The organism is Variovorax trehalosi (genome assembly GCF_051216415.1).
Classification (GTDB): domain Bacteria; phylum Pseudomonadota; class Gammaproteobacteria; order Burkholderiales; family Burkholderiaceae_C; genus Variovorax.
On the sequence record NZ_JBPJZG010000005.1, the window covers coordinates 1 to 109,666 of the forward strand.

At 65.4% G+C, this 109,666-nt stretch carries 107 protein-coding genes, 1 pseudogene and 1 riboswitch (1 of these 109 cut by a window edge); of the genes and pseudogenes, 55 read left to right on the forward strand and 53 right to left on the reverse strand.

What is annotated here, in order from left to right; all coding sequences use genetic code 11:
- Positions 1-121 (reverse strand): annotated as a pseudogene (locus tag ACSFA7_RS18875) (ABC transporter permease); the annotation flags it as partial.
- A gap of 10 nt (positions 122-131) precedes the next feature.
- Positions 132-1,709, reverse strand: coding sequence for an ABC transporter substrate-binding protein (locus ACSFA7_RS18880; protein WP_435500801.1), 1,578 nt, complete (start codon positions 1,707-1,709; stop codon positions 132-134).
- Positions 1,710-1,937: 228 nt separating this feature from the next.
- On the opposite strand from ACSFA7_RS18880, the gene ACSFA7_RS18885 reads away from it, so the two are divergent.
- From ACSFA7_RS18885 to ACSFA7_RS18900, 4 genes are read left to right on the forward strand one after another with little or no spacing between them, the layout of a single operon-like run.
- The gene (locus ACSFA7_RS18885) at positions 1,938-6,674 is read left to right on the forward strand and encodes an RICIN domain-containing protein (RefSeq protein WP_435500802.1); all 4,737 of its coding nucleotides are present in this window, start codon (positions 1,938-1,940) and stop codon (positions 6,672-6,674) included.
- A gap of 56 nt (positions 6,675-6,730) precedes the next feature.
- Positions 6,731-7,483 (forward strand): 2-amino-5-chloromuconate deaminase CnbZ, encoded by a 753-nt coding sequence (gene cnbZ / locus ACSFA7_RS18890; RefSeq protein WP_435500803.1) that lies wholly within the window; start codon positions 6,731-6,733, stop codon positions 7,481-7,483.
- Between the two features lie 21 nt (positions 7,484-7,504).
- Entirely contained in the window at positions 7,505-8,533 is a 1,029-nt protein-coding gene (locus ACSFA7_RS18895) for a TRAP transporter substrate-binding protein (RefSeq protein ID WP_435500804.1), read from the forward strand.
- A 45-nt stretch (positions 8,534-8,578) separates the two neighbouring features.
- Positions 8,579-9,415, forward strand: coding sequence for a fumarylacetoacetate hydrolase family protein (locus ACSFA7_RS18900; RefSeq protein WP_435500805.1), 837 nt, complete (start codon positions 8,579-8,581; stop codon positions 9,413-9,415).
- 62 nt (positions 9,416-9,477) lie between these two features.
- Here the strand turns inward: ACSFA7_RS18900 and ACSFA7_RS18905 are convergent, their stop codons facing one another.
- The 3 genes from ACSFA7_RS18905 to ACSFA7_RS18915 all read right to left on the reverse strand — a co-directional run bounded on the left by ACSFA7_RS18905 (position 9,478) and on the right by ACSFA7_RS18915 (position 13,034).
- A complete protein-coding gene (locus ACSFA7_RS18905; protein WP_435500806.1) occupies positions 9,478-10,932 on the reverse strand; it encodes an aldehyde dehydrogenase family protein in 1,455 nt (484 codons plus the stop codon).
- Positions 10,933-10,935: 3 nt separating this feature from the next.
- Complete coding sequence (locus ACSFA7_RS18910) at positions 10,936-12,132, reverse strand: ABC transporter ATP-binding protein (protein WP_435500807.1); 1,197 nt, start codon at positions 12,130-12,132, stop codon at positions 10,936-10,938.
- Positions 12,133-12,245: 113 nt separating this feature from the next.
- Complete coding sequence (locus tag ACSFA7_RS18915) at positions 12,246-13,034, reverse strand: SDR family oxidoreductase (protein WP_435500808.1); 789 nt, start codon at positions 13,032-13,034, stop codon at positions 12,246-12,248.
- Positions 13,035-13,461: 427 nt separating this feature from the next.
- On the opposite strand from ACSFA7_RS18915, the gene ACSFA7_RS18920 reads away from it, so the two are divergent.
- The 3 genes from ACSFA7_RS18920 (at position 13,462) to ACSFA7_RS18930 (ending at position 16,413) form a co-directional block, all read left to right on the forward strand.
- A complete protein-coding gene (locus ACSFA7_RS18920; protein WP_435500809.1) occupies positions 13,462-14,595 on the forward strand; it encodes an ABC transporter substrate-binding protein in 1,134 nt (377 codons plus the stop codon).
- 76 nt (positions 14,596-14,671) lie between these two features.
- On the forward strand, positions 14,672-15,562 hold the full coding sequence (locus tag ACSFA7_RS18925; protein ID WP_435500810.1) for a carbohydrate ABC transporter permease: 891 nt from the start codon (positions 14,672-14,674) through the stop codon (positions 15,560-15,562).
- The gene (locus ACSFA7_RS18930; protein WP_435500811.1) at positions 15,559-16,413 is read left to right on the forward strand and encodes a carbohydrate ABC transporter permease; all 855 of its coding nucleotides are present in this window, start codon (positions 15,559-15,561) and stop codon (positions 16,411-16,413) included. Before ACSFA7_RS18925 ends, ACSFA7_RS18930 begins: the two co-directional genes overlap by 4 nt.
- Before the next feature lie 22 nt (positions 16,414-16,435).
- Here the strand turns inward: ACSFA7_RS18930 and ACSFA7_RS18935 are convergent, their stop codons facing one another.
- Together ACSFA7_RS18935 and ACSFA7_RS18940 are read right to left on the reverse strand one after the other, a co-directional pair.
- Entirely contained in the window at positions 16,436-16,597 is a 162-nt protein-coding gene (locus tag ACSFA7_RS18935; protein ID WP_435500812.1) for a hypothetical protein, read from the reverse strand.
- Positions 16,598-16,733: 136 nt separating this feature from the next.
- Positions 16,734-17,609, reverse strand: a complete 876-nt coding sequence (locus ACSFA7_RS18940; RefSeq protein WP_435500813.1) for a LysR substrate-binding domain-containing protein — start codon at positions 17,607-17,609, stop codon at positions 16,734-16,736.
- Between the two features lie 11 nt (positions 17,610-17,620).
- On the opposite strand from ACSFA7_RS18940, the gene ACSFA7_RS18945 reads away from it, so the two are divergent.
- Positions 17,621-18,583: a DMT family transporter gene (locus tag ACSFA7_RS18945; RefSeq protein WP_435500814.1), complete on the forward strand. Its 963-nt coding sequence runs from the start codon at positions 17,621-17,623 to the stop codon at positions 18,581-18,583.
- A gap of 26 nt (positions 18,584-18,609) precedes the next feature.
- On the opposite strand, the gene ACSFA7_RS18950 is transcribed toward ACSFA7_RS18945, so the two are convergent.
- On the reverse strand, positions 18,610-19,131 hold the full coding sequence (locus ACSFA7_RS18950; RefSeq protein ID WP_435500815.1) for a CinA family protein: 522 nt from the start codon (positions 19,129-19,131) through the stop codon (positions 18,610-18,612).
- On the reverse strand, positions 19,128-19,778 hold the full coding sequence (locus ACSFA7_RS18955; protein ID WP_435500816.1) for a DJ-1/PfpI family protein: 651 nt from the start codon (positions 19,776-19,778) through the stop codon (positions 19,128-19,130). Before ACSFA7_RS18955 ends, ACSFA7_RS18950 begins: the two co-directional genes overlap by 4 nt.
- Before the next feature lie 194 nt (positions 19,779-19,972).
- On the opposite strand from ACSFA7_RS18955, the gene phbB reads away from it, so the two are divergent.
- The 3 genes from phbB to ACSFA7_RS18970 all read left to right on the forward strand — a co-directional run bounded on the left by phbB (position 19,973) and on the right by ACSFA7_RS18970 (position 23,948).
- On the forward strand, positions 19,973-20,710 hold the full coding sequence (gene phbB, locus ACSFA7_RS18960) for an acetoacetyl-CoA reductase (RefSeq protein WP_042579370.1): 738 nt from the start codon (positions 19,973-19,975) through the stop codon (positions 20,708-20,710).
- 126 nt (positions 20,711-20,836) lie between these two features.
- Positions 20,837-22,180, forward strand: coding sequence for a dicarboxylate/amino acid:cation symporter (locus ACSFA7_RS18965; RefSeq protein WP_435500817.1), 1,344 nt, complete (start codon positions 20,837-20,839; stop codon positions 22,178-22,180).
- Positions 22,181-22,238: 58 nt separating this feature from the next.
- The gene (locus ACSFA7_RS18970; protein ID WP_435500818.1) at positions 22,239-23,948 is read left to right on the forward strand and encodes a cation:proton antiporter domain-containing protein; all 1,710 of its coding nucleotides are present in this window, start codon (positions 22,239-22,241) and stop codon (positions 23,946-23,948) included.
- A gap of 15 nt (positions 23,949-23,963) precedes the next feature.
- Here ACSFA7_RS18970 and ACSFA7_RS18975 read toward each other — a convergent pair whose 3' ends face one another.
- On the reverse strand, positions 23,964-24,368 hold the full coding sequence (locus ACSFA7_RS18975) for a hypothetical protein (protein ID WP_206174067.1): 405 nt from the start codon (positions 24,366-24,368) through the stop codon (positions 23,964-23,966).
- A 156-nt stretch (positions 24,369-24,524) separates the two neighbouring features.
- Here ACSFA7_RS18975 and ACSFA7_RS18980 point away from each other — a divergent pair, with 156 nt between their 5' ends.
- The 10 genes from ACSFA7_RS18980 (at position 24,525) to ACSFA7_RS19025 (ending at position 36,892) form a co-directional block, all read left to right on the forward strand.
- Positions 24,525-24,794 carry a hypothetical protein gene (locus ACSFA7_RS18980; protein WP_435500819.1) on the forward strand — a complete coding sequence of 90 codons (270 nt, stop codon included), beginning with the start codon at positions 24,525-24,527 and terminating at the stop codon, positions 24,792-24,794.
- Between the two features lie 43 nt (positions 24,795-24,837).
- Positions 24,838-25,108: riboswitch (cobalamin riboswitch) on the forward strand.
- 130 nt (positions 25,109-25,238) lie between these two features.
- Positions 25,239-27,278, forward strand: a complete 2,040-nt coding sequence (locus tag ACSFA7_RS18985) for a TonB-dependent receptor (RefSeq protein ID WP_435500820.1) — start codon at positions 25,239-25,241, stop codon at positions 27,276-27,278.
- Positions 27,260-27,427, forward strand: a complete 168-nt coding sequence (locus ACSFA7_RS18990) for a hypothetical protein (protein ID WP_435500821.1) — start codon at positions 27,260-27,262, stop codon at positions 27,425-27,427. The genes ACSFA7_RS18985 and ACSFA7_RS18990 overlap by 19 nt, the downstream gene beginning before the upstream one ends.
- A gap of 14 nt (positions 27,428-27,441) precedes the next feature.
- Positions 27,442-28,980 (forward strand): PepSY domain-containing protein, encoded by a 1,539-nt coding sequence (locus ACSFA7_RS18995; protein ID WP_435500822.1) that lies wholly within the window; start codon positions 27,442-27,444, stop codon positions 28,978-28,980.
- Between the two features lie 72 nt (positions 28,981-29,052).
- Positions 29,053-29,730 carry an energy-coupling factor ABC transporter permease gene (locus ACSFA7_RS19000; protein ID WP_435500823.1) on the forward strand — a complete coding sequence of 226 codons (678 nt, stop codon included), beginning with the start codon at positions 29,053-29,055 and terminating at the stop codon, positions 29,728-29,730.
- Positions 29,731-29,827: 97 nt separating this feature from the next.
- Entirely contained in the window at positions 29,828-30,892 is a 1,065-nt protein-coding gene (gene cobW, locus ACSFA7_RS19005) for a cobalamin biosynthesis protein CobW (RefSeq protein ID WP_435500824.1), read from the forward strand.
- A 4-nt stretch (positions 30,893-30,896) separates the two neighbouring features.
- Entirely contained in the window at positions 30,897-34,709 is a 3,813-nt protein-coding gene (cobN, locus tag ACSFA7_RS19010) for a cobaltochelatase subunit CobN (protein ID WP_435500825.1), read from the forward strand.
- Positions 34,706-35,782, forward strand: coding sequence for a magnesium chelatase ATPase subunit I (locus tag ACSFA7_RS19015; RefSeq protein WP_435500826.1), 1,077 nt, complete (start codon positions 34,706-34,708; stop codon positions 35,780-35,782). The genes cobN and ACSFA7_RS19015 overlap by 4 nt, the downstream gene beginning before the upstream one ends.
- 191 nt (positions 35,783-35,973) lie before the next feature.
- A complete protein-coding gene (locus ACSFA7_RS19020) occupies positions 35,974-36,432 on the forward strand; it encodes a vWA domain-containing protein (protein WP_435500827.1) in 459 nt (152 codons plus the stop codon).
- A gap of 121 nt (positions 36,433-36,553) precedes the next feature.
- The gene (locus tag ACSFA7_RS19025; RefSeq protein ID WP_435500828.1) at positions 36,554-36,892 is read left to right on the forward strand and encodes a DUF1090 family protein; all 339 of its coding nucleotides are present in this window, start codon (positions 36,554-36,556) and stop codon (positions 36,890-36,892) included.
- Positions 36,893-36,912: 20 nt separating this feature from the next.
- Here ACSFA7_RS19025 and ACSFA7_RS19030 read toward each other — a convergent pair whose 3' ends face one another.
- From ACSFA7_RS19030 to ACSFA7_RS19045, 4 genes are read right to left on the reverse strand one after another with little or no spacing between them, the layout of a single operon-like run.
- On the reverse strand, positions 36,913-37,455 hold the full coding sequence (locus ACSFA7_RS19030) for an SET domain-containing protein (protein WP_435500829.1): 543 nt from the start codon (positions 37,453-37,455) through the stop codon (positions 36,913-36,915).
- 59 nt (positions 37,456-37,514) lie between these two features.
- Complete coding sequence (locus tag ACSFA7_RS19035) at positions 37,515-38,450, reverse strand: ABC transporter substrate-binding protein (RefSeq protein ID WP_435500830.1); 936 nt, start codon at positions 38,448-38,450, stop codon at positions 37,515-37,517.
- Positions 38,451-38,472: 22 nt separating this feature from the next.
- Complete coding sequence (locus tag ACSFA7_RS19040) at positions 38,473-39,324, reverse strand: PA4780 family RIO1-like protein kinase (RefSeq protein WP_435500831.1); 852 nt, start codon at positions 39,322-39,324, stop codon at positions 38,473-38,475.
- Positions 39,321-40,418: a GNAT family N-acetyltransferase gene (locus ACSFA7_RS19045; protein WP_435500832.1), complete on the reverse strand. Its 1,098-nt coding sequence runs from the start codon at positions 40,416-40,418 to the stop codon at positions 39,321-39,323. Before ACSFA7_RS19045 ends, ACSFA7_RS19040 begins: the two co-directional genes overlap by 4 nt.
- 346 nt (positions 40,419-40,764) lie before the next feature.
- Between ACSFA7_RS19045 and ACSFA7_RS19050 the strand changes: the two genes are divergently transcribed.
- Both ACSFA7_RS19050 and tuf read left to right on the forward strand, forming a co-directional pair.
- The gene (locus ACSFA7_RS19050) at positions 40,765-42,726 is read left to right on the forward strand and encodes a DUF6891 domain-containing protein (RefSeq protein WP_435500833.1); all 1,962 of its coding nucleotides are present in this window, start codon (positions 40,765-40,767) and stop codon (positions 42,724-42,726) included.
- A gap of 616 nt (positions 42,727-43,342) precedes the next feature.
- Positions 43,343-44,539: an elongation factor Tu gene (gene tuf, locus ACSFA7_RS19055; protein ID WP_435500834.1), complete on the forward strand. Its 1,197-nt coding sequence runs from the start codon at positions 43,343-43,345 to the stop codon at positions 44,537-44,539.
- A gap of 81 nt (positions 44,540-44,620) precedes the next feature.
- On the opposite strand, the gene ACSFA7_RS19060 is transcribed toward tuf, so the two are convergent.
- Complete coding sequence (locus tag ACSFA7_RS19060; RefSeq protein WP_435500835.1) at positions 44,621-45,055, reverse strand: VOC family protein; 435 nt, start codon at positions 45,053-45,055, stop codon at positions 44,621-44,623.
- Positions 45,056-45,167: 112 nt separating this feature from the next.
- On the reverse strand, positions 45,168-46,610 hold the full coding sequence (gene pdxR, locus ACSFA7_RS19065) for a MocR-like pyridoxine biosynthesis transcription factor PdxR (RefSeq protein ID WP_435500836.1): 1,443 nt from the start codon (positions 46,608-46,610) through the stop codon (positions 45,168-45,170).
- Between the two features lie 99 nt (positions 46,611-46,709).
- On the opposite strand from pdxR, the gene ACSFA7_RS19070 reads away from it, so the two are divergent.
- The 5 genes from ACSFA7_RS19070 (at position 46,710) to ACSFA7_RS19090 (ending at position 49,822) form a co-directional block, all read left to right on the forward strand.
- Positions 46,710-47,453, forward strand: coding sequence for an NAD-dependent epimerase/dehydratase family protein (locus ACSFA7_RS19070; RefSeq protein WP_435500837.1), 744 nt, complete (start codon positions 46,710-46,712; stop codon positions 47,451-47,453).
- Complete coding sequence (locus ACSFA7_RS19075; RefSeq protein WP_435500838.1) at positions 47,450-47,980, forward strand: cupin domain-containing protein; 531 nt, start codon at positions 47,450-47,452, stop codon at positions 47,978-47,980. Before ACSFA7_RS19070 ends, ACSFA7_RS19075 begins: the two co-directional genes overlap by 4 nt.
- A 75-nt stretch (positions 47,981-48,055) precedes the next feature.
- Positions 48,056-48,391, forward strand: coding sequence for an SMR family transporter (locus ACSFA7_RS19080; protein WP_042579342.1), 336 nt, complete (start codon positions 48,056-48,058; stop codon positions 48,389-48,391).
- A gap of 15 nt (positions 48,392-48,406) precedes the next feature.
- The gene (locus ACSFA7_RS19085) at positions 48,407-49,198 is read left to right on the forward strand and encodes an APH(3'') family aminoglycoside O-phosphotransferase (protein ID WP_435501313.1); all 792 of its coding nucleotides are present in this window, start codon (positions 48,407-48,409) and stop codon (positions 49,196-49,198) included.
- Between the two features lie 243 nt (positions 49,199-49,441).
- Complete coding sequence (locus ACSFA7_RS19090; protein ID WP_176656667.1) at positions 49,442-49,822, forward strand: helicase SNF2; 381 nt, start codon at positions 49,442-49,444, stop codon at positions 49,820-49,822.
- 112 nt (positions 49,823-49,934) lie between these two features.
- Here ACSFA7_RS19090 and ACSFA7_RS19095 read toward each other — a convergent pair whose 3' ends face one another.
- The 4 genes from ACSFA7_RS19095 to ACSFA7_RS19110 all read right to left on the reverse strand — a co-directional run bounded on the left by ACSFA7_RS19095 (position 49,935) and on the right by ACSFA7_RS19110 (position 53,777).
- The gene (locus ACSFA7_RS19095; RefSeq protein WP_435500839.1) at positions 49,935-50,324 is read right to left on the reverse strand and encodes a DUF427 domain-containing protein; all 390 of its coding nucleotides are present in this window, start codon (positions 50,322-50,324) and stop codon (positions 49,935-49,937) included.
- 263 nt (positions 50,325-50,587) lie between these two features.
- Positions 50,588-51,547: an ABC transporter substrate-binding protein gene (locus ACSFA7_RS19100; protein WP_435500840.1), complete on the reverse strand. Its 960-nt coding sequence runs from the start codon at positions 51,545-51,547 to the stop codon at positions 50,588-50,590.
- 42 nt (positions 51,548-51,589) lie between these two features.
- Positions 51,590-52,666, reverse strand: coding sequence for a sugar phosphate isomerase/epimerase family protein (locus ACSFA7_RS19105; protein ID WP_435500841.1), 1,077 nt, complete (start codon positions 52,664-52,666; stop codon positions 51,590-51,592).
- A 52-nt stretch (positions 52,667-52,718) separates the two neighbouring features.
- Positions 52,719-53,777: a LacI family DNA-binding transcriptional regulator gene (locus ACSFA7_RS19110; RefSeq protein ID WP_435500842.1), complete on the reverse strand. Its 1,059-nt coding sequence runs from the start codon at positions 53,775-53,777 to the stop codon at positions 52,719-52,721.
- Between the two features lie 163 nt (positions 53,778-53,940).
- Between ACSFA7_RS19110 and ACSFA7_RS19115 the strand changes: the two genes are divergently transcribed.
- The gene (locus tag ACSFA7_RS19115; RefSeq protein WP_435500843.1) at positions 53,941-54,606 is read left to right on the forward strand and encodes an FABP family protein; all 666 of its coding nucleotides are present in this window, start codon (positions 53,941-53,943) and stop codon (positions 54,604-54,606) included.
- On the opposite strand, the gene ACSFA7_RS19120 is transcribed toward ACSFA7_RS19115, so the two are convergent.
- Positions 54,576-55,721 (reverse strand): aromatic ring-hydroxylating oxygenase subunit alpha, encoded by a 1,146-nt coding sequence (locus ACSFA7_RS19120; RefSeq protein WP_435500844.1) that lies wholly within the window; start codon positions 55,719-55,721, stop codon positions 54,576-54,578. The two genes, ACSFA7_RS19115 and ACSFA7_RS19120, sit on opposite strands and share 31 nt — an antisense overlap.
- Positions 55,722-55,862: 141 nt before the next feature.
- On the opposite strand from ACSFA7_RS19120, the gene ACSFA7_RS19125 reads away from it, so the two are divergent.
- Positions 55,863-56,789 (forward strand): LysR substrate-binding domain-containing protein, encoded by a 927-nt coding sequence (locus tag ACSFA7_RS19125; protein WP_435500845.1) that lies wholly within the window; start codon positions 55,863-55,865, stop codon positions 56,787-56,789.
- On the opposite strand, the gene ACSFA7_RS19130 is transcribed toward ACSFA7_RS19125, so the two are convergent.
- The 4 genes from ACSFA7_RS19130 to ACSFA7_RS19145 form a co-directional block, all read right to left on the reverse strand.
- Complete coding sequence (locus ACSFA7_RS19130; RefSeq protein WP_435500846.1) at positions 56,777-57,799, reverse strand: porin; 1,023 nt, start codon at positions 57,797-57,799, stop codon at positions 56,777-56,779. The two genes, ACSFA7_RS19125 and ACSFA7_RS19130, sit on opposite strands and share 13 nt — an antisense overlap.
- A gap of 115 nt (positions 57,800-57,914) precedes the next feature.
- Positions 57,915-58,790 (reverse strand): amidohydrolase family protein, encoded by an 876-nt coding sequence (locus tag ACSFA7_RS19135; protein ID WP_435500847.1) that lies wholly within the window; start codon positions 58,788-58,790, stop codon positions 57,915-57,917.
- An 8-nt stretch (positions 58,791-58,798) separates the two neighbouring features.
- Positions 58,799-59,773 carry a tripartite tricarboxylate transporter substrate binding protein gene (locus ACSFA7_RS19140; RefSeq protein WP_435500848.1) on the reverse strand — a complete coding sequence of 325 codons (975 nt, stop codon included), beginning with the start codon at positions 59,771-59,773 and terminating at the stop codon, positions 58,799-58,801.
- A gap of 145 nt (positions 59,774-59,918) precedes the next feature.
- Positions 59,919-60,830, reverse strand: a complete 912-nt coding sequence (locus ACSFA7_RS19145; RefSeq protein WP_435500849.1) for a LysR family transcriptional regulator — start codon at positions 60,828-60,830, stop codon at positions 59,919-59,921.
- Positions 60,831-60,927: 97 nt separating this feature from the next.
- Here ACSFA7_RS19145 and ACSFA7_RS19150 point away from each other — a divergent pair, with 97 nt between their 5' ends.
- The 4 genes from ACSFA7_RS19150 (at position 60,928) to ACSFA7_RS19165 (ending at position 65,859) form a co-directional block, all read left to right on the forward strand.
- Positions 60,928-62,319 (forward strand): acyclic terpene utilization AtuA family protein, encoded by a 1,392-nt coding sequence (locus ACSFA7_RS19150; protein WP_435500850.1) that lies wholly within the window; start codon positions 60,928-60,930, stop codon positions 62,317-62,319.
- On the forward strand, positions 62,316-62,678 hold the full coding sequence (locus ACSFA7_RS19155; protein ID WP_435500851.1) for an AtuA-related protein: 363 nt from the start codon (positions 62,316-62,318) through the stop codon (positions 62,676-62,678). The genes ACSFA7_RS19150 and ACSFA7_RS19155 overlap by 4 nt, the downstream gene beginning before the upstream one ends.
- Before the next feature lie 45 nt (positions 62,679-62,723).
- Entirely contained in the window at positions 62,724-63,698 is a 975-nt protein-coding gene (locus ACSFA7_RS19160; RefSeq protein ID WP_435500852.1) for a Bug family tripartite tricarboxylate transporter substrate binding protein, read from the forward strand.
- A gap of 64 nt (positions 63,699-63,762) precedes the next feature.
- A complete protein-coding gene (locus ACSFA7_RS19165; RefSeq protein WP_435500853.1) occupies positions 63,763-65,859 on the forward strand; it encodes an alpha/beta hydrolase domain-containing protein in 2,097 nt (698 codons plus the stop codon).
- A 56-nt stretch (positions 65,860-65,915) separates the two neighbouring features.
- Here the strand turns inward: ACSFA7_RS19165 and ACSFA7_RS19170 are convergent, their stop codons facing one another.
- Positions 65,916-66,827, reverse strand: coding sequence for a LysR family transcriptional regulator (locus tag ACSFA7_RS19170; RefSeq protein ID WP_435500854.1), 912 nt, complete (start codon positions 66,825-66,827; stop codon positions 65,916-65,918).
- 102 nt (positions 66,828-66,929) lie between these two features.
- On the opposite strand from ACSFA7_RS19170, the gene ACSFA7_RS19175 reads away from it, so the two are divergent.
- Entirely contained in the window at positions 66,930-67,256 is a 327-nt protein-coding gene (locus ACSFA7_RS19175) for a nuclear transport factor 2 family protein (protein ID WP_435500855.1), read from the forward strand.
- Entirely contained in the window at positions 67,253-68,035 is a 783-nt protein-coding gene (locus ACSFA7_RS19180) for an SDR family oxidoreductase (protein ID WP_435500856.1), read from the forward strand. The genes ACSFA7_RS19175 and ACSFA7_RS19180 overlap by 4 nt, the downstream gene beginning before the upstream one ends.
- 52 nt (positions 68,036-68,087) lie before the next feature.
- Here ACSFA7_RS19180 and ACSFA7_RS19185 read toward each other — a convergent pair whose 3' ends face one another.
- Positions 68,088-68,867 (reverse strand): NAD(P)H-dependent oxidoreductase, encoded by a 780-nt coding sequence (locus tag ACSFA7_RS19185; RefSeq protein WP_435500857.1) that lies wholly within the window; start codon positions 68,865-68,867, stop codon positions 68,088-68,090.
- Positions 68,868-68,959: 92 nt separating this feature from the next.
- Here ACSFA7_RS19185 and ACSFA7_RS19190 point away from each other — a divergent pair, with 92 nt between their 5' ends.
- The 3 genes from ACSFA7_RS19190 (at position 68,960) to ACSFA7_RS19200 (ending at position 71,324) form a co-directional block, all read left to right on the forward strand.
- Positions 68,960-69,859 carry a LysR family transcriptional regulator gene (locus ACSFA7_RS19190; RefSeq protein ID WP_435500858.1) on the forward strand — a complete coding sequence of 300 codons (900 nt, stop codon included), beginning with the start codon at positions 68,960-68,962 and terminating at the stop codon, positions 69,857-69,859.
- 250 nt (positions 69,860-70,109) lie between these two features.
- Positions 70,110-70,670 carry a hypothetical protein gene (locus ACSFA7_RS19195; RefSeq protein ID WP_435500859.1) on the forward strand — a complete coding sequence of 187 codons (561 nt, stop codon included), beginning with the start codon at positions 70,110-70,112 and terminating at the stop codon, positions 70,668-70,670.
- A 186-nt stretch (positions 70,671-70,856) separates the two neighbouring features.
- Complete coding sequence (locus ACSFA7_RS19200; protein WP_435500860.1) at positions 70,857-71,324, forward strand: hypothetical protein; 468 nt, start codon at positions 70,857-70,859, stop codon at positions 71,322-71,324.
- A gap of 134 nt (positions 71,325-71,458) precedes the next feature.
- Here the strand turns inward: ACSFA7_RS19200 and ACSFA7_RS19205 are convergent, their stop codons facing one another.
- From ACSFA7_RS19205 to ACSFA7_RS19215, 3 genes are all read right to left on the reverse strand, one after another.
- On the reverse strand, positions 71,459-71,902 hold the full coding sequence (locus tag ACSFA7_RS19205) for a cupin domain-containing protein (protein WP_435500861.1): 444 nt from the start codon (positions 71,900-71,902) through the stop codon (positions 71,459-71,461).
- A gap of 149 nt (positions 71,903-72,051) precedes the next feature.
- The gene (locus tag ACSFA7_RS19210; RefSeq protein ID WP_435500862.1) at positions 72,052-72,693 is read right to left on the reverse strand and encodes a dihydrofolate reductase family protein; all 642 of its coding nucleotides are present in this window, start codon (positions 72,691-72,693) and stop codon (positions 72,052-72,054) included.
- A gap of 188 nt (positions 72,694-72,881) precedes the next feature.
- Positions 72,882-73,808 carry a LysR family transcriptional regulator gene (locus ACSFA7_RS19215; protein ID WP_435500863.1) on the reverse strand — a complete coding sequence of 309 codons (927 nt, stop codon included), beginning with the start codon at positions 73,806-73,808 and terminating at the stop codon, positions 72,882-72,884.
- 141 nt (positions 73,809-73,949) lie between these two features.
- Between ACSFA7_RS19215 and ACSFA7_RS19220 the strand changes: the two genes are divergently transcribed.
- From ACSFA7_RS19220 to ACSFA7_RS19230, 3 genes are read left to right on the forward strand one after another with little or no spacing between them, the layout of a single operon-like run.
- Positions 73,950-75,434 carry an MFS transporter gene (locus ACSFA7_RS19220; protein WP_435500864.1) on the forward strand — a complete coding sequence of 495 codons (1,485 nt, stop codon included), beginning with the start codon at positions 73,950-73,952 and terminating at the stop codon, positions 75,432-75,434.
- Between the two features lie 2 nt (positions 75,435-75,436).
- A complete protein-coding gene (locus tag ACSFA7_RS19225) occupies positions 75,437-75,793 on the forward strand; it encodes a hypothetical protein (RefSeq protein WP_435500865.1) in 357 nt (118 codons plus the stop codon).
- Between the two features lie 58 nt (positions 75,794-75,851).
- Positions 75,852-76,259, forward strand: coding sequence for a hypothetical protein (locus tag ACSFA7_RS19230; protein ID WP_435500866.1), 408 nt, complete (start codon positions 75,852-75,854; stop codon positions 76,257-76,259).
- Positions 76,260-76,329: 70 nt separating this feature from the next.
- Here the strand turns inward: ACSFA7_RS19230 and ACSFA7_RS19235 are convergent, their stop codons facing one another.
- Positions 76,330-77,370, reverse strand: a complete 1,041-nt coding sequence (locus tag ACSFA7_RS19235) for an alpha/beta hydrolase (protein ID WP_435500867.1) — start codon at positions 77,368-77,370, stop codon at positions 76,330-76,332.
- Between ACSFA7_RS19235 and ACSFA7_RS19240 the strand changes: the two genes are divergently transcribed.
- The gene (locus tag ACSFA7_RS19240) at positions 77,296-77,718 is read left to right on the forward strand and encodes a hypothetical protein (protein WP_435501322.1); all 423 of its coding nucleotides are present in this window, start codon (positions 77,296-77,298) and stop codon (positions 77,716-77,718) included. The two genes, ACSFA7_RS19235 and ACSFA7_RS19240, sit on opposite strands and share 75 nt — an antisense overlap.
- Positions 77,719-77,758: 40 nt before the next feature.
- Here ACSFA7_RS19240 and ACSFA7_RS19245 read toward each other — a convergent pair whose 3' ends face one another.
- From ACSFA7_RS19245 to ACSFA7_RS19260, 4 genes are all read right to left on the reverse strand, one after another.
- Positions 77,759-78,412 (reverse strand): hypothetical protein, encoded by a 654-nt coding sequence (locus ACSFA7_RS19245; protein WP_435500868.1) that lies wholly within the window; start codon positions 78,410-78,412, stop codon positions 77,759-77,761.
- Entirely contained in the window at positions 78,375-79,049 is a 675-nt protein-coding gene (locus tag ACSFA7_RS19250; RefSeq protein ID WP_435500869.1) for a DUF1444 domain-containing protein, read from the reverse strand. Before ACSFA7_RS19250 ends, ACSFA7_RS19245 begins: the two co-directional genes overlap by 38 nt.
- A gap of 185 nt (positions 79,050-79,234) precedes the next feature.
- A complete protein-coding gene (locus tag ACSFA7_RS19255) occupies positions 79,235-79,855 on the reverse strand; it encodes a hypothetical protein (RefSeq protein ID WP_435500870.1) in 621 nt (206 codons plus the stop codon).
- A 220-nt stretch (positions 79,856-80,075) separates the two neighbouring features.
- Positions 80,076-80,969 (reverse strand): DMT family transporter, encoded by an 894-nt coding sequence (locus ACSFA7_RS19260; protein WP_435500871.1) that lies wholly within the window; start codon positions 80,967-80,969, stop codon positions 80,076-80,078.
- A 248-nt stretch (positions 80,970-81,217) separates the two neighbouring features.
- On the opposite strand from ACSFA7_RS19260, the gene ACSFA7_RS19265 reads away from it, so the two are divergent.
- Complete coding sequence (locus ACSFA7_RS19265) at positions 81,218-82,627, forward strand: DUF2130 domain-containing protein (RefSeq protein ID WP_435500872.1); 1,410 nt, start codon at positions 81,218-81,220, stop codon at positions 82,625-82,627.
- A gap of 36 nt (positions 82,628-82,663) precedes the next feature.
- Here the strand turns inward: ACSFA7_RS19265 and ACSFA7_RS19270 are convergent, their stop codons facing one another.
- The 6 genes from ACSFA7_RS19270 to ACSFA7_RS19295 form a co-directional block, all read right to left on the reverse strand.
- A complete protein-coding gene (locus tag ACSFA7_RS19270; protein ID WP_435500873.1) occupies positions 82,664-83,146 on the reverse strand; it encodes a hypothetical protein in 483 nt (160 codons plus the stop codon).
- Between the two features lie 136 nt (positions 83,147-83,282).
- Positions 83,283-83,993: a phytanoyl-CoA dioxygenase family protein gene (locus ACSFA7_RS19275; RefSeq protein WP_435500874.1), complete on the reverse strand. Its 711-nt coding sequence runs from the start codon at positions 83,991-83,993 to the stop codon at positions 83,283-83,285.
- Between the two features lie 45 nt (positions 83,994-84,038).
- Positions 84,039-84,467, reverse strand: coding sequence for a VOC family protein (locus tag ACSFA7_RS19280; protein ID WP_435500875.1), 429 nt, complete (start codon positions 84,465-84,467; stop codon positions 84,039-84,041).
- 118 nt (positions 84,468-84,585) lie between these two features.
- Complete coding sequence (locus ACSFA7_RS19285) at positions 84,586-84,966, reverse strand: VOC family protein (RefSeq protein WP_435500876.1); 381 nt, start codon at positions 84,964-84,966, stop codon at positions 84,586-84,588.
- 181 nt (positions 84,967-85,147) lie between these two features.
- Positions 85,148-86,557, reverse strand: coding sequence for an alkaline phosphatase PhoX (locus ACSFA7_RS19290; RefSeq protein ID WP_435500877.1), 1,410 nt, complete (start codon positions 86,555-86,557; stop codon positions 85,148-85,150).
- 236 nt (positions 86,558-86,793) lie between these two features.
- The gene (locus tag ACSFA7_RS19295; protein ID WP_435500878.1) at positions 86,794-88,269 is read right to left on the reverse strand and encodes an HD domain-containing phosphohydrolase; all 1,476 of its coding nucleotides are present in this window, start codon (positions 88,267-88,269) and stop codon (positions 86,794-86,796) included.
- 188 nt (positions 88,270-88,457) lie between these two features.
- Here ACSFA7_RS19295 and ACSFA7_RS19300 point away from each other — a divergent pair, with 188 nt between their 5' ends.
- Entirely contained in the window at positions 88,458-89,045 is a 588-nt protein-coding gene (locus ACSFA7_RS19300; protein WP_435500879.1) for a DUF308 domain-containing protein, read from the forward strand.
- 91 nt (positions 89,046-89,136) lie between these two features.
- On the opposite strand, the gene ACSFA7_RS19305 is transcribed toward ACSFA7_RS19300, so the two are convergent.
- The 3 genes from ACSFA7_RS19305 to ACSFA7_RS19315 all read right to left on the reverse strand — a co-directional run bounded on the left by ACSFA7_RS19305 (position 89,137) and on the right by ACSFA7_RS19315 (position 91,496).
- The gene (locus ACSFA7_RS19305; protein ID WP_435500880.1) at positions 89,137-90,207 is read right to left on the reverse strand and encodes a hypothetical protein; all 1,071 of its coding nucleotides are present in this window, start codon (positions 90,205-90,207) and stop codon (positions 89,137-89,139) included.
- Between the two features lie 234 nt (positions 90,208-90,441).
- Positions 90,442-91,149 carry a hypothetical protein gene (locus ACSFA7_RS19310; RefSeq protein WP_435500881.1) on the reverse strand — a complete coding sequence of 236 codons (708 nt, stop codon included), beginning with the start codon at positions 91,147-91,149 and terminating at the stop codon, positions 90,442-90,444.
- Positions 91,146-91,496 (reverse strand): hypothetical protein, encoded by a 351-nt coding sequence (locus ACSFA7_RS19315; protein WP_435500882.1) that lies wholly within the window; start codon positions 91,494-91,496, stop codon positions 91,146-91,148. Before ACSFA7_RS19315 ends, ACSFA7_RS19310 begins: the two co-directional genes overlap by 4 nt.
- A 69-nt stretch (positions 91,497-91,565) precedes the next feature.
- Here ACSFA7_RS19315 and ACSFA7_RS19320 point away from each other — a divergent pair, with 69 nt between their 5' ends.
- Positions 91,566-91,730, forward strand: coding sequence for a hypothetical protein (locus ACSFA7_RS19320; protein WP_435500883.1), 165 nt, complete (start codon positions 91,566-91,568; stop codon positions 91,728-91,730).
- A 94-nt stretch (positions 91,731-91,824) separates the two neighbouring features.
- Positions 91,825-92,817, forward strand: coding sequence for an OmpA family protein (locus ACSFA7_RS19325; protein ID WP_435500884.1), 993 nt, complete (start codon positions 91,825-91,827; stop codon positions 92,815-92,817).
- A gap of 16 nt (positions 92,818-92,833) precedes the next feature.
- On the opposite strand, the gene ACSFA7_RS19330 is transcribed toward ACSFA7_RS19325, so the two are convergent.
- Together ACSFA7_RS19330 and ACSFA7_RS19335 are read right to left on the reverse strand one after the other, a co-directional pair.
- Positions 92,834-93,475 (reverse strand): hypothetical protein, encoded by a 642-nt coding sequence (locus ACSFA7_RS19330; RefSeq protein WP_435500885.1) that lies wholly within the window; start codon positions 93,473-93,475, stop codon positions 92,834-92,836.
- Positions 93,476-93,521: 46 nt separating this feature from the next.
- The gene (locus tag ACSFA7_RS19335) at positions 93,522-94,016 is read right to left on the reverse strand and encodes an Lrp/AsnC family transcriptional regulator (RefSeq protein WP_435500886.1); all 495 of its coding nucleotides are present in this window, start codon (positions 94,014-94,016) and stop codon (positions 93,522-93,524) included.
- Positions 94,017-94,081: 65 nt separating this feature from the next.
- On the opposite strand from ACSFA7_RS19335, the gene ilvB reads away from it, so the two are divergent.
- Positions 94,082-95,869 (forward strand): biosynthetic-type acetolactate synthase large subunit, encoded by a 1,788-nt coding sequence (ilvB, locus tag ACSFA7_RS19340; RefSeq protein ID WP_435500887.1) that lies wholly within the window; start codon positions 94,082-94,084, stop codon positions 95,867-95,869.
- A 38-nt stretch (positions 95,870-95,907) separates the two neighbouring features.
- On the opposite strand, the gene ACSFA7_RS19345 is transcribed toward ilvB, so the two are convergent.
- Entirely contained in the window at positions 95,908-96,369 is a 462-nt protein-coding gene (locus ACSFA7_RS19345; RefSeq protein ID WP_435500888.1) for a GNAT family N-acetyltransferase, read from the reverse strand.
- A gap of 250 nt (positions 96,370-96,619) precedes the next feature.
- Between ACSFA7_RS19345 and ACSFA7_RS19350 the strand changes: the two genes are divergently transcribed.
- Complete coding sequence (locus ACSFA7_RS19350) at positions 96,620-97,603, forward strand: hypothetical protein (protein WP_435500889.1); 984 nt, start codon at positions 96,620-96,622, stop codon at positions 97,601-97,603.
- Positions 97,604-97,632: 29 nt separating this feature from the next.
- Here the strand turns inward: ACSFA7_RS19350 and ACSFA7_RS19355 are convergent, their stop codons facing one another.
- The gene (locus ACSFA7_RS19355) at positions 97,633-99,192 is read right to left on the reverse strand and encodes a cation:proton antiporter (RefSeq protein WP_435500890.1); all 1,560 of its coding nucleotides are present in this window, start codon (positions 99,190-99,192) and stop codon (positions 97,633-97,635) included.
- Positions 99,193-99,318: 126 nt separating this feature from the next.
- On the opposite strand from ACSFA7_RS19355, the gene ACSFA7_RS19360 reads away from it, so the two are divergent.
- Together ACSFA7_RS19360 and ACSFA7_RS19365 are read left to right on the forward strand one after the other, a co-directional pair.
- Positions 99,319-99,897 carry a TetR/AcrR family transcriptional regulator gene (locus ACSFA7_RS19360; RefSeq protein ID WP_435500891.1) on the forward strand — a complete coding sequence of 193 codons (579 nt, stop codon included), beginning with the start codon at positions 99,319-99,321 and terminating at the stop codon, positions 99,895-99,897.
- A 92-nt stretch (positions 99,898-99,989) separates the two neighbouring features.
- On the forward strand, positions 99,990-100,730 hold the full coding sequence (locus ACSFA7_RS19365; protein ID WP_435500892.1) for a 3-oxoacyl-ACP reductase family protein: 741 nt from the start codon (positions 99,990-99,992) through the stop codon (positions 100,728-100,730).
- Between the two features lie 24 nt (positions 100,731-100,754).
- On the opposite strand, the gene ACSFA7_RS19370 is transcribed toward ACSFA7_RS19365, so the two are convergent.
- The 4 genes from ACSFA7_RS19370 to ACSFA7_RS19385 form a co-directional block, all read right to left on the reverse strand.
- Positions 100,755-101,762 carry an alpha/beta fold hydrolase gene (locus ACSFA7_RS19370; protein WP_435500893.1) on the reverse strand — a complete coding sequence of 336 codons (1,008 nt, stop codon included), beginning with the start codon at positions 101,760-101,762 and terminating at the stop codon, positions 100,755-100,757.
- Between the two features lie 112 nt (positions 101,763-101,874).
- The gene (locus ACSFA7_RS19375; RefSeq protein WP_435500894.1) at positions 101,875-102,351 is read right to left on the reverse strand and encodes a MarR family winged helix-turn-helix transcriptional regulator; all 477 of its coding nucleotides are present in this window, start codon (positions 102,349-102,351) and stop codon (positions 101,875-101,877) included.
- 69 nt (positions 102,352-102,420) lie between these two features.
- Positions 102,421-104,148: a hypothetical protein gene (locus ACSFA7_RS19380; RefSeq protein ID WP_435500895.1), complete on the reverse strand. Its 1,728-nt coding sequence runs from the start codon at positions 104,146-104,148 to the stop codon at positions 102,421-102,423.
- A 13-nt stretch (positions 104,149-104,161) separates the two neighbouring features.
- Positions 104,162-104,545 (reverse strand): response regulator, encoded by a 384-nt coding sequence (locus ACSFA7_RS19385; protein WP_435500896.1) that lies wholly within the window; start codon positions 104,543-104,545, stop codon positions 104,162-104,164.
- A gap of 172 nt (positions 104,546-104,717) precedes the next feature.
- On the opposite strand from ACSFA7_RS19385, the gene ACSFA7_RS19390 reads away from it, so the two are divergent.
- The 3 genes from ACSFA7_RS19390 (at position 104,718) to ACSFA7_RS19400 (ending at position 107,126) form a co-directional block, all read left to right on the forward strand.
- Positions 104,718-105,074 carry a response regulator gene (locus ACSFA7_RS19390; protein ID WP_435500897.1) on the forward strand — a complete coding sequence of 119 codons (357 nt, stop codon included), beginning with the start codon at positions 104,718-104,720 and terminating at the stop codon, positions 105,072-105,074.
- Positions 105,075-105,166: 92 nt separating this feature from the next.
- Complete coding sequence (gene dusA, locus ACSFA7_RS19395) at positions 105,167-106,111, forward strand: tRNA dihydrouridine(20/20a) synthase DusA (RefSeq protein ID WP_435501314.1); 945 nt, start codon at positions 105,167-105,169, stop codon at positions 106,109-106,111.
- Positions 106,112-106,340: 229 nt separating this feature from the next.
- Positions 106,341-107,126 carry an IclR family transcriptional regulator gene (locus ACSFA7_RS19400; RefSeq protein WP_435500898.1) on the forward strand — a complete coding sequence of 262 codons (786 nt, stop codon included), beginning with the start codon at positions 106,341-106,343 and terminating at the stop codon, positions 107,124-107,126.
- 21 nt (positions 107,127-107,147) lie between these two features.
- Here ACSFA7_RS19400 and ACSFA7_RS19405 read toward each other — a convergent pair whose 3' ends face one another.
- Positions 107,148-107,795: a GntR family transcriptional regulator gene (locus ACSFA7_RS19405; RefSeq protein ID WP_435500899.1), complete on the reverse strand. Its 648-nt coding sequence runs from the start codon at positions 107,793-107,795 to the stop codon at positions 107,148-107,150.
- A gap of 140 nt (positions 107,796-107,935) precedes the next feature.
- Here ACSFA7_RS19405 and scpA point away from each other — a divergent pair, with 140 nt between their 5' ends.
- Positions 107,936-109,666, forward strand: the 5' portion of a protein-coding gene (gene scpA / locus ACSFA7_RS19410) for a methylmalonyl-CoA mutase (RefSeq protein WP_435500900.1). The gene runs 432 nt beyond the window's last position; the window shows 1,731 of its 2,163 coding nt (coding positions 1-1,731); it begins with the start codon at positions 107,936-107,938; its stop codon lies off the right edge, out of view.

Here is a 109,666-nt window from a genome sequence, read left to right on the forward strand (position 1 = left end):
CGCCCAGCAGCACCGAGACCGGGTCGCCCGATGCGGCGCGTGTGAGCACGAAGACCAGCACCGCCACGATGGCGAGCACCACGAGCATGCCGCCCGCGCGCGAGGCGATGTAGCGAAACAAGGCGCGCTCCCTACTTGATCTTCACATTCCAGAAGAACGGCCAATTCGAAGGCTGGTAGTTGTCCAGCGCAAGGCTCTTGGCCGAGAGGCCGTTGAACTTGCCGACGCTGATGTACGGCACCTCGTCGTAGACGACCTGCTGCACCTTGCCCCACAGCGCGCCGCGCTTGGCCGGGTCGCTCTCGACATTGAAGGCCTGCAGCGTGGTCTTCTTGGCGGGCGAATCCCACCAGCCCGGTGCGCCGTCGCCCAGTTGCGGCGGCGAGAGCATCGGCTCGGGGAAGAGGCCGGAATGGGTGATGAAAATTTCCCACAGCCGTGGGTCGTTGCGGCGCTGGGTGAGCGTGGCCCAGTCGACCACGTTGAGGTCGACCTTGAAGCCCGCGCGCTTCAACTGCTCGGCCATCAGCAGCGACATGTTGTAGTGGAAGTCGTACTGGCGGCTGGTGAGCACGCGGACCGGCTCGCCCTTGTAGCCGGCCTTGGCCGCAAGCTCCTTGGCCTTGGCGGCGTTGCGCTGGTTGTACTGGTCGCCACCCGCGGTCGAATAGAACGGCGAGCCCTTGGGGAAGTGGTTGGCCTCGGCCACGAAGAAGCGCGTGTCGCCGAAGCCGGCGGCGAGCATTTCGCCCTGGCCCATCGCGGTCTGCAGGGCCTGGCGCACGGCTTGGTTGGCGAGCGCACCCTCCTTGGTGTTGAAGACCACCAGGGGAAAGCCGAAAGCGGGCGTGATGATCGGCAGCGTCTTGCCGCTCGCCTTCTCCAGGCGCGGAAGCGCTTCGACCGGCAACAGGTCGGCAAAGTCGTACTGGCCCGCGAGCGCACCTTCGACGCGCGTGCTGGCGTTGGGCACGGGCACGAAGCGCAGTTCCTCGATGGCCGCCTCGCGCTTGCCGCCGTAGCCATTCGCAGCCTCCTTGCGTGCGGCGTACTTGTCGAAGCGCGAGAGCAGCACGAACTGGTCGGGACGGCGCTCCTTGAACTTGTAGGGACCGGTGCCGACGAACTCCTTCAACGGTACGGCCATCGACTCCTTCGCCATGATGGCGGCCATGCCATTGCTGGGCAGCGCGAGCTGCGAGAGCAGCGGCGCATACGGCGTCTTGAGCACAACCTCGATCGCAAGCGGCCCCTTGGCCTTGAGGGCATCGATCTCCTTGCTCACGGCCTTGCCGCGCGGCGACTGGTCCATCCAGCGCTGCAGGCTCGCCACCACATCGTCGGCGTTGAGCTCGCGGCCGTTGTGCAGCATCACGCCGCGGCGCAATGTGATGGCGTAGGTCTTGCCGTCGGCCGAGATCTTCGGCATGGTCTCGGCCAGCATCGGCACCACGTTCCACTTGGCGTCGAAGGTGTAGAGCGTCTCGTACACGTGCTGCATGATGGTTCCGACCAGGTCGGCCGTGGACGCCATCGGGTCAAGCGTCTGCGGCTCGGCCACCATCGCGAGCGTGGCGAAGTTGCGCGGCCCCTGGGCATGCGCCTGCTGATGCGGCAGCGCGGCGCACAGCATCGCGAGGAGAGACGCACCCAGCAGGCTGCGCTTCGACAGCTTGGGCAGGCGTTGGGCAAGAGGGACGTGGGGCATGGGGCGTTCCTTGATGGGCGTGCGGGTGGGCAACAGATTCGCTTTTTTCAGGCCCGAACTTTGAAGCACAACCCATGCCAAAACATCACCATTTACCCTGATTGATGATCTAAATATTCGAATCCTCCCTTCGAAATTCAATGCCGTTCCCGTGCGCATCCGCTGCTAGATTCCGGTCGAATCTTTTCCCACGAAAGATGGCGTCCCGATCGAATTTGCGAGGATGAAATGAGCATCAAGAAAGTTCTTGCGGTAGGTTCCCTGTTCTGCTGCGCGCTGCTGACGCATGCGGCGATCACCGGGGTCAATCCCCTGGACACGATCCGGAAGGCCGCCACCGGCATGGCCTCCGTGGCGGCCGATCTCATGGCCGATCCGTTGCCGCTGCAAGGGCCCGGCATGGGCAACCTGACCTACACGCAGGCCGAACTGTTCAAGCCCATCTCGACGATCCGGGAGGTGTCCGATGACGGCGCTGGCGCCGGCACTGGCGGCGACGTGCCGAAGATTCCCGGTGGCAGCGTGACGCACCCCACCGCCGGGTACACCAAGTACCACTACGGCCAGAACGTGGGTCTCATGATCAACGGCTACTTTCTGACGACGTTCGCGCCCGATGGCGGGTTGGGCCCCGGGGGCTTCCTGCTCTACGACATTTCCGATCCGCGCAACATCAAGCTCGCCAAGCGAATCTACGAACCGGACGGCCGCACCAAGGAATTCAGGGAGCCGCATGCCATCGGCGTCGCCAACATCGGCGGCAAGCAGTACGTCGCCATGCCCAGCGTCTTCGGCGTCGAGTTCTGGGACTTCACCGACATCAACGACATCAAGCAGGTCAAGAAGCTGGTGCTGCCCAACGTCAACAAGGGCGACTACAACAACGTGAGCTGGCAGCTCTGGTGGCAAGCGCCATATCTGTATGTGGCGGCGGCGGAGCAGGGGATCTTCATCATCGACGCCAGGGATCCGGCCAACGCCGTTCTCGCGAATCGCGGCGCCGGCAAGCCCAACCCGGTGCCGACCGGCGAGCTCGGCGGCTTCCGCGTGGGCCCGATCTTCACCATGGGCAACCACATGGTGCTGACTTCAATGACGAACACCAGCGGATTCGCCAGCCTGGACATTTCAGACCCGCTGAATCCCAAGGTGCTCGACGCCGTTGCCGGGTCCACGGCCAACTACTACGCCACCTGCTTCGACGGCAAGAAGGTCTACGCCTCCGCACAGGAAAGCGGCGGCAAGATGTTCGGCTACGACCTCAGCGATCGATCGCGCTTCGTGGCAGAGGACAACCGGCTCGTGATCAACCAGCAGCTGTACTGCGGCACGCAGGACAACTACGTTTTCCAGGGTGCGCAGAACTACATTCACAAGGTCGACGTGAGCAACCCGCTCAACCATGTCGAAGTCGGGCGCGGCGGACTTTTCGCTCCGTCGGACCCCCACTTCTCGGCCTCCGACCATGGCCAGGTGTCGCCCTTCGGAAATCTGATCTACGTAGGCAACGACCACGGCTCGGGCAGCGGCTTCATCGTGCATGCGGTGGACCCCGACACCACCAAGCCCGAAGTCAAGCAGGTTTCGCCCGCCAATGGCGCCAAGCAGCAGGCGCTGACCTCGCGCATCGGCCTCGGCATGACGGACAGCATCCGGCCGGAGAGCGTGAATTCCAGCACCTTCATCGTGCGCCCGGTAGGTGGCAACACGCTGGCGGGCACCTACAGCGTGCAGCTGGGCATCGTCAACTTCCACCCCGAGCAGCCGCTGCTGCCGGGCACCAGCTACGAGGTGTTCCTGCCGGCCAACGGCCTGAAGGACTATGCGGGCAATGCCATCGCTGCCGACTACCGCTCCACCTTCAACACCGGCAACGCCAACGACATCAACCTGATGCACCACTGGCCGCTGACGGGCAACCTCGGCGACCAGATCGGCGCCAACAACGGCACACCCGCCACCGGCGACGCGTTCGAGAGCATTGGCCTGAACTTCGCGAACCGCACCACGGGCGTGCCGCTGAAGAACGACACCGCGGCCACCGCGCTGGGCGGTACCGCCTCGCTGAGCTTCTACATGAAGACCACGCAGGCGGGCGGCCCGAACTCGTGGACCGCGCCCGGCATCTTCGGGCGCGACCAGTCGCCGGGCGTCGACGACGTGTTCTGGGGTTGGCTCGACAACACCGGCAACATCAAGCTGTCGGTGGGCGACGACGCGGGCACGCGCTCGCAGGCGGCCGTGAACGACGGCAACTGGCACCACGTGGTGCTCACGCGGGACGCGGCCTCGGGCGCGCAGGCGGTGTACGTCGATGGCGTGAAGACCACGTCGACCGGCCCCACCGGCAACAAGGGCCTGTCGACCAAGTTCCAGGTCATGGGCCAGATCCAGGGCAACACCGCGCTCTTCAAGGGCACGCTGGCCGAGGTGCGCGTGTACGGCCGCGTGCTCGGCGACAGCGACGTGGCGGCGCTGCGCAGCCAGGCCGTGATCGGCGATCCCGGCATTGCCGGCGCGCCGAAGATCGTCAACGGCCAGCTGAGCTTCAACCCGGCCACGTTGGGCAGCAGCGGCGCACAGTTCCGCTGGAACTTCGGCGATGGCACGCAGAGCGCATACGCCACCCAACCCGGCGTCACGCACACCTACACGCGCCCCGGCCACTACACCGTGACGCTGACGGTGAAGGCCGCGAACGGCCAGGAGACCTTCTACACGTACAACCTCACGGTGATCGCGCCCGTCACGGCGCTGGCACCGACGCACACCACCAACATCGCGGGCGATGCGAACTCGGTGTATTCGGTCAACCCCGACAGCGGCACGGTCGCCGCCATCGATGCACAGACGCTGGCCAAGCGCTGGGAAGTGCGCGTGGGCGATGAGCCCAAGACGCTGGCCGTGGGCCCTGATGGCCGCATCTGGGTCACGGTGCAGGGCGAGGACAAGCTGGTGGCGCTCAACGCGACCGACGGCAGCCTCTCGGCCACCGTGCCGCTGGCCTACGGCAGCGGTCCGTACGGCGTCGTCTTCACGCCCAATGGCGCGAAGGGCCTGTTGACGCTGGAAAGCAAGTCGGCCCTGGTCAGCTTCGACCCGGCCACGGGCGCCGCCACGGGCACGCTCGCCCTGGAGGGCAGCGTGCGCGGCATCGCGGTCGATGCCGGTTCGCAATCGGCCTACGTGACGCGCTTCAAGTCGAAGATGACGGGCGGGCAACTGCACAAGGTGAACCTGCAGAGCTTCAGCGGCGCCACCACGATCGCACTGGCGGTCGACACGACCACGGTGGACACCGAGGCCGCCTCGCGCGGTGTGCCCAACTACCTGGCGCAGGTCGTGATCTCCCCCGACGGATCGCGCGCGCTCCTGCCCTCCAAGAAGGACAACATCGTGCGCGGAACCTTCCGCGACGGCCTGCCGCTGGAGCACGACAAGACCGTGCGTTCGATCCTGTCGCACGTGAGCCTGCAGACGGCCGCGGAAGTGTTCGGCGAACAGATCGACTTCAACGATCGCGCCCCCGCGCGCGCCGCGCTGTACTCGCCGGCCGGCGACTACATCTTCGTGGCGCAGATGGAAGGCAACCGCGTGGCCATCGTCGACGCCTACAACCGCTCGGTGCGCGGCGAGATCAACGCCAGCAGCGCGCCGCACGGGCTGTACATCGATGCGGTGCGCAAGCGGCTGTATGTCAACAACTTCCTGGCCCGCTCGGTGTCGGTGCATGACGTGGCCCAGGTGCTGTCCTCGGAGTCCGCCGCCCCGGCCTTCCTGCAGAACGTCACCACGGTCGCGCAGGAGCCGATGGCCGCCGCGGCGCTGCGCGGCAAGCAGGTGTTCTACAACGCGTCCGACCGGCGCATGAGCATGAACAACTACATGTCCTGCGCGAGTTGCCATGCCGATGGCAGCGACGACGGCATGGTGTGGGACTTCACGCAGCGTGGCGAAGGCCTGCGCCGCACCATCAGCCTGCAGGGACGTCGCGGCACAGGCCACGGCAAGCTGCACTGGACCGCCAACTTCGACGAGGTGCAGGACTTCGAGCACGACATCCGCAATGAATTCGGCGGCACGGGCTTCCTGACGAACGCCGACTTCTCGGCCACGGGCGACCCACTCGGGGTGCCGAAGGCGGGCCGCAATGCGCAGCTGGACGATCTTGCGGCCTACCTGAACTCGCTGAACAAGTACATGCGGAGCCCCGCCCGCGCGGCGGACGGCAACCTCAGCGTGGACGCGGTGCGCGGCCAGACCGTGTTCAACACGGCGCAGTGCGCGACCTGCCACACGGCCGGCAGCCTGCGCGACGGGTTGCGGCACGACGTGGGCACGATCCAGCTCTCGTCGGGCAAGGGCAGCGGCCAGCCACTGACGGGCGTTGGCTTCGACACACCGACGCTCTACGGAACCTGGAGCAATCCGAGCTTCTTCCACAACGGCCAGAAGGCCACGCTGCAGGACGTGCTCGCGGGGGGCCACGGCAATGCATCGAGCCTGCCGGCGGCCGACCTGCTGGCGCTGGGCGAGTACGTGAAGTCGTTCGACACCGCACCGGCGGTCGACACGCGCATCCGCTCGCAGGTCAGCAACCTGTGCGTCAACGTGTCGGGCGGCTCGACGGCCAGCGGCGCCACGGTGGTGCAGTGGACCTGCGGCAACGGCAACAACGAGACCTTCACCGTCAACAGCAGCGGCGGCTACACCCAGTTCGTCGCAAAGCACAGCGGCCTGTGCCTGGCCCAGGGCAACACCAATGCGGGCGGCGGCCCGGTGGTGCAACTGGCTTGCACGGCGGGCATGGCCACGCAATGGAGCGTGGTCGGCGCGACGCTGCGCAATCGGGTGTCTTCCGGCGCCTGCCTCGATGTGCCCGGCTCGACCACCGCGCAAGGCACGGCGTTGTCCACCTACGCCTGCCACGGCGGTGCCAACCAGCAGTGGAGCCAGATCCCCTGACCGGGCGCAACGGACTTCTCCCTCTATTTCTCTCGCTCTCCAAAAAAGGAAATCACGTGTCGGCAATTCAAATCTCCCTACCCGGCGGCTATCGGTTCATTCCGGGTGTCCAGCAGTACTCGGCTGGCGTGGCCGCCGAGCCTGGGTTTCGCATCGAGCGCGTGCGGTTTCAGGAGCCGCTGCCCCTGAAGCAGGGCTTTCAGCGCATCAGGGAAATTCTGGAAGAAGCCTCGCGGCCGCTGGCCGCCTTCTGCGCGTGCGAACTTCGGTCCCCGGCACCGTTCACCGAACAAGGCTTCGTCGAGTTCAACAATCTCTACGTCGGCACCCTGAAGGAATGGGGGCTCTTCATCGGCCACCTCAATCCGGTGGCGCGAAGCAACGTGTGCCCCGCGGTTTCGCCGCCGTCGGAGCCCTCGTTCCATGCGTTCAGCTACACCGTGCCCGATGCCACGGCAGCGGCGTCGTTCGTGGTGGCAGGCAGTGCCGAAGCGCCCGAAGGCAAGGGGCACTACCGTGACCATGCCGTGGGCCTGGGCGACACCTCGCCGCCCGCCATCCTGAAGAAGGCCCGGTGGGTGCTCGATGAGATGGAGCGGCGCCTGGCATCGCTGGGCTTCACCTGGGCCAGCACCACGGGCTCGCAGCTCTACACGGTGCACGACATCCATCCGTTCATCGCGGACGAGATCGTCAAGCGCGGTGCCGCGCGGCACGGGCTCACCTGGCACTACAACCGGCCGCCGGTGGTCGACCTCGAATACGAGATGGACTGCCGGAGCATCGCGTACGAACGTGTCGCGACCTGAGAAGGTGTGAACGAATCCGCCATGCCAAGAAAACTGCAGCATTGCCTGGCCGCCCTGTGTGTTGTCCTGTCGTCCTTGGGGATGACCGGCATCGCCGGTGCGCAGAACATCCAGGAGCGCAACTTCAAGTTCGCTTTCGTCAACCAGAAGGAGCATCCGCAGGGCATGGGGGCGCAGCGCTTCTCGGAGATCGTCGAGAAGAAGAGCGGCGGCAAGATGAAGGTGAAGCTCTTCGCGTCCGGCGTGCTGGGGGGCGATGCCGCGGTCATCTCCTCGCTGCAGGGCGGCACCGTGGACCTGACGATGGCGATTCCGGGGTTGCTGTCGGGCATGGCGCGGGAGTTCTCGCTGTTCGACCTGCCCTTTCTCTTCAACAACGAGAAGGAGGCCGACGGTGTGCTCGACGGCCCGGTCGGCCGCAAGCTGCTGGACAAGCTGCCCGAGAAGGGCCTGATCGGCCTGACCTACTTCGAGCACGGCTTTCGCAACGTCACCAACTCGCGGCGGCCGGTGGCCCGCATGGAAGACCTGCAAGGTCTCAAGCTGCGCGTGATGCAGATCCCCGTGATGATCGATGCCTTCAGTGCCCTGGGCTCCAACCCGTTGCCGCTGCCGCTGCCCGAGGTCTACACCGCGCTGGAGCAACGGGCCGTCGACGGCCAGGAAAATCCGTACTCACTGGTGGAAGCCTCGAAGTACTACGAGGTCCAGAAGTACGGCTCCGACACGCGCCACGCGTTCAACCCCGTCGTTCTGCTGTTCAGCAGGAAAGTGTGGGATCGGCTGTCGGAAGACGAGCGCAAGATCCTGCTCGATGCGGCCAGGGAAACGCAACCCTTCCAACGCGCCGCCAACCGCGAGGTCAACGCCAAGGCCGCCGAGTTCCTGAAGGGCAAGGGCATGGTGCTGACCGAGTTTCCCGCACAGGAGCGGGAGCGCCTGCGCGACAAGCTCAAGCCGGTCACGGACAAGTACGTCAAGCAGATCGATCCGGCGCTGACGCAGGAGCTGTTCTCCGAGCTTGGCAAGGCACGCAGTGCCCCAAGGTAGTCGCTCAAGCGCAGGCGCTCTGATGAATCGATAAAAGGACTACGAATGAAACTGTTGCGTTATGGACCCCAGGGTCAGGAAAAACCGGCAATGCTCGACGCAGACGGACGCTTGCGCGACCTCTCCGCTCACGTGAAGGACATTGCACACGATGTGTTGCTGCCTTCCGGTCTGGCGCGCATCGCCGCGCTGGACCCGCACACCCTCCCGCTGGTGGAGGGCTCTCCGCGGATCGGTGCCTGCGTGGCCGGCTCGGGCAAGTTCATCTGCATCGGGCTCAACTACTCGGACCACGCGGCCGAGACGGGGGCGACGGTGCCGCCCGAGCCCATCGTTTTCCTGAAGGCAACCTCCGCCATCGGAGGGCCGAATGACGTGCTCGAGATTCCACGCGGTTCGACCAAGACCGATTGGGAAGTGGAATTGGGCATCGTCATCGGAAAGACGGCGAAGTACATCGGCGAAGCGGATGCCATGGACCATGTGGCAGGCTATTGCCTGATCAACGACGTGTCGGAGCGTTCCTTCCAGACCGAACGCCAAGGCCAATGGACCAAGGGCAAATCGGCCGACAGCTTCGGGCCGATCGGGCCCTGGCTCGTCACGCCCGATGAAGTGCCGGACCCGCAGCAGCTGGGCATGTGGCTGGAGGTCAATGGCGTGCGGCGGCAAAACGGCTCCACGGCCACCATGATCTACGGCGTGCGGTACCTGGTTGCGTATCTCTCGCAGTTCATGAGCCTTCATCCGGGGGACATCATTTCGACGGGAACCCCGCCGGGTGTGGGGATGGGAATGAAGCCGCCGGTCTACTTGAAGAGCGGCGATGTGGTCACGCTGGGCATCGAAGGTTTGGGCACCCAGCGGCAAGTCGCCGTATAGAGGGGCGGCCGGCAATCCCGTGGACTTCGGTCGCGGAGCGACCGAAGCAAGCCTCATCTCGATCAGGCCAAGGTGACGGTGATCATCTTGATCTCGGTCATCGCTTCCAGCGTGTGCATGCCACCCAGGCGACCAATGCCGCTTTTCTTACCGGAGCCGCCGCCAAAAGGCAGGTGTATCTCCCACCAGGTGCTGCCCGCGTTGATGTTGACGATCCCGGCGGGAATCGCCTTGGCCATTGCAATGCCACGGCTGATGTCCTTGGTGAAAACGCCGACGGCGAGCCCATATTCACTTTGCAATGCCAGCGCCAGGGCCTGTTGGTTGTCCTGGAAGGCAATGACCGGCACTACCGGACCAAAGGTTTCCTCCCGATAGATCTGCATGCTCTGCGAGACGTCGCGGATCACGGTGGGCTCGAAGAAGAGCGTGCTGCCCAGATCCGGTCGCGCCCGACCGCCGCACAGCAGGCGCGCACCCTGCGCAATGGCATCGTCCACATGCTCACGCACCTTGGCGGCCACCTTGGCGTTGTTGAGCGGCCCCATGGTCGTTGCGGGATGCAAGGGGTTGCCCAGGACCTGGTCGGCGGCTTTGGCGACCAGTTTTTCGCAGAGACGGTCCACCACGGATGCATGGGCCAGGACAAGCCCGGTCGCGGCGCACACCTGCCCCGCATTGAAGAAGGCGCCGCCAGCTGCAGCCGCCGCTGCTGCATCCAGGTCTGCATCCTCGAGAACGATCACGGGCCCGTTGCCTCCGAGCTCGAGCAGCATGGGTTTGCCGGCGCCTCGCTCGGCGATCCGTCGTCCTGTCGCAGTGCTGCCGGTGAATGCGATGGCGGTCACATCCGGATGCACGACCACCGCATCCCCCACGGTCGCACCGTCGCCTGTCACCAGGTTGACGACGCCGGCGGGAAGGCCCGCCTTTTCCAGGGCTGCCATCAAGGCGCAGGCCACCAACGCGGTGGATGGCGCAGGGACCCAGACGATGGTGTTCCCGGTGGCAATGCCAGGGGCGAGGTACTCCACCGGAATGTTGACCGGAAAGTTCCAGGGCGTGATGACGCCATACACGCCGCGCGGCTGCCGGATGGTCATGACGAGCTTGGTCGGGTCTTCCGCAGGCAGTGTCTTCCCGCTCATCTGCTTGATGAGTTCGGCGGCAAGCCGGAAGCCGTCGGCCGCCTTGGCCACTTCGCCTTGCGCCTCGGCGAGAACCTTGCCCTGCTCGAGCGACAGCGTGTACGCGATGGCCTCGCGTTCGGCATCGATCGCTGCCGCGATCGCCTGGCACATCGCCGCACGCTCGAACACGGGCGTTGCAGCCCAGTCGAAGGCTGCAGCCTTGGCCGCGGCGACTGCTTCGCTCACCGTCTCGCGATTCGATCTGGGCACAGTCGCAATCGCTTCGCCATTGGCCGGGTTGAGCACCGGCATGGTGTCGACAGTGGTTGACCACCGCCCCCCGATGAAATTTCCCTTCTTGCCTTCGTACATGCCGCTGTTGCTCATGGTCTAGCCGTACGAATACGCGATCGACGCGGCATGGCGCTGACCCTCGCTGCCGCCGGCATGCACATCCACACGGGACACGGACGGCCTGTATTCGGCAGGTGCCGGGGCGGCGACACCCACGTGGCGCTCGGTCTCTGCATCGAAACAATGGGTCGATGCGGCATCGCGGATCTGCAGGTGCACCAGATCGCCTGGCTTGAGTGCCACGCGATCGTGCACCGAGACGCACCAGGGTGTCTCGCTGCCGGCCACCGTGCCATAGATCTGCGTCTTGTCGCCCGTCGACTCCGTCAGGATGACACGCAGTGCCAGCCCCTCCGGCGCCAGGCGCAGATGCTCGGGCCGCAGTCCCAGCACAACCTGCTGTGCATCGGCCAGCAGGGGCGTGCACCCGGAGCCTGGGAGGTGCCAGGTCTGCCCGTCGGGCAGCGCGAGCCAGGTGCGGCCGTGTTCGCGGCGTACCTGCCCCTCGGTGAAGTTCATCGCAGGCGATCCGATGAACCCCGCCACGAAGCGGTTGACCGGACGATCGTAGAGTTCCAGCGGCGCGCCGACCTGTTCCACCCGACCCGCGCGCATCACCACGATGCGGTCGGCCATGGTCATGGCTTCCACCTGGTCGTGGGTGACATAGACCATGGTGTTGCCCAGACGCTGGTGCAGAGCCTTGATTTCGGCGCGCATCTGCACGCGCAACTGCGCATCCAGGTTGGACAGCGGCTCGTCGAAGAGGAACAGCGCGGGCTCGCGCACCACGGCGCGGCCCATGGCGACGCGTTGGCGCTGCCCGCCCGAGAGCGCGCGCGGCAGGCGGTCCAGGTACGGGGTGAGGTTGAGCAGGCCGGCGGCTTTTTCGATGCGCGGGCGGAAGTCGCTTTCCGCTTCGCCGCGCGTGCGTGGGCCGAAGGCGATGTTCTCGTAGACCGACAGGTGCGGGTAGAGCGCATAGCTCTGGAACACCATCGAGATGTTGCGCTTTTGCGGCGACAGGTCGTTGGCCCGCGCGCCGCCGATGCGCAGCTCGCCGCCGCTGATGGCCTCCAGCCCCGCGATCATGCGAAGGAGCGTCGACTTGCCGCAGCCCGAGGGGCCGACCAGCACGACGAACTCGCCGTGCGCAATGTCCAGGTCGATGCCGTGCACGACGGGCACGCCGTTGAAATCCTTCTGCAGTTGCTTGAGTTGAACCTGAGCCATGGGGTCTCCTTGTGTCTGTGGAAAGGGATCGCGGCTCTCAAGTCAATGTGGCTTTGCCACTTGACTTGATCCCCCGCGGGGGGGCGGGCTGGGCGCAGCCCGGCCCTGGGGGCTCAGTAGTCTTCGACCGTGATTTCACGGGCCATGGGACGAATGCCCGACATGAGGCCCGCATCCACCGGCAATGCGACGCCCGTGATGACGCGCGCGGCGGGCGACGCCAGGAAGAGCACGGCGTCCGCGACGTCGTCCGGTGTCGCGAAGTCGCCCAAGGGGTACCACTTCTTCAACTGCTCGAACACCTGCGGGTTCTTGTCGGCCCGCGCCTGCCAGGCGGCTGTCTTGACGGTGCCCGGCAGCACGATGTTGGCGCGGATGCCGAAGGCGCCCAGCTCCATGGCGAGCGATCGGGTGTAGCTGACGAGGGCCGCCTTGGCGGCGCTGTAGGCCGGATGGCCAAGCGTCGTGAGCGCGTTGACCGAGCCGATCAGCACCAACTGTCCGCTGCGGCGCTGGACCATCGCCTCGCGCACCGCCTCCACGCAATGGAACGCGCCATTGAGGTTGAGGTGGATGTCGGCGTGCCAGTCCTGCGGCGTGGTCTTGCGCAGCGTCGGCCCGCGCGCCGCCCCCACGTTCGACACCAGCACATCCACCGGGCCGACGGTAGCGGTGGCTGCCGCCACCTTCTCGCACAGGTTCGCGCAGTCGGTGATATCCGCCACCAGGGGATGCATCCGGGCCAGATCCTCGGCGCTCACGCCTTGCTCGGCCAACGCAGCCGCGAGGCCTTGCAGTGCGCCCGCATCGTGGTCCAGCGCGATCAGCCGGTCACCGGCCTGCAGCACGCGGCGGCACAGCGCCTGCCCGATGCCGCCCGCGGCGCCCGTGACGAGCGTCACGCGCCGGGAGGAGAGGGCGCCAGGTGCAGGCTGCAGGGCGGGGGAGGTCGTAATTAGTTTTTCCACAAAGTGCGCCATATGAATTGCCAATATCCCCTCGGGCGCGCGGCAATGAATTGCCTCGCGCAATTGGAGCTCGAATTCGGAGGGTACAGGGAATTGCAGCCGTTTGACCTTCAATAATTCGCACGTAGAGTTCTAGTTTTTAGAAATCGAGGGTTAACTCCATCTTTTGCGCGCTCAGGCTGGCTCGTAAGATGAAAACGTGCATGCATTGGCTGCATTGAAATCAGACTTTTCGTTGATTTTGTTTTAAATAATTTGCGAGGAATTAAATATGAAAAAACAAAAAACAACCCTATGGGTGAGCGCAATTCTTTTGGGCCTTTCGGCCCTCAATGCCCAAGCGGGAAGCATCCGGATTGCAATGTCCAGCTACAGCGACAACACCCGTCCCTGGCTGGAGGCCCTGGCCCGGGAATATGAAAAATCCAACCCGGGAGACTCCGTCAAGGTCGAAGTGGGAAGCTGGGAGAACATGCAGCAGAAATTGCAGGCGGAAATTGCCAGCAACAATCCGCCGGATCTGGCCCACGTCGCCACCCGCTGGGTCGGGGATTTCGTGAACGACGATCTGGTGGAGCCGGTGGACAACTATGCCAATGCGGCCTTCAAGGATCGTTTCATTCCGGCATTCCTGAATGCCGGAAATATCAATGGAAAACCTTATGCGCTGCCCATTGCGGCCAGCGTGCGCGCCATGTTCTATAACAAGGACATGCTGAGCAAGGCCGGATTTCCAAATGGCCCGAAGACCTGGGGCGACGTGATCGCTGCCGCGAAAAAGATCAAGGCCACGGGCGCCTACGGCTACGGAATTCAGGGCAAGGACCTGGACACCGACACCTATTTCTACTACGCGCTGTGGAGCATGGGGGGCGACGTGCTGGATGGTGCGAACAAGGCCGCATTCAACTCGCCGACCGGCGTCAAGGCCGCCGCGCTCTACAAAAGCATGATCGACCAGGGCCTGACCGAGCCCGGCGTTGCCGGCAACACGCGATATGACCTGCACAACCTGTTCAAGCAGGGGCGCCTCGGCATGGTCATTTCCTTGCCGCCCCTGGCCAAGGAAATTGCCAAGGACGCGCCCCGACTGAAATACGGCATCACCGGCGTGCCCAATGGCGGCAAGGACATCACCTTCGGCGTCACCGATTCGATCATGATGTTCAAGACATCGAAGAACAAGGAAACCGCGCAGAAATTCCTGAGCTTCATGTTCTCCAAGACCGCGCGGTTGAAGTTCGATCAGGGCGAAGGCTTCATGCCGGTGACACGCGAGGTGGCCAACGACCCCGTGTTCAAGGAAGACCCGGTGCTTTCCGAATTCGTGGCCCTGCTGCCCAATGCGCGCTTCGCGCCGCTGGTCGCCGGCTGGGAAGACTCGGCGCAAGCCGTCACCAATGCGCTGCAGGCCATCTACCAGGGCAAGGCAGAGCCCAAGGCGGCGCTGGACAAGGCCGCGGCCGAAGCCAACACCAAGCTCAACAAGAAGTAAGCCTCCGGGGCGCAGCCCCCAGGCTGCGCCTGGCTTCCCGCGTGTCGCACCACGCCTATTTCGATCGAATTGCCCTATGCAGAATTCCGCTCGAGGCCCTGTCCTGGCTTGGGGGCTGATTGCGCCGAGCCTCTTGCTGGCCGTGTTCATCCTGGCCTACCCGCTGTCCACCCTGGTGTTCCAGTCGGTGCACGACATCTCGCGCTTCGGCCTGCTGCGGGCCTTCAACGGCCTGGACAACTTTCGCACCGTGTTCACCGATCCGGTGTTCGCCCATGTGGTGTGGCGCACGGTGCAATGGACGGTGTGCGTGGTCGGCGGCGCCGTGCTGTGTGCCGTTCCGGTGGCGCTCATCCTGCAGCAGGACTTCTATGGCCGGGGCGTGGCGCGCACCATCGTGATGCTGCCCTGGGCGGTGTCGCTGACGATGACCGCCATCGTCTGGACCTGGTCCTTCAATGGCCAGTACGGCATGGTCAACGCGAGCCTCGCGATGATCGGATTGATCCACGAACCGATCAACTGGCTGGCCGACGGGCAGCTCGCCTTCTGGGTGGAGGTGGGCGTGGGCATCCTGGTGTCCATCCCCTTCACCGTCACCATCTTTCTGGGCGGACTGTCGTCCGTTTCGCAGGACATCTACGAAGCGGCCGGCATCGAGGGCGCGTCGCGCTGGCAGCAGTTCCGCCGCCTCACGCTGCCGCTGCTCAAGCCCTTCATCCACATGGCCATCGTGCTGAACGTGATCTACGTCTTCAACTCTTTTCCGATCATCTGGATCATGACGCAGGGCGGGCCGGACAACGCCACGCACATCCTCGTCACCTGGCTGTACCAGCTGGGCTTCCGCCTGGGCCGCCCCGGCGAGGCCGCCGCCATCTCGCTGGTGATGCTGGCCTTGCTGCTGGTCTTCACCGTGCTGTATGTGCGCCTCCAGCAGCGGCAGGCCGCGAAAGCCGCCGCATGATCCGCCAGGACAAGCTCCTGCGCAGCCTCTGGTGCTGGCTGCTGCTCCTGCCGCTGGTGGCCGTGGTCATCTTTCCGCTCGCGGTGATGCTTCTCACGGCGCTCAAGCCCGCCTCCGAGATCTACGTCTATCCGGCCCGGTGGCTGCCCCAGCAGTGGCAGTGGAGCAATTTCTCGGTCATGTGGACCCAGACCGGGTTCGGGCGCGCGCTGCTGAACAGCCTGCTGGTTTCCATCGCCGCCACGGTGCTGACCATTGCCATCAGTGTTCCCTCCGCCTATGCGCTGGCGCGCCTGAAGTTTCGCGGCCAGGGCGGCTACCGGCAGTTTTTGCTCATCACCCAGATGATCTCGCCCGTCCTGCTGGTGGTCGGCCTGTTCAAGATGGCGGCCAGCATCCCCTGGTTCGACGGCGGCAACATGACCGACTCGCGCCTGTCCGTGGTGGTGGCCTATGGCGCGTTCGGCATTGCCTTTGCCGTCTGGATGATGACCTCGTACTTCGAGACCATTCCGCGCGACCTGGAGGAGTCGGCCTGGCTCGAAGGCTCGGGGCCGGTGCGCACGGTCTGCAAGGTGTTCCTGCCCCTGGCGTTGCCGGCGATGGCGGTCACGGCACTGGTCACCTTCGTCAATGCCTGGAACGAGTTCGCCGTGGTCTACACATTGATCCGCTCCACGGAGAAGCAGACGCTGACCGTGCTCGTCACCAACATGGTCGCGGGCCAGTACGTGGTGCAGTGGGAGCTCGTCATGGCCGCCGCGATCTGCGCCGTGGTCCCGATCGCCATCCTGTTTGCGTGGATGCAGCGCTACATGGTGCAGGGCTTGACCGCGGGCTCCGTCAAATAGGGCCCTGGCGCGAACCCCGGTGTCACGAGGTGGTGGCTCCGGCGGAAGTGCCCTGCATGCGCAGCGTCTCGCCGAACAGCGCGAGCAACTGCCGTGCGAACACTTCCATGTTCCTGGGGCGGTCGGTATCGCCGGTCTCGATGGTCCGGCTCTCGGTAACGGCACCGGCGACGGCCACGCACACATGCCCCAGCGCATCGCCATAGGGGCTGCCCGAAGGTCATGTCCGAGAGCCTGCGCACGCACCTTGCGGCAGAGATCGACAAGTGGGGCAAGGTGATCCGCGCAGCCGGGGTGCAGGTGGATTGAAGGCCCCCTCGTCAGCGTGCACTTGGTAAGCCGGCGTCGCGGCGGATCGCCGCGACCAGGTGCGCCTGGAGCAGGGCGCCGGCTTCGGTGAGTGCCGGTGCGCGGTGCAGGCGGATGTCCGCCTTGGGGAGCCGGGGCATGCCGTCTTCCTTCGACAGCACGCGAAGCCCCTTCGGAAAGGTTCCCGCCTTGAACACGCTCACAGCCAGCCCCTGCGCCACCACGGCCTCGACGGCCGCGCTGCTGTGGCTGACGAACGCGAGCCGCCAGGGCCGGTGCGCTTTGTCCAGCGCCGCCATCGCCCATTCGCGGAAGAGGCACCCCGAGGGGTAGAGCGCCACGGGCAGCGGACCCGGCCCGTCGACGACATGGTCGGGCGCGGCAGCCCACACTGCCTGCTCGTGCCGAAGGAAATCGCCGTCGCCCTGGCCCTTGGGATGCATGGCGATCACGAGGTCGAAATCTTCACCCAGGCGCTCGGTCATCTTCGCGGTGAGTCCGGTCTCCATGTGCACGTGGATGCGCGGATAGCGCTGGCCGAAGCTTGCGAGCAGCGCAGGCACGACGCTGGTGCCGTAGTCGTCCATGATCCCGAGCCGCACCTGGCCTTCGTTCTGGTGCTGGCGGATACGGCCGAGCGCTTCGTCGTTCAGGGCCAGGATGCGGTGCGCGTAGCCCAGCAGGGCTTCGCCACTGGGCGTCAGTGCCACCTGCGAGGTGGTTCGCGCAAACAGCGTGGTGCCGAGCAACTCCTCAAGCCGCTTGACCTGCATGCTCACGGCGGATTGGGTGCGGTTCAGTTGCGCGGCAGTTCGGGTGAACGAGCGCTGCCCGGCAACGGTGACGAAGGTCTTCAGCAGTTCGGGGTCGAGCATGCGCGTGTTCATCGCGAAAGGTGATGAAACTCATCATCTTTATTCGATTGTTTTATCAATGCCCGCTATTTAGCATCGTCCTTCAACGAGACACAAGGACGCCGGTGAGTGCACTTCTTTCGGGCCTGTTCGCCGCCGTCCTGTCGAGCGCCATGGGCGGCGCGGCGGTCGGTGCGACGCGCTTCGTCGCGGGCGCGATCGATCCGCTGGCGCTGGGATCGCTGCGTTTCGGCATCGGCTTCGCGCTGCTGTTGCCCCTTGCGATGTTCCGGCGGCAGAACTGGCCGCGGCGGCAAGCGGTGCCGAAGGTTGTCGGGCTCGGGTTGCTGTTCTTCGGTGCATTTCCGGCGCTGTTCAATCTGTCGCTTCATTTCACGACCGCTGCACGCGGCGCACTCGCGCTGTCGACCTTGCCGCTGCTCACCATGGCGATCGCGGCGCTGCTCGGTGTGGAGCCGCTCACGGCACGCAAGTCGGTGGGCGTTCTCACGGCGATGGGCGGCGTGGGCATGGCGTTGATTTCGGGCCTTTCGGCGGCGCCGCCCGGCGCATGGCGCGGCGACCTCACGATGCTGGGCGCCGCACTGTGCATGGCGTTCTACAGCGTGTGGTCGCGGCCCGTGATCCGGGAAACCGGGCCCATGCCGTTCACGCTGGTGGCAATGGGCAGCGGCGCCCTGTGCCTGATTGCGATCAGCGCATGGCGCGGCGGCTACGCGCCGATGGCGCAATTCGGCGATGTCCAGTGGATGTCCATCGCCTACCTGGGCGTGTTCGGCGGCGCGGTCGGCTTCTTCCTGTGGTCGTACGCGCTCGCGAGGACCACGCCGACGCTCGTGGCGCTGTCGGTCACCGTCAACCCGATCGCCGCGGCCTTCGCCGGATGGGCGCTGATGGATGAGCCGGTCCGGTGGAGTCTGGTCGTCGGGCTGGTGATGGTCTTTGCCGGCATCGCGATTTCGAGCACGTCGCGACGTGCGTCATAGATGCTGGATGCGATGGGCCGGCAGGGTCAGGCAAGAGCGTCTTGCGCCCGCAGCGTTTCATCGAAGAGCAGAAGCAACTGCCGCGCGAACACTTCCATGTTCCCGGGGCGGTCGGTATCGCCGGTCTCGATGGTCCGGCTCTCGGTAACGGCACCGGCGACGGCCACGCACACATGCCCCGGCGCATCGCCATAGGGGCTGCCCGAAGGCCCCGCCGCGCCGCTCTCGCAGATGCCCCATGTCGCGCGATGGCTCTCGCGGATGCGGGCTGCGATGAACCGGGCATAGGGCTCGGTTTCTCCGCGCATGTCGCCGATGTCTTCGCGCGTCAGCCCCAGCAGCGCTTTTCCGGCGCGCCGCGAATAGACGACCGCGCCACCGAGAAAGAATGCCGACGCGCCCGGAATGGCGAGGAGGGCGGCCGATACGAGACCGCCCGCTGAAGACTCGGCGACCGCCACCGTCTGGCGTCGTTCGCGCAGCGTCTCGCCGACGCGGGCGGCGAGCACGGACAGCGGCGCCAGTACGAGCGAAGGTGCAGCGCTCACGGCGTCTTTCGCAGCTTGCCACCCGGCTGCCGCACATACGCCGGCGCGCGCTCGTGGCTCGCCGTGTTGCCATAGACCGTGTCCGCCGGGTAGTACTCGGCCTGCAGCTGCACCTTGGCGGCGGCTTCCTCGCCGGCGGTGTGGGCGATGAAGGCCAGCATCAGGTCGGTGCCGGCCGAGACGCCGGCCGAGGTCCACACGTCGCCGTCCTGCACGAAACGCTGCTCGACCACCTTCACGTCGCCCAGCGCGCGCAGGCGATCGAGCGAGCCCCAGTGCGTGGTGGCTGTCTTGCCGGAGAGCAGCCCCGCCGCATGCAGCACGAAGGCGCCGGTGCACACCGACAGCAGCGCCTTGCATCCCGGCGCCTGCGCGGCCAGGAACTGCACCATCGCGGGGTTGTCGACCTCGCGCCGCGTGCCCATGCCGCCGGGCACGAGCAGGTAGTCGAGCGGCGGGCAGTCGGCGAACGACACGTGCGGATTGACCGAAAGGCCCTTGGCGCAGACCACCGGCTCGCGCTTCTCGGCGACGATCAGGCAGTTCTGCGGTCCCGCGGCGAGCTTGCTCCACATGGTGAGCATTTCCCAAGGCCCGACGAAATCGAGTTCCTCGACGTCGGGGAATACGATGATCCCGAAATTCATACTTTCGAACTCCTTGAGGGCAATGCGTGAGCAAGAGCGTACAGAGCTGAGCATATAGGTTGCACCTCTGCAGCGCTCCGTGACAGCTGGTTGCAAGCTTGGCTCAGTGTTTTCCTCAGAGGTCGATGGCGTGAAAATGGCTAGAGTGAAGGCGGCCGTTCAGGCTTTTGCCAAGCAAACATCAAGGAAATTTCATGAGCAAGAAAGTTGCATATGTCACCGGAGGCATGGGTGGCATCGGAACAGCCATCTGCCAGCGTCTGCACAAGGACGGATTCACCGTGGTCGCCGGTTGTGGCCCCACGCGCGACCACGCCAAGTGGCTGGCCGAACAGAAAGCCGAAGGCTTCGAGTTCCACGCCTCCGTCGGCAACGTCGGCGACTGGCAATCCACCGTCGAGGCTTTTTCCGCCGCCAAGGCAGCGCATGGCCCCATCGACGTGCTGGTCAACAACGCCGGCATCACGCGCGACCGCATGTTCCTCAAGATGACCCCCGAGGACTGGAGCGCGGTGATCGAGACCAACCTCAACAGCATGTTCAACGTCACCAAGCAGGTGGTGGGCGACATGGTGGAAAAGGGCTGGGGCCGAATCATCAACATCAGCTCGGTCAACGGCGCCAAGGGCCAGGCGGGCCAGACCAACTATTCGGCCGCCAAGGCCGGCATGCACGGCTTCACGATGGCGCTGGCGCAGGAACTGGCGAACAAGGGCGTGACGGTCAACACCGTGAGCCCGGGCTACATCGGCACCGACATGGTCAAGGCCATTCGCCAGGAAGTGCTCGACAAGATCGTGGCCACCATCCCGGTCAAGCGCCTGGGCGAGCCGAGCGAGATCGCCTCGATCATCTCGTGGTTGGCAACGGACGAAGGCGGCTACTCCACGGGGGCCGATTTCTCGGTCAACGGCGGCCTTCACATGCATTGAACATGCTGACTGCGACCTGATCGAAAAACCCGCTTCGGCGGGTTTTTTTGTTCCTGCGATGTGGCTTTTACGAATGGAAAACACCCGATACGGACCTACAGTTCTCAACCCTTCCGGAGGCAAGTCATGGAACACACAACAAACACATCCGCCAAGAAGCTCCCGCTCTACCGCTCCCTCTACGTGCAGGTGATCACCGCGGTGATCATCGGCGTGCTGCTGGGCTACTTCTATCCCTCGACGGGCGAGGCGATGAAGCCGCTGGGCGACGGCTTCATCAAGCTCATCAAGATGATCATTGCGCCGATCATCTTTTGCACGGTGGTGGTCGGCATCGCCGGCATGGAAGACATGAAGAAGGTCGGCAAGACCGGCGGCCTGGCGCTCCTTTACTTCGAGGTCGTGAGCTCCATCGCGCTGGTGGTCGGCCTCGTGCTGGTCAACGTGTTCAAGCCCGGCGCGGGCATGAACATCGATCCGGCCACGCTCGACACCAAGGCCATCGCCGCCTACACCGGCCCGGGCAAGATGACCGGCACGGTCGACTTCATTCTCAACATCATCCCCAACACGATCGTCGATGCCTTCGCCAAGGGCGAGATCCTGCAGGTGCTGCTGATCGCGGTGCTGTTCGGCTTTGCGCTGCACCGGTTCGGCGGCCGCGGCACGCTGGTGTTCGACGTGATCGAGAAGGGCTCGCACGTGCTCTTCGTGATCGTGGGCTACATCATGAAGCTCGCGCCCATCGGCGCCTTCGGCGCCATGGCCTTCACCATCGGCAAGTACGGTGTGGGCAGCCTGTTCTCGCTCGGCAAGCTGATGGGCACGTTCTACCTGACGTGCCTGTTGTTCATCTTCGTGGTGCTCGGGCTCATTGCGCGGTTTCACGGCTTCAGCATCTGGAAGTTCATCAAGTACATCAAGGAAGAGCTGCTGATCGTGCTGGGAACGTCCTCCAGCGAATCGGTGCTCCCGCGCATGATGGAAAAGATGGAGAACCTGGGCGCCAACAAGACCTGCGTGGGCCTGGTGATTCCGACCGGCTACTCGTTCAACCTCGACGGCACCTCGATCTACCTGACGATGGCCGCGGTGTTCATCGCACAGGCCACCAACACGCCGATGACGCTGGTGCAGGAGATCACCTTGCTCGCGGTACTGCTGCTGACATCGAAGGGCGCGGCGGGCGTCACGGGCAGCGGCTTCATCGTGCTGGCCGCCACGCTCTCGGCGGTGGGCCATGTGCCGGTGGCGGGCCTCGCGCTCATCCTGGGCATCGACCGCTTCATGTCCGAGGCGCGCGCGCTGACCAACCTGATCGGCAACGGCGTGGCGACCATCGTCGTTGCCAAATGGACCAACGAGCTCGACACCGAACGGCTGCAGGCGGGCCTGAACAACGAGAGCTGGGTCGAATCGCAAGAGCCCGAAGTGCTCGAGAGCGCCCGCGACAGCAAGATGGCGGGTTGATCCCTCCAGAAGGCCGTGTGAAATAAAAGGACAGGCATCGTTCCTGCAAAATGCAGCGATGCCGCACAGCGTTTCCCTCATCAACACCATTGCCGCCGGCCTCGGCCTGGCGTTGGTGTTCGGTTTCCTGGCGGCCAAGCTGCGGCTGCCGGCACTGGTGGGGTACCTCCTGGCGGGTGTGATCATCGGCCCCTTCACCCCTGGCTTCGTGGCCGATGCAGGCATCGCCGCGCAGCTCGCCGAAATCGGCGTCATGTTGCTGATGTTCGGCGTCGGCCTCCACTTTTCCCTCGACGACCTCCTGGCCGTGCGCAAGATCGCATTGCCCGGCGCGCTCGCGCAGATCGCCGTGGCCACGCTGCTCGGCGGCGGCCTTGCCTTGTGGTGGGGCTGGAGCCCCGGCGCCGCGCTCGTGTTCGGCCTGGCGCTCTCGGTCGCCAGCACGGTCGTGCTGCTGCGCGCACTCGAGAGCCTGGGCATCCTCGATTCGTTCACCGGCCGCATCGCCATCGGCTGGCTCGTCGTCGAAGACCTCGCCATGGTGCTGGTGTTGGTGCTGATGCCGCCGCTGGCCGGCGCGCTCGGCGGTACCCCCGACAACGGCGGCGGACCCGCCGACCCGCTGTGGCAGACCCTCGGCCTCACGCTGCTGCAGGTCGGCGGCTTCGTCGCGCTGATGCTGGTGGTAGGCCGGCGCGTGTTCCCGTGGATCCTCTGGCAGGTCACGCGCACCGGCTCGCGCGAGCTGTTCACGCTGTGCGTGGTGGCTGCCGCCGTGAGCATCGCCTTCGCCTCGGCGGCACTCTTCGGCGTGTCGTTCGCTCTTGGCGCCTTCTTTGCCGGCATGGTGATGCGCGAGTCGCAGTTCAGCCACCGGGCGGCGCAGGAGTCGCTGCCGCTGCGCGATGCCTTTGCGGTGCTGTTCTTCGTGTCGGTGGGCATGCTGTTCGACCCCTCGGTGCTGATCGACCGCCCGCTGCAGGTGCTCGCGGTGGTGGGGGTGATCGTGCTGGGCAAGTCGCTCGCGGCCTGCGCGCTGGTGCTGGTGTTCCGCTATCCGCTGGGCACGGCGCTCACGGTGAGCGCGAGCCTGGCGCAGATCGGCGAGTTCTCTTTCATCCTCGCGGGGCTGGGCGTGTCGCTCGGCCTGTTGCCGGTCGAGGGGCAGAGCCTGGTGCTCGCGGGCGCGCTCATCTCCATTGCGACCAATCCGCTGTGGTTCAGCCTCATCGCACCGATGCAAAAGTGGCTCCATGCCCATTCCTCGTTCGCACGGGGACTGGAGTCGCGCGACGACCCGCTGGCCGAACTGCCGATGACCACCGAGGCAAAGTACCTCTCCAAGCAGGTGGTGCTGGTCGGCTACGGCCGCGTCGGGCGCCGCATTGCGGCCGAACTCGAGGCGAACGACATTCCCTACGTGGTGGCCGAGCAGAACCGCGAGTTGGTCGAGAAGCTGCGCGAAGCCGGCGTCGCCGCCGTGTGGGGCGATGCGGCGGACCCCGCGGTGCTGATCCAGGCCCATGTGGCGCGCGCCCGCGTGCTGGTGGTGGCTACGCCCGACACCATGAACGTGCGCCAGATGATCGAGACCGCCCGCACGCTCAATCCGGCGATCCAGACCGTGATCCGCAGCCATAACGAGCAGGAAGCCAAGCTGCTCACCCAGGAAGCGGCAGTCACCGTCTTTCTCGGCGAACACGAACTCGCCCAGGCCATGGCGCGCGACGTGGTGCAGCGTGCGGTCACGATGGCCGTGCCGGCCTGAACTCCGTTCCGGCGTCTACAGGTCCTCGATCACCAGCGTGCGATAGCGCTGCGCGATGGAATACGGCACGGTCCGCACGACTTCCATCAGGCGGTTCGCGGCCTCTTCGTTCTTCGTCTTGACCAGGAGGGCCGTGTGCCCTTCGCGCGCGAGCTTGGTGTAGGCGCGCACCGTGGCGCCTTCGGTGCCGGCGGAGGGCAGGGGATTGTCGGCATCGCTTGCCGTAGGCGTGATTTCCGCCAACACGGTCGCGGCGGGAAGAAGGTAGACCTCGTCGCCGCTTACGCCGCTTTCGATCAGCCGGTGCCCGATCCGGTCGGCGTCCTCGGCGCTCGGGAACATCACCATCGAATAACCGGTCGGATAGAACGCCCCGCCGATATTCGCTCGCATGTTCGATTCAAGGGTGAAGTGCTTCATGGGGCCTCCGGGGTCTGGTTGAAGGTTTCTTACAACAACATTAGTTCTCGCATCGCAAACCCTCTGTAGGAGAAGCCCGGGAGCTGTCAACCGCCCGAGCCGCCAATTCATTCAAAGAAAGGAAATCGCCTGTCCTCTGCACATTTCTCTCATCCCATGCCTTTGCCCAGAAACATCGCGCTCACCGTCCACGAACTGGAAGTGGGGGAGTTCTATTGGGTGTTGATGGAAGAGGCGACGGACGGTGGCCAACCCGACGATGAGCGCCACGTCTATGAGCCGCTGGAGGCCGCCCACGAGCCGTATGCCAGCTATTCCAACGCGCTGGTGGCTGGAGTCGCAGTGATGCGGCGGCTGTTCGGTGTGGACGGCAAGCCGATACAGGACACCCGCCGCAGCGCGCTGTCCACGGGCCGCTCCCTATAATTCCGGCGGTTGGGTTCTGTAAGCTTTTCTTAGCAACACAACAACCCACACGGTTCGAAGGTGCCCCGCATGCCATTCAGTGGCCTGGGGGTTAAACGGGAAGCAGGTGCGCTGCGTCTTCACGGATGCATCCATTCCTGCGCTGCCCCCGCAACGGTCAGCGGATCTGGAAAACCTCGCGTCGATGCCCCCGCGGCATCGACAGCCACTGCGCTTCGGCGTGGGAAGGCGAGGGTTTCGGCGTCGATGTGCATTCAAAGTGCCCATCGGCGCGCTCCGCAAGCCCGGATACCGGCCTTCGCAAACCGCCGTCGGACGCTGCGGGAGTGCGGGTCCGGGCATGCCGCCTCGCCCCCGCGCGAACTGGCCTGCCCTCAGCCACCTCCCTCGACGCCCTCATTCGGTCAGGAGCCTGCGGGGACGCAGGTCGCGAGGAGAAGTCACATGGGTCAAGCATCGCCGGCGCGCGATCGCACGGGCGCGCCGTTGCAATGGTCGCGCCTTTCGGGTCTTTCACTGGGCTTGGGACTGGCCTTCGGCTCGGGCGGTGCCTTGGCGCAATCGGATGAGGCGATGGGCAACGGCAGCAACATCAAGAGCCTCGCGCCGGTGCAGGTCGAAGCCAGCCGCCACACACCGCTGGCCATGGACGAGCCGACCCAGACCGGCAGCCGCCTGGGCCTCACGCCGCTGGAAACCCCCGCCAGCATCGAGGTGCTGACCGGCGACGCCATCCGCGCACGCGGCGATGTTTCGGTGGTCGAAGCAGTGACCCGCGCCACCGGCATCACCGGTTCGCCCGGCCCCGGCAACGGCGGCACGGCCCTCGCGGCGCGCGGCTTCACCGGCCACGGCTCGGTGATGCAACTGTTTGACGGCACGCGCCTCTACGCGGGCGCCGGCACCGTCACCTTTCCATTCGACACCTGGTCGGTCGATCGCATCGAGGTGCTGCGCGGCGCGGCGTCGGTGATGTTCGGCGAGGGCGCCATCGGCGGCGCGATCAATGTCGTGCCCAAGAAGCCCACGCGCGGCCCGATTCAGAACGAGGCGCTCGTGACGGCCGGCTCCGACGCCACGCGCCAGGTCGCTTTCGGCAGCGGCGGTGCGATCAACGACATGCTCTCCTACCGCTTCGACATCAGCCATCGCAAGACCGACGGCTTCATGGTGCGCGGCGATGCCGAGAGCCTGGCGGTCGGTGGGGCGGTGCGACTCGATGTGTCGCCGCAACTGCAGTTCACGCTCTCGCACGACGAGGGCCGCCAGTCGCCGCAGCGCTACTACGGGGTGCCGCTCATCAACGGCCGCGTGAGCAGCCTGAACCGCGAGCAGAACTACAACCCCGACGACGCCGAGATCAAGTACCGCGACCGCTGGACCCGCCTGGACGCCCAGTGGACGCCCAGCGACGCCGTCACCGTGCGCAACCAGCTCTACCGCCTGGACAGCAAGCGCCACTGGCGCAACAGCGAGACCTACACCTACAACGCCACCACGCGCCGCGTGACGCGCGGCGACTACCTGGAAATCGGCCACGACCAGGAGCAGGTCGGCAACCGCACCGACGCCACCTTCAGGCATTCGCTGTTCGGCCTGAAGAACCAGGTGCTGGTCGGCTTCGACGCGAACCGCATCGACTTCCTGCACACCAACGACTCGCCCTATGGCGGCCGCTCGGTGGTCGATCCGTTCGTCTTCAACCCCGGCTACTACACCTCGCCCGTGGCCTACACGCCGCGCTACAAGACCAGGACCAGCACCTACGCCTTCTTCGCCGAAGACAAGCTGGCCTTCAACGAGCAGTGGTCGGTGGTGGGCAGCCTGCGCTGGGACCGCGCGAAGGTAGTGCGCACCGACCTGCAGAACGCCGCCAACAACCTTCAGAAAACCTTCGAGTACGCCACCGGCCGCCTTGGCGTGGTGTACGCGCCCGATGCCTCGCAGTCGTTCTACGCCCAGGTGGCGCGTGCGGCCGATCCCTTGACCTCGGTGATCAGCACATCGGCCACGCAGGTTCCGTTCGAGTTGAGCACCGGCAAGCAGGTCGAGGTCGGCTACAAGCGCCAGCTGGCCGAAGGCCGTGGTGCCTGGACCATCGCGGCCTACCGCCTCGAGAAGGACAAGCTGCTCTCGCGTTCCGCGAGCGACCCGACCATCACGCAGCAGGTCGGCAAGCAGTCGTCCGAAGGCATCGAGGCCACGCTCGACCTGGCACTGACCTCCACGCTCAGGCTCGAAGCCAACGTCGCCAAGCTGCGGGCGCGCTATGACGACTTCAACGAGGTCGTCGGCGGTCGCCTGGTTTCGCGCGCCGGCAACACGCCGTTCGGTGTGCCCGAAGAGGCTGCGAACCTCTGGCTCAACTGGCACTTCCTCCCGCAATGGGAGGCCGAATTCGGCGTGCGCTACGTCGGCCCGCGCCAGGCGATGCAGCCAACTCTCGCAAGATCGGCTCGTACACCGTGGCCGACGCGGGCGTGAGCTGGCAGGCGAACCCGTCGCTCAAGCTTGCGTTCCGCGTCTACAACCTGGCCAACCGCACCTACCCGGTGTCGTTCTCGAACAGCGGCAACCAGTGGCTGCTGGGCCGTCCGCGCTCGCTCGAGCTGTCGGCGCTGGTGAACTTCTGAACGGCGCCGCCCTCATGACCACCGCATGGCGCCGCGCCTGGCCCCGCATCCGCCACTGGCTGTACTGGACGCACCGGTGGCTGGGCATCGGCGGCTGCCTGCTGTTCGTGATGTGGTTCGCCTCGGGCGTGGTGATGATGTACGTGGGGTATCCGAACCTCACGGACGAAGAGCGGCTGGCGGGCCTTCGCCCGGTGCGTTTCGAGCAGGCGGTGGTCACGCCATCGGCGGCGCTCGATGCGTTGCCGCAGGCCGCGCGTGCGCAGCCGCCGCGGCGCATGGCGCTGGAGACGCAGGGCGGGGCCGATCCGCTGCCCGTGTGGCGCATCGTTGATTCACACGGTGGGCGGCACGCGGTGTCGGCACGCGATGGCCATGTGCTCGGCGGTGTCGATGCGGCGCAGGCCGAAGCCATCGCCCGCGACTTCTCGGGCCAGCCCGGTGCGCATTGGGCCGAGACGCTGGAGCGCGACCAGTGGACCGTGCCGCAGGGCCTCAACCCATTGCGCCCGCTGCATCGCATCGAGATCGGCGACGCGGCCGGCACCGAGCTCTACGTGTCCTCGCGCACCGGCGAGGTGGTGCGCGACACCACGCGCTCCGAACGCTTCTGGAACTGGCTCGGCTCCGTGCCGCACTGGATCTATTTCACCCCGATTCGCGCCGATCCGCCGCTGTGGCACGACGTGGTGGTGTGGCTGTCGGCTGCCTGCATCGTCTCGGCTGTCACGGGCATCGTGATCGGCATCCTGCGCATCCGCCTGCGCCGGCGCTTTCGCAACGGCGCCGTCACGCCGTACACGGGCTGGATGGCCTGGCATCACATCGCCGGGCTGATCGGCGGCTTCTTTGTGCTGACCTGGATCGTGAGCGGCTGGCTCTCGATGAACCCCAACAACTGGTTCGAGCGCAACCGGGGCGACGCGGCCGCGATGGCGAGCTACACCGGTGCCGGCGCATCGCCGTTCCCATGGCCGCCGACCACGCTGCCAGCGGGCGAGGGCGCCGCGGCTTCGCGCGAGGCGTTGCTGATGTGGTTCGACGGCAAGCCGCTGTTGCAACTGCGCGATGCGCAGGCCCGCGTGCGGGTGGTGGACGCGGTCACAGGTGCACCTGCCTCGATAGCCCGCGAAGACATCGTGCGCGCCGCCGCACGCCTGCGTCCCGGTGCCCACGTGATTCGAACCACGCTGCAGACCCGCGAAGACTTTCACTGGTACGGCCACCACCGCGAGCGCACCGTGCCCATCTGGCGCCTCGAATTCGACGACGTCGCACGCAGCTGGATCTACATCGATCCCTCGAGCGGGCAGGTCGCCGGCAGCAACGACAGCAACGCTCGCCTGCGCCGCTGGCTCTTCAATGCCGCGCACAGCCTCGACTTCCCATGGCTCATCCAATACCGCCCCGCCTGGGACATCGTCGTGTGGCTGCTGTCGATCATCGGCATGGTCACCTCGGCGAGCGGCGTGGTGATCGGCTGGCGCCGGTTGCGGCGCCAGCCCAAGGTGTCGGCCGTGCCGGCAGCACAGCGCGCGCTCCAGCGTTCATGACGGCGCTTGCGTGATCCATCCCATCCACCAACAATCAACTTTCGCACTGCGGTGCATTACAGGAGGTGCTCGATGCACATCGAACCAGGTCTCGTCGACGGATCCAAGATATTCCTCAGCTACGCGACGGCTGCCGCCGCGCTGGCCTACACAGGCAAGGTGGCCTTCGATACCCTCATGAAGGACGGCCCCGCGGCCCTGGCGCTGCGCTCTGCCATCGCCGTGGCGCTGGTGTTCTGCTTCTTCGAAGTGCTGCCGCACCATCCCGTGGGCGTTTCCGAGGTGCACCTGATCCTGGGCACGACGCTTTTGCTGGTGTTTGGGCTCGCGCCCGCGGCCATCGGCCTGGCGGGCGGGTTGCTCATCCAGAGTCTCTTTTTTGAACCGCAGGACCTGCCGCAGTTCGGCATGAACGTCACCACCTTGCTGGTGCCCCTGTTCGCGACGGCCGCGCTGGCGCGGCGGATCATTCCCGACAACGTGGCCTACGTGGACATCAGCTACCAGCAGGCCTTCAAGCTGTCGGTGGCCTACCAGGGCGGCATCGTGGTCTGGGTCGGCTTCTGGGCGCTCTACGGACGCGGCACGGGCCTTGAGAACCTGGGCCAGATCGCCAGCTTCGGCGCGGCCTATATGACCGTCGTGCTGGTCGAGCCGCTGGTAGACCTGGGCGTGCTGGCCGCTGCCAAGGGCTGGCGCCGTCTGCAGGGCACGGTCTTCGTCGAGCGCCGCCTGTACGGCGACATCTGAGCCGAATCCATCGCCACGCACGCCGCAGTGTCCTCGCGGCGCGCTGCGGCATGCCGCCATCCATCTTCGCGCCCAGGCGCTTGAAAGCATCCATTCCATGACACAGAGCAACGCCAAGATCCCCGTCACCATCGTCACGGGCTTCCTCGGCAGCGGCAAGACCACGCTGCTGCGCCATATCCTTGGCAACGCCGAGGGCCGCCGCATCGCGGTGATCGTCAATGAGTTCGGCGAGCTTGGCATCGACGGCGAGATCCTGCGCGGCTGCGGCATCGGCTGCGACGATGAAGGCAACGAGCGCGAAGGCGCGCTGTACGAACTGGCCAACGGCTGCGTCTGCTGCACCGTGCAGGAAGAGTTTCTGCCCGTGATGCTGCAGCTGGCCGAGCGCCGCGGCGACATCGACGCGGTGATCATCGAGACCTCGGGCCTCGCGCTCCCCAAGCCGCTGGTGCAGGCCTTCCAGTGGCCGGACATCGCGAACATCTTCACCGTCGATTCGGTGGTCACCGTGGTCGACGGCCCGGCCGCTGCCTCGGGCCAGTTTGCCGAGAACCCGCAGGAAGTCGATGCGCAGCGCCGCGCCGACCCCAACCTCGACCACGAATCGCCGCTGCACGAACTCTTCGAAGACCAGCTCTCGGCCGCCGACCTCGTGGTGCTCAACAAGACCGACCTGATGGATGACGCCACGCGCGCGCAGGTCGAGGCGCTGGTGCGTGAAGAGCTGCCGCTCGAAGTGAAGATCGTCGCCGCCACCGAAGGCAAGCTGCCGCTCGCGCTGCTGCTGGGCCAGGGCCGCGCGGCGGAAACCACGATCCACCTTCGCGAGAGCCACCACGACCACGAGGAAGACCACGACCACGACGAGTTCGACTCGCTCGTGATCGATCTGCCGCCGGTGGACCGCGAAGGCCTGCTGGCCGCGCTCGCCGCGCTGGTCGAGCAGCACACCATCTACCGCGTGAAGGGCTTCGTCGCGATCCCGGGCAAGCCGATGCGCCTCTTGGTGCAGGGCGTCGGCCGCCGCTTCGACCATCATTTCGACCGCCGCTGGCGCGATGACGAAGCGCAGCGCACGCGCCTCGTGTTCATCGGCGAAGACCTCGATGAGGGCGCGCTGCGCAAGGCACTCGAAGGCGTGGCCGCCGTGCCGGCCTGACCGCATGCACCTGCTGAGCACCCAGCCCGGACGCTTCGTCGAGGACGACAGCGTCGTCACCCGGCTCGACCAGACGCCGGGCGAGATCGTGGTGCTCAGTTCGGCCGACACCACGCTCGCGCTGCTCGCCGCCGCGCGCACCGCGCTGGCGGCCACCGTCCCCGGCTACCCGTCGCTGCGGCTGGCCAACCTCATGTACCTGCGCCAGCCGGCCTCGCTCGACCTGTATGTCGACGAGGTGCTGCAGCATGCGCGCGTGGTGGTGGTCGATCATCTGGGCGCCGAATCGGCCTGGGCCTACGGGTTGCAGCAGCTTGAGAAGCTTGCGAAGCGCAAGGGCCAGCAGCTCGCGATGTTCTCGGGCGACCTGCAGGAAGACGAAGACCTGCTCGCGCGCAGCACCTTGCCGCGCGCCGTGTGTCGCCAGCTCTGGCAATACATGCGCGCGGGCGGCGCGGGCAATGCGATGCAGTTCCTGCGCGCGGTGGCCTTCCATGGCCTCGGCCATGGCGAGGCGCCGCTGCCGCCGCGCAGCCTGCCGCAGGTCGCGCTGCATGTGCCGCGCGGCATGGATGCGGCGCACACCGTCGCCGGCATCGACGATCTGCGCGTCGGGTGGCATGCGGATGCGCCAGTGGTGGCACTTGTTTTCTATCGTTCGCACCTGCTGTCGGGCAACACGGCGGCATTCGATGCGCTCGCAGCCGCGCTGCACGCCGAGGGCTTGAACCCGCTGCCGGTCGCGCTCGATTCGCTGAAAGACCCGCTGTGCCTGTCCGCATTCCGCGGCCTGTGCAGCGAACATGATGTGCAGCTCGTGCTGAACACCACCGCCTTCGCCGCACTGGGGCAGGGCGCACAAGATGACGCAGGCGAAGCCATCGCGCTGGCCGGTGATGCGCCGGTGCTGCAGGTGATCGTGAGTGGCGGCAACCGCGAAGACTGGCTGGCCGACAGCCAGGGCCTGCGCCCGCGCGACATCGCGATGCAGATCGCGCTGCCCGAGATGGACGGCCGCATCATCACGCGTGCCGTGAGCTTCAAGGGCCTGTCGCACCGCTGCGAACTGACGCAGACCGAGGTGGTGAGCTACCAACCCGAACCGGATCGCATCGCCTTCGTGGCCAAGTTGGCGCGGCGCTGGTGCCGGCTGCGCAGCCTGAAGGCAGCCGACAAGCGCATCGCATTGATCCTCGCGAACTACCCCGGCAGCGAAGGGCGCATCGGAAGCGGCGTTGGGCTCGATACGCCGGCTTCGGTGATCGCCATCCTGCGTTCGATGCAGGCCGAGGGCTACGCGCTCGGCGATGCCATCCCGGCCGATGGCGATGCGCTGATGCAGAAGCTGCAGGAAGGCATCGCGAACGATCCGGCCCAATGGTCCGCGCGCCCCGCGTGGCAGAGCTACGCGCTCGCCGACTACCGCGCGCGGCTCGCCGACTTGCCCGAAGGCATGGCCGCCGCCATCGATGCGCGATGGGGCACGCCTGAGCAAGATCCGATGCTGCGGCAGGACCGATTCATGATCGCCGGCCTGCGATTGGGTCATGTGTTCGTCGGCATCCAGCCCGCACGCGCACTCGGCACCCTGGGCACGGCCGACTACGCGAGCTACCACGACGCCGAACTGGTGCCGCCGCACAGCTACCTCGCTTTCTACTTCTGGCTGCGCGATGCCTTCGCCATCGATGCGGTCGTGCATGTCGGCAAGCACGGCAACCTCGAATGGCTGCCGGGCAAGAGCATCGCGCTCGCGCAGACCTGCTGGCCCGATGCGATCCTCGGGCCGCTGCCCAACGTCTACCCCTTCATCGTCAACGACCCGGGCGAGGGCGCGCAGGCCAAGCGGCGCACGCAGGCCGTGATCGTCGATCACCTGATGCCTCCGCTCACGCGCGCCGAGAACCACGGGCCGATGCAAGACCTGGAGCGTCAGGTCGACGAGTACTACGACGCGCTGCTGGTCGATGCGCGCCGCGCGAAGGTGCTGCGCGCACAGATCCTCGCGGCCGTGCGGGCGCAACATCTGGTCGAGGAACTGGGCATGCCGGGCGCGGAAGACGATGCGGTGCTCGCGCGCGTCGATGCGTACCTGTGCGAGCTCAAGGAAACGCAGATTCGCGACGGGCTGCATGTGTTCGGCGCTTCACCCGAGGCGCGCTTGCGGCGCGACACGCTGCTCGCGCTCGCGCGCTATCCGTCCGCCGACGGCATGGGGGCGAATGCCGGGCTGCTGGGCGCGTTGGCGCAGGATCTGCTGCCGGGCGAGGCTTTCGACCCGCTCGATATCGACGCGGCCAAGCCGTGGCAAGGCGCACGGCCGGCGTTGCTGCAATCGGTGAGCGCCGATGCGTGGCGGCATCACGGTGACACGCGCGAGCGGCTGGAGCTTCTTGCACAGCGCCTGATGGAAGAGAACGCTTGCCCACCCGACATGCCGCAGACGGCAGCCGTGATGAGCCGCATTGAGCGAACCCTTGCCCCCGCGCTCGACGCCTGCGGTCCGCACGAGCTGCACCAGCTTTCGCGCGCACTGCAGGGCCGCTTCGTGCCACCCGGACCGAGCGGTTCGCCCTCGCGGGGCCGACCCGATGTGCTGCCGACCGGCCGCAACTTCTACGCGGTCGATACGCGCGCCATCCCCACGCCCACCGCCTGGATGCTCGGCCTCAAGTCCGCCGCGCAGTTGGTCGAGCGCCATCTGCAGGAGCACGGCGACTACCCTGTGGCGCTGGGCCTGTCGGTCTGGGGCACCGCCACGATGCGCACCGGCGGCGACGACCTCGCACAAGCCTTCGCGTTGATCGGCGTGCGGCCCAAGTGGGCGCCCGGCAGCCAGCGCGTGGTCGATTTCGAGGTGCTGCCCACGGTGGGGCTCGGGCGTCCGCGCATCGACGTGACGCTGCGCATCTCGGGGTTCTTTCGCGATGCCTTTCCCAATGCCGTGCAGATGTTCGACGCCGCGGTGCAGGCCGTCGCATCGCAGGAAGACGAAGACGCCGAGCGCAACCCGATCCGTGCCCGCATCCTTCGCGAAAGCGCTGCGCTCGAAGCAGAAGGCCTCGCCCCCGAGGCCGCGCGCATGCAGGCCGGCTGGCGCGTGTTCGGCTCCGCGCCGGGCAGCTACGGCTCCGGCCTGCAGCCGCTGTTTGACCACGGCGACTGGCAGACCGACAACGACCTCTCCAACGCCTATGTCGGCGGCAGCGCACACGCCTACGGGCAGGGCAGCGACGGCGTGCCCGCAACCGATGCGCTGGTGCGGCGCCTGCGCGCCATGAACGTCGTCCTGCAGAACCAGGACAGCCGCGAGCACGACCTGCTCGACTCCAACGACTACTACCAGTTCCAGGGCGGCATGGCCGCCGCCGTGCGCCACTTGAGCGGCCAGCAGCCGGCGATGTACCACGGCGACCACGGCAACCCGCAGGCGCCGCGCGTGCGCACGCTGAAGGAAGAAATCAGCCGTGTGATCCGCGCGCGTGTGGTCAACCCCAAATGGATCGATGGCGTCAAGCGTCATGGTTACAAGGGCGCCTTCGAGATGGCCGCGACGGTGGACTACCTCTTCGGCTTCGACGCTACCGCGCGCGTGGTCGGCGACCACCAGTACGCGATGGTGGCCGATGCCTACGTGCTCGACGCCGACACCCGCGATTTCGTGAACGAACACAATCCGCGTGCGCTGCACGACATGCTGAGCCGCCTGCTCGAAGCCATGCGGCGCGGCCTGTGGCAGTCGCCCGGCGACTACCAGACCCAGCTAGAAAACCTGCTGCTCGACCAGGAGCAGCAGATGGAAGGAACGCTCCCATGACCACTGCCGCGCCCATGCCGGTGCCTTTTCCCTTCGCCGCGATCGCGGGCCAGCCGCACTTGCGCCAGGCGCTGCTGCTGGCCGCAGTCGATCCGGGGCTGGGTGGTGTGCTGATCGAAGGCCCACGCGGCACGGCCAAGACCACCGCGGCGCGGGCGCTGGCCGAACTGCTGCCAGGCGCGCCATTCGTCACGTTGCCGCTGGGTGCGAGCCTCGAAAGCCTCGTGGGCACGCTCGACCTCGGCCAGGCGCTCGCAGGCCACGAACTCAAGTTCGCGCCCGGCCTGCTGGCACGCGCAAACGGCGGCGTGCTGTATGTGGATGAGATCAATCTGCTGCCCGATGCGTTGATCGATTCGCTGCTCGATGCAGCGGCCAGCGGCGTCAACGTGGTGGAGCGCGACGGCATCTCGCACCGGCATGCGGCGCGCTTCGTGCTGGTCGGCACGATGAACCCGGAGGAGGGCACGCTGCGCCCGCAACTGCTCGACCGGTTCGGGCTGTGCGTGCAGCTGCGCAACATCGAGGATGCGGCCGAGCGACAGGCCATCGTGCGTGCGCGGCTGGCGTTCGACGCCGATCCGCAGGGCTTTCGTGCGAAGCATGCGCAGGCCGAGGCCGAGTTGGCCGCGGCGCTCGTCACGGCCCGCGCTGCCGTGGCGGATGCATCGGCGTTGCCGTACAGCGATGAAGTGCATGAAGCCGTCGGCGCACTGTGCATCGCATCACAGGTCGACGGCTTGCGCGCCGACCTCGTGATGCTGCGTTCGGCGCGCGCGCTCGCAGCCTGGGAGGGGGCGGTCGCCATCACCGCCGACCATGTGCGGCGCGTGGCCGAAGCCGTGCTGCTGCATCGGCGCAAGCCGGAAGCCGAAGGTGCGGCAGCCGCGTCGGCACCTGTCACCCCAAGCACCCAACGTGCGCCGAGCACGAGCGGCGCAGGCCAGAACAACACAGGCGACCAGGACTGGGGCGCCATGCCGCCCGAGCCCGTCGGCATCGAACGCGTCAAGCCGCTGCGCCCGCTGATCCCTTCGCAATCCGCACAGCAGGCCACCCCAAAAAAAGCCTGAGCCTCCGGGACGCCGCACCCGCTGGCGCACGCCAGGGCGACTGGAGGCAGGGCAGGCAAAGGGACGCATGGCACGGCGCCGCATCGCCGGGCGCCGCACTCGACTGGCCGCGCACGCTGGCGAACCGCGGCGCCGACACGCTGCGCGCGGAGCACCTGCGCCGCCGTCCGCTGCAGGCCCGCAGCGGCGCGTTGCACTGCTTCCTGCTCGACTGCTCCGCTTCGATGCGCAACGACGGCAATCTCGCGCGCGCCAAGGGCCTGCTGCTGTCGCTGATGGAAGAGGCCTACCAGCGGCGCGACCATGTGGCGCTGCTGTGCTTTGCCGGCGAAGTGGTCGAACTGCGCCTGTCGCCGCGCCGCGCCAGCGCCTGGAACGACGATTGGATCGCGCCCATTGCGGCCGGTGGCGGCACACCGCTCGCGCTCGGCGTGCAGCGCGCGGACCAATTGCTCATGCGCAGTGCGGCCCGTCAGCGCTGGCTGTGGCTGCTGACCGATGGCCGCAGCAGCGAGAGCCCCGCGCGGCCCGAAGCGGCCGACTTTGCCTGCGTAGTCGATTTCGAAGCTGCGCGCGTGCCGTTGCATCGGGCGCAGCAGCTCGCGGTGCGATGGCAGGCGCGTTACCTTGCCGCGGAACGGTCCGCGTGAATCACAAGAAACGCTGATGCGCCTCGCACGGTGCCGACTGACTGATCGAGATCAAGTGCATGGCCCGCACGGCATAGGGCCGAGCACCCCCAACACCGGGTGTTTCGGGTACCTTCGCGGCATGCGCTTCAAACCCTGCTTCCTGGCCCTTGCATGGGCCCTGGCCACGCCCGCCTTCGCACAGACGGCGCCGCCCGAGCCGCTGGATGCGGCCGACTGCAAGGCGCAGGAAGCGGTGCTCGAGCGCGACATGGCGCTCGCCCGCTCCCGCGGACAGATGCTGCGTCGGCGCGAACTCGGCGAGGAACTGGCCGCACTCCAGACACGCTGCGTGGCGCTTGCGCCCGCGCAGGGCCGCGCGGCGCGCATCGAGAAACTGGAGCAGGAGATCCGCACGCTTCGCGCGGAGCTCGAACGGGCCGAGGAGCAACTTCGAAGCCTCAAGGCCGAGTCGCACTGAAAACTGGAAGGGGCTTCAGCTCACCACGGCAGGTCGCTGAACGGCGATGGCTTGGTGGGCGCGGCGTCTGGCTGGCCGTCTTTCTCCGCTGTGCTGTCCACCGGCGCCAGCATCGTCCCGCGGCAGTTCGGCGAACCGCAATGGCAGGGGTACTTCGACGGCGGCGAGCCGTCGTCCGCTGTCAGCGAATAGTCGATGAACAACTCGTCGCCCGCATTCACGGCCACGAGCGTCTGGAACTTCAGCACCATCTCGCCGGCTTCGTCGTACTCCTCGACGGCCTCGCAGTTCGGCTCGCAGGCGTGGTTCAGGTGCCGGGTGCCGTTGCCGCCCTTGGCGCCGTCGATGGTCTCGTGGTTCGACAGCGTGAACAGGTAGGTGAGCTGGTCGTCCCAGACCTTGGCGGCGATTTCCTCCTTCGTGTAGCGGCGGCCTTCGTAGAGACCCAGAAACGCCTCCGCGGGCAGGTCGCGGGTCGCAAAGGCGCCCAGGCCGTGGATGCCGCTCGGGCCGACGCGGATGAACGGGGTGGAAGACGTGGACTGCTTGGGGCGGGATTTCATGAAGCGACGGTGGGACGGGGGGTATCGGGGGGGCGGGAACGGGGCGAAGGCCAACCGCCTCAGCGCGGCGGATTGCCCAGCGAGGCGAGGCAGTTCACGATGGCATCGGCCGCTTCATCCAGCCGCGGGCCGGGACGCATCATCAGGTCGAAGCGCGCCGAGGCGAAGCTGCAGACGCGCCCCCGCTGGATGGCGGCCATGGCCGACCAGCCGGGCCGCGAAGCCATCGTGGAGATTTCGCCGAGCACCGAGACCATCAGCACGTCCGGGTCGGCGCGCACCACGAATTCGGGGCTCATCCTGGGGAACGGCCCGAGCGTGCCCGGCACCGCATTGGCCAGACCCAGGCGCGCGAGCGTCTCGCCGATGAATGAGCTTTCGCTCGCTGCGGCCACGCCGCCATGCACCTCGAAATAAACGCGCCGCCCCTGCCAGCCCAGCGGCACACGAGCCCGGGCCGCATGGAGCCGGGCATCGAGCCCGCGCCAGAAGGCTTCGCCCGCGCCGGGCTTGCCGGTGGCGCGCGCCACCGTCTCCATCACCCGCCGCATGTCGGCATGGGTCTTGGCGTCGAGCGCCAGCACCTTGATGCCCAGCCGCTCCAGCGGTTCGGCGGCGCGGCTGCGCGGGCGCAGGAGCACGAGGTCGGGCTTGAGCGCGACGATGCGCTCGATGTTCGCGTCGTCGATGCCGCCGACCTGCGGCAGGCCCTTCACCTGCAGAGGCCAGTTGGCGTGGCGGTCGATGCCCACCAGCCGGTCGCAGGCGTCGAGTGCGCAGACCGTTTCGGTGAGCGAAGGCATCAGCGAGACGATGCGTTTGGCGGGCGCCTGCAGTTCGAGCGTGGTGCCGCGATCGTCCTCCAGGCGAATGCTGGCGGCATGCGCCGCCGAGCCGACGCCCAGCGCCACGAAGGCCGCGGCCCTGGCGATCTGGCGGACAGCGGTGACCGCGGTTGAAAAAGGCTGGGGCTGGGGCAGGGCGTTGGAAGTCATCGGAGCGGGCGTGATCGGCCCGCTATTGTCGCGGCGTCTGCATCCGCAGCAGCCGCGCCGCTTCTTCCGCGCGCGCATCGTCCACCTCTCGCAGCACGTTGCTCAGATCGACCGGGCCGGTCTCGCGCACGAAGGTGCCCGTGAGCTCCGTTTCGGGCCGCAGCAGGCCACGCTCGTAGAGCTGCCAGATCTCGTCGCCGTAGTGCGTCTTCAGCAGTGCGGGTTCGAACTGGCCGAAGAAGTTGCGCAGGTTCTCCACGTCGCGCAGCAGCATGCGCTTGGCGTGGTTGTTGCCCGCGGCGTCCACGGCCTGTGGCAGATCGATGATCACCGGGCCGTCTTCGGCCAGCAGCACGTTGAACTCCGAGAGGTCGCCGTGCACCACGCCCGCGCACAGCATGCGCATCACCTCGCGCAGCAGGCTCGCGTGGTGCCGCAGCGCGTCTTCGGGCGAGAAGGCCACATCGTTCAGGCGCGGGGCAGCGTCGCCGTTGGCGTCGGTCACCAGGTCCATCAGCAGCACGCCTTCGAGGAAGTTGTGCGGCGTGGGCACCCGCACACCGGCCGCGGCCAGGCGGTAGAGCGCATCGACCTCGGCGCTCTGCCAGATGGCCTCGGTCACCTGGCGGCCGAATTTCGTGCCCTTGGCCATGGCGCGCGCCTCGCGGGTGTTCTTGACGCGGCGGTTCTCGGTGTAGTCGACGGCCTGGCGGAAGCTGCGCTTGTCGGCCTCCTTGTAGACCTTGGCGCAGCGCGTTTCCTCGCCGCAGCGCACCACGTAGACCATGGCTTCCTTGCCGCTCATGAGCTGGCGCACGACGGTGTCGATCAGGCCTTCGTCCACGAGGGTCTGCAGTCTCTGGGGTGTCTTCATGTGTGCGCCTCCCGCGAAGCCAGTCGGCGGGTCGAGAGGAAGGCCCTCAGGCTTTCCGTGCCGATCTGGTAGGCCCCATCATGCCTGTGCGGGGCAAAGCCCAACTGGCGGTTGATGGCGAGCATGGGCGCGTTGACCTCCGCGTTCTGCGTGACGGCCATCACCACCCCGGGGTGGCGCTCCCGCACCAGCTGCAGCATCACTGCCTTCACACCCTTGGCCAGGCCCTTGCCGCGCCAGCTGCGGGCCACGGCGGTGAGGCGCTGGAACATGCGGTCGGGGTAGAGCCGGTTCCAGCTCGCATCGCACACCGCGGCCACTTCCTCGCCGTCGAGCAACAGCACGAGGAAGTGCTCGCCGCCGCGGCGATCGATCTCGGCGTACCAGGCACGGAAGTCCTCCAGCTCGAAGCGCATGGGCGCGCGGGCGAGGCCGGTGGTGGGCGCGTCTTCGAGCAGCGCCGAGAGCGGCGTCATCAGCGTGGCAAGGCGCTCGAAGGGCACGCGGCCTGCGTGGATCTCCAGGCGCAGTCCGTGCGCAGGCGCGAGCGCTTTGGTGCGCCAGCGGGCAAGCGCACCCTCGTCGAGGCTGGCGAAGGCCATGCGGTTTTCCATGCTGCGATGTTTTTCGAACGCACCGATGGCTGCAAGGAATGCGTGGCTCTCGGGCAGGTGGACGTTGAAGGTGGCGGTGGTCTTGCCACGCGTGTCCATCAACGCCAGCAGCTCTCGCAACAGAAGGCTGCCGACGCCTTGCCGCCTGTGAGATTGCCGCACGCCGCCCGAGACATTGACGAAGGGCGCATGGGCTTCGTAGTCGAGCGTGCCTTCGCGGCGCAGGCCCATGTTGATGTTGCCCACGACGTGACCCTCTGCGTCGTGCGCAAGGATGCGATGCGTGATGTGCAAGGGCGTGTGTTGCCGGATGTTCTGCTTTGCGTGGATATCGCTGGGCAGGGGGTCGCCCGGAAAATCTTCTTCGTTGCGAAGACGCCAGTGGGCAAGGTAGTGCGCCCAGGTTGCGGCGGATGCCTGCTGGGGATCGAAATAGGAAGTCACGAAATGCCGCGCGTCGGCGGCACGGGTTTCAAGCATGCTTGGCCTTGATTCGAAAAAGGAACGGATCGCGCGCGGCACGCACATGCGTGCCGGCGGCGGTGTTTGAATCGGGCGGTTTGTCGCGGCAGGAGGCCGCGATGATCGAACTGGCGATGCCCTCAGGGGCAAGCGCTGCGCAGTGGACGCGTCAGCAGCAGTTCTGGAACGACCCGACAACAAACCGTAGAGGGGTGGGGGAATGAATAGCAGTGTCTTCCATCGCGCACCTCCGGTCTGTGTTGTGGATCGAGGCGTCGAATGTAGCGAGGTTCGCGCGGCCTGTGAAGTGCCATGTGGTGCCATGTGCCTGCGGCAGAATCCAAAAACCAACACAGGGAGTGCCATGAACCCGAAGAAGATTTTCGAGGCCGCGGACCAGGCCGATGTCGAGACCGTGCGCGCATGCATCGCGGCGGGGGCCGACATGGCCGCAGTGAACAAGCAGGGCTTTACTGCGTTGCAATGCGCCGCAACGGGGTCGAACGAGGCCGAGGTCGAAGCGAACCTGGCGGTGCTGCGGCTGTTGATCGATGCCGGCAGCCCCTTGGAGTACAAGAGCGCCGATGGCCGCACCGCGCTCTATCTTGCGGCCGAATTTGCGCCGACAGTGGATGCGGTGCAGTTGCTCATCGATGCCGGCGCGAAGGCCGACATCAGCGACGGCCACGGCAATCACATTACCGAGAACGCGATGATGGAAGAGGTGGTCGAGCTGCTTGCACGCGTGACTGGCAGACCGGTTCCCGAAGCACCGCCGCCCGAACCCGATCCCGTGAAGATGACGACCGCTCAATGGCGCGTCGCCAAGGCGAGGATCGACGAGGTCTTCGACGCGTTGACGAAGGCTGGGCTCGTCACGCTGCAGGATGCGGGGCAGACGCAATCCGATGGTTTTTCCGATTGCTCCGAGGCATTTCGCGAGCGCGGCGGCGAGGCGGCCGGCGTGCACGGCTTCTGCTTCTACACGCGGCAGGACCTGAATCGCGCGAAAAGCTCCAGCCAGCTGTCGCTCGCGTTCTGGGGCGCGCCGGAGGGTGCGGATGCCGACATGCTGCGCGTCGGCGAACTCATCGTCGAACACTTCCGCAAGGCGGGCTTCGAGGTGCGGTGGAACGGGGCGGCGTCAATGCGGCCGGAGGTCGATCTGCGGCAGGTGAGTTCGCAGGCAGCGGCGCCGCCGGCCAAGGCGGAATCCTCTGTTGCGTCCGCTGAGAAATCTCCCGGTGAACCGGGGGCGCAATCGAGCTTTCTCTACTTCACAGGCCAGGGCTCCGACAAGGTCTACCAGGTCCACCTGCGCCCGAAGGACGAGGGCTGGGTGGTCGACTATGGCAACGGGCGCCGCGGCGGCACGCTCGCCACCGGCACCAAGACCAGCAGCCCCGTCGCTTTCGAGGCCGCGCTGAAGATCTACGAAAAGGTCGTGAAGGAAAAGACCTCCAAGGGCTACACGCCGGACCAGTCGGGCGCGCTCTACACCTCGACCGACCTCGCAGGCCGCATCAGCGGCGAGCTGCCGCAGCTACCCACATTGATCCTCGAAGAACAGGTGGCGCGCTACTTCGACGACGCCGGCTGGGGCCTGCAGGAAAAGGCCGATGGCGAGAACCGCATCCTGTTGATCGAGGGCGAGACGGTGCGCGGCACCAATCGCCGTGGGCTCTTCGTCGACATCCCACAGGCCTGGGTGGGTGGGGCTGGCGTTCCGGCGGGCCGCACCGTCATCGCGGGCGAGCATGTGGGCGATGTCTTCAAGGCCTTCGACCTGCTGGAGCTCGATGGCCGGGACCTGCGCAGCGCACCTTTCATCGAACGCTTCGGCCATCTGCAGAAGGCAGCCGGAAGCCTGCCGTGGATGGTGGTGCTCGGCCTCGAAACCACCGCCAAAGGCAAGCGCCGCCGCGCCGCGGAACTGCTGGCCGCGCACGGCGAAGGCTATGTGCTCAAAGCGCTCGCCGCGCCGTTCGCGGCAGGGCGCAGCACCACCAGCCTGAAGTTCAAGTTCAACCAGAGCGCGACCTGCGAGGTGATTCGCGTGAACGCGCAGCGCTCGGTCGCCGTCGGGCTGCGCGACGAAGCCGGCGCGATGGTCGACATGGGCAACGTGACCGTGCCGCCGAACGAAGCACTGCCGGCTGCGGGCACGCTGGTCGAGGTGCGCTATCTCTACCGCTATGCGGGTGGCAAGTTCGAGCAGCCGGTCTACAAAGGGCAGCGGCCGGACATGATGGCAGAGGATGCGGTGCTGTCGCAAGTGACGCGGGTCAAGGATCGCGGTGCAGCATTGGATGACGAGGTGGTTTGAATCAAAGCGCCGGACAGCCATTGCGGCGCGCGTGCAACGCTCGTGTTGCCGGCTCGTTGTAGAGGTGTTAGCCTCCGCTCCCCCAAAGATCAACCATCACGCTGCGGTCAATAACCAACCCACCGCACGAGAGACCCATGAAGCAATTCCCGACCATGCAAGAAGCATCGACGACCCGCGCAGCCGCGGCGTTTTCGCTGCGCGCTTTTTTTGCTGAATTGCTGTCCTAGAGCCTTTCCACCTGGAGGCCCGGCCTCCTGAGTTTCACAAGACCCGGTAGGCCTCGAGCCACCGGGTTTTTTGTTTTGTGCCCGCTCACCTGGAGACCTGGAAATGAGCCCCGAACGAGAACTTCTTCTTTCCGCCGCACGCGCTGCCAGCGCAGTGCTGTGCGTCAACTCCGTGGAGTGGTTCGTGTAGAGCCTCCAGGCCCTTGTGCGCCTGGAGGTCCATCCTTCAGGCAAGAAAAAAGCCTGTCGGGTGGTCCACCCCGGCAGGTTTTTTTTCGTCCGCATGGCGGGCATCGCGAGTTTGGCGCGCGCGCCGACAACCCGCCGAGAGGTTCGCCTGGCCAGCGAATCGAATCGGTTTTCTTGACTCTCAAACTGGAGAAAAAATGATGAACAACAAGGTTCATGTGAACGTCGGAACCATCGGTCACGTCGACCATGGCAAAACGACGCTGACGGCTGCTCTTACCTTCGTGCAGGCTGCACGTACTGGCGGCCGTGCGCTGTCCTATGGGCAGATCGACAACGCGAAGGAAGAGCGCGAACGCGGCATCACGATCAACGCCTCGCACGTCGAGTACGAGTCGGACGGTCGCCACTATGCGCACATCGACTGCCCCGGGCATGCCGACTACATCAAGAACATGATCACCGGCGCCTCGCAGATGGACGGCGCGATCCTGCTGGTGGACGGCACCGAAGGCGCCGCACGGCAGACCATCGAGCATGTGCTGCTGGCACGCCAGGTGAACGTCGGCCACATGGTGGTGTTCGTGAACAAGATGGATCTCGTGGCCGGGGGCGACCGTGCGGAGATCGAAGAGCTGATCGAGATGGAGATCGGCGCGCTGCTGGCTGCGCACGGATACCACGATGCCTGCTTCGTTTTCGGCAGTGCGCTGAAAGCCCTGGCCGCCGCCGAACGCGGCGACCTCGAAGGGGCCGAGGTGCAATGCATCGTCGAACTCGTGAACGCGCTGGACTCGTGCATTCCTGATCCGGTGCGCGACTACGACGCACCGTTCATGATGCCCGTCGAGGGCGTGCACACCATCGCGGGCCGCGGCACCGTGATCAGCGGGCGTGTCGAGCGCGGCGTGATCCGCGTCGGTGACAGCCTGGAGATCGTCGGGCTCATCTCGGCGGGCGACGAGAAGGTGGTCGTTACCGGCGTGCAGTCCTTTCACAAGGACGTCGCCGAGGCGCGTGCCGGCATGAACGTCGGCCTGCTGCTGCGCGGGGTCAAGCGCGACGATGTCGTGCGAGGCCAGGTGGTTGTGAAGCCCGGTGCGCTGAAGCCGTACCGGACGGGGCGTGCGCAGATCTTCGTTCTGAGCAAGGACGAAGGCGGTCGCCATACCCCGTTCGGCTCCGGCTACCAGCCGCAGTTCTTCTTCGGCACGACCGATGTGACGGGTGTCATTCGCGTCGACACCGAGACCGGTGTGGTCGAGCCGGGTGCGCAGGCGCAGATCCGCTTCGAGCTGAACAAGCCCGTGGCCATCGAGAACGGCATGCGGTTCGCGATGCGTGAAGGCGGCAAGACCGTCGGCGCGGGCATCGTGACCGAGGTGCTCGGCTGAAGGGCTGATTCGGCACTTTCCCCTGCCGCCTGCTTGTCGGGCGGCAGGGTTTTTTTGGCCCAGGCGCGTGCTGCGCCGCCCCTAACCCAATTTCTCTGCAAGCGCGACGACGATGCCCTCAGGCCCGCGAATATAGGCAAGCCGGTACGACTCCCCGTACTGCATCTGGCCAATGATTTCTGCGCCATGGGCCTGCATGCGCGCAACGACGACGTCGATGCCCTCGACGGCAAACATGACGCGGCGAATGCCCAGGGCGTTCGCCGGCGTATTCACGGGCCCGAACCTGACGGCCTCCGGGGTGTGGAACTTGTCGAGCTCGATGCCCTGCCCATCGGGTGTGCGCAGCATCGCGATGGTGGATCGGACGTCTCCTAGCCCTATGAGCTGCCCGACAGAAGGCCCTTCCACCGTGGTCTGGCCTTCGAGCTCGAGGCCCAATTCGATGAAGAACGCCTTCACTGCCTCGAGATCGTCGACAACGATCAGGACGTTGTCCATTCGCTTGATGGTCATGTCTTGGGTTCCCTTTGAACGATGTTGTGTGTTTGGGAGCGTCGGCGTCCAGGTCGAGCCGTGCGAAAGACTTTCTACAACATCACGGACCGAGGCCCGCATTGCCCGCGTTTCAACGTGTGCCCAATGCCGCGCGCAGCCTCGTCGCAAGCTGCTGCGCCTGCGTGGCCGAACCGATGTTGGTGAATCCCATCAGCAGCCCTTCGTCGCGAAAGCTCGCCGTGCCTCGCGTCGAAAGCGGCTGGCAGTTGAGGCCCGCGAGTTGCGCGCGGCGGGCGAGTTCGGTATCGCGCTCGCGGCGCTTGTCGAAGCGCGCGATGAGGTGCATGCCGCCGCTCTTCAGATCGATGCGAACGTCGTCGCCAAAGGCCTTCAGCAACGCGGCCACGAGCATGCCGCGCCGCCGCGCATAGAGCAGCCGCATCTTCTTCAGGTGGCGCGGGAAATAGCCGCCGCGCATGAAGTCCGCGACGACCGCCTGCGTGATCTGCGGGCTGCCGTTGGAGCCGGTCCGCGCGGCTTCGGCGAACGCCGTGCACAGCGATTCGGGTGCCACCACGTAGCCCAGCGCCAGCCCCGGATACAGCACCTTCGAGAAGCTGCCCGCATACAGCACGCGATCGTGGCCGTCGAGGCTCTTGAGCGCCGGCAGCGGAGGGCCGGCGTAGCGGTATTCGCCGTCGTAGTCGTCCTCGACGATCCAGGCCCTGGACCGCGTGGCCCATTCGAGCAATTGCAGCCGGCGCGCGAGCGACATCGAGACGCCGAGCGGCGCCTGATGCGACGGCGTGACGATGGCCATTCGCGCGGTGGCCGCCTTGCGCATGCCGCGCGCCACGACCATCCCTTCGTCGTCCACCGGCACGGGCACCGCGCGCAGGCCATTGCTGCGCAGCACCTCCTGCGTGGGCGGATAGCCCGGGTCTTCGACCCACACCGCATCGCCCTTGTCGAGCAGGGTGTGCGCGATGAGCGAGAGCGACGCGCGGTAGCCGCCGGTCACGAAGACCTGCGAAGGCTTGCACGACACGCCGCGCGACACCAGCAGGTAGGCCGCGATGGCCGCGCGCAGCGGCGCGTAGCCCGAAGGGTCGCCGTAGAACATGTCGGCCGCGGTCGCCGCTCTCGCGCGGCGCGCGGTCAGGCGTGCCCAGAGCTTGCGCGGGAAAGCGTCGAGCGCCGGAATGCCCAGCTGCAGCGGTGGTGGGGGTGTGGCATCGGCGAGCACTTCGCCATCGGCGAGTGCCGCGTTCCGCCGACGCTCGCGCCGTACCGGACGCTGCGAAGGCAGCGAGGGAGAGACCACCGTGCCAGCCTGTCCCTGCGACGAGAAATAGCCTTCGCCCATGAGCAGGTTGTAGGCCGTCTCGATGGTGCCGCGCGAGACGCCCAGCTCGCTCGCCAGGTCGCGCGCGGATGCCACGCGGTCGCCCGGGTGGAGCACGCCCTGCTCGATGGCCGTCCTGAAGCGCGCGTAGATCTGCCGGTACAGCGGCGTTGGCGTGCTGCGGTCAATCTCCAGAAGGGCGGTGGAGGAGGGTTTGTCTTGAATCATGGCCTTGTCATTCTGACGAATCTTGCCTCTTTTTGATGGGACATCGAAAACCTAGCATCGAGCCATCGACCAGAACTTCCAGCAAGAAAAGGACATGCGATGCGCGAGAAGATATTCGTGGCGGGTGCGGCCGGTGCCATCGGCACCGCGCTGGTGCCGCTGTTGAAGGAGGCGGGCTACGACGTGTACGGCAGCACCCGCCGTGCCGACCGCGCGCATGCGCTCGAAGCCCGGGGTGTGACACCGGTCGTCGTCGATGTTTTCGACGCCGAGGCGCTTCGCGCGGCGCTGGTTCGCGTGAGGCCCGAGATCGTGGTTCACCAGCTCACCGACCTGCCCGCCGACCTCGATCCGAGGCAGATGTCCGAAGCGGCCCATCGCAACGCGCGCGTGCGCGCCGAAGGCACGCGCAACCTCGTGGCTGCGGCACTGGCGGCGGGCAGCCGTCGGCTGGTCGCGCAAAGCATCGCCTGGGCTTACGCGCCAGGGCGCAGGCCGCACGTCGAAGACGATCCGCTCGATCTCGAAGCCGACGGCACCCGCCGCGTGAGCGTGGGTGGCGTGGCCGCGCTGGAGCGCAGCGTGCTGGGCGCCGTCGGCATCAAGGCCACGGTGCTGCGCTACGGGCAGTTCTATGGGCCGGGCACGTCGACGGCCGTCCCCAAGGGCGCGAGCCCGGTCCACGTGGAGGCCGCGGCCTGGGCGGCGGTGATGGCGCTGCGGCATGCGCAGGGCGGCGTCTTCAACATCGCCGAGGACAACGCCGAAGTCAGCAGCGAGAAGGCGAAGCGCGAGCTGGGTTGGTATGCGTCGCTTCGACTGCCAAGAGGCTTGGCGTCATGAAGGAGATTCGACGTCATCGCAGCCAGGTGGGTGCCGGTGTCGCGGCGCTGTCCCTGGTGCTGGCAGCTGGCTGGGAGCTGATGCCGCACGCTGGCAAGCAGGAGGCCGTGCAATGGCTCGACGACGTGTGCAGTGCCGTGAGCCGGCCGATGTTCTCGTCCGCGCCGGCGCCCGCAACATCGAACGAGGCGGCACGGCCCGCAACTTCGTCCAAGGTGATCTCGTGCGAAACGCTGCCGCATGTGCCCGGCAAGTCGGTGACCACGGTCATCGTCGACTTTCCGCCGCTCGCCTATTCGCCGGCACACCGGCATCCGGGCTCGGCGACCGCGATCATTCTCGAAGGCACGATCCGATCGCAGCTGGGCGGCGGGCCGGTCGGCACCTACAAGACCGGCGAGACCTTCTTCGAGCCGCCTGGCACGCTGCATGTCTTCGCGGAGAACCCCGATCCGGTGCGACCTGCGAAGCTGGTGGCGGTGTTCGTGACCGACGAGAACTGCGGGCCGCTGCTGCTGCCGCCGTGAACATGGCGCTGCAGATCCGCTGCAAGACAAAGGGGTGAACCCGCTGCCTCGAACTGCCGGCGTTAGAGTCCCTCGATGGCTCTTACTTACGTCTATCTCGCGGTCGCCATCGTCGTCGAAGTGCTGGCGACCAGCTTCCTCAAGGCTTCCGACAGCTTCACCAGGTTGTGGCCCAGCGTGGCCACGGTGGTGGGCTATGCGGTGTCGTTCTACTTTCTTTCACTCGCGCTGCGGGTGCTGCCCACCGGCATTGCGTATGCGATCTGGTCGGGCGTGGGCATCGTGCTCATCTCGGTGGTGAGCTGGCTGTGGTTTGGCCAGTCGCTGGACGGGCCGGCGATCGCCGGGCTGGGGCTGATCATCGCGGGCGTCGTGGTGGTCAATGTGTTCTCGAAATCGGTGGGGCACTGAGTGGACGCCGCGAGCCTGCTGCCGCAACTCCCGCTCGGAAAGACCTGGATTCGCGCGAGCGAAGGGGAGTCCGGAGATGCCGTGTACCGGCGCAGCGATGGCGCTGCGTTCGCGAAGGTTTCGCTCGGCAAGGGCGCCGTGCAACTTGGCGAAGAGCGTCTTCGCACCGAGTGGCTCGCGCCGTTTGGCCTGGGGTCCGCAGCCGTGCTGGACTGGTATGCGTCGAGCGACGGCGCATGCCTCGTGACGCGCGCCGTGGCGGGTGTGCCGGCCAGCGATCTCACGGCGGTTGAACTGCTCGAGGCGTGGCCATCGATCGCCGAGCGGGTGAGGGCGCTGCACGAGATCCCGGTGGGCGACTGCCCGTTCGCTCGCGGCCTCTCAGCGATGTTCGCGCGCGCCACCGATGTTGTCGCACGCAATGCGGTGAACCCCGATTTCCTCGATCCCGACCAGCAAGGCATTGCACCGTCGGTGTTGTTGGAGCGCGTGCGTGCTGAACTGCCGCAACGGCTGGCGCAGGAGTCGCGCGAGCGCGTCGTCTGCCACGGCGATGCGTGCCTCCCGAACTTCATGGTCGATCCCGAGACGCTGCGCTGCACCGGCCTCATCGACCTGGGGCGGCTTGGAACGGCGGACCGGTACGTCGATTTCTCGCTGCTGCTTGCCAACGCGCGGGAGACGTGGACAGAGGCCGGGCAAGCGCTCGCGGCGCGCAAGTCGCTCTTCGAGGTCCACGGCATCGGCGCTTCCGACGACGAGCGCCTCGGCTTCTATCTGCGCCTGGATCCACTGACCTGGGGATGACGGCAGTCGCGGCCGCGCAAGCCGCGATTGTTTCCCAACGGTGAACACCGCGGTTCCTTTTGCCGAGGGTTTTTACCTAGATGGCGGCGCACAATTCATCTCACGGACCAGCCAGACAGCTGATCCGAGTGAACAGGGCCCCGAGCGAGGTGGCCGCCCCCGGAGGGACGGTGACCCACCCAAGACCGGTTCGAAATCAACCAAGCAAGAACTTGAACTTGAACTGAACTGAAGGAAATCGAAATGAATGCCTCCAAGCTCCTCTCCGCCGTTGCTGTTGCCCTGATGGCCGTTGCCGGCGCCGCCCATGCTGAAACCTATGAAGGCGTGCAGCAAGTGAACTCCACCGTCAGCCGCGCCGATGTCGCCGGCCAGGCCGTTGTTGCCGCTCGCAGCGCCAACCCTTATGCCACCGGCGCCAATGCGGGCCCGGCACAAGTGTTCGTCTCGTCGACCAGCCGCGCTGCTGTCCGTGCCGAAGCCGCTGTCGCCGCACGCAGCGAGAACCCGTACGCCGAAGGTGCCTCGTCGCGTGTCGCACCGGTGCTGGCAAGTGGTGTGGACCGCGCCACGGTGCGTGCCGCAGCCCGCGCCGCCGCTCGTGGCGATGCACTGCCGCTGTAATTGATCGACTGCACCTCGCCTTCAACGGCGGGCAGACGTACAAAAGCCGGGCCCTGCGAAAGCGGGGACCGGCTTTTTTGTCTATCGACTGCGGACTGCGCGGGAGGCGAGCCTAGACGATGCGCTCTTCGATCGGCCCCACGCGGTCCGGATAGAAGGCCACGTGGTCCTTGATCTGCGAGACCGAATCGTAGGGCGCCTCGTAGGTCCACACCGCATTCACCGAGCGCTCGCCGCCGGCGGGGATGCTGTAGTAGTTGGCTTCGCCCTTGTAGGGGCAGTAGGTGGCGTGCTGCGTACGCTCCAGCAGCGACATCTTCACGTCCTTGCGCGGGATGTAGTGCACCGTTCCGAAGTGCGACTCGCGCAGTGTCAGCGCTTCGCGCGTGTCGGCAACGACACAACCATCGACCGACACCACGACGCGATGCGGATTGCGCGCGATGGTGATGGCATGGTCGGGGCCGGGGATCTTGATGGTTCGTTCTGGCGTGGCGAACATGAGGCAGGCTCCTTCGGTCAGATCGGGATGACGGCAAGAAATCGGCGGACGGGCATCTTGCTCCGATGTCGTGACGGTTTGAAGCCCCCTGAAAATCGGCCCATTCCCGGAGTGGTTAAAGGCCTCGCCCCTCTGCTGAAAATGAATACCGAAGTTCCAAATTCGCGGCCGCGATGGTCTTTTTGCATCAGGCTCTCGGCGAGCCGCAGCCCGACGGAGCCGATGCCGCCCCAGATCGCATAGGCCGGTGATGTTGTCCGGCCTCAGAACGGCGAATCGGGGAAGTAGTACTTTGCCGCGTTCTCCTTCGTCACCAGCACCGAAGGAATGATCGTCGTCGCCGGCATCGTGCCGCCTTCGACGCGCGCCTTCGCCGTGAGGTTCATCGCGTCGGCGATCATGCTCGGCGCATACGTTACGTCGGCCGAGACGATCTTGTCGCCGTCCATGACCTTCTTGATGTAGCCCTTGGCACCGGCGCCACCCACCACCAGTTTCACGTCGTCGCGCTTGGCCTGCTCGATGGCCTTCTGCACGCCCACGGCCATGTCGTCGTCCGACGCCCACACCGCATCGATCTGCTTGAAGCGGGTGAGGTAGTCCTGCATCACCTTGAACGCATCGTCGCGGTTCCAGTTGCCGTGCTTGGCGTCGAGCACCTTGATGCCGGGGTTGGCCTTCATCACTTCGTTGAAGGCGTCCACGCGCTGGTTGTCGATCACCGTCGGAATGCCGCGCAGGATGACCACGTTGCCCTTGCCGCCCATCGTCTTGGCCATGTATTCGCCGGCCACCTTGCCGAAGCCTGGGTTGTCGCCGGCCACGTAGGCGCTCTGCGCGTTCGGGTCGGTGAGGCCCCGGTCGACCACCGTCACGAACACACCCTTGGCCTTGACCTGCGCGACCGGCTTGGTGAGCGGCGCCGACTCGAAGGGCAGGATGACCAGCGTGTCGATCTTGTTGACCGTCTGCAGGTCCTGCACCTGGTTGGCCTGCTCGGTGGCCGAGCCCGCGGTCTTCACGAAGACCTTCATGCCGGGGTACTGCTTCTCCAGTTCGGCCTTGGTGCGGTTGGCCCAGTAGACGACGCCGCCGGTCCAGCCGTGCGTGGCGGCGGGCACGGATACGCCCATCACCGTCGCCTTGTTCTGGGCCAATGCGGGCAGGCTGGCGAGCGCGCACACAGCCAGTGCGATGCCCGAAAAAATTCGTCTGTTCGTCATGGTTTCTGTCTCCTTCGTTGTAGATAAAGCTGGCTCGTTGGGTTATTTCGCCGTTGTCGTCGTCTGCAAGCCCAGCATCCGGCGAAGCTGCTGGGTATCGGTGTCGGCGCCCGCGAAGTCGTCGAAGGCTTTCTCGGTCGTGCGGATGATGTGGCGGCGAATGAACTCCGCGCCCTCGGCCGCGCCGTCCTCGGGGTGCTTGAGGCAGCACTCCCACTCGAGCACGGCCCAGCTGTCGTAGTTGTATTGCGCCATCTTGGAGAAGATGGCGCCGAAGTCGATCTGCCCGTCGCCGAGCGAACGGAAGCGGCCCGCGCGATTCACCCACGGCTGGAAGCCTGAGTACACGCCTTGGCGGCCGGTGGGGCGGAACTCCGCGTCCTTGATATGCAGCGCCTTGATGCGCGAGTGGTAGATGTCGATGAACTCGAGGTAGTCCAGCTGCTGCAGCAAAAAGTGCGACGGGTCGTAGTTGATGCAGCAGCGCGGATGGTTCTTCACGCGCTCCAGCAACATCTCGAAGGTCACGCCGTCGAACAGGTCCTCGCCCGGGTGCAGCTCGAAGCAGACGTTGCAATCGGCGTCTTCGAAGGCATCGAAGATCGGATGCCAGCGCTTGGCGAGTTCATCGAACGCGGCCTCGATCAATCCGGCGGGACGCGGCGGCCACGGATAGAGATACGGCCAGGCCAGCGCCCCCGGGAAACTCACATTGCTCTTGAGCCCCAGATGGCGCGACGCCTTCGCCGAGAAGAGCATCTGCTCCACCGCCCACGCCTGCCGCGCCACCGGATTGCGCCGGTAGGCCTCGGGCGCGAAACCGTCGAAGGCTTCGTCATAGGCCGGATGCACGGCCACGAGCTGGCCCTGCAGGTGCGTGCCCAGCTCGGTGATCTCCACGCCGTTCTCGCGCGCCACGCCTGCCACTTCGTCGCAGTAGGTCTTCGATTCGGCGGCCTTCTTCAGGTCGAAGATGCGCGCGTCCCACGAGGGGATCTGCACGCCCTTGAAGCCGAGGCTGCCGGCCCAGCGCGTGATCGACGCCCATGAGTCGAAGGGCGCGCTGTCGCTGGCGAACTGCGCGAGATAGATGCCCGGGCCCTTGATGTTGCTTGCCATGTGCCGACGCTCCTGCAGAAAGTTCAGGGAAAGAAGGGCAGCACCGCCGCATTCACGGCAGGTTGTCCTTGAGGTAGATGTCGATGCGGATGCGCTCCTGGTCCGGGTGCACCGGCTCGCGCGTGAGCCGGGAAAGGGCCAGGCGCAGCGCGGAGCGAACCTCGTGGCCCGCGTCCTGATTGATGACCGCGGCCATCGTCCCGTCGAGAAGGTCGGCGCGGGAGGCCGGCGTGAGCTCATGGCCGACGAAGACGATCTTTCCCGCACGCCCGCTCGCCTTGAGCGTGGCCGAGATGCCCGGGTTGCCCGCGCCCACGCTGTAGATCGCCACCAGCTTCGGGTGCGCGGTCAGGAGTCGCGCCGAGAGTTGCCGCGTGAGCCTGGGGTCGTCCTTGCCCTCCATCGGCGGCAGTACCTTCAGGCCCGGGTATTCCGCCGCCATCACCTGGCTGAAACCTTGGCTGCGCTCGGCATGGTCGCGCAGCGAGAGGCTGCCCACGATCACGCCCACCTCGCCCTTCGCCCCTCCGCAGAAGCGGCCCACCAGCGTGCCTGCGGTGCGGCCGGCCGCCACGTTGTCGATGCCCACGAAATGCTGGCGCCGCGACTTGGGCACATCCGACACCAGTGTGATGACGCCGATGCCATCGCCGACCAGCTTGTCGATGGCCGACTGCACCAGCGGATGGTCGAGCGCCATCACCACCGCCGTGTCGCATTTGCCGCGCAGCGAGAGGATGCGGCGGGCGAGTCGCTGCGGCTCGAAGACGTCGACCTGGTGCGTTTGCGCGGTCACGCGGTGGTCTTCCATCCAGCCGTCGCTGCCGGCGATCTGCTCGCGCAGCATCTCCACGAAGATGTTGGTACCCGACGGCAGCAGAAAGCTCACGCGGTGCGGATGCGGCCGCGCGAGGCGGGCGGCCGCGGGGTCAGGTCGATAGTTCAGCCGCTCGACGGCTTCGTTCACCTGCGCGATGGAGCGCGCATGCACGCCAGCGCGCTTGTTGAGAACCCGGTCCACGGTAGCCAGGCTGACGTCGGCTTCCCGAGCCACGTCACTGAGGGTGGCCCGTCCGGTTTGCAGGGGATTTCGCTGGCGGCTGGAGGGCATGGGGCGGATTTTGAGGTGCGTACCTCATTTTGGTGTGGGGGGAAACCCGGCAGGGATTTCGGCGGATGTGCCTGGCTCCTTCCCCCCGGGCAGGGGAGGTGCAAAGCGGGAAGCCTCTTTTGGCGATACTTCGTTCCGTCACACCCAGATCCAGGAAAAAACCATGGCCGATTATCCCCACGACATCTACACAGAACCCGAACCCGATCCGCACACGCTGTCCAACCTCGGCCCGCTCACCGGCCTCGCCGGCATCTGGACCAGCGCAGCGGGCCACGACGTGGCACCGAAGGAAGACGGCCCCGAAGCCGAGGCCTACATCGAGCATGCCGAGTTCCAGCCCATCGACGCGCAGACCAACGGGCCGCAGATCTTCTACGGGCTGCGCTATCACGTGCGCATCGTCAAGCCCGACGAGGTCGAGAGCTTTCACGACCAAGTCGGCTACTGGCTCTGGGAGGCCGCCACCGGCACGGTGATCCAGACGCTGACGATTCCCCGCGGGCAGGCCGTGATGGCCATGGGGCACGCGGCACCCGATGCGAAATCGTTCAAGCTCGAGGCGGTGCGCGGCGCGGCGACCAACGGCCTCCTGTCGAATCCGTTTCTGGAGCATGCGTTCAAGACGTTGCGCTACGACATCTCCGTGACTATCCACGACAACGCCAGTTGGTCGTACGAACAGGTGACGCTGCTCGATGTGCTCGGCAAGCCCGAGCCGTTTCGCCACACGGATCGCAACACGCTGCACAAGATTGCGGAGCCCACGCCGAACCCGACCGCGCGGGCCGCGCTGGCTCAGTTGGTCGCCGCTTCCACGTCCGCGTGAAACTTCGCCGAGCACCACTCGGTGGCGCCGAAGTAAAGCGAGGCCTGCGCGCCGCTCGCCAGCGTTGACTGCGCCGACACGCCGAGCGCGAAGTCCTCGTCGAGCGCGCCCCAGAACGACGCGACGTTCTTGCGCCAGTAGTTCTGGGACTTCTCGGTCTTCGGAAACTCGGGAATCAGCGTGCTCGCGATCACGCGCGAGCGGCCGGGCGCCTCGGGCAGCACGGTGAAGGCGTTGGCGTGGTCGCCCTCGTGCAGGATGAAGGTGGCCGGGAAGAAGAAGTAGATGATGTTCGAGTGCGGGCCGACCTGCCATTCGTTCACAGGCACTTCGCGCAGCCCTTCGATGCTGCGCTTGGGCAGGAAGAGGCGATGGTGTTGCCGGTCGTGGTCGGCCATCAGCAGGTTGTCGTAGAACAACGCCGCAATGCTGTTGCGGTGCGCGTACTGGAAGTGATAGGTCTCCAGGTTGGCCTCGAACGGAATCTTCCAGTTGGCCGCGTTGTCGAAGGCGTGATGGTGAAACGGCACCCAGCGGTCGTACCCCCATGAGCGCAGGTCGACGCCGAATCGGCCGAGCCATGCATCGATGTCGATCTCGGCGCTTTCGCCCTCGGCCAGCGCGCGGGGGATGACCCACACGAAGCCCAGCGCCTCCGCCACCGGCACGCGCGCGAGGCTGCAGTCCGAAGCCGGCGCATGCGGAAAGTCTTCGCCCGAGGGGCGGCCGCGCAATGCGCCGTCGAGCCCGTAGGTCCAGCTGTGGTACGGGCACACGAGCGCGCGCTGGTTCGACAGGCCCGCCGGCTTGAGCCGCGCGCCGCGGTGCCGGCAGGCGTTGATGAATCCATTGAGCTGGCCGTCCTGCGCGCGCACCAGAAACAGCGGCAGGCCCGCCACATCGATGGCGAACGAATCGCCCGCGTTGGCGAGCGAGGCCGAAGGGCAGAGCGCCAACGGATAGCGGCGGAAGATGCGCTCCACCTCGTGTTCATGACGCGCCGGATCGAGGTAGCGCGACACCGGGCTCACGGCCGGTTCGCCGCGCTCGCTGCCGCCGGTTTCGATCAGCGCGAGCGCGCGTCGGATCAGTGTGATCTGTTCTTCTTGCTGCATGTGGCTCGTCTCCGTGCAGGGTGGGCTATGCCCATTGTGTCGAACGGAGGGCCCGGCGGCGTGCATCAACTGGCCGTGTTGCCCTGCCGGATAGAACAAACACGCATACCTGCGAACCCTCTATGCCGATAACCTCCAGCCATGGACCTGAAGCAACTGGAGTACTTCATACGCGTGGCCGAGCTCGGCAGCTTCACCCGTGCATCGATCGCGATCGACATCGCTCAGCCTGCATTGAGCCGCCAGGTGCGCAACCTGGAGGTCGAACTGCGGCAGAACCTGCTCGTGCGCAACGGCCGCGGCGTGGTGGTCACCGATGCGGGCAAGCGGCTGCTGGAGCACGGCCGCGGCATCCTGCATCAGGTGGAGCGGGCGCGCGAAGACATGAACCGTTCGCGCGAAGCGTTGGCCGGTCGCGTCGCCGTCGGGCTGCCGCCCAGCGTGGCCGGCGTGCTGACCGTGCCGCTGGTGCGCGCCGCGCGTGAGCGATTGCCTGAGGCGGCGCTCTCCATCACCGAGAACCTTTCAACCGCGATGCAGGAGTCGATCGTCACCGGCCGGCTCGATATCGCGCTGCTCTACAACCCGCAGCCGTCGACCGACGTGGACAGCGAGACGGTGCTGGAGGAAGACTTGTTCCTGGTCAGCGCCACAAAAGGCGCCGGCCCCACGCGGCGCGGCGCCCCCATGTCGCTGCGCCAACTGGCGGGCCAGCCGCTGGTGATTCCTACCCGGCCCAACGCGATCCGCATGCGGGTCGAGGCGGAGCTGGCCGCCATCGGATTGCGCCCGCAGATCGCTCTGGAGATCGACGGCGTGCCCGCCATCCTCGCGCTCGTGGCCGATGGCGCGGGCCATGCCGTGCTCTCGCGCAACGCGGTCGCCAACGCGGGCCGGCCGCAGCGCTATGCCATCCGGCCCATCGTCGAGCCGAGCCTGCGCACCCGGCTCGCGCTGGCCGCGAGTTCGCAGCGGCCGGTCACGCGCACGCAGCGCGCCATGGGCGAGCTGCTGCGCGAGCTCGTGCAGCAGTACCTGGGCGCGCGCGGGGACATTCAGAAGCGGTGACGCATGCCGACGCCGAAGCTGCCCCGTCCGTCGAAGCCGGTGAGTCGGTCGCGCATGAAGACGGCGTAGAGGTCGGTGCGCTTCGACAGGAAATGGTCATAGCCCACCGACCACGTCGTGCGGTGCGTTTCGGTGACGGGCTGCACCTTGCGGTCCGTGCGCGCGACCGATGCGAGGAAGCGGCCCGCACCGACCGGAATAGCCGCGCCGAGCTGCGCCGTGTCGGCCGTGGTGCGAATGTCGGGCGTGCGGGTGCGCTGCAACTGGCCGTACAGCTGCACCACCTTGAAGTCGTAGGAGGCGCCGACGAGCGCGGCGTCTTGCCGCAGGATGGTCGTGGTGAAGCCCGGCCCCGTCTGCGCCTGCTGCACTGAAACGACTGCGGCGAACGGGCCCGCCGCATAGTTGAGCGTGAGGTTCAGGTTGTGCACGCCGCTGCGGTTCGTCACTTCGCCCATGCTGTAGAGCACGCTGACGCGCAGGCCCGCGAAGGTTGGTGAGGTGTACTGCAGCGCGTTGCTCCACACGCTGTCGCCGATCACGGCGCGGTTGTACGTCGGCTGCCAGGTGTGCAGCATGACGGGCGAGAACTGCAGCGAGGTGCCGAAGGGGTTGAACGCACCGCTCGCCACGAACATCGGATTGGTCTGCCGGCCCAGCGCCACCTGGCCGAAGCCGCCTGCGAGGCCGACCCAGGCATTGCGCGAGAAATACGGATCTGTGCTGTTGCGCCCCATGGTTCCCGAATCGGCCTGGAAGAAGCTCTCCAGCGCGAACTGCGCCTGCAGCCCGCCGCCCAGGCTCTCGGCGCCGCGGATGCCCCAGAACGACGTGGTCATGCCGCCGCTGTTGAGCACCTTGGTTCGGCCGGGCTCGTCGCTGCGCCGCATCGATCCGGCGAAGGCGTCGAGCAGGCCGTGGATTTGCGCACTGGCCGCGGGTGCATCGGCCTGCGCCCATGCAACTTGAGCCGCGCTGCACAGCGCGAGGGTGGGTAGCAGTCGCTTCATGGTTTGTCTCCTCGTTGGTCTTTTTTGAAAGCAGAGGCGCGCACCGCTCCGCACGCCATGGCTGCGCCACGGCGTGAGGTTTGTGTCGGTTGGCGTGCGCGCCGCGGTGGGGCGCTCAGTCGTACCAGTAGAGGCGCGTCGGGTTGTCGACCAGCAGCTTCTGCAGCTGCACCGCGTCGTCGGCGAACAGCGGCAACAGGTCCACCAGCTTGCCGTCGTCGGGCATCTCGCGCACGTTGGGGTGCGGCCAGTCGGTGCCCCACAGCACGCGGTCGGGTGCGGCGGCGATCAGTTGCCGCGCGAAGGGCACGGCGTCCGCATACGGTTGGCCTTGCGTGGAGAGCGTGTGCGAAATGCGCTCCGCACCGCTCACCTTGACCCAGGCGCGCTCGTCGCGCATCAGGTCGAGCATCATGGCGCAGGCTTGCTGGCCGAGGCCGTGCGCGACCATCGTGCGGCCCATGTGGTCGATGACGAAGGGCACGGGCAGCGTGTCCAGAAACGCGCGGTAGGTGACGAGGTCTTCCGCATCCAGGTGCAGCACCAGGTGCCAGCCCAGCGGCTTGATGCGTTCGGCCATGCGCAGCACCGTCGGCAGGTCGGGTGCGCCGCCCAGGTGCTGCACGAAGTTGAAGCGCACCGAGCGCACGCCCGCCTTGTGCAGCGCGGCCAGTTCGGCATCGCTCACGCCCGTGCCCACCATCGCGACGCCGCGGTAGGTGTCGGGCGATTGCGCGATGGCGTCGAGCATCGCGCGGTTGTCGTGGCCGTGCACGCTGGCCTGTACGAGCACGACGCGCTCGATGCCCAGCAGTTCATGCAGCGCGCGCAGCTTGGCGGCGGACGCATCCGGCGGCGTGTAGCGGCGGTTGTCCGAATACGGAAACACGTCGCCGGGGCCGAACACATGGCAATGCGCGTCGCAGGCGCCTGCTGGCAGTCGGAATGCCGGCGCGCTCGGGTGAGGGTGGGGAGGGGCGATGGTTTTCATGGCGGGGCTCACTGCTTTGGGATGCCTGCGCGCTGGATCACGGCCGACCAGCGCTTGATTTCGCTCTCGAGCAGCCGCGCCTGTTCCTGCGGCGTGCTGCCGCGCGGCTCCACGCCCAGGTTCTGCAGACGCTTCTTCACTTCCGGCGAGGCCAGTGCGGCCAGCGCTTCGGTGTTCAGCCGCGCGATCACCTCAGGTGGCGTTGCGGCGGGCGCAGCCAGCGCATTCCACGAGGCGACCTGGAAGCCCGGCGTGCCGCTCTCCGCGACGGTCGGCACATCGGGCAGGCCGCTCGCGCGTTTCTCGCCCATCACGGCCAGCGCGCGCAGCGCCTTGCCTTCGATCTGCGAGAGCACCGGCGGAAGAATCTCCACCGCCACATCGACCTGGTTGCCGCGCAGCGCGGTCACCACCGCCGGCGTGCCGTTGAAGGGCACCACCTGCGCATCGATGCCGAGCGAGGTCTTGAGCAGCTCGCCCGCCAGGTGCTGCGTGCTGCCGACGTTGATGGTGCCGATGTTGAGCTTGCCAGGGTTCGCCTTGGCGTAGGCCACCAGCTCGGCCAGCGTCTTGAACCTGCCGTTGCCTGGCGCGAGGACCGCCATGTCGAAGTAGCCGAGCATCGAGATCGGCGCGAAGTCTTTCACCGTGTCGTAGGGCAGCGACTTGAACAGGCCCACGCTCACCGCGTTGGCGTTGGACATCAGGAGCAGCGTGTGGCCATCGGCCGGCGCCTTGGCCACGGTGTCCGATGCCACCACGCCGCCCGCGCCGGGCTTGTTGTCGACCACGATGCTCTGGCCCATCGACTCGGACATCTTCTGCGCCACGCTGCGCGCGACCAGGTCGGCCACGCCGCCTGCGCCAAAGGGCACGACCAGGCGGATGGGGCGGGAGGAAAGGGGCCGGGGCGCTGCGAAGGCAGCGGGGCTGGCAGCCAAGGTCAGCATCAGGCCGACGAAGCTGCGGCGGGAATGTCTCATGGGTCTCCTGGGAAGGTATGTAGAGCGATCCGTGCGGTCTTGCGCCGCGATGCCGAACTATTCCCGCTGGCCCGTCCCGGGGCAATACCGTGCGCGCACTGGGAGATATAGCGTTCCGGCATGGCGCCGGACCGCGCTCACAGGTTCAGTCCAGCCGCAGCGACCCGAGCCGCTCGACGATCAGGTCGTGCAGCGTCTGCGCCGCCACCGACAGGCTGCCCTCGCGCCGTTGCACGAGATACAGCGTGCGCGTGAGCGCCGGCAGTGGCAGCGGCCGCGTCACCAGCGTTTCGCGCCGGAAGTGAAAGAGCGTGAGCGCCGGCACCACGCTGATGCCGAGCCCGGCCTCCACGAGGCCCATCACCGTGGCCAGGTGTTCCACCTCGAACACCGCGTTCAGCCGCAGCGGATGCAGCGCCGCATCGAGCGCCTGCCGCACGCTGCTGTTGCGCGCCATCTGGATGAAGGGCCACGGCGCGATCTTCTTGACCGTGAGGCGCGCCTCGTGCGCGAGGGGGTGGTCGGCGCGGCACACGAGATGAAAGCGATCGGTGCAGAGCTTGCGTGCGCGTAGGTCGCTGTCGGCCGCCGCACCCGAGGCCGCGAGCGCGAAGTCGGCCTGGCCGCTGCGCACCAGCGCCACGCAGGCATCGGACAGCGCATCGTCCAGGTCGATGCGGATGCCGGGCCAGGTCTGCATGAACTCCGCGAACACCGCCGGCAGCCAGCCCGCAGCCAGCGAGGGCAGGGCGGCGACGCGCACGCGGCCCTTGCGGCGCTCCACATGGTCGGCCAGGTCGCCCATGGCGCTGCCCATGTCGTCGAGCAGGCGGCGCGCCGAACTCTCGAAGAGCCGGCCTTCGGGCGTGAGTTGCACGCTGCGCGTGTCGCGGTCGAAGAGGCGCGTGCCGATGGCGTCTTCGAGCGTGCGGATCAGCGCACTGAAGGCGGGCTGCGACAGGTGGCTGGTCTGCGCCGCGCGCGTGAAGTTGCTGTGCTCGGCCAGCGCGAGAAAGGCGCGCAGTTGCCGCGTGGAGAGGTCGGGCGTCTTTCTCATGGTTTGTCTCTGCGCGTGCCTGTTATTTGAAATACAGATCAATTGATCCAGATTTTCGATTTTACGGATCGAAACCATCTGCCTACATTGCACCTCGATGAATGCCCAATCACTGCCCCCTTTGCTGATCGGCTGCGCGGCTGGTTTCTCCGGCGACCGCACCGATGCGGCCGGGCCGGTGGTCGATACGTTGATCGCGCGGCTCGCCGATGGACCGGCCGGGCAGCACGCCTTCCTGATCTTCGAGACGCTGGCCGAGCGCACGCTGGCGCTCGCGCAACTGCGCCGCCGTGACAACCCCGAGGCCGGCTACGAGCCGCTGCTCGATGCCATGCTGCGGCCAGTGCTCGCACGTTGCCTTGCGCATGGCATCCGCATCGTGAGCAACTTCGGCGCAGCCAACCCGCGTGCCGCGGCGCGCCATATCGCCCGCATGGCGCGCGAGTTGGGTGCGGATGCGCCACGCATCGCGGTGGTGGAGGGCGATGACCTCTCGGGCGCCGAGCGCCTCGCGCTGCTGAAAGACGCGCTCGGCGCACAGATAGAAGGCTTGCGCGTCGTCAGCGCCAACGCATACATCGGCGCCGAGCCCATCGCCGCCGCGCTCGACGCAGGCGCGCAGATCGTGGTGTGCGGCCGGGTGGCCGACCCTTCGCTCACGGTCGGTCCGGCCATGTCGCACTTCGGCTGGCACGCCGACGACTGGCATCGCCTCGGCCGCGCAACCATGGCGGGGCACCTGCTCGAATGCGGCGCGCAGGTCTGCGGCGGCTACTTCGCCGACCCCGGCTACAAGGACGTGCCGGGGCTCGAAGCGGTCGGCTTCCCGATCGCCGAGATCGACGCCGACGGCCACTGCACCATCGGCAAGGCCGACAACACCGGCGGCCTCGTGAGCGAAGCCACGGTGAAGGAGCAACTGCTGTACGAGGTACACGACCCGGCTGCCTACCTGACGCCCGACGTGGTAGCCGACATCGCTGAAGCCGAGGTGCGCGCGCTGCCCGGCAAAGACCGCGTCGAACTCTCCGGTGTGCGTGGCCATGCGCGGCCGAGCCACTACAAGGTCAACGTCTGCCACGAAGGCGGCTGGTTGGCCGAAGGCGAAATCTCCTATGCCGGCCCACGCGCCGAAGCCCGGGCCCGGCTCGCGGCGGACGTGCTGCGCAAGCGGCTCGACGGCCTCGCGCTGCGCGTCGACCTCATCGGCGCGCTGAGCATCCTCGGCGACGACGCCGGCCGCGCGCTCGCCGACACGCCCGACGCGGGCCTGCGCGACGTGCGCCTGCGCGTCGCCGCCACGCATGAAGAGCGCGCACAGGCCGAGCGCCTGGCACGCGAAGTGATGGCGCTCTACACCTGCGGCCCCGCGGGCGGCGGCGGCGTGCGCACCGCGCTCACGCCAAGGCTCAACACGCTCTCGTGCCTGCTGCCGCGCGACTCGGTGCCGGTGCGTTTCGAATTGCTCGACGCGGAGGCGCTGGCATGAACGCGCAAGACATGATCGAAGTCCCGCTCTACCGCACCGCCCACGGCCGCACCGGCGACAAGGGCGATCGTTCCAACATCAGCGTGATCGCATGGCGCGCCGAGTTCTACCCGCTGCTGCTCGATCAGCTCACGCCCGAGCGCGTGGCCGCGCAGTTCCGTCACCGCGCGCCATCGCAGGTGCAGCGTTTCGTGCTGCCGAAGCTGCACGCGATGAACTTCGTGCTCGATGCGGTGCTCGACGGCGGCGTCAACGATGCGCTGAACCTCGATGCGCACGGCAAGGCGCTCTCGTTCCTGCTGCTCGACATGCCGATCCAGATACCGCGCGCGCTTGAACCCTTGCTGGCCGGGCCGTAGCTGCAGCGTTCCTTTTTTCCTACTCATCCATCCGGAGACAAAACAATGAAACGATTTCCCCTCGCCGCTGTGACCGCGATCACCACGGCACTCGCGCTGAGCCCGCTGCTGAGCCACGCACAGGCCTTCCCCGAAAAATCCATCACCTTCGTCGTGCCCTTCGCGGCCGGTACCGCCACCGACCAGATCGCCCGCGCGCTCGGCAACAGCATCACGGCCGAGACCAAGCAGCCCGTCATCATCGACAACAAGGCGGGCGCGAGCGGCTTCATCGCCTCGCAGAACGTGGCCAAGGCGCCGGCCGATGGCTACACCGTGCTGATCACCACCAACACCACGCACGCAGCCAACGAGCACCTGTTCAAGAAGCTGCCCTACGACCCGGTGAAAGACTTCGCCCCTATCGCCGCGCTCGGCAAGGGCGGCCAGATCATGGTGGTGAACCCGTCGTTCCCCGCGAAAACCGTGGCCGAGTTCGTCGCGCTCGCGAAGAAGGAACCGGGCAAGTACAGCTTCGGCAGCGGCAGCTCGTCGAGTCGCATGGCGGGCGAGCTGCTGCAGCAGATGGCTGACATCAAGCTGCTGCACGTGCCCTACAAGAGCAACACCCTGGCCGTGACCGACCTGCTCGGCGGGCAGATCCACATGATGATCACCGACACCGCCACGGGCCTGCCGCAGGTCAAGGGCGGCAAGCTGCGCGCGCTGGGCATGTCGAGCGCCAGTCGCTCGCCGCTCGCGCCTGACGTGCCCACCATTTCCGAGGCCGGCGTGAAGGGGTATGAGATGGGCTACTGGTTCGCGGCCTACGCGCCCGCGAAGACGCCGCCTGCTGTCGTCAAGCGCCTGAACGAACTGCTCGTGAAGGCCGCGAAGAGCGAGTCGGCCAAGACTGCCTTCTATGAACCGACCGGTACCGAGGTGTTCACCACCTCGCCCGAGGAGCTGGCGAAGTTCCAGGGCGGCGAATCGCAGAAGTGGGGCCGCATCGTGAAGGCGGCCGGCATCGAAGCCGAGTGATCCCCGCGCCGTAGCGGAGATCGGCGCCGCGCAGAACACAGAACACCACAACAGGAGACAAACCATGAAACGCTGGAGCCTTGCGGCTGCCACGGTGGCTTCGGCCGCCCTTTTTCTGAGTGCCTGCGGCGGGAGCGGCGGTGGCGGCGGGGGCTTCGTGCTGCCGCCCGTTGCCGGCACGCCGCCACCCGTCACGCAACCTCTGGCCGCCACCGCGCCGAAATTCAAGCTCGCGATCAGCAAGACCGAAGATGTGCCCGGCACCTTCGGCACTGTGGGCGCCTACGAGAAGATCAGCGGCACCTTCACCGGCGAGGTCGACCCGAAGGACGCGCGCAACGCGATCATTCAAGACCTGCAGCTCGCGCCGCTCAACGCCAACGGCAAGGTCGAGTACAGCTCCGACTTCGTGCTCTTCAAGCCCAAGGACATGAGCAAGGCCAGCGGCGTGCTGCGCTACGACGCGCCGAACCGCGGCAACATCGTGAATCTCGATCCGTACTTCGCCTCGCGCGGCTACGTGTTCCTCACGGCCGCATGGCAGGGCGACGTGCCCGCGGCAGCCGGCAAGCTCACGCTCAACGTGCCGGTGGCGAAGAACGCCGATGGCAGTAGCATCACCGGCACCTACCGCGCCGAGCTGCTGCCCACGGTGGCGACGAACGATTCGCTGCCGCTGCCCGGCGGCCCGTTCAACGCGGCAATGCAGGCCTATGCGACTGCGAGCCTGGACAACACCAAACCCGGCTACGTGCTCACCCGCCGCATCAACGAGGGCGATGCGCGCCAGCTCATTCCGGCGAGCGAATGGAAGTTCGCCAAGTGCGGCGCGGGCGCATCGTTCCCCGGCACGCCCGACGAGACCAACGTGTGCCTGAAGGACAAATGGGACCCGGCCTACATGTACGAGCTGGTCTACATCGCGAAGGACCCGAAGGTGATGGGCCTCGGCCTTGCCGCGCTGCGCGACATGATCACCTTCTTCCATCGCGATGCGAGCGATGCGGCAGGCACGGCCAACCCAGTCGCCGCAGCGATAAAGAACACCATCGCCTCGGGCGTCTCGCAGTGCGGCAACTTCATGAAGACCTTCGTGCACCTGGGCTTCAACGAAGATCGCGCGGGTCAGAAGGTGTTCGACGGCGTGTTCGCGCAGATCGCCGCGCGGCAGACCAACATCAACATGCGCTTCTCCATCCCCGGTGGCGGCGGCGGCGTGCGCAGCGACCACACGGCCTTCGGCCAGGCCGGCACGCGCGGCCTCTCGAAGGACTACGTGGACGACGTGGCCCAACGCCGCGGCGGCATCCTCTCGCGCTGCGAGGCGAGCGGTACATGCCCCAAGCTCTTCATCGGCTTCAGCGGCACGGAGTTCTACGTGCTGCAGGGCTCGCCGCTGCTGACGGATGCATGGGGCACCACCGACCTCGTGCAGCCGGCCAACGCGCGCATCTACTACTACGCGAGCACGCACCACCTGCTGGGCCTTGCATCGCTGCCCGGTGCGAGCGCAGGCGCGCTCTACACGACCAACGGGAACACGGGGGTCATACCTGTCGTGCGCGCCCTGTACCAGAACCTCGAGGAGTGGGTCGTGAACGGCACCACGCCGCCCGACAGCCAGGTGCCGAAGCTTGCGGACGCCACGCTCGTGCGCCCGGCGCAGGTCAAGTTCCCGGCCATTCCGGGCGCGAATTACACGGGCCTGGTCAACACCTATTCGCTGCTCGATTGGGGCCCCAGCTACCGCCCGCAGGACGAGACCGGCATCGCCACCCAGGTGCCGCCCGCGTACCTGGGCCGCGACTACGCGATCCTCGTGCCGCAGGTGGATGCGGACGGCAACGACGTCGCCGGCATCCGCAGCCTCGACGTGGCCGTGCCCGTGGGCACCAACACCGGCTGGAACTACACGAACAAGCCCGGCACCATCGACCAGGCGGGGCTCTTCGGCGCGTACTTTCCGTTCGTGAAGACAACCGCGCAGCGCGCCGGTACGACCGACCCGCGGCTCTCGCTGCAGGAGCGCTACACCGATCAGGCGGGCTACGTCGCGGCCGTGACGAACGCAGCCAACGACTTGGTGGCCAGGCGCTTCATGCTGCGCGTCGATGCCGACGCGGCGATTGCGAACGCAAACGCCAGCCCCGTGTTGCCCTAGGTGTGAAGAGTCAAGAGGTTCCTTCGTGACTTTGCGGCTGTGCCAACAGGCCCTCGCTAGAACCGATCGAACGGTTTTCGATCCAGCAGACAGTCGATGAACGCACCGAGGAGGGCTGGTCGATGCTGCCTGCTCGGATAGTAGAGAAACAGCCCCGGGCGCGAGATCGACCAGTCCGCGAGGACTTGGACCAGCCGCCCCTGGGCCAAAAGCTCTCCCACGCCATCTCGCTCAAAGTGATAGGCAATGCCCAGGCCGTTCAGCGCAGCAGCGACGCCGATGTCAGCATGATTGGTGACGACGGGGCCTTCCACCGCTACTTCGAGTCGTTGCCCGCGTTTCTTGAACTCCCAGCGATAGTGCCTGCCGTCCATCTGGAGCCGCCAGTTGATGCATGCATGGTTATGCAAATCGGCAGGTGACTTGGGTGTTCCTCGACGCGCGAGGTAGTCTGGGGACGCTACGGCAATCATGTTCAGGTCCGGCGTGAGGCGGACGGCAACCATGTCTTTTTCAAGCCGGTTCCCCACGCGGATGCCCGCGTCAAAGCGGCCAACGACGATATCGGCGAGCGCGTCGTCGACCACGATGTCGAGAACCACGTCAGGGTGTGCTTGATGGAAGCGTGAAAGCCGGGGCGCAATGATGGTTCTCGCTGCGATCCCCAGCGTGTTGATGCGCAGCGTGCCGCTCATCTGTCCTGTCGCCTCACTCGCTTCAGAGACTGCAGCAGCCATCTCTCGAAACAACGGAGCTATGCGCGTGTACAGAAGCTGGCCACTTGCCGACGGCGCGACGCTTCGAGTCGTGCGATTCAGAAGACGTGCGCTGATTCGGCTTTCGAGCTGACGGATGGTCTGGCTGAGTGCCGAAGGCGACAGGCCCAGATGCTCTGCGGCCCGCGCGAAGCTCTGACGCTCCACGACGGCCACAAAGGCCTTTAGTTCGGCAAATTCGGATCCACGCATTATGTATTCGTTGCTACACAGCCAATCCAGATTCTAGGATATTCACTAAATTCACTTCGGCGCGCATCCTGAGGCCTTCAGTGATCCCATGGAGCCGACAACGTGAACACCTTGACCCTTCCCGAGCCAATTGCCGCGTACTTCGCGGCTGAACACAACCCTGAAGCCTTGGCGCATTGCTTCACCGCGCAAGCCGTCATGAAGGACGACGGTCATACCTACACGGGCATCAACGCCATCAAGGCCTTTATGGCCGAGGCATCGGCCAAGTACAGCGCGACGAGCGTGCCGTTCGCCATTGAGCGGGAGGACGGCTTCCAACTCGTCCGAGCCAACGTCACCGGCAACTTCCCTGGCAGCCCGATCGTTCTGTCCTACCGCTTTCGTCTTGAACGCGGCCTGATCGCATCGCTGGAGATCACGGCATGAGCTTCGACCTTCATCTGAATGGGCTGCGGGCGGTGGTCACCGGCGGCACGCAGGGCCTTGGCGCTGCAGTCGTGAAAACCCTTGCAGAGGCCGGCGCTCGGGTGGCGACATCCGCGCGCACCATGCCAGCGCAGCCGTTGGAGGGGGTCACCTACGTGGCTGCCGACCTGTCGACGGCGGAAGGCACGAGTCACTTTGCTCAGGCCATCCTGCAGGATTGGGGCGGCGCCGACATTTTGATCAACGTGCTCGGCGGCTCGAGAACTCCCGGTGGCGGCTTCGCTGCGATCAGCGATGAGCACTGGTTCGCCGAGTTGAATCTGAACTTGATGCCTGCCGTGCGTCTGGATCGTGCGCTGCTTCCAGCGATGCTGGCTCAAGGCTCGGGCGTCATCATCCATGTCAGCTCCATCCAGCGCGTGCTGCCGCTGCCCGAGTCCACCACAGCCTACGCCGCGGCCAAGGGGGCCCTCACGACCTACAGCAAGTCGCTGGCAAGAGAGGTGACGCCAAAGGGAGTTCGCGTGCTGAGTGTTGCGCCGGGCTGGATCGAGACCGAGGCTTCCGTAGCGTTTGCGCAGCGGATGGCTGCGGACGCCGGAACGGATTACGAAGGCGGCAAGAAGATCGTCATGGATTGGCTGGGAGGAATTCCAGTGGGCCGCCCCGCCAAACCATACGAGGTTGCCGATTTGATTGCCTTCCTGGCGTCGCCGCGATCCGCTTCGATCGCAGGGGCCGAGTATCGGATCGACGGCGGCACTGTTCCTACCCTGTAGCCTGCAGCCGCGCTCCAGGCTTGTAGGGTCCGGTAGTGTTGACAGGCCCTGGTCAATCTGCGATGTGCGCCGCGAACCCGGTGCGGCCCGGCGCGATGTCGGGCCGCAGGGTGAGGGCAGGGATCTCGTAGTCGCCCGCGTTCTGCGGCCGGAATGCGATGGGCGTAGTCGTCCACAGCGCATCAAGACGATCACCGAGTTCTTCGGTGATCCGCGCATAGGCCGCGTCATCGACCTTGCCCGTGCGATACACCACGTACGGCGGCAGCACCTCGAAGCCCGGGTAGTACAGGATGCCGTGGTGGATGGGAAACAGCAGGTCGTCCATCGGCCCGTTGATGCCGCGCGGGCTGTAATGCGGCGCCCAGCCGCCGGTGGTGACCACCAGCATCGCGCGCTTGCCCGCCAGCGTGCCTTCGCCGAAGCGGTCGCCCCAGTGCGTGTCGGAGTGCTCGCCGATGCCGTAGGCAAAGCCATAGGCATACACCCGCTCGACCCATCCCTTGAGGATCGCGGGCATCGAGTACCACCAGAGCGGAAACTGGAAGATCACCGCATCGGCCCACAGCAGCTTGGCCTGCTCGTCGGCGATGTCGCCCGGCTGCGTGCCGTCTTCGAAGGCGCGCAGCGAATCGAGCACGGGATCGAAATGCGCGCCGGCCTCGACGTGCGAGAAGTCGGCCGCATCGAGCGGCGCCTTCCATTGCATCGCGTAGAGATCGGACACACGCACGTCGTGCCCGGCTTGCGTGAGGTGCTCCACCATGAAGTTTTTCAGCGATCCGTTGAGCGAACGGGCTTCGGGGTGGGCGTGGACGAGGAGGACTTTCACGGTTGACTTGCCTGTGGAATGAAGAACATGTCCGCAGGTTAGGAGCGATAGCGATATATTGGAAATGAATAGTTCAAATTCCAGCCATTGCCATGAACAATTTCAGCCGCCTCGACCTCAACCTGTTGATCACGCTCGACGTGCTGCTCGCCGAACGCAACGTCACCCGCGCCGCCGAGCGATTGAACCTGTCGCAGCCCTCGGTGAGCGTGCAGCTCGCCAAGCTGCGCGAGGCCTTCGCCGACCCGCTGCTGGTGCCCGCTCAGCGCGGCATGCGGCCTACGGCGCGTGCCGACGAACTGCGCGAGCCGTTGCGCGAAGCGCTGGAGTCACTGGGGCGCGCGGTGGCGTCGACCAAGCCCTTCGACCCTGCCGAGGCGACCACCACCTGGCGCGTGGCTGCGGCCGACTATGCCGAGTCGGCGATCCTGCTGCCGGCGCTGGCCGGGCTGCGCAAGGCGGCGCCGAACACGCGGCTGGCCGTGGTGGAGGCGGTGCCGTCGCGCATGGCGCGGCAGCTGGAGCATGGGGAGATCGATCTGTTCTTTCATACGAGCGTGGGCGCGCCGCCCGGGCTGCACCGGCGGGTGCTATTCAACGAGCGCTATGTGCTGGCGGGGAGGGCAGGGCATCCGCGGCTGAAGCGGCGGCCGACACTGGCGCAGTTCTGCGCGATGGAGCACGTGGTGGTGTCGATGAGCGGCGGCGGCTTCGTCGGGCCGACGGACGATGCGCTGGCACAGATGGGGTTGACGAGGCGCGTGGCGCTGTCGGTGCCGCACTTTCTTTTCATGATGTCGGTGCTGGCCGAGACCGACATGGTGGCGATGCTGCCCGAGCGATTGGCGCGCGGTGCGCCGGGGCTACGGGTGGTGGAGGCGCCGCTGGAGGTGCCGGGGTATGAGATGGCGATGCTGTGGCATGAGCGGCGGCATCGGGATGCGGGGCATCGGTGGGTGAGGGAGTGGATTGCGGGGAGGTGTGAAAGCTGAGGTGATTGCAATTCGGTGGCGGGCAGGTCTTCGAGAGATATGTCGGGCTGACGTAAATCGACTACGAGGAGACGCCCACTTGATGTTTCGACCTCGGCTTCAGATTGGTTGCAGACAGTCGGTGCACTATCGCGAATAGGTACTATCGGCCAGGACCGGTCGATCAGCCTTCGCCTCACGTAGCGCGGGCGCACTGAACCAGTCTCGGAAAACAATCAGTTGACCGAGTCCAGCCAGGAGGAGTGAACACATGCGCTTTCGGACTTTTCTCACCGCTGGCATCGAGGTGCTGCACCTGGGGGCACAGAAGGCGGAGAGCAATGCATGGCCGGCCGAGCACTGGCAGACGGAAAAAGGTCGGTGGAAGCTTTACACGCCGGCCATCGACGCACACTTGAGCGACGCTCTCTTTCCCATGTCATTCGGCTCATCCATTGAAGGATTTGTTCTATTGCTTGAGGTGGCGGACTTCGCATCGTGGAGTCATAGCAATTTCTTTGCAAAGGCCGACGGCTACGTGTCGTATCGGCACAAGGCGAAAGAGGTCTGGAGTGTTGGCCAACTCGACTGGCACGAGATAAAAAATCTCACGCCGAAAGGGCAACTTACTGCATATGCAGAGGCGTTGCGAATCGCGGTTTACAGAATTACGCAAGCTAAGCGACGGCCGAAAAGCTTTGATGTGGAGCAGTTCGCTCAGACCACCGCCGATCTACTGCAGCAAGCCAAGGTCTCCCAACTTTCACGTACGACGTACCTCAATTCACCAAGTCCTCGAGTAAGAAAATTGTCGAGCAGCGACAGGCGCTGAAACGTGCATCGCCGCTGGAGATTGAGGTCGATTTTTCATCGGCGTGCATGCCTTCTGCTAGTTCATAGCGGCGACTGAAGGGTCACACTGCATCAGTCGGATGACCGCTTTCGAGTCGTCCTTATGACTGCTTCGGCCCCATACCCACCGTCGTCGAGGGCGTAAAGCGGTCACTCGAACCCTTGGATGACGGATCCAACCTTAGGATGGTTACCCGACAAGCGCAGCTGGAATTCGTATGCATCAGCCATGGCGTATGCGAAGCTAGATGAGCTTCATACCTTTGAGAGAGCAATGGTCAAAAAGACAACGGAACAGAAAAATGCAGAGGAGCGTCGCTACATTGCTGCCAGTGCTGCGGCCAATGCGGTTGAGCTTGAGCCTTTTTTGACTGACCCCAATCAATCCATACGTGCCGTGGCGGCAATGAACCCGGATGCAGACGAAATGATCTTGGATCGTTTTGCGAATGACAAATTCTGGGGCGTACGTGTTCAAGTGGTGCGCAATGCCAATGTCAGCCACGCCACCCTGCGCAGGCTGTTGGAGTCTGATACGCGCAAACGCGGAGTAGTGCACCACGCAGCGCGCGCGAAGCTGGAAGAACGCGGTGTGGAATTTGGTGTTGATGGCATGCCGGAAGATGCGGTGTAGAAAATAACGCCGCGTTTCTGGAGCCCCTCTTGTTGTAAATGCGCCGCGAACGTCGGGTTCCACGTGAATTCGGGCGCCTCAGTGAGTGTCTGGTTATGGCCGCTTTTCGGCGCTGAGCGAACCCAACGCGCCGCTCAACCCGCCACAGTGACCCCATGGCGTTCAAGAACAGCCAGCAGTGTCGGAACATCAGGCGGCCCCGCTGGAACCTCATGATCGACAGCGGTAAACATCTGAGCGGCCAACGCGCCTTGCCCCGTGATCTCCAGCATCCGCCCACCACCCTTGCCGTACTGAAAACCGTGCACCGTTCCGCGCGGCACGTGCACGAGCGTTCCAGGATGGCACGCGTGAACGCGCCCGTCGCAGTGAAAGTCGATCTCGCCGTCGAGGACGTAGAAGGATTCGTCCCAATCGTGGCTGTGCGGCGGCGGGCCGGTTCCCTCGCTACCCTGTTGAAAGGTGATCCCATAGCTTTGGGTTGCCGCATTCGAAGCCAGGACGGTGACGTGCGTGCCAAGCACATTCAGAGGAACTTCGCGTTGATCGCGCGTCAGGACAAAGTACGGAATCGTCATGTTCCATCCTCCAGATCGGGAGTGCGATTTTGCGCGCCGCACCAGGGGCGCACAAGCCATTACGCGAAGCGCATCAACTCTCTCTGCCGCAATCCAGATCACGTTCTCAAGATACGTCGATACGCAGTCTCCAGAATGATCGATGCCTTCTACTTCCTCGCGAATTTCAGATGCACCACATCCGGCGTCGCGACCGTCTTCACCATGGCCAGGCCCTTCAGGGCATCGGCGTCCTCGAACAAGCGTTCACCGCCACCGAGCAGCGTGGGCGCCAGGTGAAGCTGCACTTCATCGACCAGGCCCGCCTTCAGATACTGTCGCGCAACATGGGCACCGCCCGCGAGAGCCACGTCTTTTTCGCCCGCCGCACGTCGGGCCTGGTCCAGCGCGCTTTCGATCCCATCGGTGACGAACGTGAAGGTCGTGCCGCCCTCCATCACCAGCGGCTCGCGCGCGTGATGCGTCAGCACAAACACCGGATGGCGAAACGGCGGATTGCGGCCCCACCAGCCATCCCAGGGATCGGTCGTGTTCCACGGCCCCGGGCCGCCGCCGAACATGTTGCGGCCCATGATGGTCGCGCCGATGTTGGCGAGTTCTTCCTCCATCACCGGCGTGCTCTCGTTCACCACGCCGCCCTCCATGCCATGCGGGCGCCGCCAGGCTTCCAGGTCGAACACCCACTTGTGCAATTGCTCGCCACCAGTGCCTAGCGGCTCTTTCAAACTCTGGTTTGGACCGGCGACGAAACCGTCCAGCGACATCGAGATCCTCAATCGAAGCTTTGACATGCTGCTCACTCCTTGATGCAAGGCATTCCTGAAAAAACGGTGGGAGGGGGCCCCGACGTGTTCAGGGCGTGGAACGCGCAGCGAGTCTAGGAGTTGCGGACGGATGCGGCAATGACAACGGAGCCTCGGTTTCTGCCAGGCAGGGCTCTGTGACGAAGCCGGCGTTCAAGGTCGATGCTCGAACGCAATCACGGCGCCTTCGTCCGTTCGTTCAACGGCCGGCAAACCTCCAGCACCACCCCGCGCAGCCACCGATGCGCAGGATCCCGATCGAGACGCGGATGCCACATCTGCGAGACGGTGATCTGCTCCGTGGGCATCGGCAGTGGAAACGAGCGCAGCGTGCCCCGCGCCCTCAGGTGTTCGAAGTAAGAGGACGGGATCAGTGCCACCAGATCGGTCGCGGCCGCGATCGACAAGGCGGTGCTGAAGCTGGGCACGACGACCGCCGCATTGCGCACCAGGCCCATCGCTGCGAGCGCAACGTCCACCGGCCCCTCGGTCCGGCCGTGGCGCGAAGTGACCACGTGGTCGCAGGCCGCGTAGCGCTCGGCAGTGATCGCGGGCCCGGCGAGCAGGGGATGGCTCTCGCGCACCACGGCGACGAAGTGGTCGCGAAACAGCGCCTGCACCCGCACCTCGGGGCCGGACTCACCGAGCACGCCGATGTCCAGATCGATCAATCCTTCGCGCAGGGGGCGAACGTCCTTGTTGGGCTTGGGTGCGAAGCGCAGTCGAACGCCGGGCGCCTCGTGCGCGGCGCGCGCCACCAGCTGATGCGCGAAGCCCTCGATGAAGCCGTCGTTGGCCCGTATGGTGAAGAGGTGCTGGAGTGTGCGCGGGTCCAAGTCCGCGCCTGCGGGGTGAAGCACCGCGCGTGATTCCTGCACCAGCTCCCTCGCGCGATCGCGCAGTGCCAGCGCATGCGGCGTGAGCACCATCGCGCGACCCGCGCGCACCAGGAGCTCATCCCCGGTCGATTCCCGCAACCGCGCGAGCGCGCGGCTCATGGCCGACTCGCTCAGGCCCAGGCGCTCGGCGGCTTTCGCGACGCTGCCCTCGGAAAGGAGGGCGTTCAACGCAAACAGCAGGTTCAGGTCGGTGTCTGTTGGCATGGCCCGCAAGCTATCACGGCTGCGCCAGTTTCGACAGGCGTCGCATGCAGGAACAAGCTGCGCGCCACGCGCTGGGCAAGCCGTGTGCGCGGTCCTAAGCTGACCTGACGCGATAAAGCGTGCCTCCTCCAGTTGCCAATCATGTTGTCATCCACGCTTCAACCGAATGCTTCTTCCACTTCGGCCCGCACCGTCCAGACCCAAGAGGCGAATGCGGCGCACGACGCCGATGGCCTGCCGCTGCCCCGGCGCCTTGCAGCCGTCGCCGCGATCCTGGGGGCGGGCGTGCTGGTGGTGCTCGACAGCGCCATCGCCAACATCGCGCTGCCGATCATCGCGCAGCAATTGCAGGCGACACCCGCCGATGCCGTCTGGATCGTCACTGCCTACCAGCTGGCCGTGGTCATGTTCCTGTTGCCGGCGTCTGCCGTCGGGGAGCGGTTCGGCTATCGGCGCGTGTTCGCCGGCGGCGTTGCGTTGTTCACCGCGGCGTCGGTGCTGTGCGCGTTGGCCCCGTCGCTGCCATGGCTCGTGGCCGCACGGTGCCTTCAGGGCCTGGGCAGTGCGGCCGTGATGCCCCTTGGACTGGCGTTGCTGCGCTTCACCTATCCACGTCGATTGCTGGCGCGCTCCATCGCCTGGAACGCGCTTGCCGTCGCGGCCGCTTCGGCGGCGGGCCCCACCCTTGGCGCTTTCATACTCTCCGCGGCAGGCTGGCAGTGGCTCTTTGCGGTGAACCTGCCGATCGGCCTTGTCGTGCTTGCCGCCTGCGCAGGGTTGCCGAGCCCGCCGCGCTCGGCGCGCCAGATCGACGTGTGGAGCATCGCGCTCAACGCGGCCTTGTTCGCTGCCTTCGTCATGGGAAGCGACCGGCTCGTGATGCATCCGTTGCAAGGTGGTGCGTTGCTCGGGTTGTCGGTCATTTGCATGATCCTGCTGATACGGCGTGAGATGCCCAAGGCGGCACCGTTGATTCCGCTCGACCTGCTGCGCGTGCATTCCTTTCGGGTCTCGGTCATCGCTTCCGTGTGCTGCTTCACCGGCCAGATGGCCGCCCTTGTGGCGCTGCCGTTCTACATCCAGCACGAACTCGGCCAGAGCGCGGTGACCGCCGGCCTCTTGATGACCCCCTGGCCCCTGGCGGTGATGCTGGCCGCGCCGCTGTCGGCACGCCTGGCCGAACGCGTGCCGACAGCGTGGCTGTGCGCGGCAGGGAGTGCGTGTTTCGCGCTGGGCCTCGCCCTGTGCGCGCTGTGGCCGCTGCACGGCAACTCGATGTTGCCGATCGCGGTGTTCACGAGCCTCGCCGGCCTGGGCTTCGGCTTCTTCCAGACGCCCAACAACCAGAACATGCTGCTCTCGGCGCCCAAGGAGCGCAGCGGCGCCGCCGGTGGCGCCCAAGGCACGGCGCGGCTCACGGGGCTGACGCTCGGCAGCCTGGGGATGAGCCTGGCATTCGCGTTGCTGTCGCGGCACAACGCGGTGCACTGGGGGCTGGGGATGGCGGCCCTGGCCGCGTTGGCCGGGAGCGTGGTGAGCTTGCTCCGGAGCCCTGTGCGCACGCGTTGGTCGGATAGCATCCCGTCACCCCACTTTCCACTGCCTCGCAGCACAACGAATCGCTGAACATGCGTACTGTCATCTACTACTCGCTGATGCTCCTGCTCGGATTTGCCTGGTACAAGTTCGGGCAGAACTTGCTTCGGAAGGGGCGGTGGAGCGAGAGCGGCGAACGCACCGAAGGAATCGTGGGGCCAGTGGGATTCCTGGTGACCGCAGTCTTGGGGTGCTGCCTCCTGTTCGCCTTGTTGCGCGCACTGATTCAAGGTGAGGTGTCGTGTCTCGGCAAGGCTTGCAAGATGCAGGTCTACACCCTTGCGACCCAGGCTGGGGAGTACTGGGCCAACGTGTTCTTCCTGACGTGGATGGTGCTTGGCCTTGGTTATGCGATGTATGTGACGCTCAAGATCTGGTTTCGAGCGTAGCGGCCTGCCGAACACCGAGACAGCAATCAAGAGGCGATTCAACGCAACTGATCGACGGATGGAAATGCCGATTTCTGCACGAAGACTTCGAGCCGCCGAATCGCTCACTCCGGCGCTGATCCGATCCTCGATGAGGAAGATTTTCCCGAAGAAGAACGACTATGGCGAGGCTTCGTTCGAAGAGCTTCTGCCTGAGCTCGCGAAACTCGGCATCAAGACCCGAGGCCAGTTTGCGGCACTCATGACTCATTATCGAAAGCGACTCCGGCGAATCGACGGTGAGCGGCTTGATGCATGGCATGAACGCTATTACCGCTCGGAACTGGGTGGCCAGTTTGTGAGTGATGCCCTTCGTCGTCAGTACTGGTTTGCCTATCCTGCACTTGTTCGCATTGCGCTCGAACTGGAGTTTGGCGGCGAGGCCGTCACCTGCAACCGCTTCGAGGCGTTGCCGACGACGACTTAGGGGCCCAGAGCAGCCGTACAGCGTCGACAACAAACGGCGCTGCGAGCAGTCTTATTGGACGTCAAGCATCTCATTGCCATATCTCTCGTAGAAACCTAGCCTGACGATCCAACACGCCGTCTCTAGTTGGCCTGTCAAGCACGTGCCCCTGTCCTTCAAGAGCGATAAGTTCGCACCGGCTTCCCAAGCCTCGCGCTCGCTCGCAGAACACCCTGCTCCGCTCGATCGGGGTGGTGTGATCTGCGTCGCCCTGCATGATGAGAGTCGGAGCAATACTTCTGGTCAAAGTATGTGTGGGGGACAAAGACGAAGGCTTTCCGTGTCCTTTCATCAGATCACGAAACAACCCGTCTGAGACGGCATCCACTACGGGTGAGACGAGCAGTATTGCGTCGGGACCGCTGTTGCCAGAACTACCCTCTGGAGAATCGCAGCCGACCGTCGCCGCAGACGCCACGAGTTGGCCACTCGACGAGATTCCCCAGACTGCCACCCTCGATGGCGCAAGGCCAAGCCTGCCGGCATTCTTTCTCAGGAACGCGAGCGCGGAGCAAACGTCTGAGAACGATTCGACTGGCGAATTCGTTGCATCCGCCAGTCTGTACTCGAGAACCACGGATACAAACCCCTTTTCAGAAAAGTATCGCGCCGATCTGAAGAGCTGTTCGGGGCTACCGCGCGACCATGCGCCGCCTTGTACCAAGAGGATGGCAGGCCGCGCACTACCCGCGACGTCTGCAGGCGGAAACTCGAAAACTCGAAGATCGCGACCGGCGATGTTTCGGTACACCGAAGCGTTCGGTGGTGCGACCTGGTTCGTTGGGTCTTCTGCAGCTCGCGGTGATGTTGCGAGAGTTACTCCAGCCAGAAGTCCAAGCGCAACAGTGCAGAAGCGGCGCAATTTTCGCGAGATCAGAGAGGCTTTGTTTTCACGCATCGAAAGTCTCCTCTTGGCCGACTGTAGCCGTACGAGATGAAGGCACAAAGGGCTCGGAGCGGACTTGGGATCATGCCTGCCTCCTCCGCCAACACCAGCATGCCCACGACCATCGCGGACGCGAAGCACCGATTTGCAAAGCATTTCGGCGTCGACCTGAAGACATCGAGCCATGGTGCACGGCTGAACTCCTGGCCGGTGGTCCAGCTGGGACGTCTGCGCCTTGATTTACCGTCCGGAATGCTCTTGATCCTGCCCGTACTTGTGGTGGTGTGCCTCGTTTTCGTGGCGTCCCTGGTCATCGAGCGCCTCCTCGGGCGCAGCCGCAGGGAGTTCGAGAAACCGGGGTGGTATTGGGTCGCTGCCTCTGTGTTCTTGCCACTGGGCGCGTTGGTCTACCTCTACGTGAGCCTCGACAGCCCATACATCTACGGTCTCTACGGCGCTGCTGGCGGGGTGGCCAGTCTGGTTGCCCAGTGCATCTATGGGCGGAAGATCGAGCCCGGCGTGAGCCAGGGCTGAGGGGCCGTTCCTGGCCGACGGTTGTCATATGTGCATCGCGTCAGCGAGACGCTGGGTCTTGCAGGCGTTTCTGCACAGACTGTCGGGCGCGCTCATTGAGCTGCCGAAACTCGCCGATCAACTTGTCGCAAGACACTTTCTGCGCTTCGCACAAGGCTGTTGTTTCAATGGAGACATCACCGTTGTCGACAATCTTGATTGCACGGCGAACGACGGCGGGATGCGCGTAGTGGCCAGCAGGCGTGAACGACCATTGCGTAGACAAGGGTCCTGGCTCGTTGATGATGATCCAACTGTCCGGCTTGGTGACCGTCACCGAAGAACCGGGCTTCTCCTTCAGCGCCCGCATTGCTTCTTCGACGCTTCCGTACCCAATGACGGATGTCTTCCTCTCCGGGCCAGGGCCTGGTAGCTCAGACGGTTGCGATCGAACTTCGCCGATGCTTGTGACAAATAACCCGCCCGCGAAGATCGCGCCAAGTTGAAGTCGGCACACGAAGCGTGAACAGGCCACGCCGGCATTCGTGATAAAGAATTGCCCGCGCCCGGCACGGAGTTTTCGTTCGCTTCTGTCTTGTAGCATGATCGTTAAGAGTCGCGACGACGATTGAAGACCGGGCGTCCGGTTTTGGTTGATTGCAACCTCAGGGCGACCACTACTGAACTGGCGGTTGAAATACCGACCATTTGTCATCTTTGAAAAGGTAGAGCGCCGAGGAGATGCGCGCCTTTTCACTGCTGCTATGCAAAAAGGCAATGCCTTTGCGGAGGCCAGAAACGGCCTTGGCGTCTGCTAGTGGCGCGTACAACAGGCCACCGCGCTTCGCTACGGCGACAACGATGCCGTCTCGGTGGTCTCTGCTGATACCTCTCCAAAACTCACGGTCTAGAAAATAGCTGCTATCAAAATCAGGGGCTCTGCCTTTAACTTGCTGTAGGTCGTTCCATGGCACGGAAGAAGGATTGCCGTAGACCCTCTTTACGTTATTCATGGCGACGGCGACCGCCTTCTCGGGTGAGAGACCGAAGCGCTCCAAGTCCTTCATTGATGCGCTACGCATGGAATTCGGGCTGTCAAAGACAAACCGGATATGCATATCGCCGATGTATTGAAACCAGGCGGGGTACTCCACAAACTTGGTTCCGTTTGGCAGCGTCCCTTCGATCTTGCCGATTGCGATGAGTGCATCAGTCTGTCTGTTCTGGTGCGGCAACTCTCGCAGGACGACCATCAAATTGTCGACTGATTCGGCTGAAGCGGACTTATCTTGCGCATGGCCTGCAATGGAGGTCATAAGCAATAGAGCCGTCAGAGCGCGGCGTCGTTGCATCGGATGGTGCCTAAAGGTTGTCGAGGCCAATGTAACTGGTGTCTGAACGCCAAGGACAGAGCATTGACTGCAAAAGCTGGGAAGCAGTCGCGCTACCAGACCTTGTACCAAGGCTTCGTCTCACTCGGGCTCTCGGGAACCGCCTGTAGCTGGCGATGAAGCTGCCTCATGAATGATCGGTAACCCTACCGTACCAGCGTGATCGCGAGTTCTCCGATCGGGGCACGCTCCAACTCGATTCTCTTGCCGCTCGAAGAAGACACGTAAATCGGTGTCTTGCCGGCCATCGCGATGCTGCCCTCGGGCCGAAGTTGGGCAACGGCTGCAGGAATGGCAAGTCGCTGCGTGTAGAAGACGATGTAGCGTGCCGCTGGAGGGATGCGAATCCCTCCGAACATGTGCGCGTTGTTGTCACCACCGAACATCCGGCCTTCGACGAACTGCATGTTCAGAGGGCCTGCCAGAAGAGGCTTGAACTGGCGATCGAGCAGAAGCACGACCGGATGCAGGTACTGTCCGATCAGCGGGCCGTTGAAGTAACTCTTCACCATGAGGCCGCGATTTACGGTCTCCTCGATCTCGAAGCCTTTCAGATAGCTCTTGTTGCCGTCGAAGCGAAAGACAGGTGAGTTTTCGTCGAGAGGGAATTGGGTGGAGCCCCCGGTGGCGAGTTTCTCGTAGCGGAACTGGGACACGTCGGTGCAGCACACCTTCTTTGTCTGCAAGGTGGCTTCGCGCTCCGCGGCGGGGATCGCATGGCAACCCGCGAGCACCAGTGCAAGGGCTGCAGCGGCAATGCTTCGCATGAACTCCTCCTGTTGTTCGGTTTCGACGAGCCTAACCGGGGAGGCGGTTCGCTTCAATCCTACGGAAACCGGTGGTGCTTGCAACTAAAGCCAGTCGCCCGTAGCCGCCATCGTACCGATGAAGAAGATCCAAGCCGCGCAGAGAAATTCGACGATCAGAAGCAGATGAACCGCACCGGCGCGCGCGCCGGGGATCGAGTTCGTGAACGAGCGCCGCGGCTCAGACCGCCTGCCGCTTCTTCCCCGCAGACCTCGGCGCCTCGCTCCGCGCCAACCACAGTCCGCTCGCAATGATCAACGCGCCGCCGCCCAGCGTCCATGCATCGGGCGTGGCCTGCCAGAACAACCAGTCCAGCACGAGCGCCCAGGCAAGGGCGCTGTATTCGAAGGGGGCGATGGCAGCGGCCTGGCCGTGGCGGAAGGCCTCGGCGATGGCCATCTGGCCCAGGAAGCCGCTGATGGCCAGGCCTGCAAGCGCCCACGCGTGCTGAGGCTGGATCGGCACCCATTGTGGCGCCGACAACAGGCTGCCGCCGACCGCCATGCCGGCCGTGGTCCAGAAGACCAGTGCGGCGCTCGATTCGGTGCGGCTGATGAGCCGGCCCAGCACGTTCGACAGCGCATAGCAGACCGCGGCCACCAGAATCGCCACGGCACCCGCCGAGAGGAAGGCTCCCTGCTCGGGCCGCAGCGCGATGACGACACCGATGAAGCCCAGCCCGATGGCGACCCAGTGCCGCGGCAGGACCGACTCGCCAAGCAGCGGCACGGCGATGAGCACCATCAGCAGCGGAGCGATGAAAGTGAGTGTGTAGGCCTCGGCAAGGCCCAGGGTCTTCAGGCCATGGACGAAGAGCACGAGCATCGTCATGTTGAGCACGGTGCGCAGCAGGTGCAGACGCCAACGCACCCGGCGGTTGAAAACGCCGGAAGCCTCACGCCGCCAGGCGATGTAGAGGCACACCAGGGGCAAAGCCGTGAGACCGCGCAGTGCCATCACCTGCACCGGTGGGTAGTGTCCGGCCAAGCTCTTGAGCAGCGCGTCCATGCAGGCGAAGAAGGCGCAAGCCAATAGCATCGCAGCGATGCCGCGCAGGGTTCCGGTCGAGTGCATGAGCGGGCAATGGCCAGGGGGAAGGGACTTGTTCTTGATCGCAGGGGAGAGATGCTGCGAATGTCTGGTCCTGGCCGAGGGCGCAAGTCTAGCCTTGGCCAGCGGCAGCAAGCAGCCGCCCGGCCAGGACCTGGCATTCGCCCTCGTGGCACGATTCGGCCCTGAAGCAATCCCCGCGCGGGCCATGAAACGAATCGAGGCCAGCCACGCGCATGCAGGTTGCACCCCACACAAACGAGTAATCAGTCATGCATGAAATCATCTGCCCGCACTGCGGGAAAGCCTTCAAGATCGACGAGGCCGGGTACGCCGACATCCTGAAGCAGGTTCGCGACAGCGAGTTCGACAAGCAGCTGCACGAGCGGCTCGAGCTGGCCGCGCAGGACAAGCGCAACGCCGTCGAACTCGCCCAGGCCAAGGCCGCTGGCGAGATGCAAGCGGCTGCTGCAGCCAAGGACGCCGAGATACAGCAACTCAAAGCCAGCCTCGATGCCGGCGAGGTCGCGCGAAGGCTTGCCGTGAGCGAGGCCCTAAGCGCCGTGGAGAAAGAACGCGATGCGCTCGCCAACGAACTCGAACAAGCCAGGCAGGACAAGCGCGCTGCCGCCGAGCTGGCCCAGGCCAAGCACGCCAGCGAACTGGAGCGGGGCGCCGCCGCAAAGGATGCGGAGATCCAGACCCTGAAAGCCAAGCTCGACGCGATCGAGGTGGCGCAGCGGCTCGCGGTCACCGAGGCCGTGAGTGCGGTCGAGAAGGAGCGCGACGAACTCAAGAGCGGCCTTGGGCGAGCCGAACTCGAGAAACAGCTCGCCGAGAAGTCGCTCAAGGACAAGTACGAGACGCAGATCAAGGACCGCGACGACGCGATCGAGCGCCTGAGGGACATGAAGGCTCGCCTGTCCACCAAGATGGTCGGCGAGACCCTCGAGCAGCACTGCGAGACCGAGTTCAACCGCATCCGCGCGATGGCGTTCCCGAGGGCGTATTTCGAGAAGGACAACGACGCGCGCACCGGCAGCAAGGGCGACTACGTCTTTCGCGACGCGGACGAGGCGGGCACCGAGATCGTCTCGATCATGTTCGAGATGAAGAACGAGAGCGATCGCACCGCCACGAAGACCAGGAACGAAGATTTCCTGAGGGAGCTCGACAAGGACCGCATCGAGAAGGGCTGCGAATACGCGGTGCTGGTCTCCCTGCTGGAGCCCGACAGCGAGCTCTACAACACCGGCATCGTCGATGTGTTCCATCGCTATCCGAAGATGTACGTCGTGCGGCCGCAGTTCTTTCTTCCGATCATCACGCTGCTGCGCAACGCGGCGATGAACTCGCTCAAGTACAAGTCGGAGCTTGCGCTCGTCAAGGCGCAGAACATCGACGTGACCAGGTTCGAGACTCAACTCGAAACCTTCAAGGCCGCATTCGCAAGGAATTACGACCTTGCCGTCGGGCACTTCCAGAAAGCGATCGCAGAGATCGACAAATCGATCGACCATCTGCAAAAGACCAAGGAGGCGCTGCTCAGCACGGATCGCAACCTTCGCCTTGCGAACGACAAGGCGCAGGACGTGACCATCAAGAAGCTGACGCGGGGCAACCCGACGATGGCGGCCAAGTTCGCCGATCTCAAGAAGGATGGCCCTCCCGATGCGGAATGAGCCCTGTCATCCACGCCCCGGGGCGTGTCTCTTGTTTTACTTCTTGCGCCCCTGCTTGCTGAACCCCTCGTGGTCGGTGTGCGAGACCTTTTCGCCGGCCGAGCACTCGCTGCTGAACGTGACCTTCTGCGAGTCGCCGTAGTAGGTGGCGTACAGGTGCCACAACTGGCCGTCCAGGCCGAAGGTGATGTGCAGCTGGAAGTTGGAACCCCAGCGCGCGCTGCCCGTGCCGACTTTCTCGACCCACTGGTGCAGGCCCTTGACGACGATCACGTTGCGTACATCCGAATTCACATAGTCGCCCAGCCTGCTGGAGCCGGCGCCGCCCGGGCAGCAGTTCTGCGCGCCGGGACGCGCGAACAGCTCCCTCATCTTGGCTTCGTTGTTGTAGTCGTCGATCAGCATCTTGTCGTAGCTGCGACCCGGGTTCAGTCCCAGCAGTGCCGTGTTGTTCCAGGCCCTGTGATTCGTGTAATTCCGATAGAGCAGGCTCGTTCCATCGTGGAAAGTCAGGGACATCGCGACACTCCGGTGAGGCCGAAAGTCTGGATTCTTATCGTGTTCTTTTTGCGGATGAAGTCGTCCAAACAGTCTATGTCCAACTGCTCGCGCGCCTGACAGCCTGCCCGTCACGCGCAGGCTGTGCTTTCTGCTTTCAGATGGCCTTGGAGAAGAAGCAGCGAGTCGTCGCCATCATCCGCACGTTCTTCGTCGCGTTGACCGAGGGCGTGTGCAAGAGACGCAGGTCCATCAGGAAGACGTCGCCTGCGCGCCCGGACATCTCCACGATGCCGATGCCCAGCTGCTGAAGACTGCGATCCATGTTGTCCCCGGGTGCCTTCAGCACTTCCCGCAGTCGAGAGGCCGAAGGCCACCCCGGCGTGCCGGCGCGATGCGACCCGGCCAGTGCCAAGGTTGCGCCACCATGGGGCGCCACGTCGTCGATCAGGAAGAAGGCCTGGATTCCCGGCAGCGGGTCCTCTGGCCCTGCCGCAATGTCGACATGCCAGTTCAATCCCTCGAGCGTCCAGGTTCCTTGGCTGGGCGGCGACAGCAGCAGCTGCGTTTGCTGGATGGCAGACGGCGCGCGCCCGCCCAGCCGGATGACGCACTCGATGAGGTCCGGCGTCACCAGTGCCTCATGCACGCCCGGGACCTTCACGAGCGCGGACAGCTTGCCGATCTGCTGGAAGAGAGGGAGCCTTTGCAGCGAACCCGACAGGCTCTTTCCGCCGGGCAACGCCTTCAGCCGCTTGAGCTCGTCAAGCAACTTCTGCCTGATGCCCGCCACCTGCTTCTTCGGATGGAAGCCTTCCAGCCGCAGATACCCTTTGTCGATGAAGAAGTCGGTTGGGGGTGATTTCATTGCTTGAAGCTTTCGAGTCAGCGACGAACTCGCTCAGCCGGGTTCTCAAAACGCAATCCGCACCGAAGCCGCACTCCGGTCGGACTCGCCATGAAACACCGCCTCGATGTTGTTGCCATCCGGGTCCAGCACAAACGCCGCGTAGTAACCAGGGTGATAGGGACGTTCACCCGGTGCGCCGTTGTCCCTTCCACCATGCGCCAGTGCAGCCCGGTGGAAGGCATCGACCATGGCCCGGTCTTGCGCCTGGAACGCGATGTGATGGCGTCCGGTCAGTTCCCCCCGCACCTCCTCGCTGTCGGGCGTCGACACGAACAACTCATCGGCCCAGAAGTTGCGCTCGTCGGAGCCACCCATGGGGATCTTCAGCACGTCGAAGACGGCAGCGTAGAAGGTCTTGCTGGCGGCCAGGTCGCGAACGACCAATCCGATGTGGTCGATCAGGCGGCCGCGATGCAGTTCTTTTTTCTTCATCAAACGCTCCTGGCAGGTGAGGTCGGAGCGACGGAATTTATCAGGGCCTTCCTCGTGGCAGGACCGAACATTCCCTGTGACAGGAGGCCGCCTTGCGGCAATCAAGACGCATCTGCGCCTACCCGATGTCTTCGTGAATGCAGAGGTAGTTCCCCTCGGTGTCCTTGAACCACGCCGCCTTCTCCGAGCCGAGCACGCAGACGTGGTCGACGGTCTTCAGCTCGGGGTAGTCGTAGTCCTCGAACACCACGCCGGCGCGCTTCAGGTTCGCGATGCTGGCGGCGATGTCGTCGACCCGGAAGCTGATCGCCGTGTGGTCGGCCTTGGTTCCCTCCGGCTTCGGGAACAGCGACAGCGTGCTGCCGCCCACCGCATAGACGAATTTGCCGTCGGGCCGAAGGCCTCCGGGTTTCAGGCCCAAACAACCCTCGTAGAAGGCGCGGGCGCGGTCCATGTCCTTGACGGGGAGCATGGTCGTGACAGACGAGTCGGACAACATGGGAGGTCCTTTCGTACAAGTCGGCACAGCGGTGGTTGCTGGGGCCATCACCTTGGCTGGTCGGCCGGAATTCAGCTTACGCCGACTACCGCAGCTGCGCCATATGGCCAATTGCATCGGCCGCAGGATCGACCGTTGATCGGTCTTCCCGCGCCGTGCCGACGTTTGGCCTCGCCTCGCCTTACTTCGCCGCCGAGGGCAGCGTGATCTCGAAGGTGATGCCGCCTTTTCCGGTGCCGCGCTGCGAGCTGAAGTACAGCCGCTTGCCGTCGGGCGACAGGGCGGGGCCGACAACCTCACTGTCGTCGTGGCCGACCAGACGCACGAGCGGCTGGGAGGTGCCCGATTCCATCCGCAGCACGCCGATCTCCAGGTTGCCCGCGTCTTCCGCCACCAGGATGTCGCCGAGGGCCGAGATCGTGAGGTTGTCTGGTTCGTCGATCGAATGCGTGGCGGCGTCCTTGTTCATGCCGTCGTAGATCGCCTCGAGCGTCTGGTTCTGCGTGTCGTAGGCCCAGATGTGTGCGTTGTAGGAGGTCACGAAATACACGATGCCGTTGAAGAACCAGATGCCTTCGGCCTTCCTGAAGGCTGCGCCGGGCGGCGTGAGGCCCGCGGTGCGCATGCTCGTGCGCACCCCAGCCTGCGGCTTGTCGGGATTGACGACATCGAGCCATTCCACCGGCAGGGGTTGGCCGAAGTCCTTCGGGTACGGCTTGGCCGGATCGGCCAGATCGATGTCGCTCGCGATGTCCTTGACCTTGAGCACCTGCAGCTTGCCGGACTTCATGTCGGCGCGGCTGGCGCCTTCTGGCCAGTCGCTTGCATCGCAGACGAAGCGATAGACCCGGCCGCCGGATGCGTCCTCGGTCAGGTAGAGCGTCTTGTGAACGGGGTCCACGCACACGGCCTCGTGCGCGTAGAGGCCCAGCGCCGGCAGGCTCGGGGCGCTGCTCGCATCGACCCAGGGCTTGGCGGGATCGCATTCCCACACCATGCCGCTGGAATGCTCCTCGCACGACAGCCAGGTGTTCCACGGCGTGGGGCCGCCCGCGCAGTTCGTCGAGGTGTCTTTCAGGATCGGGTACGAATCGACCACCGTGCCGTTGGCGTCGAAGCGCAATGCGCCCACGCCGCCGCCCTTGCTGCCGATTTCCGAATTGCTTACGTAGATCCATCCGCCGTTGTCGGTGGCGTAGCAGGCGCCGCCGTCGGGTGAGCCATGCCATGTATAGCTGCCTGCCGCGACGGCACCCGATTGCGCGACGATGCGCGAGGTGAAGCCCGTGGGCAGCATCACGCCGTTGGCATCGGCTGGCTGCAGCGCCGAGAACTCAGCGAAGGGGCTCTTCCTGACGACGGGCGGCTCGACCGGGGGCGGCGCGGGAGGTGCCGGGGCGGGGGCAGGTGCGGGCGGCACACCGGCGATCGGCGGGAAGGCAACGCCGTTGCTGCCGCCACCGCCGCAGGCAGCGAGAAAGGCCGGGAGCGTGACCACACCCGCGGTGGCGAAGCTCTGCCGCAGGAAGGCGCGGCGTTGGGGAAGATCGAGCGGGATGGTGGGGAAGGGCGTGTTTTTTGTGGTTTTCATCGTTTGGTCAGGTCGTACTCAGGTTGAGTGACTGCGCGATTCTTCAGCGCTGGCATGAAGAGTTCGTGACGATGAAAATTTGCGTGGCGGAGCGTGAGCGATCCCGGTTGCGAGATCCTTCAACCCCGGCGCGAACCGCATCCTGGCTGCATTTGCGAGCGAAATGCGAAGCAAGGGCTGGACGCGCTGCGTACGGTTCGCGCTCGCACACCCACATGGCAGTCAGAGCTGCCTTGTCAGATGAGCCCTCTGGTCGCCGCCTTCAACGTTGCGGCCGCACGGGTTGAACATTCGAGCTTGAGGAACACGCGTTCGACATGCGTGCGCACCGTGCGCGGACTGATGCCCAGTGCGCGAGCGACTTCCTTGGTGTTCTCGCCCTTGCTGATGCAGCGCAGAACCTCCAGCTCGCGCTCTGACAGAGCCTGCTCGCCACTCTTCGGCGCTACGGGCTTCGAGGGCGCATGCGACATCGCACAGGCGAGCAGCGCATCCACAACGTTCGGATCGAAGCGACCCGCTTCGACGTCTTCCTTCATGCAGCCCAGCGCCTCTGCTTCGGTGAATTCCACCCGCCACGGACGGCGCGTGCGAAGGGAAACCCAGCGCTCGGCCGCGGCGACGAATTGCGCCTCCGGCGGCATCGCCGTGCCAGACCGGCCGCGGAAATAGCCCGAGCCATCGCGCCGTTCGAAAGCGAAGGACGCGATCTCCGCTTCGGCCGCGAGCCCGTCGATCTGCCCGGCGGCGCGGGATGTCCAGTACGGCACGAGCCGCAGGCGCTCGAGCGACCCGGCCGGCAGCGGCTCGGGCGCGTTCCAGATCGCGTTGGGCACCGACGCCCGCCCGATGCCGTGGATCAGCCCGGCCTTGTATGTGCGGTGGCATGAGGCCTCGTCCAAACCGGCACGCGCGCTGCCATCGCACGCCAGTTGAGCTACGCGGCGCGAGTAGCCCGTCATCCAGGGAAGCTTGAGGTCGATCACGTCGCCCACGAGCTCCAACCCGACGCGCTGAAGCATCGAGGCGGGCTGGTCGGCCACGTCGGTCCACGGCGGGGTGGGCGCGTCCAGCGCCTTCATCCACGTCGCGACCCACGGTGCGCAGGCGTCGACCAGCGCGCCGGGGTAGACGCTGTTCGCGCGTCCGCGAGCGAGCGTGAGCGCTTCGTCGAGCCCGTAGAGGCGGCTGAAGATTTCGAGATCGCTCGCCAGCGCCACGACGTACGTCGCGAGCGGCACGTCGTCGCCTTGCAGGAGGCCGGGCACGCCGCCGCCGTCGTAGGTCTCGAAGATGGCGCGCAGCGCCGCTTCGGTATCGGCGCTCAGGCCCAGCGTGTTCGCGATGTCGCCGGCGATCTCGCAATGGATATCGGCCATGGCGAGCATTGCGCTGGGGATGGGCGCGCTGCGAGGCTGCTGCTGCTTGGCTCGCGGCTTCTGCGATGCAAGAAGAGCTTGCCGGCCCTGCACGTCGTCATCCAGGAAATCCGCGAACTCCTGGGCATTGGCCGTGCAACCGGACCAGCGCAGCAGCGCGACGTGCCGGGCGGCTTCGACCTGCGACGCATCGGCGCGGGCCTGCGTCGCGATCATTCCCGCGAGCCACGCGGTGCGCAGCGAATGGTCGGTCGGCTGGCCCATGCTCAGGTCGCCGATGAAGGCGAGCGCACGGACAGCGTCGAAGACGGCGATGGTCGAGTCGTCGGACATGAGGGAGAGAAGAGGGGGCAGAGGCAAAAGCCCAGCATCGCACAGTCTTTCGGGGCTTGTCGGTCATTCGACCGATACCGCGGCAGGAGCGGTCCCAACAGAATTGCCTGCACCCGCCTCGCTCGAGGGGCGACGACCTTCTTTCTTTCTTTTTTTCTTTACATCTCGCGGTCTTTGCCGCCATTGCCATGTCCAACATCAACCCATCTCCACTTCAGCGAGCCGCGTGGCTGCGCAAGCTCTACTTCATTCGCGCCGCCTTTTCCTTCGCATGGGTCGCGCTCGCCTTCACCGTCGCCAAGGGGTCGCCCGTCGTCGCGAGCGGGCTGCTGATCGTCTACCCCGCGTGGGATGCGCTGGCCAACTGGGTGGACGCGCGGATGACGGGGGGCGCGAAGGCCAACCCCACGCAGGTGCTGAACTTCTGGATGAGCGCGCTGGTCACTGTGGCCGTGGCGGTTTCGCTGGGGCTCAAGTTGCAGATCATTCTGGTGATCTTCGGGCTGTGGGCGATCGTTGCCGGGCTGCTTCAGCTGGCGACTGCCATTCGTCGGCGCAAGAGCGATAAGGGGCAGTGGGTGATGATGCTGAGCGGGGCGCAGTCGGCGCTGGCTGGCGGGTTCTTTGTGGCGCAGCAGGGGAGTGCGGCGCCTGTGGTGCAGACGTTTGCGGGGTATGCGGCGGTGGGGGCCGTCTACTTCCTGATATCGGGGCTCGTCATTCTGCTTCGGAAGTCCAAAGGCAGGGCCGGTGGCTTTGTTTCCGAGAAGGGTTGATGCCGATGTCCGGTTTGTGCCTTGCCAGGAACGTTGGATGCGCTTCCGATGCTTGAGGGAAGATTCGCATCGGAGTAAGCGGGCAGCCAAGCTACGGCGCAGGCGTGCAGCTTAGTCGTGCTACCCCGGTGTAGCGCGCGCGTGAGGGGAGCATGACGGCGATGTATTCGACTGCAATCATCTTGGTGCCGTAGATCTCGCCATCACCCAGCATCAAGGAGACGGACCATCTGCCAGTTGCGTTGTCCGTGCTGAAGGCCGACTGCCATGACAACGACGAGTTGAGTGGGTGGTTGCCGGTACTGAGAGGCACCGTACCTGCCCCATCGCCAGCCATGACTTTGATTGCGCCGGTGATGTCAGCCGTACCGCGGTTAAAACTGATGGTGGCAGAACCGGTCGCTGTGCCGTTGAGGGGGGCGTCGCTCGGGCCACTGTCCAGATGGCTTGGAGTTGTGAAGGCGCCGGTGTTACAGATGAGCGCGCCGTCCCACGGGATATACGGAACCGCATTAAACGCGAGGTAGTGGTACGTACGCTTGTAGTCGCCCGTGAGAACATATTTCTTGTCGGGCCCCAGTGTGGCGGTGCCGGCTACCCAGCGCCCGATCGCGAAGCTCGCATCGCCGTTGATGTTCTGTGTTGCGCCGTTGCCCATGAGGGTGGCGTCATTCAGACGCACCATCGCGCCGTTGGTGGTCTGCTCACTTTGCGTTAGGGGCTTGAAAAGAACCCCGGTGTCAAAGGCATCTGGGCCAGAGGCAACCAATAGATAGCGCGCAGGGCTGCCGTCGGATGCGCTCCAGCTGCCGACATAGCGCTCGGGGTCGCCGCCTGGCACGAATCGCGTTGATACCGAACCGGAGTCGGCGATGGCGCCACCCATTTGGGCTCGCTCCGAGAGGGCATCCAAGCCCTGTCCGCGCAGGGTAGCTATGCCACCGGATGAATCTGCTTGTGCGGTCGACAGCCCTTGAATTCCGGACACATCTTGCAGTTCCGCTTTTGCGGTTGCGACTGGAGGAGCCGCGGCTGGCTCACTGATCGACTGCGACTGCCCTGTCGGCAAACCGATGGAGCTTTCTCCTCCACCACCCCCGCCACAAGACGCAAGAGCAACCATCAGCAGCGCCGCAGCTGCTCTGCAAGCAGATTTGTTCATCCCTCACTCCAACAATTTTTTGAATGTTGTTCGTTGACGCCGACTTTTTCAAGGAAAGCAGCTTTCCAAGAACGTCGGTTTCCGCGCGGCATTCTGCACGATGCGGGCTAAAGCTCTGTGTCGAGCTGCTGTGCAACTGGTCGGTAATCCTCGCGAAGTACGCCGGTTGCTCAGATCGGCGTTACCTCGAAGTACGTCCCACCGGGTGGGGCGTGAACGACAGGGACATTCACTTTAGAAAGAGACAGTTCCGGCATTACTGGGCCTGCCAGTATTGCGACGCTTCCATATGAAGCTGTCCGCCAAATAATGATGAAAATTCAAAACAAGGTGTGCGATAAGAATGGTGGGAAACCCCAGCCAAAGAAGATTTTTACCAACCTTGTCGGCAATGACGTAAAAAATGGCCCCGAAGATCGAGCACGTCAGGAAAAATATTGCGGGGCGCTTCAGAGTTTCAATCCATGAATTTCGATGCGCCGGAGTGCTTTTCGATTCAATGCCCATGCTGCTGATCTTGATATCACGCTGCTGTTGGCGGTAGACAAATATCAGGTACTGAACATTGTGCCAAACGTTTACCACCAGCCAACTAAGAGTGATGTCGCTGATCAGGATGTAGCTGACCAGCGAAATCAGCAAATGGGAAAGTACAAAACTGTTAAAGAGACTGTTTGCCTGCTCTGTGTCTTTGTAGCGCCACAGACGTACGAGCCAAAGCAATATACCGATGACGGACGCAATTCCTATCGCAAAGGATAGTTCTTGCAAAACAGGAGGAAGCCAGATCGGGTATTCCAGAAAGCTATTGGGTGCCTGTGCGCTGCGATGCAAATATTCCCACACAGGAAAAATATAGGCCAAAAAATAAGGCAACGCTTGATAAGGTGCCTGTAGTCGACGGTCGTAGCGTTTTGCTATTCCATAACTCTGGCGAGTCACGTGAAACGCCTGGAGCACAAAATAGAGGGCCAGCAGACCGGTGCCTCATATGCAAGGGCAATAACTGTTAGGCCAATTGCTATTAAAGCTGGCGCGACAAAAATCAAAAACCAATGAATTCGAATACTCGATGGGGTTGCACGAATACGTGAGTAGGTTGCAACGATATGGGGATTGGCGAACAGCCATATATCAATATAAAGAACAGCCAGCATCATGGGCGCAGACAGCGATGCCAGGGCCCCGGCCGATAGAGCTACGAACAGATTGATAAAAATAAGCCAATGCTCTTCGCTTGCCACTGCGGCGCTGGCATTTTTGGGTGCAGTCTGCGCCCGAGTTGTCATGTCACGACGATCGGAGTAGGCGGCGGAGGAGGCGAGCCAAGAGGTGCCGGTTTGGCTGGTACCGTAAATATGGAGCGAGGTCGCCTCATGTGCGCCGCCGCCGCAGACGTCAAGGCGGAGGCGGGCGCACACGGCCTGTCGGACAAGGTGTTGGCACTGGGTCCGCAAGGCTGGTACGTGCGCGGCAGCTTCGAGGACCACGCGTCGTCGTTGCTCGGCGGCTCGCCGCGCTGACAGAGCGAACAGGCGGCATAGGCCGTCCGTCGAATGCCCAGCGGCGTGCGCACTCTCTAGCATTCGCAGCGTTGCCGCTCTTCTCGACGCTTCAATGAAAAAGCTCGCTTTCGTCGCCGCTGCGGCCCTGCTCGGCCTGGTCGCCTTCGCCGCCGCACCGCCCGAGAAAGACCACCCCCTCGTCGGCCGCTACGAAGGCGCGGTGCTCGACGGCACCAAGGTCATGGCCTACGACGAGGTCGGCCTCATCAAGGAGCCGTTCCAGAACTGGGGCGGTGGCAAGCCCGATCTGCTGAAGCTCGAGGGCAAGATCTCGCTCTATCACTACAAGCTGCCCGCCGGCCGGTCGCTGCTCGAAGTGCAGCGCAACTATGAGGCGAGCCTGAGGGCCAAGGGCTTCGATGTGCTCTTCACCTGTGGCACCGCCAACGCCACCTGCTACCAGAAGCGCCCCAACAGCGTGGACACGAACACGCCCTACGACTTTGCGCTCGCGTTCGACGACCCGGAGTGGCCGCGCCTGGGCAAGAGCGGCGACTACGTGCGCAACTACTTTTCAGTCAGCGGGCGCTATTTGCTCGCGAAGAAGACCGGCCCCACCGGCACCGTGTACGCGAGCATCGCGCTGGCCGAGCACAACGCCGATGTCGGCAACCACGCCTTCGTGCGCGTGGTGGAAGCCAAGGCGATGGAGGGCGACAAGATCGTGTTCGTCGATGCCTCGGCCATGCAGAAGAGCCTGGCCGAGACGGGGCGCATCAACCTCTACGGCATCCTGTTCGACCTGGACAAGGACGTGATCCGCCCCGAGTCGCAGCCCACGCTCGACGAGATGACCAAGCTCATGCGCAACAACCCGCCGCTCAAGCTCTCGGTGGTGGGGCACACCGATGCGCAGGGCGAAGCCAAGCACAACGACGATCTTTCCAAGCGCCGCGCGGTCGCGGTGATCGGCGTGCTGGTGAAGGCGGGCGTGGACCCGCGCCGCTTCACCACGCGCGGCGCCGGTGCGGCCGAGCCGGTGGCGCCGAATGACAACGAGGCGGGGCGTGCGAAGAACCGTCGGGTGGAGCTGGTGCGGCTCTGATCCGGTTGGAATGAGCTCAGCCCTTCAACACCGCAAACTTCGTGGACCAGTTGCCCGGCGCGGTATCGACCAGCGCGTTCAGGTGCGCCTGCAGGCGGCCGGCGATGTCTGTCAGCGTCGTGCCCTCGGCCAGCGGTTCGTTGCCGCTGATGACGTCGATCCATTCGTCGGCGTCTTCGGTGCCGGCTTCTTCGGGCACTTCCCATCCGCCCGCTGCGCCGAGCAGATAGCGCAGGTGGTACTCGATGGCGAAGCCGGGCTCGACCGTGCCTTCGCGGCGCACGCGCGCGAGGCTTGCGATGGCCGCGGCCAGCGCTTCGGTGCTGAAGGTGCGGCTTTCCTCTTTGGTCGCAAGCTCGGAGCCTTCGACGGCGTAGCCCGCGAGCTCGCGCCAGTAGGCCTCGTCGTGCGTGCCGTCGCGCTGCGTCATGTGCTGGCTGGCGAAGCGCGCCGCGATGTCGATGTCGGCGATCAGGGGCGATAGCACCAGGTCGCTGCTGAAGTCGAAGCCGAAGAAGTACATGGTGCCGTCGAGCGTCACCGCCTCGATGGCACCGACGTGTCCCTTGCGTTCGGCAAGGGGCGTGGGAACGGCGGGGCCGGTCTCGACGGTGGCGGCCGGGGCCGGCGGCTTTTTCTTCTTGAAGAAATCGAACATCCGAAGATCCTTTGGGGGAGTTCAGGTCAACGCGATGCTCGCACCTTCAGATGACGGGCACGCTGGTTTCCTTGAGCACCCGCAGCACGAAGTGCGATTTGCTGTGGCGGATGCCGGGGATCTTGTAGAGCTTTTCGCGCAGCAGCCGCTCGTAGTCGCGCGTGTCGCGCACCGCGATGCGGATGTAGTAGTCGTAGTCGCCCGAGACGAGGTACGCCTCCTGGATCTCGGGAATGGTCGCGAGCACGCGGCCGAAGTCGTAGAGGGTCTCGTCGGTGTGGCTCTCGAGCGTGACCTGCACGATCACCGAGTCGTGATAGCCGAGCTTGGCCGGATCGACGTCGACGGTGTAGCGCTTGATGACGCCCTGCGCCTCGAGCTTCTTGATGCGCGTCCAGCAACTGGTGGGCGAGAGGCCTACCTCGTTGCCGATCTCCTGCAGGGTCTTGCGCGAGTCGAGCAGCAGCACGCGGAGGATGGCCATGTCGATCTTGTCGAAAGATCCTTCTTCGGAAGTCGCTGTTTTCCGATTGATTTTCATAAATTGGACCCAATGAGCCAAAAGAAAGAAGCAAATTCTGCCTGAGGAACGGAAGAATTGACGGCATGAGATTGCTCGACATACCCCTCACGTCTTCCTTGTCCCTTCACCCCGAAGCCGCACCGCGTGTGCGCAACGGGGCGGAGGCCCTGCTCGATACGCTGGTGGAGTGCGGCGTCGACACCATCTTCGGCTACCCCGGCGGCGCCGCGCTGCCGCTGTACGACGCGCTGCACGGCGAACCGCGCCTGCGCCATGTGCTGGTGCGCCACGAGCAGGCCGCGGTGCATGCGGCCGAGGGCTATGCGCGCAGCACGGGGCGGGTCGGCGTGGTGCTGGTCACCTCGGGGCCGGGGGTGGGCAACACGATCACGGGGCTGCTCGACGCCATGAGCGATTCGGTGCCGGTGCTGTGCATCAGCGGGCAGGTGGCGACGGCGGTGATCGGCACACAGGCCTTTCAGGAGAGCGATGCGCTGGGCATGTCGCGCTCGGTGACCAAGTGGAACCAGCAGGTGCGCGCGGCGGACGACGTGCCGGCGCTGGTGCGGCGCGCGCTCGAAATTGCATCGACGGGCCGGCCGGGGCCGGTGCTGCTCGATGTGCCGAAGGACATCCAGTTGATGCGCCTGGCTCATGGCGGGGTTTCGACGCCGCTGCGCCCCTTGCGTGCGAGCAGGGCGGCGCTGCCGCCGAAGGCGATGTTGCAGCGCGCGGCCGACTTGCTCTCGACCGCGCGGCGTCCGGTGCTCTATGGCGGCGGTGGGCTCATCAACTCGGGGCCTGCTGCGTGCGAAGCCTTCACGCAACTGGTGAACCGCCTGCACGCGCCCTGCACGCTGACGCTGATGGGGCTCGGCGCCTTCCCCGCGTCCGACCCGAAGTTCATCGGCATGCTCGGCATGCACGGCAACCTGGAAGCGAACCTCGCGATGCACGAGGCCGACCTGGTGGTGTGCGTCGGCGCGCGCTTCGACGACCGCGTGACCGGCAAGCTCGACGAGTTCTGCCCGCATGCGCGGAAGATCCACATCGACATCGACCCGACGAGCATCAACAAGATCGTGCAGGTCGATGTGCCGATGGTGGGGGACTGCGCCGCGATCCTCGATGCGGTGCTGGCGCTGCTGCCCGCCGGGGGCTTTGCGCCCGAGCGGCTGGCGCCGTGGTGGGAGCGCATCGAGCGCTGGCGCGCGGAAGAGTGCCTCAAGTTCGAGCCGCGCGCGGATGCGATCCTGCCGCAGCAGCTCGTGTCGTCGCTGCAGCAGGCCATTGGCCGCAGCGGGCGCGATGCGATCGTCTCGACCGATGTGGGCCAGCACCAGATGTGGGCTGCGCAGTACCTGCGCTTCGACAGTCCACGCCATTGGCTCACCTCGGGCGGCGCGGGCACGATGGGCTACGGCTTGCCCGCCGTCATCGGCGCGCAGATCGGCCACCCCGATGCGCTGTGCGTGTGCGTGAGCGGCGATGCCTCGGTGCTCATGAACATCCAGGAGCTGTCGACCGCGGTGCAGCACCGCACGCCGGTGAAGCTGGTGCTGTGCAACAACGGCTACATGGGCATGGTGCGGCAGTGGCAGGAACTGAACCACGGCAACCGCCTGAGCCACAGCTGGAACGAGGCGCTGCCGGATTTCGTGGCACTGGCGAAGGCGTTTGGCTGGGGGGCGCGGCGGGTGACGGAGCCGGCCGAGCTTGAAGATGCGCTGGCCGAGTGCCTGGCGAGCGAGGGTCCGTTCTTTCTCGACGTGCAGGTCGCGGCGCAGGAGAACTGCTTTCCGATGATGCCGTCGGGGCACGGGCACCACCGGGTGATGCTGGCGAAGGACCGGTGGTACGAGGAGGGTTGAGGCGTCGCGTCGCGTCGGCTGAAGGGGGGCGATATCGCCTATGAAGCTTCCCCCGGGAAGCGGTGATACATGAAGTACTGATCGTCCTGCTTCCAGCCTCTCTCTTCGTACAACCTCTGGGCAGACGGGTTGTCGCGCGCGACGTTCAGCGTCACGCGGGCCGACCCGAGCGACCAGGCGTATGACTCGATGACCGAGAGCAAACGGGAGGCAACGCCCTTGCGCCGACCCGCCTCATGGACGAACAGGTCATTGACGATGAAGACGCGTGAGAGCGAGACGGACGAGAAGCTTGGATAAAGCTGCGCGAAGCCGAGCGGCACTTCGTTCTCGTGGCAGATGAAGATCACCGATTCCCCGTGATCGAACCTCTCTCGGAGGAACGAGCGCGCGGCGGGCACATCGCTTGTCTTGCCCTGGAACTGCCGGTATTGATCGAAGAGCGTGGCGAGCTCTTCCAGGTCGGCCAGGACTGCTTGGCGGATGGACGTTGAGTTCATATCGTGGAGTGGAGGGAAATGCGAGAGCCCGGGGTGTGAGGCGCGAAGCGTGATCGAGCATCGAGGCGATTTCTTCACTCCGGCGATGTGGGCGAATTCTGCACCTGTGACCAACTGCAAGGCCGACCGAAACAGAGCTTTAACCCACGTCGTGCAGAATGCCGCGCGGAAACCGACGTTCTTGGAAAAGCACCTTCCTTGAAAAGTCGCCGGCAACGAAAAATATTCACAAGAATTGTTGGAGTGAGGGATGAACAAACTTGCTTGCAGAGCAGTCGTGACGCTGCTGATGACTGCTCTTGCGTCTTGCGGCGGAGGTGGTGGGGGAGAAAGCGCCATGGGCTTGCCGCAGTCACGGTCGATCAGTGAGCCGGGCGCGACTTCGGCCGTGGCCGCAAAAGCGGAATTGCAAGACCCGTCCGGTATTCAAGGGTTGTCAGCCACACAAGCAGACTCATTGGGTGGCGTAGCCGCCCTGCACGGAGAGGGCCTGGACGTCCTCTCAGCGAGAGCCCAGGCGGTAATTCCCAGCCAAACCTTGCCGTCCCTTTTGGCTCCGCAGCCCGGCTCTACGGCTGCAGTAGGGAAGATAGGTGAAGGCCTTTACGAGCACTATATCGGTGGCCTTTTTCGTAACGGCTACGGCTTTGTCGGATCCGATGGAACGGTCGCCCTCCGATCCAGCGATTTCGACGCAGTTTTCGGGTCCATCACCATGACAACTGTGAATTGGACATACAACCCCGATGCACATATTGTCTATGCCTCGGGCTTTGGCCCGGAGCGGGTCACGGGCTCCGGTACCTTTACGCCGAACTCGTCGATGCAAGGCAATTGGGAAGGGGCCATCCCGTCGATCTACAGCGCTTCAAACGCCCTTGCAGTTTCGCAATCAAGTGTTGCTGGAATCTGGGTCGGCGAAGACATCTACTTTAGTGCATCGATCACGGTCGACGAAAAGGGGGCATTCAAAGGGACGACGACAGGTAGATCCACCGCTCAATGCGACATCTCGGGGGCGATCGAGCAATTCCAGCCTGGCACGGCCAAGAACATGTTCAAGGTCTCCGTAAGAATTCCCTATAGCCCTTATTGCAATTTGGGGTATGCATACACCGGCCTTGGCGGCATCTATCAATTTGCTGACGGGAGATACACGGTTCGCTGGCTGCGCTTGCTGGTCCGCGGCCACGGCCGTGAATGGTTTCCCCTCAACTTGAAGAGGCAGTCGTGACTGTTCGGGCAAACGCCTCTGCGAGGGCACTACACGCTCTGTAGCCGCACGTCGTTTGCAGGAATGGCATTGAGCTCAGCCCAATCCATCTCCTCTTCGAGCCGGTGGTAGGTGTCGTCCTCGATCTGTCCGCTCTCGCGCAGCGCCTCCAACGCCTGCCGCTGCGCGCGAATGGCCGTGGTGCGCAGGCGGTCGTGCGCAGTCTGGGCTTGCGGCTGGCTCTCGTCGGTTGCGATGGTTCGCGCGGCACGGTATTCGTCGCGCACCGCATCGGCTTCGTCGCCGCGCTCGGACTCCAGCGCGGAGAGCGCCGCATCCATCATCGCGATGCGCGCGAGCGAGACTTCCTGATCCTGTGAGGCGTCCGGCTCGATCTTCAGCGCCTTGATCAGCGGCCCGATGGTGAAGCCCTGGATCACCAGCGTGCCGAGCACGACGGCGAACGCACTCAGCACGATGAGGTCGCGCCCCGGAAAATCCGCCGGCAGCGCAAAGGCCGTGGCCATGGTGACCAGCCCGCGCATGCCCGACCAGCCGACCAGGAAGCCGATGCGCTTGGACGGAATCGACACGCCCTTGGGTTTGAGGCCCAGCCGGTGCTTCACCGTGCGCATCACCGCCCCGTAGAACATCACCCACACGACCCGCACGGCAATGACCAGCGCGAGCACGAGGCCCGCGAACTGCAGCGCGTGCGTGAGCGCGGGGCCGGAGAGCCGGTCGAGAATGCCGCGCGCCTGCAGCCCCATCAAAAAGAACGCCAGCACGTTGAGCGTGAACACCACCGCGCCCCACACCGCATACGACTGCACGCGGTCCCGCGGTGCGCTGCGGCTCGGTGCGTACTGGCCCAGCTTCATGCCGAAGGCGACCACCGAGATGATCGGCGACAGGTGCAGCCGCTCGGCCACGATCCACGCGGCAAAGGTCATCACGAACTGGAAGATGATGGCCGAGCGCGTGCCCGCGAAGAGCGGGCTCACGAAGTGCAGGTAGATCTTGCCGAGCAGGATGCCGACCACCGCGCCGCCCGGCACCGCCACCAGCAGCATCGGCAGCGAGCTCGCAATGGGCTGGTGCGCAGCGCCCGCGGCCGACACCGCCACGCCGAACACCAGCAGCGCGACCGCATCGTTGAGCAGGCTCTCGCCGTTGATGAGCGACAGCGTGCGCCGCGGAATGCGGAATTGCTGCATCACCGCCGCCGCGGCCACCGCATCGGGCGGCGCGACGATGGCGCCGAGCGTGATGGCCGCGGCAATCGGCAGCCCCGCGAAGGCCCAGCCGGCCCATGCCACCACGGCGGTGGTCAGCAGCACGGCCACCAGCACCAGCGAGACCAGCGGCATCCAGTTGCGTCGCAGTTCGCGCGGCGAGGTGTCGAAAGCCGAGTCGAGGAGGGCTGGTGCGATGAAGAGCGCGAGCGCCAGGTGCGGGTCGAAGTGGATGTGCGGCACCCACGGCATTGCGCCGAGCCCGACGCCGGCCAGCGCCAGCAGCGATGGGTAGGGCAGCGCGAGGCGGCGCGAGAGCTGCAAGAGCAGGCATGCCGCGACCAGCATGAGAAGGACGTTTTCGAAGATGTCCATGAGGGCTCCTCAGGTCTTCATGTTGTTCGGCGAATACTAAGAGGAGCCTGCGGGTCGAGGAGAGGAGGAGAAGGTTGTTGGCTGGTTCAGGACAGGTGGGTCCAAAATTATTTATACTCCACGCCCATGGCCCGACCCAAAGCATTCGACCGCGAGACCGCCCTGCAGGGCGCGATCCCCGCGTTCTCCGACCTCGGCTACGACGGCACCTCCACCGAGGTGCTGCTCAAGGCCATGGGCATCAGCCGGCAGAGCATGTACGACACCTTCGGCGACAAGCGAAAGCTGTACCTCGAGGCGCTGCAGTACTACGTCGCGGGCAGCGTGGCCGAGCAGATCCGCGTGCTCAATGGCGCGAGTTCGCCGCTGAAGGGCATCGAGGCGATGTTGAACGCGATGGCCTCCAAGCCGAGCACCGATGCGGAGCCCGGTTGCCTGGGGATCGGGGCCACTTGCGAGTTCGGCCGCTCGGATGCGGAGGTTTCGCTGCTCACGGACACGGCGGGCTGCACCTTGCTCTCGGCCATCGAGCGGCGCATCACCGAGGCGAAGGCGGCAGGAGAAATCGGCAAGGCGGTGGACACGCGGGATGCCGCGCAGTTCGTGTCGGCCACGCTCTCGGGGCTGAAGATCGCGGCGCGTGGCGGTGCCTCGGTCGAGACGCTGCGCGGCGTGGTGAAAGTGGCGGTTCGCGGCCTGAAGTAGGCGGCGGGCTGGCAAATCGTGGAGCGCCCTTTGGGGCGCATTTTTTGGCTCTATTCTGGATCAATCGATCTGCTAAAAAAGGAAGAAACATCATGTCTGAAACATTGAGCGGCAAGGCCGCATTGGTCACGGGCGGCTCTCGCGGCATCGGCGCGGCCATCGTGCGCCGCCTGGCGAACGACGGCGCGGCGGTTGCGTTCACCTATGCGGCATCGCAAGACAAGGCGAAGGCGCTCGTGGCCGAGATCGCATCGCAGGGCGGCAAGGCGCTGGCCATCAAGGCCGACAGCGCCGATGTGCAAGCGGTGCAGCAGGCGGTGTCGCAAACGGTGGAAGCCTTCGGTCGTCTCGACGTGCTCGTCAACAGTGCGGGCATCCTGATTCCAGGCATGGTCGACAGCTACGCGCTGGCCGATTTCGATCGCATGGTGGCGGTCAACGTGCGTGCCGTGTTCGTCGCCACGCAGGCCGCGGTGCCGCATCTGCGCGAGGGTGGGCGCGTCATCACCATCGGCAGTGTGACGGCGGACCGCAGCGGCTTCGCGGGCTCGTCGGTCTACAGCATGACCAAGGGCGCGGTGGCTTCGCTCACGCGGGGCCTGGCGCGCGACCTGGGCCCGCGCGGCATCACGGTGAACGTGGTGCAGCCGGGGCCGACCGACACCGACATGTCGCCGCAGGGCGAGATCGGAGAACGCGTGCGCTCGCTGATCGCCCTGGGGCGCATGGGAAAGGACAGCGAGATCGCCAGCCTCGTGGCCTATCTCGCGGGGCCCGATGCGGGCTTCGTGACCGGCGCGGCGCTCACCGCGGACGGCGGCTACCTCGCCTGATGCCGCATCGGGCGGGTCACTCGATCAGGACTTGATGAACGCCAGCAGGTCGGCGTTGAACTTGTCCTTGTGCGTGTCGGTCAGGCCGTGCGGCGCGCCGGGGTAGACGATGAGCTTGTTGTTCTTCACCAGCTTGGCCGAGGCCAGGCCCGCGGCGCCGATGGGCACGATCTGGTCGTCGTCGCCGTGGATGATCAGCGTGGGCACGTCGAACTTCTTCAGGTCTTCGGTAAAGTCGGTTTCGGAGAACGCCTTGATCGAGTCGTAGGTGTTCTTGTGGCCGCCGAGCATGCCTTGCGCCCACCACGAATCGATGAGGCCTTGTGACACCTTGGCGCCCGGGCGGTTGAAGCCGAAGAAGGGGCCTGAGGGCACGTCCTTGTAGAACTGCGAGCGGTTGGCCAGTTGCGCGGCGCGCAGGCCGTCGAACACTTCGATCGGCAGGCCGCCGGGATTGGCGGCGGTCTTGAGCATCAGCGGCGGCACGGCCGAGATGAGCGCGGCCTTGGCGACGCGCTTGGTGCCGTGGCGGCCGATGTAGCGCGCTACTTCACCGCCGCCGGTGGAGAAACCGACCAGGATCGCGTTCTTCAGGTCCAGCGTCTCGATGACGGTGGCGAGGTCGTCGGCGTAGGTGTCCATGTCGTTGCCGTTCCAGGGCTGGCTGGAGCGGCCATGGCCGCGGCGGTCGTGCGCGACGGTGCGATAGCCCTGCGACGCTAGGAACAGCATCTGCGATTCCCAGCTGTCGGAGTCGAGCGGCCAGCCGTGGCTGAACACGACGGGCTGGCCGGAGGCGGGGCCCCAGTCCTTGAAGTAGAGCTGAGTGCCGTCTTTGGTAACGATGGTGTTGCTCATGACTTGCTTTCCTTTTGAAGAGGCGTGGACCGCGCCGTGCTTCGGTGCGGCGGTGGAAGCGGCGGATGCCGCGGTGGAGAAGCCGGTGCCCACGAGGGCGCCGGCTGCGACGGAGGCGCCGCCGAGCAGCAGGCTGCGGCGGGTGGCGGTGGAATTCAGGCTGTTGGCGGACATGGTGCGTTCCTTCGATGACGTGGTGGAGAGGGACGGGTTTCGTATCGCTTGTATTAATATCGTATGCGATATAAATGGCGTGAAAAAACAGGAAGGCGGATGCGGCGAGCCATCACGCGTTCCTGTCGAGGTTCGAGCGCAGTGCGAGCAACTGGTCGCGCAGGTTGCCGATGTCCTCAGGCGCCAGCGCCATCGCGGTGGCCACGCAGGCCGGCAATCCGCGGGCCTTCTTGTGCATGGCGCGGCCTTCGGTGGTGAGCGACACGATGACCTGGCGCTCGTCCGACGCCGAGCGCACGCGCTGGATGAGCCCGCGCGTCTCGAGGCGCTTGAGCAACGGTGTGAGGGTGGTGGTTTCGAGCGCGAGGCGCTTGCAGATCTCGGAGACGTTGACCGAGTCTTTCTCCCACAGCACCAGCATGACGAGGTACTGCAGGTAGGTCAGGTCCAGGTCGCGCAGCAGGCCGCGGTACACCTTGTTGAGGCTCAACATCGTGGAATACACGGCGAAGCAGAGCTGCTCGTCGAGCGCCAGCGGATTGGTCGCGGGGGCTTCGACAGGTGGGGCAGCGGGGCGCTTGGAAGGCATGGGGCGGATATTAGATCGCATGCGATCTAATGGCAAGCGATGTTTATCGCCGACTCCGCTGAGTGGTTTTCAGGAATGCCCGTCGACGCGCATCTGGAAGAGGAAGTAGGGCGGAATGCAGGCGCCCCGCCCTTCGGGCTGGCCCTCGGCCTGCGCGCAGATGTAGTCATCGCGGCAAGGCTGCTGCGCCGAGCAGCTGCGCAGGTTGCCGGGCCGCGTGTGCTTGGCGAGGCATTCGCCGAAAGGCTTTTTCGCGGCGAGGCATTGGTTGAAGTCGCTCAGGATGGCGATGCCGCCGCAGCTGCCGTTCTTGTCGAGCGGGTCGCACGGGCCCGAGCACATGCCGCCGGGGAAGCCGACCGAGGTTTTCTCGCACACCGAGAACACGCCTTCACAGGCGATGCGCGGCAGTTTCTCGGCGCGGTCCAGCCACGGGTTGGCGGATTGCGTGATGCGTGTGGGTTCGCAGCTTGCGCCGACCGTGGCTTTCTCGGGTGCGGCGTTCGCGGTGTCCGGTTCGGCCAGGGGGCGGAATGGGTCGGGCTGCGGCGTCGACAGCGCGGCGCGCACATACGTGGCGCGACGCGCCAGTTCATCCTGCAGATGCGGCGAGTGCGGCAGGGCGAGCGCGTTGCCCGTCGTGAAGGTGCGCGATGCGCCGCGCCGGTCGATGCCCAGCAGATGAAAGCCCGCGACCGCGCGGCTCTGGTGGCAGCCCGCGCAGCTGAGGTCATCGAGACGGCGCAGCACGGCTTGTGGTGATTGCCGCTTGCGGCTGCCGGGGACGGCCTGCCAGTCTCCGGGCGAGAAGATCTGCGCGAACGGCCGGTTCGCCAGGCGCGCGAGGCCGCGCGGTGCGACCGAGATCGATTCGGTCGCGAGGAATTTTTCAGGAATCTGCACCGAGGCCTCGTCCAGTGCGCGCAGGTTGGCGGGCTGCTGCAGCCATTGCTGCAGTTCCTTGCGCAGCGGTGCGTTGGCCTTGAGGCGCGCGATGTCGGGTGTGTTCTCGAGCGGTGCAATGTCGAAGCGCTTCGTGCCGGCGTTCCATCGGAAGGCGCGCAGCATGTACTCGGCATGGCCGCCGAGATCGGGCCGCACCGCGGACGGCCAGCGCACGCTCTGCAGGTTGGTGGTGACCTGCGCGATGCGCGCGGGCGCCAGACGCTGCGGCGCGAGCGGGCCGTCGGGCGATACCAGCCAGCGGCCGAGCGCCTCGTCCGGCATGGAAGCCTGAGGCGGTTGCCAGAGCCGCGCGGCGCCGGCGCAGCTGCCGTTCGCATCCGGTGCGTCGCCGCGCAGTTCCACATTGACGGTCATCGGCAGGCGCGACTGCATCGCGGCGGTGCGGTAGGCGAGCCGATACACCAGCCGCGTCTCGCCGCAGGCGCCGTTCTGGAAAGGCCGGCGGTCCATGCGATTGGCCACGCCGACCAGCTCGAAGAAGGCATCGGGGCTCGCGAGCCAGCGTGCGTCGAACAGCCGGTGCGGATAGCGCGAGATGCCGACGCCGGCCTGCCTGTCCGTGCGCTGGATGCGCGCAAGGCTTTCACCGAGCGGCGTGGCGATGGATTGCCAGGCCGGGGAGCGCATCAGGGACTGGTTGGTGGCGATGCCGTCGGGTGCAGCGGGCGCATCGCCGAGCCAATGGGCGAAGTTGGCGCCGGATTTCTCGGCGGCCTGCAGTGCGACGGGCGAGGTGAGGAGCAGCACAGGGTCTGCGGCGCGCACAGGCGACGCGACGAGCATCAGTGCAAGCGCAAGGCCAGAGAACAGGCTGTGTTTGAAGATCGGCACGCGGCCGATTGTGTCAGCGCCGGGGCGTGATGTTCAGTGCCGCGCAGAAGTCGTAGAACGCCTCCAGCTGCAGCGACTTGTCGAACACCGCATCGACGCCCGCCGACAGGGCGCCTTCGCGCACTTCCGAGGTCGCATAGTTCATGAGCACCACGGTGCGCTGCTCGGGCAGCTTGTTGTCCCTCAGGTACTGCGCCACGGTGAGCCCGTTGCCCTTGGCGAGAAACACATCGATCACCGCCGCATCCCATTCGCCGGGGTTGGCCTTGAGCCAGTCGATGGCTTCATCGGAAGTGGTCGCGGTGCCGACGACATCGCATTCGGAAAATTCCTGCAACCCGTCGGTCAGCGTCGTCGCGATCAGAGGGTTGTCTTCTATGAGGTAGATACGGGTCATTGTTGTTGGCGAGAGAGAGGGCGGTCCATCGGCTTGTCTCGGCCGAGAAGGTCATTGTCGGGAAGGACTCCCGGCGCCGAGTAAGACAACGCCGCCATCTGTCGTACATCCCTGTAGGGTGGTGGGCTGCGGTGGCTGCAGCACGCCGGGTTGTCTGGAAAAATGTCACGCAATGACCAATGCCCCGCAACCCAAGCTTCGCGTACTGCTCGTGGAGGATGACGCCGACACGCTCGCCACCACCCTGAAACTGCTCGAGGCCCTGGGGCACTGGGCCACGGGCGTGAAGAGCGCCGAGGCCGCGATCTCACGCTTCTTCGAGGGCGCCTTCGATGTGGTGATGGTCGACATCGGTCTGCCCGCGCTGTCGGGGCACGACCTGGCCGAGCGGCTGCTGCGCGACTACCGCGTTCCTGTGATCTTCGTGACCGGGCAGGCGCAACCCGCGAAGGCGCTGGCGGGGACCACCTGGCTGCGCAAGCCCTACACGGTCGAGCAGCTGACCGAGGCGCTGGCACGGGTCGCGTGAGAAAATCGCCGCCTTCTGTGCCCGATGTCCGGGCCGGTGTCGACACCACAGGATCACGCGTTTTGGAAGAGAAGGTCATCTCCGTTGCACCCATGATGGACTGGACGGACCGTCATTGCAGGTACCTCCACCGCCTGTTGTCGCGCCACGCGCTGCTCTACACCGAGATGGTGACGACCGGCGCACTGGTGCATGGCGACGTGCCCCGGCACCTTCGCTTCAACGCCGAAGAACAGCCCGTGGCCCTGCAGCTCGGCGGCAGCGAACCGGCCGATCTCGCGCATTGCGCGAAGCTCGGCGAGGAATGGGGCTACGACGAGATCAACCTCAATTGCGGCTGCCCGAGCGAACGCGTGCAGCGCGGCGCTTTCGGCGCCTGCCTCATGAACGAGCCGCAACTGGTGGCCGACTGCGTGAAGGCGATGGTCGATGTGGTGAGCGTGCCGGTCACGGTCAAGCATCGCATCGGCATCGACAAGATCGAGAGCTACGAGTTCGTGCGCGACTTCGTCGGCCAGGTGAGCGAAGCGGGGTGCGAAACCTTCATCGTCCATGCGCGCAATGCGTGGCTGCAGGGTCTGAGCCCGAAGCAGAACCGCGAGATCCCGCCGCTGCGCTACGCGCTGGTGCATCGGCTGAAGCACGACTTTCCTGATCTGAAGTTCTCCATCAACGGCGGCATTTCCGTCAACGAGCAAGTGCATGAACACCTGCGCCTGCTCGATGGCGTGATGGTCGGGCGGGAGGCCTATCACAACCCCTGGTGGCTCGCCGAATGGGACGCCGAGTTCTTCGGCGCCGCGCCGCAGCCGCTGACGCGCGAAGAAGTGGAGTCGCTGATGTGCGACTACATGGTTCGCGAGGCGGCCGAGCATGGCACGCAGTGGTCGTCGATCGCGCGCCACATGCTGGGCCTGCGCAACGGCCTGCCCGGTGCGCGCCGCTGGCGGCAGGTCTGGAGCGACCATCGCCTCAAGACGCGCCCGCCGCACGAGGTGATGGCGCTGGCGCACGAGCCGGTCGCGCAGGCCGCCTGAACCGGCGGCCACCGAGGCCGCTTTTCTGCTTCCCGGTTCACAAGGATGTCTCCGAACCCGGAGATTCCGTGCGTTTCTACGCCCGAAAAGTCCATTTTTAGGCCTCGAATCGGGACATTTCGTCCTCTTTAATAGAACATAGTTCCGAAACAATGCAATAACAAGTGTGGCCTGTGCACCTGTTTTTGCTCAAGAATAAAGAGGTCAGGGAAACAAAAAAAGGTTCTTCATGAGTGAAGCTGTTGGCAGCAAAGAGGAAGTGAGCGCGCTGGCACGCGGCTTGGCAGTACTCAAGACCATCGGAATGGCGGCCGCACCGATGGGCAACCGGGATCTGGCCGACACGACGGGCATTCCCAAGGCCACCGTATCGCGGCTCACCGCAACGCTGGTAGGCGCCGGCTACCTGCGCCAGTCGCGCGACAGCGAGCGATTCAGCCTGGGGCCGGCCTTGCTCGACATGAGCAGCCGTTACCTGCGGCATTTCGACCTGCGAACGGTGGCGCGGCCGCATCTGACGGAGTTGTCCGAATTCGCGGGCGCCAGCATCCACATGGGCATACGCGACGATCTCGATCTGCTCGTCATCGATTCGCTGCGACCGCGGTCTGCGCTCATCAGTTCGCGCATCGAGGTCGGCTCGCGTCTCTCGATCACTACCTCGGCCGCCGGCCGGGCTTACCTGGCGGCACTGCCGCCGCCCGAGCGGGACGTGCTGCTGGAGCAGATCCGCATCGAGACCGGCGAGAACTGGCCGGCCGTCGAGCCGCGGCTCATGGCGGGCATCGAGGAATACGACCGCCTGGGCTATTGCAGTTCCTTCGGCGACTGGCATCCCCACATCCATGCCCTCGGCTTTGCGCTGCAGGGTCCGCGCGGCGAGCGCTACGGTCTGAGCTGCGGCGGCCCGGCCTACCTGCTGCCCAAGGACGTCATGCTGGATCGCGTGGCGCCCCGGCTGCTGGAAGCGGCCCGGCGGATTGCGGCCGAAGCCGGCACCATCATCCGCGACTGAGTCTGCAGCGGGCTGGCGAACTCAGTTCGCCGCTTCCAGGCCGTTCTTGAAGTGCTCGCGCATGCGCGCCATCGCGGCTGCGGCGTCGCGCGCTTCGATGGCCGCCATCACCGAACGGTGCTCGGCCAGCGACTCGGCAATGCGCCCCGCCTTGAGCAGCGAGTTGTGGCGGTTGAGCTTCATCACCTTGCGCAGGTCGGCCACCATCTGGTCGCGCCACTTGTTGTTGGCGATGGCCAGCAACTGCATGTGAAAGCGCTCGTTGAGCGCAAAGAAGTGCTCGCGATCTTCCTTGCCCGGCGCGGCGGCGGCTTCGAGTTCGGTGTGCAGCTTTTTCAACTCCGCGCGTTCGGACTCGGTGGCTCGCTCGGCGACCACGCCGGCCGCATCGCTTTCCAACAGGGAGAGCAGGTGGTAGACGTCCGCCAGGTCCTGCTCCGACACCTCGGTCACGTAGGCGCCGCGGCGCACCTTCATCGTCACCAGGCCTTCGGCGGCCAGCACCTTCAGCGCTTCGCGCAGCGGGGTGCGGCTGATGCCGTATTCCTCGGCGAGCTTGAGCTCGTCGATCCAGCTGCCGGGCTCCAGTTCGCGGCGAAAGATCCGCTGGCGCAGCAGCTCGGCCACCTCTTCATAGAGGGCGCGCGGGGTGAGGGTGACAGCGGACATGGGCAGGAATGTACCGCATAAAACGGGTTTGAATTAATAATTATGGATCGGTTAGACTCGCTGCCGGCTTGCAAATCCCTGCGAGCGAATTTGCGAATTCCCTGTCATCCCTGCAAGACAACTGCAAAGCGGCGCCTTCCATGAGCAGCACACCCGAACCCACCTTCAAGCCCGCCGACCTCGGTGCCTGGGCCAAGTCCGCTGCCAAGTCCGCGCCGGGCGGCGACGTGAACGCGCTGAACTGGATCACGCCCGATGGCATCACCGTCAAGCCGCTCTACACCGCCGCCGACCTGCAGGGCCTGAAGTACACCGACACGCTGCCCGGCTTCGAGCCGTACCTGCGCGGCCCGCAGGCCACCATGTACACGGTGCGCCCCTGGACCATCCGCCAGTACGCCGGCTTCTCGACCGCCGAAGAGTCGAACGCCTTCTATCGCAAGGCGCTGGCCGCCGGCGGACAGGGCGTGAGCGTGGCCTTCGACCTCGCCACCCACCGCGGTTACGACAGCGAGCATCCGCGCGTGACCGGTGACGTCGGCAAGGCCGGCGTGGCGATCGATTCGGTGGAGGACATGAAGATCCTGTTCGACCAGATCCCGCTGGACAAGGTCTCCGTATCGATGACGATGAACGGCGCCGTGCTGCCGGTGCTCGCGGGCTACGTGGTCGCGGCGGAAGAGCAAGGCGTGGCGCAGGACCAGCTGAGTGGAACCATCCAGAACGACATCCTCAAGGAGTTCATGGTCCGCAACACCTACATCTTTCCGCCGGCGCCGAGCATGCGGATCATCGGCGACATCATCGAGTACACGGCGCAGAACATGCCCAAGTTCAACTCGATCTCGATCAGCGGTTATCACATGCAGGAAGCCGGCGCGAACCAGGCGCTGGAGCTCGCCTTCACGCTGGCCGACGGCAAGGAATACGTGAAGACCGCGCTGGCCAAGGGCCTCGACGTGGACGGCTTTGCCGGGCGCCTGAGCTTCTTCTGGGCCATCGGCATGAACTTCTATCTCGAAGTGGCCAAGATGCGCGCGGCGCGCCTCCTGTGGTGCCGCATCATGAAGGAGTTCGAGCCCAAGAACCCCAAGAGCCTGATGCTGCGCACGCACTGCCAGACCTCGGGCTGGTCGCTCACCGAGCAGGACCCGTACAACAACATCGTGCGCACCACCATCGAAGCGATGGCCGCGGTGTTCGGCGGCACGCAGAGCCTGCACACCAACGCGCTGGACGAAGCGATTGCGCTGCCTACCGAGTTCAGCTCGCGCATCGCGCGCAACACGCAGCTCATCATCCAGGAAGAGACGCACATCACCAACGTGGTCGACCCCTGGGCCGGCAGCTACATGATGGAGAAGCTCACGCAGGACATGGCCGATGCGGCCTGGGCCATCATCGAAGAGGTCGAGGCGATGGGCGGCATGACCAAGGCGGTCGACAGCGGCTGGGCCAAGCTCAAGATCGAGGCCGCCGCCGCCGAGAAGCAGGCGCGCATCGACTCGGGCAAGGACGTGATCGTGGGCGTCAACAAGTACAAGCTCAAGAACGAGGACGCGATCGACAGCCTCTCCATCGACAACGTGATGGTGCGCGACCAGCAGGTGGCGCGGCTGCAGAAGATTCGCGCCTCGCGCGACACCGCCAAGGTGCAGGCCGCGCTCGATGCATTGACCGAAGCCGCCGAGAACGGCACCGGCAACCTGCTCGCGCTGAGCATCGACGCGGTGCGCCTTCGCGCCACGGTGGGCGAGATTTCGGACGCGCTCGAAAAATCATTCGGCCGCCATCGGGCCGACACGCAAAAGGTGACCGGTGTGTACGCAGCTGCCTATGACTCCGCCGAGGGCTGGGAAGCCCTCAAAACC

Bases quoted from the DNA above. Each gene is read 5' to 3' on its own strand.
- cobN (WP_435500825.1), top strand. From the start codon at position 30,897: ATGCACCTGCTGAGCACCCAGCCCGGACGCTTCGTCGAGGACGACAGC.
- ACSFA7_RS19050 (WP_435500833.1), top strand. From the start codon at position 40,765: ATGAACCCGAAGAAGATTTTCGAGGCCGCGGACCAGGCCGATGTCGAG.
- ACSFA7_RS19030 (WP_435500829.1), bottom strand. From the start codon at position 37,455: ATGAAATCCCGCCCCAAGCAGTCCACGTCTTCCACCCCGTTCATCCGC.
- ACSFA7_RS19100 (WP_435500840.1), bottom strand. From the start codon at position 51,547: ATGACGAACAGACGAATTTTTTCGGGCATCGCACTGGCTGTGTGCGCG.
- ACSFA7_RS19235 (WP_435500867.1), bottom strand. From the start codon at position 77,370: ATGGCTCGATGTCTTCAGGTCGACGCCGAAATGCTTTGCAAATCGGTG.
- ACSFA7_RS19305 (WP_435500880.1), bottom strand. From the start codon at position 90,207: ATGAACAAATCTGCTTGCAGAGCAGCTGCGGCGCTGCTGATGGTTGCT.
- ACSFA7_RS19400 (WP_435500898.1), top strand. From the start codon at position 106,341: ATGAGTGAAGCTGTTGGCAGCAAAGAGGAAGTGAGCGCGCTGGCACGC.
- ACSFA7_RS18970 (WP_435500818.1), top strand. From the start codon at position 22,239: ATGCCGCACAGCGTTTCCCTCATCAACACCATTGCCGCCGGCCTCGGC.
- ACSFA7_RS19220 (WP_435500864.1), top strand. From the start codon at position 73,950: ATGTTGTCATCCACGCTTCAACCGAATGCTTCTTCCACTTCGGCCCGC.
- ACSFA7_RS19110 (WP_435500842.1), bottom strand. From the start codon at position 53,777: ATGCCCTCCAGCCGCCAGCGAAATCCCCTGCAAACCGGACGGGCCACC.
- ACSFA7_RS19330 (WP_435500885.1), bottom strand. From the start codon at position 93,475: ATGTTCGATTTCTTCAAGAAGAAAAAGCCGCCGGCCCCGGCCGCCACC.
- ACSFA7_RS18975 (WP_206174067.1), bottom strand. From the start codon at position 24,368: ATGAAGCACTTCACCCTTGAATCGAACATGCGAGCGAATATCGGCGGG.
- ACSFA7_RS19160 (WP_435500852.1), top strand. From the start codon at position 62,724: ATGAAACGATTTCCCCTCGCCGCTGTGACCGCGATCACCACGGCACTC.
- ACSFA7_RS18885 (WP_435500802.1), top strand. From the start codon at position 1,938: ATGAGCATCAAGAAAGTTCTTGCGGTAGGTTCCCTGTTCTGCTGCGCG.
- ACSFA7_RS19270 (WP_435500873.1), bottom strand. From the start codon at position 83,146: ATGTCCCTGACTTTCCACGATGGAACGAGCCTGCTCTATCGGAATTAC.
- ACSFA7_RS18955 (WP_435500816.1), bottom strand. From the start codon at position 19,778: ATGAATTTCGGGATCATCGTATTCCCCGACGTCGAGGAACTCGATTTC.
- ACSFA7_RS19105 (WP_435500841.1), bottom strand. From the start codon at position 52,666: ATGGCAAGCAACATCAAGGGCCCGGGCATCTATCTCGCGCAGTTCGCC.
- ACSFA7_RS19290 (WP_435500877.1), bottom strand. From the start codon at position 86,557: ATGAAAACCACAAAAAACACGCCCTTCCCCACCATCCCGCTCGATCTT.
- ACSFA7_RS18985 (WP_435500820.1), top strand. From the start codon at position 25,239: ATGGGTCAAGCATCGCCGGCGCGCGATCGCACGGGCGCGCCGTTGCAA.
- ACSFA7_RS18940 (WP_435500813.1), bottom strand. From the start codon at position 17,609: ATGAACACGCGCATGCTCGACCCCGAACTGCTGAAGACCTTCGTCACC.
- ACSFA7_RS18995 (WP_435500822.1), top strand. From the start codon at position 27,442: ATGACCACCGCATGGCGCCGCGCCTGGCCCCGCATCCGCCACTGGCTG.
- ACSFA7_RS18900 (WP_435500805.1), top strand. From the start codon at position 8,579: ATGAAACTGTTGCGTTATGGACCCCAGGGTCAGGAAAAACCGGCAATG.
- ACSFA7_RS19345 (WP_435500888.1), bottom strand. From the start codon at position 96,369: ATGAACTCAACGTCCATCCGCCAAGCAGTCCTGGCCGACCTGGAAGAG.
- ilvB (WP_435500887.1), top strand. From the start codon at position 94,082: ATGAGATTGCTCGACATACCCCTCACGTCTTCCTTGTCCCTTCACCCC.
- ACSFA7_RS19250 (WP_435500869.1), bottom strand. From the start codon at position 79,049: ATGCAACGACGCCGCGCTCTGACGGCTCTATTGCTTATGACCTCCATT.
- ACSFA7_RS19190 (WP_435500858.1), top strand. From the start codon at position 68,960: ATGAACAATTTCAGCCGCCTCGACCTCAACCTGTTGATCACGCTCGAC.
- ACSFA7_RS19135 (WP_435500847.1), bottom strand. From the start codon at position 58,790: ATGAAAACCATCGCCCCTCCCCACCCTCACCCGAGCGCGCCGGCATTC.
- ACSFA7_RS19195 (WP_435500859.1), top strand. From the start codon at position 70,110: ATGCGCTTTCGGACTTTTCTCACCGCTGGCATCGAGGTGCTGCACCTG.
- ACSFA7_RS19180 (WP_435500856.1), top strand. From the start codon at position 67,253: ATGAGCTTCGACCTTCATCTGAATGGGCTGCGGGCGGTGGTCACCGGC.
- ACSFA7_RS18920 (WP_435500809.1), top strand. From the start codon at position 13,462: ATGTCCAGCTACAGCGACAACACCCGTCCCTGGCTGGAGGCCCTGGCC.
- ACSFA7_RS19015 (WP_435500826.1), top strand. From the start codon at position 34,706: ATGACCACTGCCGCGCCCATGCCGGTGCCTTTTCCCTTCGCCGCGATC.
- ACSFA7_RS19365 (WP_435500892.1), top strand. From the start codon at position 99,990: ATGTCTGAAACATTGAGCGGCAAGGCCGCATTGGTCACGGGCGGCTCT.
- ACSFA7_RS19200 (WP_435500860.1), top strand. From the start codon at position 70,857: ATGACGGATCCAACCTTAGGATGGTTACCCGACAAGCGCAGCTGGAAT.
- ACSFA7_RS19320 (WP_435500883.1), top strand. From the start codon at position 91,566: ATGGAGCGAGGTCGCCTCATGTGCGCCGCCGCCGCAGACGTCAAGGCG.
- ACSFA7_RS18980 (WP_435500819.1), top strand. From the start codon at position 24,525: ATGCCTTTGCCCAGAAACATCGCGCTCACCGTCCACGAACTGGAAGTG.
- ACSFA7_RS19045 (WP_435500832.1), bottom strand. From the start codon at position 40,418: ATGCTTGAAACCCGTGCCGCCGACGCGCGGCATTTCGTGACTTCCTAT.
- ACSFA7_RS18925 (WP_435500810.1), top strand. From the start codon at position 14,672: ATGCAGAATTCCGCTCGAGGCCCTGTCCTGGCTTGGGGGCTGATTGCG.
- ACSFA7_RS19295 (WP_435500878.1), bottom strand. From the start codon at position 88,269: ATGTCCGACGACTCGACCATCGCCGTCTTCGACGCTGTCCGTGCGCTC.
- ACSFA7_RS19215 (WP_435500863.1), bottom strand. From the start codon at position 73,808: ATGCCAACAGACACCGACCTGAACCTGCTGTTTGCGTTGAACGCCCTC.
- ACSFA7_RS19230 (WP_435500866.1), top strand. From the start codon at position 75,852: ATGGAAATGCCGATTTCTGCACGAAGACTTCGAGCCGCCGAATCGCTC.
- ACSFA7_RS19260 (WP_435500871.1), bottom strand. From the start codon at position 80,969: ATGCACTCGACCGGAACCCTGCGCGGCATCGCTGCGATGCTATTGGCT.
- ACSFA7_RS18910 (WP_435500807.1), bottom strand. From the start codon at position 12,132: ATGGCTCAGGTTCAACTCAAGCAACTGCAGAAGGATTTCAACGGCGTG.
- pdxR (WP_435500836.1), bottom strand. From the start codon at position 46,610: ATGATTCAAGACAAACCCTCCTCCACCGCCCTTCTGGAGATTGACCGC.
- ACSFA7_RS19285 (WP_435500876.1), bottom strand. From the start codon at position 84,966: ATGTTGTCCGACTCGTCTGTCACGACCATGCTCCCCGTCAAGGACATG.
- tuf (WP_435500834.1), top strand. From the start codon at position 43,343: ATGATGAACAACAAGGTTCATGTGAACGTCGGAACCATCGGTCACGTC.
- ACSFA7_RS19025 (WP_435500828.1), top strand. From the start codon at position 36,554: ATGCGCTTCAAACCCTGCTTCCTGGCCCTTGCATGGGCCCTGGCCACG.
- ACSFA7_RS19375 (WP_435500894.1), bottom strand. From the start codon at position 102,351: ATGCCTTCCAAGCGCCCCGCTGCCCCACCTGTCGAAGCCCCCGCGACC.
- ACSFA7_RS19095 (WP_435500839.1), bottom strand. From the start codon at position 50,324: ATGTTCGCCACGCCAGAACGAACCATCAAGATCCCCGGCCCCGACCAT.
- ACSFA7_RS19140 (WP_435500848.1), bottom strand. From the start codon at position 59,773: ATGAGACATTCCCGCCGCAGCTTCGTCGGCCTGATGCTGACCTTGGCT.
- dusA (WP_435501314.1), top strand. From the start codon at position 105,167: ATGATGGACTGGACGGACCGTCATTGCAGGTACCTCCACCGCCTGTTG.
- ACSFA7_RS19125 (WP_435500845.1), top strand. From the start codon at position 55,863: ATGGACCTGAAGCAACTGGAGTACTTCATACGCGTGGCCGAGCTCGGC.
- ACSFA7_RS18965 (WP_435500817.1), top strand. From the start codon at position 20,837: ATGGAACACACAACAAACACATCCGCCAAGAAGCTCCCGCTCTACCGC.
- ACSFA7_RS19115 (WP_435500843.1), top strand. From the start codon at position 53,941: ATGGCCGATTATCCCCACGACATCTACACAGAACCCGAACCCGATCCG.
- ACSFA7_RS19240 (WP_435501322.1), top strand. From the start codon at position 77,296: ATGCCCACGACCATCGCGGACGCGAAGCACCGATTTGCAAAGCATTTC.
- ACSFA7_RS19390 (WP_435500897.1), top strand. From the start codon at position 104,718: ATGACCAATGCCCCGCAACCCAAGCTTCGCGTACTGCTCGTGGAGGAT.
- ACSFA7_RS19325 (WP_435500884.1), top strand. From the start codon at position 91,825: ATGAAAAAGCTCGCTTTCGTCGCCGCTGCGGCCCTGCTCGGCCTGGTC.
- ACSFA7_RS19275 (WP_435500874.1), bottom strand. From the start codon at position 83,993: ATGAAATCACCCCCAACCGACTTCTTCATCGACAAAGGGTATCTGCGG.
- ACSFA7_RS19070 (WP_435500837.1), top strand. From the start codon at position 46,710: ATGCGCGAGAAGATATTCGTGGCGGGTGCGGCCGGTGCCATCGGCACC.
- ACSFA7_RS18880 (WP_435500801.1), bottom strand. From the start codon at position 1,709: ATGCCCCACGTCCCTCTTGCCCAACGCCTGCCCAAGCTGTCGAAGCGC.
- ACSFA7_RS19370 (WP_435500893.1), bottom strand. From the start codon at position 101,762: ATGTCCGCCAACAGCCTGAATTCCACCGCCACCCGCCGCAGCCTGCTG.
- ACSFA7_RS19145 (WP_435500849.1), bottom strand. From the start codon at position 60,830: ATGAGAAAGACGCCCGACCTCTCCACGCGGCAACTGCGCGCCTTTCTC.
- ACSFA7_RS19165 (WP_435500853.1), top strand. From the start codon at position 63,763: ATGAAACGCTGGAGCCTTGCGGCTGCCACGGTGGCTTCGGCCGCCCTT.
- ACSFA7_RS19040 (WP_435500831.1), bottom strand. From the start codon at position 39,324: ATGAAGACACCCCAGAGACTGCAGACCCTCGTGGACGAAGGCCTGATC.
- ACSFA7_RS19130 (WP_435500846.1), bottom strand. From the start codon at position 57,799: ATGAAGCGACTGCTACCCACCCTCGCGCTGTGCAGCGCGGCTCAAGTT.
- ACSFA7_RS19405 (WP_435500899.1), bottom strand. From the start codon at position 107,795: ATGTCCGCTGTCACCCTCACCCCGCGCGCCCTCTATGAAGAGGTGGCC.
- ACSFA7_RS19150 (WP_435500850.1), top strand. From the start codon at position 60,928: ATGAATGCCCAATCACTGCCCCCTTTGCTGATCGGCTGCGCGGCTGGT.
- ACSFA7_RS19350 (WP_435500889.1), top strand. From the start codon at position 96,620: ATGAACAAACTTGCTTGCAGAGCAGTCGTGACGCTGCTGATGACTGCT.
- ACSFA7_RS19080 (WP_042579342.1), top strand. From the start codon at position 48,056: ATGGCTCTTACTTACGTCTATCTCGCGGTCGCCATCGTCGTCGAAGTG.
- ACSFA7_RS19060 (WP_435500835.1), bottom strand. From the start codon at position 45,055: ATGACCATCAAGCGAATGGACAACGTCCTGATCGTTGTCGACGATCTC.
- ACSFA7_RS19355 (WP_435500890.1), bottom strand. From the start codon at position 99,192: ATGGACATCTTCGAAAACGTCCTTCTCATGCTGGTCGCGGCATGCCTG.
- cobW (WP_435500824.1), top strand. From the start codon at position 29,828: ATGACACAGAGCAACGCCAAGATCCCCGTCACCATCGTCACGGGCTTC.
- ACSFA7_RS19035 (WP_435500830.1), bottom strand. From the start codon at position 38,450: ATGACTTCCAACGCCCTGCCCCAGCCCCAGCCTTTTTCAACCGCGGTC.
- ACSFA7_RS18930 (WP_435500811.1), top strand. From the start codon at position 15,559: ATGATCCGCCAGGACAAGCTCCTGCGCAGCCTCTGGTGCTGGCTGCTG.
- ACSFA7_RS19385 (WP_435500896.1), bottom strand. From the start codon at position 104,545: ATGACCCGTATCTACCTCATAGAAGACAACCCTCTGATCGCGACGACG.
- ACSFA7_RS18895 (WP_435500804.1), top strand. From the start codon at position 7,505: ATGCCAAGAAAACTGCAGCATTGCCTGGCCGCCCTGTGTGTTGTCCTG.
- ACSFA7_RS19225 (WP_435500865.1), top strand. From the start codon at position 75,437: ATGCGTACTGTCATCTACTACTCGCTGATGCTCCTGCTCGGATTTGCC.
- phbB (WP_042579370.1), top strand. From the start codon at position 19,973: ATGAGCAAGAAAGTTGCATATGTCACCGGAGGCATGGGTGGCATCGGA.
- ACSFA7_RS19265 (WP_435500872.1), top strand. From the start codon at position 81,218: ATGCATGAAATCATCTGCCCGCACTGCGGGAAAGCCTTCAAGATCGAC.
- ACSFA7_RS19000 (WP_435500823.1), top strand. From the start codon at position 29,053: ATGCACATCGAACCAGGTCTCGTCGACGGATCCAAGATATTCCTCAGC.
- ACSFA7_RS19280 (WP_435500875.1), bottom strand. From the start codon at position 84,467: ATGAAGAAAAAAGAACTGCATCGCGGCCGCCTGATCGACCACATCGGA.
- ACSFA7_RS19210 (WP_435500862.1), bottom strand. From the start codon at position 72,693: ATGTCAAAGCTTCGATTGAGGATCTCGATGTCGCTGGACGGTTTCGTC.
- ACSFA7_RS18905 (WP_435500806.1), bottom strand. From the start codon at position 10,932: ATGAGCAACAGCGGCATGTACGAAGGCAAGAAGGGAAATTTCATCGGG.
- ACSFA7_RS19155 (WP_435500851.1), top strand. From the start codon at position 62,316: ATGAACGCGCAAGACATGATCGAAGTCCCGCTCTACCGCACCGCCCAC.
- ACSFA7_RS19170 (WP_435500854.1), bottom strand. From the start codon at position 66,827: ATGCGTGGATCCGAATTTGCCGAACTAAAGGCCTTTGTGGCCGTCGTG.
- ACSFA7_RS19335 (WP_435500886.1), bottom strand. From the start codon at position 94,016: ATGAAAATCAATCGGAAAACAGCGACTTCCGAAGAAGGATCTTTCGAC.
- ACSFA7_RS19255 (WP_435500870.1), bottom strand. From the start codon at position 79,855: ATGCGAAGCATTGCCGCTGCAGCCCTTGCACTGGTGCTCGCGGGTTGC.
- ACSFA7_RS19075 (WP_435500838.1), top strand. From the start codon at position 47,450: ATGAAGGAGATTCGACGTCATCGCAGCCAGGTGGGTGCCGGTGTCGCG.
- ACSFA7_RS19090 (WP_176656667.1), top strand. From the start codon at position 49,442: ATGAATGCCTCCAAGCTCCTCTCCGCCGTTGCTGTTGCCCTGATGGCC.
- ACSFA7_RS18945 (WP_435500814.1), top strand. From the start codon at position 17,621: ATGAAACTCATCATCTTTATTCGATTGTTTTATCAATGCCCGCTATTT.
- ACSFA7_RS19205 (WP_435500861.1), bottom strand. From the start codon at position 71,902: ATGACGATTCCGTACTTTGTCCTGACGCGCGATCAACGCGAAGTTCCT.
- ACSFA7_RS19360 (WP_435500891.1), top strand. From the start codon at position 99,319: ATGGCCCGACCCAAAGCATTCGACCGCGAGACCGCCCTGCAGGGCGCG.
- ACSFA7_RS19245 (WP_435500868.1), bottom strand. From the start codon at position 78,412: ATGACAAATGGTCGGTATTTCAACCGCCAGTTCAGTAGTGGTCGCCCT.
- ACSFA7_RS19315 (WP_435500882.1), bottom strand. From the start codon at position 91,496: ATGACAACTCGGGCGCAGACTGCACCCAAAAATGCCAGCGCCGCAGTG.
- ACSFA7_RS19300 (WP_435500879.1), top strand. From the start codon at position 88,458: ATGTCCAACATCAACCCATCTCCACTTCAGCGAGCCGCGTGGCTGCGC.
- ACSFA7_RS19120 (WP_435500844.1), bottom strand. From the start codon at position 55,721: ATGCAGCAAGAAGAACAGATCACACTGATCCGACGCGCGCTCGCGCTG.